Source organism: Xylophilus ampelinus (assembly GCF_003217575.1).
Lineage (GTDB): Bacteria > Pseudomonadota > Gammaproteobacteria > Burkholderiales > Burkholderiaceae_C > Xylophilus > Xylophilus ampelinus.
Map to the genome: position 1 here is coordinate 1 of NZ_QJTC01000011.1, position 113,943 is coordinate 113,943.

105 protein-coding genes, 2 pseudogenes and 1 riboswitch (1 of these 108 only partly in view) are annotated in these 113,943 nt (G+C 66.6%); of the genes and pseudogenes, 47 read left to right on the plus strand and 60 right to left on the minus strand.

What is annotated here, in order from left to right:
- Positions 1 to 149: helix-turn-helix domain-containing protein (locus DFQ15_RS08620; RefSeq protein ID WP_146228709.1), on the minus strand; the 149-nt coding region annotated here is incomplete at its 3' end.
- 182 nt (positions 150 to 331) lie between these two features.
- On the opposite strand from DFQ15_RS08620, the gene DFQ15_RS08625 reads away from it, so the two are divergent.
- Entirely contained in the window at positions 332 to 1,324 is a 993-nt protein-coding gene (locus DFQ15_RS08625) for a hypothetical protein (protein ID WP_146228690.1), read from the plus strand.
- A 144-nt stretch (positions 1,325 to 1,468) separates the two neighbouring features.
- Here DFQ15_RS08625 and DFQ15_RS08630 read toward each other — a convergent pair whose 3' ends face one another.
- Positions 1,469 to 2,500: an SET domain-containing protein gene (locus tag DFQ15_RS08630; protein ID WP_110465598.1), complete on the minus strand. Its 1,032-nt coding sequence runs from the start codon at positions 2,498 to 2,500 to the stop codon at positions 1,469 to 1,471.
- A gap of 206 nt (positions 2,501 to 2,706) precedes the next feature.
- On the opposite strand from DFQ15_RS08630, the gene DFQ15_RS17405 reads away from it, so the two are divergent.
- Positions 2,707 to 2,970 carry a hypothetical protein gene (locus DFQ15_RS17405; protein ID WP_158529031.1) on the plus strand — a complete coding sequence of 88 codons (264 nt, stop codon included), beginning with the start codon at positions 2,707 to 2,709 and terminating at the stop codon, positions 2,968 to 2,970.
- A gap of 154 nt (positions 2,971 to 3,124) precedes the next feature.
- Here DFQ15_RS17405 and DFQ15_RS08640 read toward each other — a convergent pair whose 3' ends face one another.
- The 19 genes from DFQ15_RS08640 to DFQ15_RS08725 form a co-directional block, all read right to left on the minus strand.
- Positions 3,125 to 3,946 (minus strand): hypothetical protein, encoded by an 822-nt coding sequence (locus tag DFQ15_RS08640; RefSeq protein WP_110465600.1) that lies wholly within the window; start codon positions 3,944 to 3,946, stop codon positions 3,125 to 3,127.
- Positions 3,947 to 4,224: 278 nt separating this feature from the next.
- Positions 4,225 to 4,767, minus strand: a complete 543-nt coding sequence (locus DFQ15_RS08645; RefSeq protein WP_158529032.1) for a GNAT family N-acetyltransferase — start codon at positions 4,765 to 4,767, stop codon at positions 4,225 to 4,227.
- Positions 4,768 to 4,787: 20 nt separating this feature from the next.
- Positions 4,788 to 5,873 (minus strand): hypothetical protein, encoded by a 1,086-nt coding sequence (locus DFQ15_RS17410; protein WP_158529033.1) that lies wholly within the window; start codon positions 5,871 to 5,873, stop codon positions 4,788 to 4,790.
- A 112-nt stretch (positions 5,874 to 5,985) separates the two neighbouring features.
- Entirely contained in the window at positions 5,986 to 7,209 is a 1,224-nt protein-coding gene (locus DFQ15_RS08655; protein ID WP_110465603.1) for a pectate lyase, read from the minus strand.
- A gap of 145 nt (positions 7,210 to 7,354) precedes the next feature.
- Positions 7,355 to 8,170, minus strand: a complete 816-nt coding sequence (gene sctT, locus DFQ15_RS08660) for a type III secretion system export apparatus subunit SctT (protein WP_158529034.1) — start codon at positions 8,168 to 8,170, stop codon at positions 7,355 to 7,357.
- Positions 8,171 to 8,178: 8 nt separating this feature from the next.
- Entirely contained in the window at positions 8,179 to 8,694 is a 516-nt protein-coding gene (locus DFQ15_RS08665) for a hypothetical protein (RefSeq protein WP_110465605.1), read from the minus strand.
- Between the two features lie 14 nt (positions 8,695 to 8,708).
- Positions 8,709 to 10,001, minus strand: a complete 1,293-nt coding sequence (gene sctN / locus DFQ15_RS08670; RefSeq protein ID WP_110465694.1) for a type III secretion system ATPase SctN — start codon at positions 9,999 to 10,001, stop codon at positions 8,709 to 8,711.
- Between the two features lie 26 nt (positions 10,002 to 10,027).
- Positions 10,028 to 10,783 carry a FliH/SctL family protein gene (locus DFQ15_RS08675; protein WP_110465606.1) on the minus strand — a complete coding sequence of 252 codons (756 nt, stop codon included), beginning with the start codon at positions 10,781 to 10,783 and terminating at the stop codon, positions 10,028 to 10,030.
- Positions 10,784 to 10,816: 33 nt separating this feature from the next.
- Complete coding sequence (locus DFQ15_RS08680) at positions 10,817 to 11,464, minus strand: type III secretion protein HrpB4 (protein ID WP_158529035.1); 648 nt, start codon at positions 11,462 to 11,464, stop codon at positions 10,817 to 10,819.
- On the minus strand, positions 11,461 to 12,204 hold the full coding sequence (gene sctJ / locus DFQ15_RS08685) for a type III secretion system inner membrane ring lipoprotein SctJ (RefSeq protein ID WP_233504357.1): 744 nt from the start codon (positions 12,202 to 12,204) through the stop codon (positions 11,461 to 11,463). The genes DFQ15_RS08680 and sctJ overlap by 4 nt, the downstream gene beginning before the upstream one ends.
- A 118-nt stretch (positions 12,205 to 12,322) precedes the next feature.
- Positions 12,323 to 12,706 (minus strand): hypothetical protein, encoded by a 384-nt coding sequence (locus tag DFQ15_RS08690; protein WP_110465609.1) that lies wholly within the window; start codon positions 12,704 to 12,706, stop codon positions 12,323 to 12,325.
- A 23-nt stretch (positions 12,707 to 12,729) separates the two neighbouring features.
- The gene (locus DFQ15_RS08695) at positions 12,730 to 13,200 is read right to left on the minus strand and encodes an HrpB1 family type III secretion system apparatus protein (RefSeq protein WP_110465610.1); all 471 of its coding nucleotides are present in this window, start codon (positions 13,198 to 13,200) and stop codon (positions 12,730 to 12,732) included.
- Between the two features lie 71 nt (positions 13,201 to 13,271).
- On the minus strand, positions 13,272 to 14,372 hold the full coding sequence (locus DFQ15_RS08700) for a hypothetical protein (RefSeq protein WP_110465611.1): 1,101 nt from the start codon (positions 14,370 to 14,372) through the stop codon (positions 13,272 to 13,274).
- A gap of 34 nt (positions 14,373 to 14,406) precedes the next feature.
- A complete protein-coding gene (locus tag DFQ15_RS17085) occupies positions 14,407 to 14,622 on the minus strand; it encodes a hypothetical protein (protein WP_146228691.1) in 216 nt (71 codons plus the stop codon).
- Between the two features lie 91 nt (positions 14,623 to 14,713).
- Positions 14,714 to 15,106, minus strand: coding sequence for a hypothetical protein (locus DFQ15_RS08705; RefSeq protein ID WP_110465612.1), 393 nt, complete (start codon positions 15,104 to 15,106; stop codon positions 14,714 to 14,716).
- Between the two features lie 37 nt (positions 15,107 to 15,143).
- Complete coding sequence (locus DFQ15_RS08710) at positions 15,144 to 15,410, minus strand: hypothetical protein (protein WP_146228692.1); 267 nt, start codon at positions 15,408 to 15,410, stop codon at positions 15,144 to 15,146.
- Positions 15,407 to 16,477, minus strand: a complete 1,071-nt coding sequence (locus tag DFQ15_RS08715) for a hypothetical protein (protein ID WP_110465614.1) — start codon at positions 16,475 to 16,477, stop codon at positions 15,407 to 15,409. Before DFQ15_RS08715 ends, DFQ15_RS08710 begins: the two co-directional genes overlap by 4 nt.
- Positions 16,474 to 18,489, minus strand: coding sequence for a type III secretion system outer membrane ring subunit SctC (gene sctC / locus DFQ15_RS08720; RefSeq protein WP_110465615.1), 2,016 nt, complete (start codon positions 18,487 to 18,489; stop codon positions 16,474 to 16,476). The genes DFQ15_RS08715 and sctC overlap by 4 nt, the downstream gene beginning before the upstream one ends.
- Positions 18,486 to 19,946, minus strand: coding sequence for a helix-turn-helix domain-containing protein (locus DFQ15_RS08725; RefSeq protein ID WP_110465616.1), 1,461 nt, complete (start codon positions 19,944 to 19,946; stop codon positions 18,486 to 18,488). Before DFQ15_RS08725 ends, sctC begins: the two co-directional genes overlap by 4 nt.
- Positions 19,947 to 20,159: 213 nt before the next feature.
- Between DFQ15_RS08725 and sctU the strand changes: the two genes are divergently transcribed.
- The 10 genes from sctU to DFQ15_RS08775 all read left to right on the plus strand — a co-directional run bounded on the left by sctU (position 20,160) and on the right by DFQ15_RS08775 (position 28,364).
- Positions 20,160 to 21,266, plus strand: coding sequence for a type III secretion system export apparatus subunit SctU (gene sctU, locus DFQ15_RS08730; RefSeq protein WP_110465617.1), 1,107 nt, complete (start codon positions 20,160 to 20,162; stop codon positions 21,264 to 21,266).
- Positions 21,257 to 23,311 carry a type III secretion system export apparatus subunit SctV gene (sctV, locus tag DFQ15_RS08735; protein WP_199399844.1) on the plus strand — a complete coding sequence of 685 codons (2,055 nt, stop codon included), beginning with the start codon at positions 21,257 to 21,259 and terminating at the stop codon, positions 23,309 to 23,311. Before sctU ends, sctV begins: the two co-directional genes overlap by 10 nt.
- Positions 23,312 to 23,324: 13 nt before the next feature.
- Positions 23,325 to 24,107 (plus strand): type III secretion HpaP family protein, encoded by a 783-nt coding sequence (locus DFQ15_RS08740; protein WP_110465618.1) that lies wholly within the window; start codon positions 23,325 to 23,327, stop codon positions 24,105 to 24,107.
- Between the two features lie 49 nt (positions 24,108 to 24,156).
- Positions 24,157 to 25,212, plus strand: coding sequence for a FliM/FliN family flagellar motor switch protein (locus DFQ15_RS08745; RefSeq protein WP_158529036.1), 1,056 nt, complete (start codon positions 24,157 to 24,159; stop codon positions 25,210 to 25,212).
- Positions 25,193 to 25,852 (plus strand): type III secretion system export apparatus subunit SctR, encoded by a 660-nt coding sequence (sctR, locus tag DFQ15_RS08750; RefSeq protein ID WP_110465620.1) that lies wholly within the window; start codon positions 25,193 to 25,195, stop codon positions 25,850 to 25,852. The genes DFQ15_RS08745 and sctR overlap by 20 nt, the downstream gene beginning before the upstream one ends.
- A gap of 21 nt (positions 25,853 to 25,873) precedes the next feature.
- Positions 25,874 to 26,134, plus strand: coding sequence for a type III secretion system export apparatus subunit SctS (gene sctS / locus DFQ15_RS08755; protein WP_110465621.1), 261 nt, complete (start codon positions 25,874 to 25,876; stop codon positions 26,132 to 26,134).
- Positions 26,135 to 26,268: 134 nt separating this feature from the next.
- Positions 26,269 to 27,000 carry a hypothetical protein gene (locus tag DFQ15_RS08760; protein WP_110465622.1) on the plus strand — a complete coding sequence of 244 codons (732 nt, stop codon included), beginning with the start codon at positions 26,269 to 26,271 and terminating at the stop codon, positions 26,998 to 27,000.
- Positions 26,997 to 27,452, plus strand: a complete 456-nt coding sequence (locus DFQ15_RS08765) for a type III secretion system chaperone family protein (protein WP_110465623.1) — start codon at positions 26,997 to 26,999, stop codon at positions 27,450 to 27,452. The genes DFQ15_RS08760 and DFQ15_RS08765 overlap by 4 nt, the downstream gene beginning before the upstream one ends.
- A 113-nt stretch (positions 27,453 to 27,565) precedes the next feature.
- On the plus strand, positions 27,566 to 27,823 hold the full coding sequence (locus DFQ15_RS08770) for a hypothetical protein (protein ID WP_146228693.1): 258 nt from the start codon (positions 27,566 to 27,568) through the stop codon (positions 27,821 to 27,823).
- A 13-nt stretch (positions 27,824 to 27,836) separates the two neighbouring features.
- Entirely contained in the window at positions 27,837 to 28,364 is a 528-nt protein-coding gene (locus DFQ15_RS08775) for a hypothetical protein (RefSeq protein ID WP_146228694.1), read from the plus strand.
- A gap of 152 nt (positions 28,365 to 28,516) precedes the next feature.
- On the opposite strand, the gene DFQ15_RS08780 is transcribed toward DFQ15_RS08775, so the two are convergent.
- From DFQ15_RS08780 to DFQ15_RS08795, 5 genes are all read right to left on the minus strand, one after another.
- Positions 28,517 to 29,278, minus strand: coding sequence for a lytic transglycosylase domain-containing protein (locus DFQ15_RS08780; RefSeq protein ID WP_158529037.1), 762 nt, complete (start codon positions 29,276 to 29,278; stop codon positions 28,517 to 28,519).
- A 42-nt stretch (positions 29,279 to 29,320) separates the two neighbouring features.
- Entirely contained in the window at positions 29,321 to 29,812 is a 492-nt protein-coding gene (locus DFQ15_RS08785; protein ID WP_146228695.1) for a hypothetical protein, read from the minus strand.
- 230 nt (positions 29,813 to 30,042) lie between these two features.
- On the minus strand, positions 30,043 to 30,462 hold the full coding sequence (locus DFQ15_RS08790; protein WP_146228696.1) for a hypothetical protein: 420 nt from the start codon (positions 30,460 to 30,462) through the stop codon (positions 30,043 to 30,045).
- The gene (locus DFQ15_RS17090; RefSeq protein WP_146228697.1) at positions 30,459 to 30,827 is read right to left on the minus strand and encodes a hypothetical protein; all 369 of its coding nucleotides are present in this window, start codon (positions 30,825 to 30,827) and stop codon (positions 30,459 to 30,461) included. Before DFQ15_RS17090 ends, DFQ15_RS08790 begins: the two co-directional genes overlap by 4 nt.
- The gene (locus DFQ15_RS08795) at positions 30,824 to 32,107 is read right to left on the minus strand and encodes a helix-turn-helix domain-containing protein (RefSeq protein WP_146228698.1); all 1,284 of its coding nucleotides are present in this window, start codon (positions 32,105 to 32,107) and stop codon (positions 30,824 to 30,826) included. The genes DFQ15_RS17090 and DFQ15_RS08795 overlap by 4 nt, the downstream gene beginning before the upstream one ends.
- A 709-nt stretch (positions 32,108 to 32,816) precedes the next feature.
- Here DFQ15_RS08795 and DFQ15_RS17415 point away from each other — a divergent pair.
- Entirely contained in the window at positions 32,817 to 32,969 is a 153-nt protein-coding gene (locus tag DFQ15_RS17415; RefSeq protein ID WP_158529038.1) for a hypothetical protein, read from the plus strand.
- 136 nt (positions 32,970 to 33,105) lie between these two features.
- Entirely contained in the window at positions 33,106 to 36,390 is a 3,285-nt protein-coding gene (locus DFQ15_RS08800; RefSeq protein WP_146228699.1) for a hypothetical protein, read from the plus strand.
- A 137-nt stretch (positions 36,391 to 36,527) separates the two neighbouring features.
- Here the strand turns inward: DFQ15_RS08800 and DFQ15_RS08805 are convergent, their stop codons facing one another.
- The 13 genes from DFQ15_RS08805 to DFQ15_RS08865 all read right to left on the minus strand — a co-directional run bounded on the left by DFQ15_RS08805 (position 36,528) and on the right by DFQ15_RS08865 (position 49,290).
- On the minus strand, positions 36,528 to 37,133 hold the full coding sequence (locus DFQ15_RS08805) for a hypothetical protein (RefSeq protein WP_146228700.1): 606 nt from the start codon (positions 37,131 to 37,133) through the stop codon (positions 36,528 to 36,530).
- A gap of 212 nt (positions 37,134 to 37,345) precedes the next feature.
- Complete coding sequence (locus DFQ15_RS08810; protein ID WP_158529039.1) at positions 37,346 to 37,966, minus strand: RNA polymerase sigma factor; 621 nt, start codon at positions 37,964 to 37,966, stop codon at positions 37,346 to 37,348.
- Between the two features lie 185 nt (positions 37,967 to 38,151).
- On the minus strand, positions 38,152 to 38,940 hold the full coding sequence (locus DFQ15_RS08815; protein WP_110465633.1) for a 5'-nucleotidase, lipoprotein e(P4) family: 789 nt from the start codon (positions 38,938 to 38,940) through the stop codon (positions 38,152 to 38,154).
- The gene (locus DFQ15_RS08820) at positions 38,940 to 40,037 is read right to left on the minus strand and encodes a nucleoside hydrolase (RefSeq protein WP_146228701.1); all 1,098 of its coding nucleotides are present in this window, start codon (positions 40,035 to 40,037) and stop codon (positions 38,940 to 38,942) included. The genes DFQ15_RS08815 and DFQ15_RS08820 overlap by 1 nt, the downstream gene beginning before the upstream one ends.
- 17 nt (positions 40,038 to 40,054) lie before the next feature.
- Entirely contained in the window at positions 40,055 to 41,119 is a 1,065-nt protein-coding gene (locus DFQ15_RS08825) for an esterase-like activity of phytase family protein (RefSeq protein WP_110465635.1), read from the minus strand.
- Positions 41,120 to 41,139: 20 nt separating this feature from the next.
- Positions 41,140 to 43,302 carry a TonB-dependent siderophore receptor gene (locus DFQ15_RS08830; RefSeq protein WP_146228703.1) on the minus strand — a complete coding sequence of 721 codons (2,163 nt, stop codon included), beginning with the start codon at positions 43,300 to 43,302 and terminating at the stop codon, positions 41,140 to 41,142.
- Between the two features lie 35 nt (positions 43,303 to 43,337).
- Complete coding sequence (locus DFQ15_RS08835; protein ID WP_158529040.1) at positions 43,338 to 44,684, minus strand: NCS2 family permease; 1,347 nt, start codon at positions 44,682 to 44,684, stop codon at positions 43,338 to 43,340.
- A complete protein-coding gene (locus DFQ15_RS08840) occupies positions 44,681 to 45,349 on the minus strand; it encodes a phosphoribosylanthranilate isomerase (RefSeq protein ID WP_110465638.1) in 669 nt (222 codons plus the stop codon). Before DFQ15_RS08840 ends, DFQ15_RS08835 begins: the two co-directional genes overlap by 4 nt.
- A 20-nt stretch (positions 45,350 to 45,369) precedes the next feature.
- A complete protein-coding gene (locus DFQ15_RS08845; protein WP_110465639.1) occupies positions 45,370 to 46,311 on the minus strand; it encodes a carbohydrate kinase family protein in 942 nt (313 codons plus the stop codon).
- 15 nt (positions 46,312 to 46,326) lie between these two features.
- Positions 46,327 to 46,728, minus strand: a complete 402-nt coding sequence (locus DFQ15_RS08850; protein WP_110465640.1) for an ExbD/TolR family protein — start codon at positions 46,726 to 46,728, stop codon at positions 46,327 to 46,329.
- 1 nt (position 46,729) lies between these two features.
- On the minus strand, positions 46,730 to 47,434 hold the full coding sequence (locus tag DFQ15_RS08855; protein WP_110465641.1) for a MotA/TolQ/ExbB proton channel family protein: 705 nt from the start codon (positions 47,432 to 47,434) through the stop codon (positions 46,730 to 46,732).
- A gap of 42 nt (positions 47,435 to 47,476) precedes the next feature.
- Positions 47,477 to 47,773 (minus strand): energy transducer TonB, encoded by a 297-nt coding sequence (locus DFQ15_RS17555; RefSeq protein WP_199399845.1) that lies wholly within the window; start codon positions 47,771 to 47,773, stop codon positions 47,477 to 47,479.
- A gap of 821 nt (positions 47,774 to 48,594) precedes the next feature.
- Positions 48,595 to 49,290 carry a GntR family transcriptional regulator gene (locus DFQ15_RS08865; RefSeq protein WP_158529041.1) on the minus strand — a complete coding sequence of 232 codons (696 nt, stop codon included), beginning with the start codon at positions 49,288 to 49,290 and terminating at the stop codon, positions 48,595 to 48,597.
- Positions 49,291 to 49,629: 339 nt separating this feature from the next.
- On the opposite strand from DFQ15_RS08865, the gene DFQ15_RS08870 reads away from it, so the two are divergent.
- From DFQ15_RS08870 to DFQ15_RS08895, 6 genes and pseudogenes are all read left to right on the plus strand, one after another.
- Positions 49,630 to 49,884: a hypothetical protein gene (locus tag DFQ15_RS08870; protein ID WP_110465644.1), complete on the plus strand. Its 255-nt coding sequence runs from the start codon at positions 49,630 to 49,632 to the stop codon at positions 49,882 to 49,884.
- A 372-nt stretch (positions 49,885 to 50,256) separates the two neighbouring features.
- Positions 50,257 to 51,363: an extracellular catalytic domain type 1 short-chain-length polyhydroxyalkanoate depolymerase gene (locus DFQ15_RS08880; protein ID WP_233504358.1), complete on the plus strand. Its 1,107-nt coding sequence runs from the start codon at positions 50,257 to 50,259 to the stop codon at positions 51,361 to 51,363.
- A gap of 497 nt (positions 51,364 to 51,860) precedes the next feature.
- A pseudogene (locus DFQ15_RS17795) lies at positions 51,861 to 52,214 on the plus strand (PAS domain S-box protein); the annotation flags it as partial.
- 15 nt (positions 52,215 to 52,229) lie between these two features.
- Positions 52,230 to 54,277 (plus strand): annotated as a pseudogene (locus tag DFQ15_RS08885) (ATP-binding protein).
- A gap of 426 nt (positions 54,278 to 54,703) precedes the next feature.
- Positions 54,704 to 59,374 (plus strand): RHS repeat-associated core domain-containing protein, encoded by a 4,671-nt coding sequence (locus DFQ15_RS08890; protein WP_110465645.1) that lies wholly within the window; start codon positions 54,704 to 54,706, stop codon positions 59,372 to 59,374.
- 45 nt (positions 59,375 to 59,419) lie between these two features.
- On the plus strand, positions 59,420 to 59,944 hold the full coding sequence (locus DFQ15_RS08895) for a hypothetical protein (RefSeq protein WP_199399846.1): 525 nt from the start codon (positions 59,420 to 59,422) through the stop codon (positions 59,942 to 59,944).
- 227 nt (positions 59,945 to 60,171) lie between these two features.
- Here DFQ15_RS08895 and glmS read toward each other — a convergent pair whose 3' ends face one another.
- A complete protein-coding gene (gene glmS / locus DFQ15_RS08900; RefSeq protein WP_110465646.1) occupies positions 60,172 to 62,094 on the minus strand; it encodes a glutamine--fructose-6-phosphate transaminase (isomerizing) in 1,923 nt (640 codons plus the stop codon).
- 138 nt (positions 62,095 to 62,232) lie between these two features.
- On the opposite strand from glmS, the gene DFQ15_RS08905 reads away from it, so the two are divergent.
- Positions 62,233 to 62,721 carry an Lrp/AsnC family transcriptional regulator gene (locus tag DFQ15_RS08905; RefSeq protein WP_110465647.1) on the plus strand — a complete coding sequence of 163 codons (489 nt, stop codon included), beginning with the start codon at positions 62,233 to 62,235 and terminating at the stop codon, positions 62,719 to 62,721.
- 30 nt (positions 62,722 to 62,751) lie between these two features.
- Here DFQ15_RS08905 and DFQ15_RS08910 read toward each other — a convergent pair whose 3' ends face one another.
- Positions 62,752 to 63,525, minus strand: a complete 774-nt coding sequence (locus tag DFQ15_RS08910) for a sensor histidine kinase (protein ID WP_110465648.1) — start codon at positions 63,523 to 63,525, stop codon at positions 62,752 to 62,754.
- Between the two features lie 6 nt (positions 63,526 to 63,531).
- The gene (glmU, locus tag DFQ15_RS08915; protein WP_110465649.1) at positions 63,532 to 64,938 is read right to left on the minus strand and encodes a bifunctional UDP-N-acetylglucosamine diphosphorylase/glucosamine-1-phosphate N-acetyltransferase GlmU; all 1,407 of its coding nucleotides are present in this window, start codon (positions 64,936 to 64,938) and stop codon (positions 63,532 to 63,534) included.
- Here glmU and DFQ15_RS08920 point away from each other — a divergent pair.
- The gene (locus DFQ15_RS08920; protein WP_146228705.1) at positions 64,937 to 65,857 is read left to right on the plus strand and encodes a DUF6279 family lipoprotein; all 921 of its coding nucleotides are present in this window, start codon (positions 64,937 to 64,939) and stop codon (positions 65,855 to 65,857) included. The genes glmU and DFQ15_RS08920 overlap by 2 nt on opposite strands.
- Before the next feature lie 56 nt (positions 65,858 to 65,913).
- Here the strand turns inward: DFQ15_RS08920 and DFQ15_RS08925 are convergent, their stop codons facing one another.
- From DFQ15_RS08925 to DFQ15_RS08935, 3 genes are all read right to left on the minus strand, one after another.
- Positions 65,914 to 66,435, minus strand: coding sequence for a pyridoxamine 5'-phosphate oxidase family protein (locus tag DFQ15_RS08925; RefSeq protein ID WP_110465651.1), 522 nt, complete (start codon positions 66,433 to 66,435; stop codon positions 65,914 to 65,916).
- A gap of 48 nt (positions 66,436 to 66,483) precedes the next feature.
- Complete coding sequence (locus DFQ15_RS08930) at positions 66,484 to 66,822, minus strand: hypothetical protein (protein WP_110465652.1); 339 nt, start codon at positions 66,820 to 66,822, stop codon at positions 66,484 to 66,486.
- 279 nt (positions 66,823 to 67,101) lie between these two features.
- Positions 67,102 to 67,557, minus strand: a complete 456-nt coding sequence (locus tag DFQ15_RS08935) for a DUF2917 domain-containing protein (RefSeq protein WP_110465653.1) — start codon at positions 67,555 to 67,557, stop codon at positions 67,102 to 67,104.
- A 116-nt stretch (positions 67,558 to 67,673) separates the two neighbouring features.
- Between DFQ15_RS08935 and DFQ15_RS08940 the strand changes: the two genes are divergently transcribed.
- Positions 67,674 to 68,666: a LysR substrate-binding domain-containing protein gene (locus DFQ15_RS08940; RefSeq protein ID WP_110465654.1), complete on the plus strand. Its 993-nt coding sequence runs from the start codon at positions 67,674 to 67,676 to the stop codon at positions 68,664 to 68,666.
- A gap of 144 nt (positions 68,667 to 68,810) precedes the next feature.
- Here the strand turns inward: DFQ15_RS08940 and tyrS are convergent, their stop codons facing one another.
- Positions 68,811 to 70,043 (minus strand): tyrosine--tRNA ligase, encoded by a 1,233-nt coding sequence (gene tyrS, locus DFQ15_RS08945; protein WP_110465655.1) that lies wholly within the window; start codon positions 70,041 to 70,043, stop codon positions 68,811 to 68,813.
- A 212-nt stretch (positions 70,044 to 70,255) separates the two neighbouring features.
- On the opposite strand from tyrS, the gene DFQ15_RS08950 reads away from it, so the two are divergent.
- Together DFQ15_RS08950 and DFQ15_RS08955 are read left to right on the plus strand one after the other, a co-directional pair.
- On the plus strand, positions 70,256 to 71,593 hold the full coding sequence (locus tag DFQ15_RS08950; RefSeq protein WP_110465656.1) for a M23 family metallopeptidase: 1,338 nt from the start codon (positions 70,256 to 70,258) through the stop codon (positions 71,591 to 71,593).
- 300 nt (positions 71,594 to 71,893) lie between these two features.
- Positions 71,894 to 73,027, plus strand: a complete 1,134-nt coding sequence (locus DFQ15_RS08955) for an anhydro-N-acetylmuramic acid kinase (RefSeq protein ID WP_110465657.1) — start codon at positions 71,894 to 71,896, stop codon at positions 73,025 to 73,027.
- 92 nt (positions 73,028 to 73,119) lie between these two features.
- Here DFQ15_RS08955 and DFQ15_RS17100 read toward each other — a convergent pair whose 3' ends face one another.
- From DFQ15_RS17100 to rplM, 4 genes are all read right to left on the minus strand, one after another.
- A complete protein-coding gene (locus DFQ15_RS17100; protein ID WP_146228706.1) occupies positions 73,120 to 73,677 on the minus strand; it encodes a hypothetical protein in 558 nt (185 codons plus the stop codon).
- Between the two features lie 167 nt (positions 73,678 to 73,844).
- Positions 73,845 to 74,210 carry an iron-sulfur cluster insertion protein ErpA gene (gene erpA, locus DFQ15_RS08960; RefSeq protein ID WP_055835160.1) on the minus strand — a complete coding sequence of 122 codons (366 nt, stop codon included), beginning with the start codon at positions 74,208 to 74,210 and terminating at the stop codon, positions 73,845 to 73,847.
- A gap of 184 nt (positions 74,211 to 74,394) precedes the next feature.
- Complete coding sequence (gene rpsI, locus DFQ15_RS08965) at positions 74,395 to 74,787, minus strand: 30S ribosomal protein S9 (protein WP_055835163.1); 393 nt, start codon at positions 74,785 to 74,787, stop codon at positions 74,395 to 74,397.
- Positions 74,784 to 75,227 (minus strand): 50S ribosomal protein L13, encoded by a 444-nt coding sequence (gene rplM, locus DFQ15_RS08970; protein WP_055835166.1) that lies wholly within the window; start codon positions 75,225 to 75,227, stop codon positions 74,784 to 74,786. The genes rpsI and rplM overlap by 4 nt, the downstream gene beginning before the upstream one ends.
- A gap of 178 nt (positions 75,228 to 75,405) precedes the next feature.
- On the opposite strand from rplM, the gene DFQ15_RS08975 reads away from it, so the two are divergent.
- The gene (locus DFQ15_RS08975; RefSeq protein ID WP_110465658.1) at positions 75,406 to 76,311 is read left to right on the plus strand and encodes a 23S rRNA (adenine(2030)-N(6))-methyltransferase RlmJ; all 906 of its coding nucleotides are present in this window, start codon (positions 75,406 to 75,408) and stop codon (positions 76,309 to 76,311) included.
- Between the two features lie 72 nt (positions 76,312 to 76,383).
- Here DFQ15_RS08975 and DFQ15_RS08980 read toward each other — a convergent pair whose 3' ends face one another.
- From DFQ15_RS08980 to ahcY, 5 genes are all read right to left on the minus strand, one after another.
- On the minus strand, positions 76,384 to 77,433 hold the full coding sequence (locus DFQ15_RS08980; protein ID WP_110465659.1) for a porin: 1,050 nt from the start codon (positions 77,431 to 77,433) through the stop codon (positions 76,384 to 76,386).
- Positions 77,434 to 77,514: 81 nt separating this feature from the next.
- The gene (locus DFQ15_RS08985; RefSeq protein WP_233504359.1) at positions 77,515 to 78,108 is read right to left on the minus strand and encodes a septal ring lytic transglycosylase RlpA family protein; all 594 of its coding nucleotides are present in this window, start codon (positions 78,106 to 78,108) and stop codon (positions 77,515 to 77,517) included.
- On the minus strand, positions 78,105 to 78,983 hold the full coding sequence (metF, locus tag DFQ15_RS08990) for a methylenetetrahydrofolate reductase [NAD(P)H] (RefSeq protein WP_110465660.1): 879 nt from the start codon (positions 78,981 to 78,983) through the stop codon (positions 78,105 to 78,107). The genes DFQ15_RS08985 and metF overlap by 4 nt, the downstream gene beginning before the upstream one ends.
- The gene (locus tag DFQ15_RS08995) at positions 78,980 to 79,798 is read right to left on the minus strand and encodes a TlyA family RNA methyltransferase (RefSeq protein WP_110465699.1); all 819 of its coding nucleotides are present in this window, start codon (positions 79,796 to 79,798) and stop codon (positions 78,980 to 78,982) included. The genes metF and DFQ15_RS08995 overlap by 4 nt, the downstream gene beginning before the upstream one ends.
- Before the next feature lie 130 nt (positions 79,799 to 79,928).
- On the minus strand, positions 79,929 to 81,368 hold the full coding sequence (gene ahcY, locus DFQ15_RS09000) for an adenosylhomocysteinase (RefSeq protein WP_110465661.1): 1,440 nt from the start codon (positions 81,366 to 81,368) through the stop codon (positions 79,929 to 79,931).
- Positions 81,369 to 81,439: 71 nt separating this feature from the next.
- Positions 81,440 to 81,513, minus strand: a riboswitch (S-adenosyl-L-homocysteine riboswitch).
- Between the two features lie 108 nt (positions 81,514 to 81,621).
- Here ahcY and DFQ15_RS09005 point away from each other — a divergent pair.
- Positions 81,622 to 82,287 carry a single stranded DNA-binding domain-containing protein gene (locus tag DFQ15_RS09005; protein WP_110465662.1) on the plus strand — a complete coding sequence of 222 codons (666 nt, stop codon included), beginning with the start codon at positions 81,622 to 81,624 and terminating at the stop codon, positions 82,285 to 82,287.
- Positions 82,288 to 82,341: 54 nt separating this feature from the next.
- Here DFQ15_RS09005 and DFQ15_RS09010 read toward each other — a convergent pair whose 3' ends face one another.
- A complete protein-coding gene (locus DFQ15_RS09010; protein WP_158529042.1) occupies positions 82,342 to 83,892 on the minus strand; it encodes a glycosyltransferase family 39 protein in 1,551 nt (516 codons plus the stop codon).
- 288 nt (positions 83,893 to 84,180) lie between these two features.
- On the opposite strand from DFQ15_RS09010, the gene DFQ15_RS09015 reads away from it, so the two are divergent.
- The 6 genes from DFQ15_RS09015 (at position 84,181) to DFQ15_RS09045 (ending at position 92,616) form a co-directional block, all read left to right on the plus strand.
- Entirely contained in the window at positions 84,181 to 85,815 is a 1,635-nt protein-coding gene (locus DFQ15_RS09015; protein WP_110465700.1) for a peptide chain release factor 3, read from the plus strand.
- A gap of 2 nt (positions 85,816 to 85,817) precedes the next feature.
- On the plus strand, positions 85,818 to 86,852 hold the full coding sequence (locus DFQ15_RS09020) for a glycosyltransferase family 2 protein (protein WP_110465664.1): 1,035 nt from the start codon (positions 85,818 to 85,820) through the stop codon (positions 86,850 to 86,852).
- Positions 86,849 to 88,699, plus strand: a complete 1,851-nt coding sequence (locus DFQ15_RS09025; protein ID WP_233504361.1) for a hypothetical protein — start codon at positions 86,849 to 86,851, stop codon at positions 88,697 to 88,699. Before DFQ15_RS09020 ends, DFQ15_RS09025 begins: the two co-directional genes overlap by 4 nt.
- Positions 88,699 to 89,127 carry a GtrA family protein gene (locus DFQ15_RS09030; RefSeq protein ID WP_110465702.1) on the plus strand — a complete coding sequence of 143 codons (429 nt, stop codon included), beginning with the start codon at positions 88,699 to 88,701 and terminating at the stop codon, positions 89,125 to 89,127. The genes DFQ15_RS09025 and DFQ15_RS09030 overlap by 1 nt, the downstream gene beginning before the upstream one ends.
- Positions 89,127 to 89,954 carry an HAD-IIB family hydrolase gene (locus DFQ15_RS09035; RefSeq protein WP_110465665.1) on the plus strand — a complete coding sequence of 276 codons (828 nt, stop codon included), beginning with the start codon at positions 89,127 to 89,129 and terminating at the stop codon, positions 89,952 to 89,954. The genes DFQ15_RS09030 and DFQ15_RS09035 overlap by 1 nt, the downstream gene beginning before the upstream one ends.
- A 355-nt stretch (positions 89,955 to 90,309) precedes the next feature.
- On the plus strand, positions 90,310 to 92,616 hold the full coding sequence (locus DFQ15_RS09045) for an FdhF/YdeP family oxidoreductase (protein ID WP_110465667.1): 2,307 nt from the start codon (positions 90,310 to 90,312) through the stop codon (positions 92,614 to 92,616).
- Positions 92,617 to 92,640: 24 nt separating this feature from the next.
- On the opposite strand, the gene DFQ15_RS09050 is transcribed toward DFQ15_RS09045, so the two are convergent.
- Both DFQ15_RS09050 and DFQ15_RS09055 read right to left on the minus strand, forming a co-directional pair.
- Positions 92,641 to 93,792, minus strand: a complete 1,152-nt coding sequence (locus DFQ15_RS09050; protein ID WP_110465668.1) for a sensor histidine kinase — start codon at positions 93,790 to 93,792, stop codon at positions 92,641 to 92,643.
- Positions 93,777 to 94,508 carry a response regulator gene (locus tag DFQ15_RS09055; RefSeq protein ID WP_110465669.1) on the minus strand — a complete coding sequence of 244 codons (732 nt, stop codon included), beginning with the start codon at positions 94,506 to 94,508 and terminating at the stop codon, positions 93,777 to 93,779. The genes DFQ15_RS09050 and DFQ15_RS09055 overlap by 16 nt, the downstream gene beginning before the upstream one ends.
- A 273-nt stretch (positions 94,509 to 94,781) precedes the next feature.
- On the opposite strand from DFQ15_RS09055, the gene DFQ15_RS09060 reads away from it, so the two are divergent.
- From DFQ15_RS09060 to DFQ15_RS09125, 14 genes are all read left to right on the plus strand, one after another.
- Positions 94,782 to 96,233, plus strand: a complete 1,452-nt coding sequence (locus DFQ15_RS09060; protein ID WP_233504369.1) for a TolC family protein — start codon at positions 94,782 to 94,784, stop codon at positions 96,231 to 96,233.
- Entirely contained in the window at positions 96,230 to 97,369 is a 1,140-nt protein-coding gene (locus DFQ15_RS09065; RefSeq protein ID WP_110465671.1) for an ABC transporter permease, read from the plus strand. The genes DFQ15_RS09060 and DFQ15_RS09065 overlap by 4 nt, the downstream gene beginning before the upstream one ends.
- A 5-nt stretch (positions 97,370 to 97,374) precedes the next feature.
- Complete coding sequence (locus DFQ15_RS09070; protein WP_233504371.1) at positions 97,375 to 98,181, plus strand: ABC transporter ATP-binding protein; 807 nt, start codon at positions 97,375 to 97,377, stop codon at positions 98,179 to 98,181.
- Entirely contained in the window at positions 98,178 to 99,134 is a 957-nt protein-coding gene (locus DFQ15_RS09075; protein ID WP_110465672.1) for an HlyD family efflux transporter periplasmic adaptor subunit, read from the plus strand. Before DFQ15_RS09070 ends, DFQ15_RS09075 begins: the two co-directional genes overlap by 4 nt.
- Before the next feature lie 257 nt (positions 99,135 to 99,391).
- Complete coding sequence (locus DFQ15_RS09080; protein ID WP_110465704.1) at positions 99,392 to 100,054, plus strand: MtnX-like HAD-IB family phosphatase; 663 nt, start codon at positions 99,392 to 99,394, stop codon at positions 100,052 to 100,054.
- Complete coding sequence (locus tag DFQ15_RS09085) at positions 100,051 to 100,989, plus strand: alpha/beta hydrolase (protein WP_110465673.1); 939 nt, start codon at positions 100,051 to 100,053, stop codon at positions 100,987 to 100,989. The genes DFQ15_RS09080 and DFQ15_RS09085 overlap by 4 nt, the downstream gene beginning before the upstream one ends.
- Positions 100,982 to 101,350, plus strand: a complete 369-nt coding sequence (locus DFQ15_RS09090; RefSeq protein WP_110465674.1) for an EamA family transporter — start codon at positions 100,982 to 100,984, stop codon at positions 101,348 to 101,350. The genes DFQ15_RS09085 and DFQ15_RS09090 overlap by 8 nt, the downstream gene beginning before the upstream one ends.
- A 172-nt stretch (positions 101,351 to 101,522) precedes the next feature.
- On the plus strand, positions 101,523 to 101,978 hold the full coding sequence (locus DFQ15_RS09095; RefSeq protein ID WP_110465675.1) for a DMT family transporter: 456 nt from the start codon (positions 101,523 to 101,525) through the stop codon (positions 101,976 to 101,978).
- A 205-nt stretch (positions 101,979 to 102,183) separates the two neighbouring features.
- Entirely contained in the window at positions 102,184 to 103,404 is a 1,221-nt protein-coding gene (locus tag DFQ15_RS09100) for a DegT/DnrJ/EryC1/StrS family aminotransferase (RefSeq protein WP_110465676.1), read from the plus strand.
- Positions 103,405 to 103,944: 540 nt separating this feature from the next.
- Complete coding sequence (wecB, locus tag DFQ15_RS09105; protein WP_110465677.1) at positions 103,945 to 105,147, plus strand: non-hydrolyzing UDP-N-acetylglucosamine 2-epimerase; 1,203 nt, start codon at positions 103,945 to 103,947, stop codon at positions 105,145 to 105,147.
- A gap of 104 nt (positions 105,148 to 105,251) precedes the next feature.
- Positions 105,252 to 107,501, plus strand: coding sequence for a hypothetical protein (locus tag DFQ15_RS09110; protein WP_146228707.1), 2,250 nt, complete (start codon positions 105,252 to 105,254; stop codon positions 107,499 to 107,501).
- A 34-nt stretch (positions 107,502 to 107,535) separates the two neighbouring features.
- Positions 107,536 to 109,791 (plus strand): glycosyl transferase family protein, encoded by a 2,256-nt coding sequence (locus DFQ15_RS09115; RefSeq protein ID WP_110465679.1) that lies wholly within the window; start codon positions 107,536 to 107,538, stop codon positions 109,789 to 109,791.
- Between the two features lie 47 nt (positions 109,792 to 109,838).
- Positions 109,839 to 111,437, plus strand: coding sequence for an NfrA family protein (locus DFQ15_RS09120; protein WP_110465680.1), 1,599 nt, complete (start codon positions 109,839 to 109,841; stop codon positions 111,435 to 111,437).
- A 10-nt stretch (positions 111,438 to 111,447) separates the two neighbouring features.
- A complete protein-coding gene (locus DFQ15_RS09125) occupies positions 111,448 to 112,365 on the plus strand; it encodes an alpha-amylase family protein (RefSeq protein ID WP_233504373.1) in 918 nt (305 codons plus the stop codon).
- 240 nt (positions 112,366 to 112,605) lie between these two features.
- On the opposite strand, the gene DFQ15_RS09130 is transcribed toward DFQ15_RS09125, so the two are convergent.
- Both DFQ15_RS09130 and DFQ15_RS09135 read right to left on the minus strand, forming a co-directional pair.
- The gene (locus DFQ15_RS09130; protein WP_110465682.1) at positions 112,606 to 112,908 is read right to left on the minus strand and encodes a VF530 family protein; all 303 of its coding nucleotides are present in this window, start codon (positions 112,906 to 112,908) and stop codon (positions 112,606 to 112,608) included.
- A 55-nt stretch (positions 112,909 to 112,963) separates the two neighbouring features.
- Positions 112,964 to 113,943: the 3' portion of a serine hydrolase domain-containing protein gene (locus DFQ15_RS09135; protein WP_110465683.1), read on the minus strand. It continues 142 nt past the right edge of the window; 980 of the gene's 1,122 nt are visible here — the last part of the coding sequence; the start codon falls outside the window, past its right edge; the stop codon is at positions 112,964 to 112,966.

The window sequence follows — 113,943 nt, forward strand, 5'->3', positions numbered from 1 at the left end:
GCCCGCGGTCCGTACCTCTGTGCGGCCTGGTCTCGCAGATACCTGCGCACCGTATTGCGCGAGCAATCCAACTGCCTCGCGATCGCTCTGACACTCTCGCCCCTTCGGGCCATTACTCTGATCTCCACTGCTTGCTCATGAGTCAACATCAGCAGCCTCACAAAGGCTGCCATCGTGTCCCAGGTGGGTCACTTTTACTTCGGCGCAGTGGGTCAGTTTTACATCGGCGCTAACAACTGCGCCCGACCGGACAGCGCTTCGCTTACCGGCATGCTCCGGATGGACCGCTGCCGCACGCTGCGTGTATCACCCAAAAATTCAGGAGGCCCGCATGGACACGTCGAGCACCGGACCGGGAGTGCGGTCGAACACCCATGGGCTTCCGACACCTCTCCAAGACCTGCCAGGCACGGAGCAGAAACAGGGTCACGCCCAGAAGCGGCCCGCGACCGCGAAACAGCACCGTCCACATCAGCTGAACGACACCGTGCAAGACCGGCCCCCCCAGGACACCACCCCCCCGGGCTTCAGCGCGGTGCGCAGCGGAGAGCGCCAAGTGCGGCTGCACGGCGGCAAGGAGGCCCGCACACGGGGACGCGGTGGCCATGCCGGCGCGGGTGTATCGGGCGATCTGACGGCGGGCGTGCGTGGCGAGGCCGGTGTGGGCTGGGATCCGCAGTCGTTCAGGCGGTCGCCATCGTCTTCATCGCTGACCGCGCCGCTGTTTGCACTGAACGGCAAAGCCACGGCCGGCGCAGGGTTCGAGCAATATGCCCAGGCGGGTCTGCCGCCCCTGCGCCTGGCCAAAGAAACGATCGTGGAGGAACCTCTCGGTCTCGGTCAGAACTCCCATGGTTTCGTCGGTGCCCGTGCGAAGGCCGGCGGCTCTGTGGGTGCGACCCATGCGCAGGCGCACGGGGAGGCCTTTGCCGGCGCCAAGACGGGCGGCCAGACCCAGCTGACCGTGGGCGATCAGCGCTTCAAGGTCAGCGGCGACTTGCAGGCCGGCGTCGGCCTGGACGGTGCCGTGGCCGCAGGTCTCAGGCACACAGCCGAGGGCCGTACCCGGGCACAACTGGAAGGCCGCATCGGTGGTGCTTTGGGAATAGGGGGCTCGGTCGGCGGCGGCGTGGACCTGGATGTGACGCCGGTGGCCAATGCGGTCGGGGCCCTGCCGCGCCATGCCCACAATGGCGCCAAGTCCGTGCAACAGTCATTAGAGCGTGCGGGCAAGGCCCTGGCGCTTGCGACACAGGCCGCCGTCCAAGTGGTCAAGGAATTGGTCACTGCGCCCGTCCGTTTTCTGAAGGCGCTGTTTTCCTGAGTCTGCGGCACCAAAGTGGGCGCAGGAGCAGTGGCTGCTTCGGCCCCCGTCGGCAGACCGCAAAGCGGCATGTGCCGGAATCAGTGCAGACGCCAGCGACGAACCGGCGGCACCTGCCGGCGACGCAGAAGCACCGGCATCGGGTCACGCACGCGAGAGGTCATAGTTCCACCTCAATTCCGTTCCGGACGGAATGTCCTGGCTGGCGAAAAACACCGGCATGCCGAAGTGCCAGCCATGCGACCAACGGGACGGAAACAGGACCCGCTCCAGGTTGTAGCCCGCGGCGGGATGCCCGACCCGCTGGCCCGTGGCGTCGACCTCGAACAGTGTGTTGGTGACCGACATCAGATTCTCGCCATTGACAAACGCAGGCCCGGCCCCGCTGCGCAGGGCCATAAGGTAACGGTCGTCCTGCAACAGGAAGTAGTCGACTTCCCCTAGCAGTTGGCCGCCGTAGACGCCGAGGCAGGTGCCGGCGGGAATGTTGACCGCGGCAAACACGCCACGCTGGCCGATCAAGGCGGCCTCGTGCGGCCCCTGAAGGTCCGCCTGCGTGAGGCAGCGCACGAGCATCCAGCGCCGCTGCACGGCCGCACGAACCCGCTGGCTGCAGCCCGCGTCCACATAGGGCGCGACCTCGGCTATCGACCGCTGGCTGCCGTCGGGCAGGGGCAGGCTGACCGCGTCGGCCGACAGCAGTCGCAGCGATCCATGGTCGGCATCGCGGTAGGGGACGCAGCCGCAGCATGCATCCACATAGTTGCGGCGGGCAATGCGCTCCCGCTCCCGATAGCGGAACACCTTCACCAGCGACACCCAGCCGGACATGGCCGTGCTGACCGTCTGGCCACGCCGCTGCGCCTGCGCAATCGCATTCATGCCCGCCAGGGGCCCGCCGCCCGCCGCCCGGGCCACGAAGCTCGCAGTCGCATCCGGCGAAGTCACGGAATTCACATAGGCGAGCAGTTGATCCTTGAAAGCCAGCAGCTGTCTCATCATGGCCAGGCGTGCCTCGGGTGGGGGCAATTCCCTCCGCAACCGCTCCACCGCCTCACGCATGGCCTGGCTGACGCATTGGGCCTGGTCCGGTCGGTCATCGAGCTGCTCGATCACCGCACGGATATCCAGAGGCTGGGCCGACATGGCGGCGCCCATGATGTCTTCGGCTTTCATGGTGGGCAGGTCCCGTCAAACGAGCTTGGACTGGCTTTCCGCACCATTTTTGAAACCCATGCCCATCCGCTCCGATGACTTGAGTGCCAATGTGCGGGCCGTTGTATTGAAATTCATCCGAATCTGATCCTGGGTCTGTTTGTCTTCCAGTTGATCGTTCTCGAGTTGCTTCTTGCGCAGACCTTCTTCAGGCGAGGAAGTCTCCAGTGCAGGTGCAGGTGCAGGTGCAGGTGCAGGTGCAGGTGCAGGTGCAGGTGCAGGTGCAGGTGCAGGTGCAGGTGCAGGTGCAGGTGCAGGTGCAGGTGCGGATGCAGCAGGAGCAGGAGCAGGTGCTTCAGCATTGGCCGGTGCAGGCATGGACGTCGGTGCGGTCCCGCGGCTCGCCAGACTCACGTTTTGCACTTCGCTCCCCGGTGGCGCCGGGGCACGGCCGAGTTGACTGGCTAGAGCCTGATTACCGCCTGGAGTAGAAAAGCCCCGTAGGGACGGCTCTGCAGGTGCCGGTGTTGCTGCGGGCGACAGCGGCAGGTCGGTCGATGGACTAGTGTTGAGTGAAACGTTTTGAGACATGATGGAAGTGAGGTTGGGTGGACGAAAAATTCGCGGTTGCGATGCCTGGGTGCATCAAGGCGCGGCACCGTCACCGAAGACGGCAAGGCTTATCAGGGTGTAGTCCCCGGCGGGGACGAAAGTGGCACTCAGCGCGGCGGAAACGGGCCCGCCCCGCGACTTCACCTTGCGGGCCACCCATCCGATGGAGGTGAGTTCCTGGGACCATCGCGCCTCCTTCATGCGCTCGAATCCAGCGCCGGCATGGCGCAGGCACCGCACGAGGAGATCGAGTTCAGTGTCCTGAAGGCGGCCCGCCATACGTACGCCTTCCACCCGCGCATAGGCATCTGCCCGGATCTCGAAGGCGTCCGCCAGCAGGGTCTGCCCGTCCGGCGGCGGCGCATCGCGGGCGATCATGCCGCGCATGGCCACACAGTAGCGCGACGGGGGGCCTTCGACCACCGCCGCCTGTTCCACGCGGGTCGGAACACAGCCGCGAGAGGCTTCGGTCATCGTGTGCTGCAGGCGGCAGCCCACAGGGCGGTAGGTACGACCGTCCCATTGCAACTGGGTGATGCGCAGTTCCGACCGCGCGTCGTTGGCAGTCACGCTGATGTCCGGGTATCCCAGGCGGCCCAACGCCTGGGGCTTGGGCGGCGCAACGGCCATGGCCAGCAGCAATGCCCGGTAGCGGCCGCCCTCGTCGGCAAACAGGCCATAAGGGCAATTGCCATCGGCGCACAACTCACGCGTGCCGGAGGCCAGCAGGACCCGGGAGCCACTGGAACCCAGTTCCATCTCCTGCATCAGCACGCGGCCATCGGCCGCTACGCCTTCACGGTGGGCCACGGCTGCCAAGGCCGTGGAGACCTCTGCGGGAATCTTGTCCGGCATTCCGATACGGGGTCCGGCGGCGGGTCGCGGAGCGGATGCGCAAGCGGCCAGCAGCAGCGTGAGGAACAGGAAGGCGAGCCATGCACCTGCTCCTGCGATTGTCCCTGTCCCGTCGAGCGCGCACGTCTGCAAACCTGCATGGGGCGCTCCCCTGGCTCCTGTGATGTTGCGGTGTCCCATCCAGATCTGTGGCCTTTTGGTGATGTAGAAGTGCCAGTCTCCAGAACAGGCTGAACATCCGGGCAACGCTCGCGAAGCGGTGGGCGACGAAGCGAAAGTTAGTCCAGCGTCAGGACGTCGACACTCACTTCTTCCCGACGCCCCCAGGCAAACACCCTCAGCTGCCCGCTGCACTGGAAACCACATTTGCGCAAAACGCGCAGGCTTGCGACGTTGTCGCTCAGCAGATGCGCATGCAGCGGCCGGTGCGGCACGGCCGCCAGCAGCTGCCGCAGTGCGCTGCTTGCCACGCCTTGGCCCCACCAGGCACGTTCGATCCAGTAGCCCACCTCCAGTGCCCCCTGGAAGCGATAACAAGCCACATGACCGGCAAAGCTGTCGTTGGCCAGCACGCCGCGTAGCCAGATGTCCGGCATGGCGAACACGCGCTGCCACGCCGCATCGAAGCCAGGTCGGTCGCCCGGCTCCGGCAGTGTCAGTCCGGCCATGTGGACAGCAACGGGATCGCTGAGATGGGCGAAGACCCGGTCCAGGTCGGCGACGGAGAACGGGCGCAGCGACACCTGCACCGGGACCGTGGCTGACACAGATGCCGACGCTGCCCCCTGCACAGCGGGCTCTCGCTCCAACAACGCACTCATGAATTTCTCGCCACGGAATCTCAGATCAGCCCGCCGTCGCGGATCCCGTCGTGGTCGATGTCCACGCCATGCATGGCGACTTCCATCAGCTGCGCGTTGTGAAGAATCGACAGCGCCTGACGGAGATCCCCGCATTCCCGCTGTTGCAGCAGGCGCAGTTCGTGCTCGGCCGCAATGCCAGCGATCAACGCCTGCAGGTCGTCGCCCGCAGCCGCGAAGATGCCGCGCGTGGGATCGAAGACAGAAAACAGCTCGTCGGATTCCCGTATGCATGCCACCGGACGGGGCAAGGCCCCGCCGGTGAGAAGCAGCAGGTGAAAGGTATGCGCGGAGTTCCGCAGCATGTCCGACATCTCGCGGGCCGCAGCGTCGACTACGGCGGCCTCGGTGCTCAGCAGCAAGTTCAGCCGCAGCGCCAAGTCGCGATCTGCCGCACGGATCACGCCGCCCACCTGCAGCCGGCTACCCAGGTTACGCAAACCCTCCATCAACTCTTGATGGATAACAAGACCCTCCACTATGGCGTGGTTGAGCCGCTGCAAGCGCACGTCAGGATCGCTCGACACCTGGCCCGCCAACAGCCATTCCAGCGCTAGGCTGGCGGAGACCACCGGGGCATCGGACGCATAACGCGGCAACAACTCCGTGATGAGCGACGTTTCGTCGAACACCACATACGGGAAGGCAAGCAGGGTCTCTACGGCGCGGCCCAAAGCCGACCGGTCCGCCGTACCAGTGCCCGCATGACGATGGGTGATCGATTGTGTGTGCCAGGCTCCGGACTCCTCGCCCTGGGCCGGCAGCTGGACCTCCAGACGCGCCACTGGCGACGGCGTACGGGCGTGCCAGTGGCTTTCGCGCGCGGTCAAATCAGCATCCGAATGCCGAGGGTCGGGCATGGTGCCCGGCACCGCCGCAGGGGTTGACACAGCAGCCGACGCACCCAGGCTCGATGGCCGGCGCAATGCAGCCAGACTACCATCGCCCATGGCCAGGGTGCGGTGGCCTCTAGCGACCACCGGGACGGGGTCGCTGAGCTGCGCATCCTGCGACATCTCTAGGACGGGCACACGCACGCGGCGGACGGTAGAAACGGGGATGACCATGAAACTGCCTCTCCACTGATCAACGTGATGCCATTGCACCAAGAACTAATCCCGGGCGCTGCGCAAGAACGATGCGGGTACACGAAACGGAAAGCCTCGCCCCCCTTCACCATCATCCGGTGTAGGGCTTGTAGCCTGCCTTCACCGCGCCCTCGACCACCGCGCCGTGCTGCGCGAGCACGTCGTTCTTCGCCGTGCTCGGATCGACGTTGGACAAATAGATCTTGCACTGCGGCGAATCCGTCCGCACCAACGCCTCGCCCGCGTCTTTGGTGGCGATGTTGTTGAGTGTGACGGTGAGCGGGAAATCCTTGCCACCGTTTTGCCGCACCAACTTGTCGAAGTCCTCGGCGTAGAAGCCGTTGATCGAGATCGAGCCCGGGGCGTTGATCTGAAAGACCTTGTCCGAGGCGTGCAGCGCACCGCCGCCCTCCACCGTCACGTGGCCGGGCTTCTTGAGCGTAAAGGCGTCCTCGCCCACATCGCGCCACCAGACGTTCTTCAGCGCGGCATCGCCATTGGCATGCACGCCGTCGGCGCCCTGCACCTGCACGTTCTGCAGCGTGGCACCCGGCTCCAGCACGAACACCGGCTTCTGCGACTCCGACTGCCCGCCGTCGCCCAGCTCGGGCCCGGCACTGTAGAGCTTGCCGCCGCCATCGAAGGTCTGCCCTGCCTTGACCACGATGGGTTCATGCACCATCACTTGGCCGTTGGGCTGCGAGATGCGCGTGCTCGGCGTGATCTGGGTCGGCGTATTGGTCTTGCCGGTCGGCGACGGGGATGTGCCCGTGGTCGCCGGGGTGCCCTGGTTCTTATCCGGCTTCCCGCCCGGCTGGGTCTCCGCCTTGCTCTTCCCGGACGGTTCGTCCTGGGGCGAAACACGGCGGCCACCGGTCTCATAGCCGTCGTCAACACTGCCATGGTTTTTGTTGCCGACGCCAGGCGCAGTACCGCCCGAGCCGCCGCCACCCGAATCCCCGCCATAGCCGTTGCCGCCGACGCTGCCGTTGCCATAGCTCTGGCCACCGTCGGCACCACCAGCCTCACCCGCGCCACCACCTTCCTGCTGCGTCGGATTGAGCAGGCTATTGAGAAACTGCAGCAACGGGTCCGATGGCTGCTGGGACCCCCCCGAGAACGGATTGCCACCACCATTCTGCTGCGAGAACGCCTGCGACAGCAGGCTGAGCATGACCATCGCCATCATCAGTTGCTGGGCAGTCTGGTCGCCCTGCGTGGGGGACTGGTTCATGCCGTCGACCGAAGATGGGTAGGCGTTGTAACGGCGATAAGGATCGGTGTCCGACTGGCCGATCGCTTCCACTGAATTCATTTTTAACCTCCTCAATGGCGCGGGTTGATAAAGATCGCCAGCTGCAGGATGACTTCAGTCGGCGGCGAATGGGCCGCGAGGGCGAACCGATGTTGCGCGAAACGAATGCCGCACCGGCTGGTCCTCTGCTCGTCTCAACGCGGATTCAACGTTCCGCGGCAAGGATGAAGAACTTGTTCAGTTCCCGCGAAAGATCCACCAGCATGAAATGCCCGCGCAGCTGGGTGAAGTACACACCGATCATGAGACTCAGCAGCACCATCGTCACCGCACCCTTGACCGGCTGCGCCATGCTGTTGGGCTCCAGCTTCTCGGCAGTCTTTGTGAGCAGACCGAATCCCAGGTCGATCAGCAGCAGCGTCAATAGCGCCGGCGCCGAAAGCTGCGCAACCGATAGCATGTACTCCCCCAACCGCATCTGCGCAAAGCGCTCCAGCATCTGTACACCGTCGGGTGACATGCGGGTCAGCGGCCACCAAGTATAGGAGTCGAACAGCATTCCCAGAAAGGCCATCATGCCGCCCAACACGTAGAAGGCCCAGATCGCCATCTCCCCCAGTAGCGAGCCCACCGGAGTGCTCTGGTCGCTGCTGTTGGGGTTGCTCTGCTGGACGTTGTTGTAGCCGGCCAGGTTGTCGATCATCGACCCTACGGCCTCCGCTACCCAGAAGATCATGCCGGCCGCAAAGCCGATCAGCAGCCCCAACAAGGCCTCTTTCAGCACCAGCAGGCCGACGTCGACAATGGAGAGTCGCGCCACCACGTCCGGCGACTGTCCCCAGGCAATGAACAGTCCGATCCACAGCGGCAGCCCGGCACGCACCATGCCTGGCAGTTTCGCTGCGGAGGTCGCGGGCATCACGACCATGGCAGCGATCAGCCGGGCGCTGCACAGGGACAACAGCGCAAAAAGGTTGCGCAGCAGCGTGCCTTGTTCCATCAGCAGCTGGTACGTGTCCATTCCTGACGTCATGGCACGCCCTGCTCTACACCGAGGCCGGACGCCCCCGCTCTGCGCGCCACCGCCGTCTCCTCGGCATCCTCGTCCTGTAGATCCTCCTGTACCCGCGACTCGAGCCGCACCGCCTTGTCAAGTTCGTCGCCGAACATCCGGGCCTGTTGTTGCATCTGCCGCAACTGGCTCCTCGCATTGCGGAGATCCTCACGCACCGTGTTCACGCGCTGCTCATGCACGCTGGTTTCGTGCTCGGCCTGACGCAAATCCTGCTCGCTGGCATCGATCTGCCGTTTGCGCATCAGTGCCAGGTCGGGCGAGAAGCTGCGCCCCTCGCTGTAGAGTTCGAACAGAGCCTGCTGATTCGCCGTGAAAACGCTCCGCCGGCGCGCTTCGGCCGAGCGGGCCTTTTCCAGGCCCGCTTCGCACTCCCGCACCGAAGCCAAAGCTTCGGCCACCACGCTCTCCTGCTTCTCGATGTGCCGCGCCTTGAGGCGCACCAGCAGCCGCCAGGTGGGGATCGCCGCCATCGCCGCCGCTCGCCTCAGTCCCGGGCGACGTCGGCCATGGCACGGACTGAGGCGTCATACCGCCACAGGTCTTCCGTTGCCTGGTTGAGGAAATCGCGCATGCGGGGCTGCTTGTTCACGGCTTCGTCCGCCAGCGCATCGGCGCCGGGAACGTACTCCCCCATCTGCAACAGCATCTCCAGATCGTCGAATTTGGCCATGAGCTGGCGAAAGCGACCAGCGGCATCGCGGTGCCCCTGGCTCACGATCTGCGACATCACGCGGCTGAGGCTGCCCAGCACATCAATCGCGGGGTACTGGTTACGGGCCGCGATCTTGCGAGACAGGATCATGTGGCCGTCCAGGATGCCGCGCACTTCTTCCGAGATGGGGTCGTTGCCGCTCTCGTCCTCGTACAGCACTGTATAGAGCGCGGTGATGGAGCCGGTCGCGCCCATGCCGGCACGCTCCAGCAAGCGCGGGATTTCCGCAAAGACCGACGGCGGGAAGCCCCGCCGTGCCGGCGGCTCGCCCGCAGCCAGGCCGATCTCCCGCTGGGCCCGCGCAAAGCGTGTGAGCGAATCCATCATCAGCAGCACCTTCAGGCCCTGGTCCCGGAAGTACTCGGCGATGGCAGTGGCCGCGTGGGCTGCCTTGGCACGCTCGATGGACGAGCGGTCGGAGGTCGCGCACACCACCACCGACCGGGCCATGCCGGCCTCGCCCAGGATGACCTCGATGAACTCGCGCACCTCGCGACCGCGCTCGCCGATCAGAGCAATGACACTGACGTCGCAGGCCGTGCCGCGCGCCAGCATGCCCATCAGCGTGCTCTTGCCCACCCCGGCGGGCGCGAAGATGCCCATGCGCTGACCTTCGCCCAGCGTCAGCAATGAATCGATGATCTTGACGCCGGTCGCCAGTGGCCGCTCAATCATCTGGCGCGCCATCGGACTGGGCGGCAACGCGAACACGGGCCGCTTCTCCACCGTGGCGATGGGGCCCTTGCCATCGATCGGACGGCCCAGGCTATCGATGACGCGACCCAACACCGCCGGACCCACCGGCACAGAGAGCAGCTCCCCTAGTCCCCGCACCCGGCTGCCCACACCGATACCCAGGATGGATCCGAACGGCGAAAGAATGCTGCGCCCATGGGAGAACCCGACCACCTCTGCAGGCTGCAGCACCGCACCGTCGGCATCCATGACCTCGCACAGTTCGCCCAGCTTGGCGTCCAGGCCGTTCACCCGCATCAGGGTGCCGATCACCTCCACCACCTTGCCGGTGCGACGCACCAGCGGCTGCGCCCGTATCTGCGTGTCCATCAGTGCCGTCAGGCGTTCCAGGGTAGTCACGGAGGATCTCCGGCGTCGGACTCGGCCAAGGCCTCAGCGCCCGGCCCGGCCCGCTCGGAAGACAGCTGCAAACAGGCCTGGGCGATCGCCGCGCGCAGAGCCTCCAACTGAACCTCCAGGCTCGCATCCAGAGAGCCCTGTGCCGAATCGAATAGGCATGCGCCGGGCTTCAGGGTTTCGTCGGCGACCACGTCGATCCGGGCCTCTCGCATGGGGCCGCCCTGGGCGTCGGCCACGGCTTCCGATGCCGCCTCCAGGTCTTCTGGATGCACGCGCAAGGTAGCAGCGCCGGCTTCCTGCAACAGTTCGCCGACCTGCGTCAGTGCCTTGTCGAAGAGGCCCCGCGCGGGCTCGCTACGCAGCACCCGTTCGACGGCCGTTGTCACCAACCGTGCCAGCGCCTCCTGCTGGGCCTCGACGGACGCCGCCTGCGCCAGCGTCTGCTCAAGCCGTCTCGCATGCCAGGCAGCCATAGCATCGGCCTGTGCCTGCCGGCGGGCATCCGCTTCGACCACGGCGACCCGCTCCCGAGCCGTGCCCACGGCGTCTTCAAGAATCTGCGCGGCACGGGCCTGCGCTTCCGCCAGGCAGGCGTCTGCTTCGTTCCGAGCCCGTGTACGCAGTTCGGTTAGCTCGTCATCGATCAGGCGCATGGCCGCATCCACCGCCACAAAGCGCTCGACGTCAGCGGCGCGCAGCCATCCCTGGGGCACGCCGAGCCTGCTGTCATGCAGCGTCAGCCAAATCCACATCGGTGCAGTCTCCTTCCCCGCAAGCAGAGTCGCTCAATGCTGAAACCAGTTATCGACCGATGGCAGGTATTGCAGGCATACCTGCACCGCTTGCGGGCAGGGCCGGATGCGTGAAGTATCCGGACAGGGCGCCCGGGGAAGTCCGAGGCGCACCCAGCGGCGCAGCGCCCGGTTCTTCCAGCGGCCGGCACGCGAAAGCGCCAGATAAGCGTCCAGCGCCCAGGCAGCGGGCGGGCGCTCGGCCACCTGCGGAGCCGCCGCTGCCGCGCCAGTTCCCAACGTCATCAACACCTCATATGCCGGTCCCAGCACCGCCTCCAGCGCCTGTCGGGGCGCACGACGAACGCAGGCGCGAAGCGCGCCGGGCGTCCCGACCAACCCTAGGGCCGCCAGCCGCGCCAGGCGGTCCTCCCTTGACAGCAGGCACCAGCGACCCGGCAGTGCATCGAAATCCGTCAACGCCGGTACCGGTCCGCACACCCGGTGTAACACCGCCACACCCAGCCGGCTTCCCCAGACCGGATCCGCCTGGTCTGCCTCCCCCACGGGCAACAGCCCCTTGGAAATATCCAGCCCGGTGGCCAGCATGGGTGCCCACGACGGATCGACCTGCGCCTGCGGTTGGGCCAGCAGCAGGCCCAACCGCCGGACCATCTCGTCGTAATGGCGCACAGGGCTCATCGGGGCCCAGTCGCCCACGGCAGGCGGCTTGCCAGGGCAGCGGGCAACAGCGACGGCCTGCGCCACAGCACCCAGCCCACGCCGCCCAGCATCAGAAAGGCAAACGCCACCCCGGCGATCCACGGCCATCGGCTAGGGGACGGCAGTGGCAACGCCACGCGTGGCAATTCGCCCTGCACCAGGGTCACCGCCACGTTGTCATAGACCAGACCCTCGACACTGCGCGCCACCATGTTCTTGATGGCCGGCACCAACGCGGACAGGTTGGCGTCCGCCCGATATTTCACGAACACGCTGGCGCTGGACGGTCGTGGCGCCGATGCCAGCGGATCGTTCTGCGGAAGCACGATGTGCACCCGGGCGGTCAGAACGCCGTCCACCTTCAGGATCGTCTCGGACAGTTCCTCGGCCACGCCATGGATGAAACGTACCCGCTCTTCGGTCGGGGTCGAGATCAGTCCTTCCTTCTTGAACAGTTCCCCCAGGTTCGCATGTCGCTCCTCAGGCAGACCGTTGGAGCGAAGCACCTCCATGGCTTGCACCATGGCACCCTCGTCGACCTGCACGCTCCATGTCTTGCCGCCGTCGGGACTTTCCTTCCAGGCCGGCACACCGGCGGTCAGCAAGGCCGCCACCATCTGGTTGGCATCCGCCTCGGCCTGTCGGGTGTAGAGATCGATGCGGCAGCCACTCAGCAACAGCGTCAGAGCGGTCAGGGCCGTCAGAGCGAAGGCACGCAACGCACGGGTGGGATACGACAACCCGGGCCGCGCCGATGGCAGCGACGATCGGACCGTCACGGACCGGGCAGGCCGGGAGGTGGGCGCACCAAGCGCGTGGACAACAGGCATCCGAACCTCATTGGTTCTTCATAAGGGTCTGCAAGCCATTCTTGGCACTTTGCGCGATGTACGAAAACGCGTTGTTCTGGGCCGAGACGTTGACCATCCGGAACATCATCTCGGTGTGCTTCACTGTTGCCTCCTGAGGGTTCAAGGTGGGCGCCTCCAAAGACGCCTTCTGCATGTCGTGCATCAGGTCCTGGTACATGCGCTCGTGCTGGCCGAGGAGGCTGGAAATCACGTTGGGCGCCCCTACCTCCGGCGCCGGCTGCGTGGCCGGATCCTGTGCCAGCAGGTCGGCGAAACGGCCGGCCAGATGGTCGACGGCCGGCGTCGAGGCCTGACTCTGTTGCAGCGAACGCAACACGCCCGGATCCTGAATACCGATGATGGGTGACATGGCCGGAACTCCTCTCTCTAGCCTCAGGCCCGCACAGCGCTGAGTTCAACGGCCGTGCTCTGGCCGGAACTGATCGCCTGCAGGATCATCTCGTTGGCGCCGATGGATTCGGGGTCCACCCGGCCGAGCAGCATGCGCATCAACTCGCGCGCATCACCGGCCTCGGGTTGCGCCAGAACCCGCTCGGCATTGATCGACCAGGTGGGGTCACCGGTGGCGTACTGACAATAGGCGAGTATTGCAGTGCCGAAGGGCCAGTCCCCGCTGCGCTCGATGGCGGCGCGGGCGATGCGCGCGGCCTGCTGCCATTCGCCGCGTAGGATCGCGATCCAAGCATCCAAGAAATCCAGCTGGTCAAGCTTGGGCCGCAGTTGTCGCACGCAGGCAACGATATCTTCTGCATCGTCTAGCAGGTTCTGGCTCATTCCTACCGAGGCGATCTCGACGAGCCCCTGTACGAACTCGCGGCGCTTGACTTGCAACATCAGGTTCATGGACTTCTCCTAGGAACACGCACCGGAGTACCGGCCCCATCCGACCTCGGGAGTTGGCGCGACACAGGCGCTCAAACCGCCAGCCTGGGCTGCAGCATGCCGGGCTGCTGCATGCCGGGCTGCTGTAGCAGGTTCAGCATGTAGGGGTTGACGCCCGTGGACTGCAGGTGGCCCATCAACGCATTCACGAAGGAGCTGCCGTAGGCGCTGTTGGGCGAATACGGACGCACCGGGGTGTTAGTGTTGTAGGCGGTGGAGGAGTTGGGATTTGCCGCCTTCAGTTGTTGCATCAGCGTCTGCACATCCCAGACCGATGCCAGACCATCAGTGTCGGTCTTGCCCTTGGAGGCCTTGACGGCGGACTGCAGCTTGGTGAACAGCGCCGGGTTGCTAGCCAGCGCCTGGCAGGCCATTTTGAGATCGGCCGGCGCCTCGGTGCCGTCAGGGCAGCGTCCACCCTGCGCGATCTGCTGGATGTCCGTCATGCTGATGTTCTTCCCACCCGGAAACAGCTTGGTAGCGTTCTTGCCCAGCGTGGTGACGATGGCGCGTTCGTCGTTGGGCTGACTATATGTCGATGTCGGCGGCAGCGGCCGGTCGTAGGTGGGGACGTAGTTCTGCGAAAAGCCCGGCGCGGTGTTCTGGAGAATGCCCTGGGACGACAAGCCGTTCTGGTCGAGCGGGCGGAACGAGTCGACGGAGGATTGTCGCCGTTGTAGCGATTCGTAGGCATTCATGGCGTTGTACAGGCCGCCCGATAGCTGCATCTGGTCCTGCAACTGCCCGAACAGGTTCTGCAAGGTACCGGTGGAATTGCCCAAGCTACCGGTCTGCGGACCGTACATCCCGCTGTACATGGATGACGCTCCCATGCCCTGACCCATAAGCTGCATAAGCTGGCTGGCCAAGTTCAGCAGTTGGTTGGTGGGTTGCTGCTGCTGTTGATACGGAATGTTGAGTTGGGGAAACTGCAGCAGGTTGCTCCAGGGCGTCGTGCATCCGCATTGGTTCTGAGACTGATCGAGCTGATCGCGCAAAGCCTGGTTCTCGGTCTTGAGATTGGCGATGTCGCGATCGCGATGACGGATCTTGGATCTGAGGTTGCCGATGCCGGGCAGCATGAGGCATTCGCCGGCGACGACGCCGGCACTCGCGGTCAGAACTGGAATCATTTTGAATCTCCGTAAGTTGGGTTGTGGGTTAGGTTTAGATCAGACCCTTCATCGCATCGACCATCGCCTTTGCCGTCTTGCCCATCATTTCGGCAAACGTACGAATGACGGTCAGCATCGCCTGCTGCAAGATCTGCTCGACGGCCTGTGCGTTTTGTGCACCTTCCATCTGCAGACCCTGGTTATTGATACCTGTGAGCTGTGACTGTCCGGAAGACAGATTGCTCATCGAACCACCGGTCACATCCATAACTTCTTCCTTTTCAAGAGTTGGGTGGCCAAGCCACCCGTTGCGATAAGGCGAGTCGGAGCCCGCCGGCCATATAGCAGGTCCGCTTCAATCAGCTCACCAGTTCCGGTTGCCTCTCGAGCAGCTCCAACATGTTGTTAGCGGTATCACGTACGGCGGTGTTTTCGGTGGTGGCCAGCAGGCGTTCGATGGCACGCTTGCCGTCGGCATCCCCGGCCAGCAGCAGCGATATCGCCAGAGCCAGATGCGCCGGCTCGTCGTTCGGGTTCTGGTTCACATATTCGCTAAGGCTGCCCTTGGCGACATCGGTGGCCCCGGAAATGCCGGAAACCACTGCACGGCACACCTGGAACTGCAGCGGCTCCGCCAGCGTGTACTCCACCAAAGAGCAGATTTCGTTGCCGTCTTCCATCTCGCGGTACACCAGTCCCAGCAGGCCGACAGCCATGAGATTGCGATACAGGTTTGTGAAATTGAGTTCCATGAAAAGTCCTCCGGAATAGATTGGGGCGACCGTGGAGTCAGAGAACCAGGGCCACGCCGTGGATGCTCTCCCACACTTGGCGCACTACCCGCTCGGATGCCTGAAACCCGCGCAGCAGCCGGGAGATCAGGTAGCGCTGGCTCTCCTCCTTGGCGGAAGCCAGCATCTTGTCGGTCGCATCGCCGACCGACCGGAAATATTGGACGATGGCGCGCGCCTTGTCGCCTGTCGTGTCTTCGGACAGCGTTTTCTCCAGGTTGGACATGTCGGCAAAGATAGATTGCTCCATTGCGGGTTGGTTCATCTGAGGCTCCTGGGGCTGTGAATGTCGATGCGATCGCTCGCACCGTTCTGGGATAACCCGAGGTCGGAGTCCTTCAACTCCTCGACGGGCGCTTGGGTCAATGACAAGTGCTTGGTGCCGTCACGCGTCTGCACATAAGTGATGCCATGGGACTCCAGCATCGCGCCTACGGGTGTGCGCGGCTGCGGTGGCAGGTCGGTCACCTGCACGCGAATCGTGCGCACCAGTGGCGCCAGATCCGCAGCAATGCGATTGGCCGCAACGCGCAGCCGGTCCACGCCTACCGCGGCACCTTCTATGACGAATTCGCCGCCTGCGACATGGCGCACCGACACGCGCGGCTCATCCAATGCCTCGACGATGCTCTGTGCGATGTCGGTGGCCGCCGCGTACCGGCGCATCACCATGCCGCGAGGCAGTGCGTCCAGCGCGGCATTCATCTGGGCCACCTCGGTCGGCGTCGCAAGCAGTCCTTCGACCATCGCACCATCGGCCTGCGCACGCACGACCAAGCCCTGCAACCCGGCCGCCGTCACCGCCTTTTGTGTTTGCGCCACCGGGGACAGCGGCGGCACGCGGGCGGCGGCGTCGTTGGCCACCCCGGAGACCACCACGACGAAGACGACCACCGCCACAGCGGCACCGGCGGTAGCGCCCCAGACAAGCCACCGGCGCGCAGGTTGGGGCGCACCGACAGGCGTCGTCGCGTTGGGCTGCAGGGCCTCGGTGACAGCAGAGGTCTCGGTGACCGGACGAAGCAGCCGACCCAGGAGTTCGAGATCGGAGGGCCAGCCGCATGCATCCGCCGGACCGACGCACAAGACCGTGTCGTCGAACCGGCGAGGCACCAGGTCGATCGCGGCTTCGCCGGTCGCGGCGTCGGCGAATGACCAATGGGCGCTGTACACGAGATCCGCTCCTTGAAGGATATTCAGGACCAACGGGGCGCCGGTCCAGTCCAGCAGCCGAATGTCCGCATCGTTCTCTGCGGAAATAACGTGCCTGCCTGCCTGCAAGACTAAGTCGGTGCCGGCATGACGCCCGGTCAGGACGCGAAGCCGGTTCATGATTTGCGAACTCCGGCACCGGATTTGCTGCCACCGCTGCCCCCTTCGCGCAGACCGTAGCTGGCAGGATCGGCCAGCCGATCCACCAGCGGCCGAACCGGGTCGCGCGGGACCAGGGGTACCGGCTCGTCACGGCCGCCGGAGGGCGTTACCTGCAGGCCCGGCAGCGCTGCTGCGTCCGGAGCCGTCATGGACGGCGCAGGCACTACCCCCGGCGTCGACGGCGCTACCGCCGCGACCGTCGGCGCTACCGGCATCATCACCAGCGGCGTTAGCAAGAACATGCGCTCGGACCGCGCGAGATGCTTTTGCCTCTGCCGGAACACAGCACCGAGCAACGGGATGTCCTTGAGCAGCGGCACACCGGTCTCCCCCGTGATCTCGCTGTCCACTGTGATGCCGCCGATCAGCAAACTCTGACCTTCCAGCACGCGCGCCTCGGTGCGTATCTCGGTGCGTTTGACTACCGGTACTTGGTCCACGCTGGTCGACTGGAAACTCCCGTCCTCGATAAGGATGGAGAGCTTGATAGATGCCGGCTGGCCGTTAGCGCCCGGAGTCACCTGCGGCGTGACCTGCATCGTCGTGCCGGCCTCGACCTGGAACAGCTTGACGTCCAGGTTGCCGGCCACACGGACGCTGGCGATCCGTTTGTCGGCCATCACCGCCGGCCGGTTGGCCTCGCCCAGCACACGCGGCTTGGAGATCACACGCGCCCGGCCTTCGCCGGCCAGCGCCTGCACCCGTGCCATCAGGGAACGGCCGGCGTCCGTCAGCACCGTGGCCACCGTGAAAGGCTGCGTCGAGGTGCCGCTGCCTGTGACGGAATCTCCACCCGACGGCCCGCTCACCGAGAACTGACCCCGCGTTCCCTGCACGGACCAGTCGACGCCCAGGGCCGACAGGTTGTCGGTGCTGACGTCGATGACGGTCGCTTCCAGTTCCACCTGCATCGAGAGAACATCCAGGGTGCGGATCAGGGTGCCGATCTCCTCCATGCGCTGCGCCTTTGCATACACGATGACGGAATTGCTGTTCTCGTCAGCCTCGAATACCGGTGCCTCGTCGTCGGTGTCCCCGTCAAGCGGGCTGCGCACCGCGCGTGGTGCGGGCGTTGCACCCGATCCGTCGGAAGGTGGCTGGTCGCCGGAGTTGCCCTGCAGGGAGGACAGGAAGCCGCCCTGGCGCTGCATGGCGCCGTACATCTGCTGCATGGAGCGCGTGGTCGGCGCGACCGATCGGGCTGCATTCTTCTGCGCGTTTGCCAGCGCACTGGCCGGGTCCTGGCGGGCGGCACCAGAGCCGAAAACCGAGCGCAGGGTCGACACGATGCCGTGCACCTGCACGCTGCCCATGGAACGGTCCGCGGCCGAGACATGGGACAAGGGGAACACGCGAATGACACGCCGGTTCTGCTCAATGGCTCCGACGTCCAGCGACTCCACCGCCAAGCCCACCAGTTCTACATGGCGCGGCGGTCCGTAAACCAGCAGCGTGCTGTTGGTGGAATCCCAACGGATCGGGAAGCGATCGCTGGCAAGACGCAGTGAGTCCAGCAGTTGAACCACCTGGCGGCGCTGGTAGCCTTTGAGCCGGAAGATGCGGCTCTGGATGGCGTTGGCCGGATAGAAGTAGTAGGCGGTGCCGTCGAAGTACCAGATCAGCGCATACGCCTTGCATAGACCATCCAGGAACTGGCGGGCGCCGGTATCGAAGTTGCCGCTCACCACGCCTTCCACCCGCTGATCGACGACCGCCGGGAATCCCTGGGAGGATGCGAAGTCATTGAGCACGTCGGCCAAGCGCTTGCTGTCGGCCCGATAGACGAACCGCTGGTTGCCCGGACCGTCTCGACCTGCCGCTGTGCTGATCGGTACTCCGCCGCCTGCCGTGGAGCCCCCTCCAGGCTGCGACCATGCCGGTGGAATCGCCGCCAGTACGGTGGCCAGAGTCGTCAGGCATACGATGCACCGCAGGCCTGGCAGCTGAGGCGGGCGGGGAATGAACTTCATGCCTTGGTCCGGTTGCCGCCCGATTTTCCGTGCAGTGTCTCGAAGGGGGTTTCCGCGAACTGCTCACGATAGTTCTGCGCCAGCGTGGAGCGGCTGTTTACGCCCCAGCGCCCCGCTACGTCCAGAATGCTGACTGGGGAACCACTGGCGCTGGTGGACTGCAGTTCGGAACGGATGCGCTCCATGCGGCGCCTGCGGATGAACTCCGCAGGCGTCAGTCCCAGATGCGCCCGGAAAGCCAGCTGCAGCGACCGCTCGGTTACGCCTGCGCGGGCGGCCACGTGCCGAACCGATAGGTCGGTGTCCGACAGGTGCTCCAAAATGAACTGATAGGCCCCCCGGTAGCGCAGCGGCAGGCGCAGGCGAACCGCATCGCCGCCTTCCGTATCACCCTCGGCCGGGTTGGACAGCAAGGCTTGGTTGAAGTCCCGCTTCAGCACATAGAAGGCCTGTTCCACATGCTGCTTGTAGGCTGCCAGCGAATCGCCCATGCGGCCCTGTGTCTGCAGCAACTTGGAGCGGCAGTATTGAAGATCCATCGAGTAACGGCTCTGCCGGACCTGCGAGTCGTTGTGGGTCAGGGTACTGAGCATGCCGAACGCCGCGTGGGTAGCGCCTCCCGCCATCAGCGCCATTGCGCTTTCGATGCGGGCATTGGGTTCGAGCCCTGCTAGGCGGCGGTCCTTAAGCCAGGCCAGGCATTCCGACAAACGGCCGTCATCACCCGCACCGCTGGCCGAAGTGATCATCATCTGCAGGTGCTGCAACCGATGCGCCACCAGTCCCATGTCGCCCAGGGAACGTTCCTGCTCAGCCAGTTGGCGTCGTAGCGCAGCCGGAGCCGGCATAGGGCCGGAGCGCTCGCGGAAGCTCGTGGCCAATGCGTGGTCCGCCAGTTCGTCGGAACGCCGGGCCAGTTGCATGGCAACCAGCTCCAGGCGATGGCATTCCACTACCTGCCCCATCGCTCTCCAGTCATGCGCGAGGCACAGGTTGGCTGCACCGGCCACCAACGCAGCAGCCCGCCGGCATTCACCCAGAACCTGAAGCGCATCGGCTTGGCAGTTCATGGCTTCCACCACCAGGTCAGCCGACGCTGCGGCATCGTCGACCACTGAGCGGAAGCATTCGATCGCCCGACCGGGCCGGTTCAAGCTCAGGAAGGTCCAGCCCTGGTCCAGCGAAGAGCACCAGCGCAGCCACTGGCGCGAGACACGTCCATAGAGCTTGCGGACGTCTTGCAGCATCTCCTGTGCTTCCTGCTCGCGCCCGAGGGCAAGCAAAGTGCGCGCCACCATCTGCACACGCAGGGAGCGCTTCTGGTCATCGCCGTCGGTGGTTTGCCGCCGCATGCCGATGTGGGCGGCCTCCTCCAGGTGACCGCGCAGGACGCGCGTTGCGATGTCCGGGTCTGCTTCGTGGCAGCGAAGCACGCTCAAGGCCAAAGGGATTTGCATCGGATGTTTCCTCCGCCTTTATTTCACCGTCGGGGTCAGCGGCCGCCTCGTGCTACCGCGAAGCCATGTGCAGTAATGCGATGGAATTCGCACCGTGGGCCACCGCTTCGGCCTCGCGCGCTTGATCATTGCCGAGGCTTCTAGATTCGCTCAGCGTGATCGTGGCGCCACATGCAGTGCTACCTCGAAAGCGACATTTGCAGGAGGCGGGCCATGTCCGACGAAAAGACCGAAAAGCCCACACCCAAGAAGCTTCGTGATGCCAAGAGGAAGGGTCAACACTCCAAGAGCCAGGATGTGACCGCCGCCATCGTGCTGGGGGCCATGACCGCGTGCCTGAGCGTTGCAGGCAGCATGACTGCGGAACGGCTGATCGCGGTGGTCTCGCGCCTTCTGGAAGACCTGGGACGAGTGCGTGCCTCCACCGACCTCATGCCGATGCTCGCGCCCATGGTCGGCGACGGCCTGCTATGCCTGCTGCCCTTCATCTTCACCGCGATGCTCGCGGGTCTGGCCGGTTCTGCGGTCCAGGTGGGGCTCAATATCTCGATGGAGCCGGTCTCGCCCAAGTTCGACAAGCTCAACCCGGCCCAGGGCCTGAAGAAGATTTTTTCGCTGAAGTCTGTGATCGAGTTCGTCAAGACGCTGGTGAAGGTTTTGGCCATGGGCGCGGTGCTGTGGAAGGTCATCCTCGGCCTGATGCCGGCGCTGATGAGTTCGGCCTATCTGCCGGTGGCCTCTATCGCGGTGGCGGGCTGGAACGCGGTGATACACCTCGTCTTCGGCGGTCTGTTGCTGTTCCTGGTCGTGGGTCCGCTGGACTTCGGCTTGCAAAAGTACCAGTTCCTCAAGGACCAGCGCATGTCCAAGGACGAGGTCAAGCGCGAGCACAAGGAATCCGAAGGTGATCCCCAGCTCAAGGGCAAGCGCAAGCAGATCGCCCGCGAGATGGCGACTTCGGCACCGAAGGACACGGTGCCCGGGGCTTCGGTAGTGGTCACCAACCCTACGCACTACGCGGTAGCGCTACGATATTCACCGGGAGACGGCCCTTTTGATGCGCCGGTACCCATCGTGGTGGCCAAGGGCATCGACGAAAGGGCTGCGGTGATCCGGCGGCTGGCGGAGGAGCATGGTGTTCCGCTCGTCGCCGACCCGCCATTGGCACGCATGCTCTACACCCTCCCCTTGCAGGAACCGATCCCGGAGCAAATGTTCGAAACGGTGGCCGCCATCCTGCGCTGGGTAGCTATGGTGAGGGCAGCCGGGGGCGGCCCTGCGCCGGACCAGCGGGACCGGGGGGGGGTATCGTGGCACTGAAGCTCGGTGTCGGTATCGGCAATGACCTGGCGATGGCGGGCCTCGTGGTCGCCATCGTCAGCCTGATGATCCTTCCGCTTCCTACCTTCGCGATCGATTCCCTGCTGGCGGTCAATATCTCCGTCAGCGTGCTTCTGCTGATGACGACACTGTTCATTCCGAACGCGATAGCGTTGTCTACCTTTCCATCGCTGCTGCTCTTCACCACGCTGTTCCGGCTGTCGCTGAACATTGCTTCCACCAAGTCCATCCTGCTCCATGCAGATGCTGGCCATGTGATTGAAACCTTCGGCGAACTGGTGGTAGGGGGCAATCTGGTGGTGGGCATCGTGATCTTCCTGATCATCACCATCGTGCAGTTCATCGTGATCTCCAAGGGATCGGAACGCGTGGCCGAGGTCGGCGCACGTTTCACGCTGGACGCGATGCCTGGCAAACAGATGAGCATCGACGCCGACCTACGCGCCGGGCTGCTGACCGGCGAGGAGGCGCGCAAGAAGCGGGCCTTGCTGGCCATGGAAAGCCAGATGCACGGCGGCATGGATGGGGCGATGAAGTTCGTCAAGGGTGACACCATCGCGGGCCTGATCATCACGCTGGTCAACCTCGTGGCAGGCATCATCGTCGGCGTGCTGTACCACAACATGACAGCCGGTGAGGCGGCCAATCGCTTCGCGGTATTGTCTATCGGCGACGCCATGGTGTCGCAGATCGCCTCACTGTTCATCTGCGTGGCTGCCGGCGTGCTGATCACCCGTGTGGCCGATGACGGCGAAAAGAAGCCGCGATCGCTCGGCCAGGAGGTCGGTGCCCAGATCACAGGCAACGCCCGGGCCATGTTTCTTGCAGGCGCGCTGGTGCTGGCCTTTGCGGCCGTTCCGGGCTTTCCGGTGCTGCAGTTCCTGGCGATCTCGACCGGGCTCGGTGCGGCGGGTTGGGTGCTCGACAAGCGGCGCCGCAAGCAGGAGCAAGTGGCGATCTCCAAGCCGATCGGCGCACTGCAGCGGGACGGCGCCAAGGGCGAGCCTCCCTCCATTCGGCAGGAACCTCCCCTGTTCGCAAAGCCGCTGGCGGTGCGCATGTCGCGTCAGTTAGGCATGCTGCTGGAGGCGGACGCCCTGGACGAGGCCATCACCACCGAACGCCAGCGGCTGCAGGAGGAACTGGGCCTACCCTTTCCCGGGATTGCCATGTGGGTGACCCACAACCTCGAAGCGCTTGAGTTCGATGTGCTACTCAACGATGTTCCCACGCGCGAAGTGAAACTGCCCGGTCGCATGATGCTGCTCATGGACCCCGATTCGCCCCTGGCCCAGCGCGCCGAACGCCACGGTCCGGTGCTCGACCAGCCCGAGTCCCTTTGGATCAAGGACGGTGCTTTGCCCGAGGCGGATCGGCGCACGGTGCTCAGCATCGAGAACGTCATCGCGCGGCATGTGACCGGGGCGCTTCGGCAGCACGCCCACATGTTTATGGGCGTGCAGGAGGTGCAGTGGGTGATGGAAAGGGTCTCGGCCGAATACCCGGGACTTGTAACCGAGGTGCAGAAAATCCTGCCGGCCCAGCGCATCGCCGAAGTGCTGCGTCGACTGCTGGAGGAGCAGGTGCCGGTGCGTAACGTGCGCACCATCCTGGAGGGCCTGATCGCCTGGGGCCCCAAGGAAAAGGACATGCTGCTGTTGACCGAGTACATCCGCGCCGACCTGGGCCGCTACCTCGCCTTCGAGGCGGCAGGCGGAGGCAGCGTGGTGCAGGCCATCTTGATGGAACCGGACGCGGAGCAATTGATCCGGCAGTCCATCAAGTCCACGCCGGCTGGCAACTATTTGGCCATCGCCCCGGAGGCTTCAGCCATGCTGTCTGACCAGATCGCCCAGCTCGCGGGTGACCAGGCACGCAAGGGTGTGGCAGTGGTCACCTCCATGGATATCCGTCGCTATGTGCGCAAGATGATCGAGGTCCGCCTGTCATGGCTGCGGGTCTATTCCTTCCAGGAACTGGGCAACACCATCGAACTCCGGCCGATCGGTCGGGTAGTGGTCTGAAACGGAGGCGACCATGAGTCAGGAGATCGACCGCCTGCCACCCGAGGCGCGCAACACGACCAGCAATCCCGGCGGCCAAGGCGCCACGGCACTCATCGCACAGCTGTTTCGGCAGGTCCTGCGGCTGCCGCCGCGCAACGAGCGCAGTGGCAGCCGCGCGCTCTTTCCCGACAACGATCCAACTCTCGGGAATGTGCCAGATATGCGGTGGTGGTCATCGCCCGGTACCGATATCCGGGGCCGTGAGGCCGCGCTACCGCCCTCCTTTCCGAACGCGCCACAGGATACGTCCGGTGGACAGGAAGTGGCGACCCGTCCGGCCGGTCATGCGGAAGATGAGGCGGCGGACGTACAGCAACTTCGTGGCGTGGCTGCGCCGGGCTCAGTAGCGGGAGTGGACCGGCGGGCCGAAGGCCAGGGCCGTGTGGCGGGTGCCGCGGGCAAGGAAAACTTGGCTGACTACTCCGGCCCTGCACCGGCGCAGGCGGCTCCGGACATCCAGGCCCGCCACCAGGCAGCCGGCGACGCCCTGGAGAAGCTCGCACGCCATCTGCACCGCCTGTGCGAGCGCGGCGGTGCCATCTCCCAGCACTGGAGCGCCACCTTGCACCTGGACGCCCAGGCCCTGCCGGACACACAGCTCCGCATCCAGGCCTCGCAAAGTTGGATCAGGCTTCGTTTTTCCACGCAGTCGGCCGACAGCATCCGCTTAATTTCCGACCACACGCCCGCGCTGCGCAGCACCCTGGAGCAAACGCTGGACATGAAGCATCACGTCGACATCGATTTCGAATGAACTCACTTCCATGGTCCCCACAGTCGCTCGGTCCTCGCGTCTGCCGCCCGTGAATCCCGACGCTCAGCCGGTACTGACCGAAGGCTTGGCCGACCTGCGGCTGGCGCTGCCCTCGCTGCCGATGGCCTCTGCAGCAGCAGCCCGTATCGCATTCGACAGCCGCTGCAGCACCCTGCTTTCGCGCTACCTTGGCGGTGCCACAGTGAAGATTGGCCGCCGCCACGGTCAGCGCCCCGGACTGCGGGTGGCATTGTCGTCGCTCGTCGGAGACATGGTTGTGGAACTTGATCCGCGCCGCTGCGCCGCATGGGCGCTGTTGGACCGTTTGGCGCGCGAGCCACAACAGCAGGATCTGGCCTGCGCGCTCGCCAGCGAGATGGTCGACCGCGTCTGTCGCGACCGGGGCTACGAAGACGTGGGTTTGGAGATTCGCGCCCTGACGGCCAGCGACACGGCTCTAGCCACCACGGCGAGCGTGGCCACACTGCGTATCGACGAGCATGAAATCGAACTGCTGGAGATGGACGCCGCGTTCAGCCTGTTTGCCGCCGAGGAAATGCGAGAGCGGCCGGTCGTCATCCCGCCCATGCTGCGCAGCCTGCGCCTGTCCGGAACTGCCCGGCTGGGCGAGCGCCGCCTGGGCGCCAGCCAGTGGATCCTGGTCGCCCCCGGCGACATCTTCCTGCTGGGCCGCTCGCCGCTCCAGATCGGGTGGCGCATCGGCGCAGGCCAGTCCCTGCACGCCAGCGCCCGCCTAGAGTGCTCGCCCCCCGGCCCGCGCGCGCCGCAGCCGTTGTTGACCCTGGAAACGGCCCTGCTGGGGCCCAAGGAGGAAGCCGTGATGGATACCCCTGACGCCGTGCTGGCCGAGATCGAGTTGCCGGTGCAGTTTGAACTCCAGACCACCAGTCTCCCGCTGGAAGAGATCGCCGCCCTCGGGCCAGGTCACGTCATTGCGCTCGATGTGCCGGTGGAGCAGGCCGTGGTCCAGTTGATGTGCCAGGGCCGCTGCGTCGGCAGCGGCCAGCTGGTGGTGGTGGGTGACCACCTGGGAGTGCGGATCGACCGTATGGCATGGGCACGTGATGCAGCCGTTGATAGCTGATCCGATCTCGCTTCTGCTGGTGCTCATGGCAATGGGCATCGTGCCATTTGCCGCGATGGTCATCACCAGCTATAGCAAGATCGTCATCGTGCTGACCTTGCTGCGCAACGCATTGGGCGTGCAGCAGGTGCCGCCCAGCACGGTCCTCAACGGCGTGGCGATCATCCTGAGCTGCTATATCATGGCCCCCATCGCCATGGAGGCCGGCGACCGCATCCGTAATATCGAACCAAGGCCGGACTACACCGCATCCCAGCAAATGCTGAATGCGAGTACAGCCGCGCTCGAGCCTTTCCGCCGCTTTCTTCAGCGCCATGCCGACGAGCGCGAGAAAGCTTTCTTCGTGAAGTCGGCGCTGGCCATCTGGCCCAAGGATCGGGCCGACAAACTGGCCAAGGACGATCTGCTGGTGCTGGCACCTGCCTTCCTGCTCACCGAACTCACGGCAGCCTTCAAGATCGGTTTCCTGATCTTCCTGGCCTTTACCGTGGTGGACCTGGTGATTGCCAACATCCTGCTGTCGATGGGCCTTTCGCAGGTAACGCCGACCAACGTGGCGATCCCTTTCAAACTGCTGCTGTTCGTGGCGCTGGAGGGCTGGGCACGGCTCGTGCACGGCTTGGTGCTGACCTATCGATAACGCTGCCAATAGGAGTATTCCATGGGTTATGAAGCCGTCATGCAGCTGGCCTCGGAGGCTCTGCGCATGTGCTTGCTATTGTCGTTGCCAGCAGTGCTGACCGCCTCCATCGTCGGCCTGCTGGTCGCCTTCGTCTCGGCCATCACCTCGCTGCAGGATTCCAGCATATCGCAGGGCATCAAGCTGCTGACCGTGACCATTGTCGTGCTGATCGCCGTTCCCTGGGCGGGCGCCACCATGCTGCGATTCGCCGACAAGGCGCTGTCGCTGGCCTTCCAATGAAAATCGGCGGCGGCACGCCCTGGCGGCATCCCCCACCGGAAGAGGCAGGAGCGGGGGGGACAGCGCCCGCCTTGCCGCGTTCGCCCGCTCAGCGGCCCCTGAGAGCGGGTCGCGCAACGGCATTCGCTCCGGGCGTGCAGGCCACGCTCGACCAGTTCCTAGCGTGCATAGAGGATAGCGATCCTGCCCAGCGCCCGGTGGCCTTGGTCGACTTTCTGCTGGCGACCACAACATTGGCCCATCAGATCCAGCGCGGCGGTACCCCGCTGTCCGCCCTGCAATTACTGGCGATGCAAGCGGTCACCGAAGCGGGTATCGACGACGCGGCCGATCCCAAGTTCGAGGCTGAGGCTGAGGTCAACTCGAACAGCCGAGCCCCCGGCCAAGCGGCGCAACCGCACGACCCGAACGTGTGGCGCGCGCCAGCGGCTGAAGGTGGCGAAGCGGCGTGCCTGCAAGCTTTTGGCACGCCGGCGGCCCCGTTCGGCTTGGCCGAGGTAAAGGCCTTGCTAGTAAACCGCATGGAGGCTGTCCGCCGCGCCCAGATGCTGGCCGGTGCGGATACCGGCCAGCATCACCAGGCGGTCGACAGCATGCGTTTTGCCATGCTGCCGCTGCTGGTGCTGAACGCCCATCGGCCCCGGCCTCCCCTGCAACGCCGCATCGCGGCCGACCGGACGGAGCTTATCCAGGCGGGCCTGGCGCTAGCCCGGGACGGTCAGGCGCCTGGCACCATAAGTCGTAACCGGGTCGTCCCAGAAACCGGCCAACCCACCCAAGGCCTCCATGTGCAGCCCGACAACACCCTGGGCAACACCGATCAAACGGGTCATAAGGAGGACCGAGGCGACACCGGCGACCCGTGAGCTACCAACACTTCGAAGAGCTCGTGCGCGATCTGTGCAAGGAGCTTCACCTGCCCGATGTCGAGGGTGTGCTGCACAACGGCTACCTCTCGGTGCGGGGTTTCGAGATCATCGTGGCCAACTATGACAGCGACCCGGATGCGATGTACCTCAACCTCAACTTCGGAGTAGTGCTGGCCGGCCGCAGCCTGCGCATCTTCCGGCTCATGCTGGAGGCCAACCTGACGGTATATGCCCAGGATCAGGCCCAGCTCGGTATGGATGCCGACACCGGCAGCGCGCACCTGATCGTGCGCGTGCCCATGACTCCCGGAGTGGACGGCCCGTGGCTGGCCGAGACATTGCAGCATTACTTCAGCCACGGGAGCTATTGGCGCGACACGCTGCTTAATTCCAGCGACGAGATGTTCTATGCGGTTACTTCGGGACACTACCAGTGGATTCGCGCCTAACCCGCTTCTGCGCTCTACAGACTTCGGTATTCATGCAAGTTCTTCGTAAACGCTACTGCCCGATGGCACGCGATGGCTAGCCTAAGGGAACCTTGGTATCGAAAGAGAGCCGGATGATTTCAGCTTTACATGCCGTGCCCGACATGTTGTCTTCTAGCTCTGGCCTCGCGCCAGGAGGGACGTCCGACGCGCTCGCCCAACGTTTCCAAGATCTGATGCAGCTCCCGGCCCTGGGAGATGACGCACAGGCCGACGAGACAATCGCTCCAGAAATCGATTCTCAAGCCCAGGCGCTGGACACGCAGGTGCTTTCCGGTCTGGTCGGCGCCACCGGCCTGAACCATCCGGACCCCGAGTCCGACGACGAATAGGAAGGAAGCCAGGATGAGGTCGAATGCAGGAAACGGTGTCGACCCCGGCGAGACGGCGGGCGAGCCGCAATCGACGGTGGGGGTGGATCTGCCGGTTCGGGGCGGCAGGGTCGAGCGCTTTTTTGGCGAACTCGCCATGCATCTTGGGCTGGACCAGAACATGGTCCTGCCGCTATCCCCAAGCCAGCCGTTCAGTGGTCCGGACGGAATGATCTGCCGAATCGAGACCCAGCATGAAGGCGCTCAGCTGGTGGCCAGGCCGCAACTTGTCCTGCCGCTCGACAACGAGGAGATCGGCCGGTTGCCGGTGCCCCGCGTGCTGTCGCTGCAGCGGGCACTATTGTCGCAGTTGGGATGGCTACTGGGCGAATCGTCCGAAGGCCTGCTGCAACTCTCACCCCTGCGCTGGACCCGTGAGGCCCAGGAGGTGGCCATGGAGCTGGACCTGGGCAGCGCGGTGGGCCGCATCGTACTGACCATGCTGGCAGAGCAGCAAGATGCATGCGAAGTGCCAGCCTCAGTGCCACGTTATTCGCACTAGGACCTTCTCACGAAGGTTTTCGCGCCACTACTGCCCACGCCTTGTCAGCAGACCTTGTCATTGGCGTTCTCTGACAAAGTCAGGTCGAGGTGGCTAACCTCCAGCAAAACGTATCGCCTGGAGCGGCGCAGCGTCCGCGACAACCTCCCTCGTCAGGGCATCCGGCCTACACTTTCCAGCCGCCCGAGTACCCGCTGCACATAGTCCTGCGTCTCCGCGTAGGGTGGCACCGCCCGACCATAACGGATCACCGCGCCCTCGCCAGCGTTGTAGGCAGCCACAACCAGATCCAGTCGATCTCCGAACATGCGGCTCAGGTCGCTCAGGTAACGGGCGCCCACGTCTATGTTGACATCGGGTTGCATCAACGCTGCCGGATTCCGGATCCCGTAACGGGCGCCCGTACCCGGCATTACCTGCATCAGTCCGAGCGCCCCCGCTTTTGAGCGGGCGCGCGGATTGCCGTTGGACTCGACCCGAATGATGGCATGCAGCAATCGAGCGTCCAGGCGGTAACGACGGCTTGCGGTATGCACCAGGTCAGAGAACGGACGTGCGCCTAGGGGCAGATCGGCCGCCAGGTTGATGTCATTGGCGACACTACGGTGGGAACTGCCGTACCACTGCCATTGACGTCCGATGTCGACGGCAGGCGACCGGATTACCCGTGCAGCTGTCTCGACCGGTCCCGACTGAACATAGGACGCCGACACCTGCAAGGGCCGGACTGGCGCAGCAGTGGGTGCGGCCGCAGACACCGCCGAGCATCGGGCCAAGCTCATCGGAAATGCGCCAGAATCGACCATCAAGGTACGGACTTGGCCATCGCCGAACTCGCAACGTTGCAACACCGGCGCCGCCACGGTGGACGTGGCTGCAGCAAAAAACGTGGCGGCGAAGACGCTACGGCGCACGACCGGACTGGACGATGCGGGCCTAGCCAGCATGGTCGCGTTTCAAAAGCCGTTATGGTTGACGCTTCCGAAGCTACTACCACTACCACTACCATTGAATCCATCGTTGAAGCCCGAGGACAAAGCGTTCATCGCATCATCGGCAAATCCGCCCCCAGTGCCAGGGTGGGCGTCTTGCGGATTGCGGCCTAGCTCTTCCAACATTCTGCTCAAGTCGCCGAGATACTGCTTGCCTTGCGACGAAGGCTGCATGCCGTTGTTGTTATTGCCAGAGCTTTCGCCTTGCTGTTGCTGTTGCTGTTGCTGTTGCTGTTGCTGTTGCAGCAACATCATGAGCATCATCAGCAGCATCTTCAGCATCTCCATTAGCTGCTTTATTTGTCCGCCCGCACCATTTGCACCATCGGCACTATTGGCCCCATCAGCACTATTAGCACCATTGAGACCATTGACACCGTAGCCGCCGCCGGAGCCGTACTGCGAGTAGCCCCCGCCATTCACGCCATCGACACCACCGATACTTCCATCTGCCATGACGCTCTCCGTTCTTCCTGAGGTTGAGATGTGCGGAGCGCTGCACAGCCCGCATCCCGCTTGCGCAGAATAAAAGACATAGGCTTTGCACACACGATGGATGCGAAGGCGATCCGCGATTTGCGAATGCATGCTCGCGTCTCAGGCGCCGAACTCAAATTAGAGCGCAAGGGGAAGTTGATCAGTGCATGTTCATGGCCGAGCTCCGGTCGGATGACCATGTGGCCGAATCACTGCGTGGTCGGGCTTGCCGTGAGCACCGATGGTTTGGGACCCAGCAGTTCCAGCATCATCTCCGCCAGCGATACACCCAGATCGAGCAGTTCGGCGACTGCTTCCGGTGTGGTAGCCCAGGTAGACGGGTTGGCCTGCAGGAGTCCTTCGGAAGAATGGCCTAGCAGCCATCGCATTTCCGACTGCAGCACCTGCTGCACCGCCAGCAGACGGGTGGCATCGATGCGACGGATGTCCGCCTCGTCCAGCGGCAGGATGAGCTCGGGCCGCACGTGCAGACGACCCTCCAGTCGAGTAATTTGAAAACGGCAGATCACATCGCAAGGACCGGTGAACGGAACACCGGCGGCCAGACAGTGCCGATCACCGACAGGAAATTCAAGCAGGTCGGCCAGTGCATGGAAGAAAGTCTTCACGGTGGCGTCGGAATCGTTGTCTGTTGCCATTGCACTGGGGCGTCGTGCAGAGTGATGTGGATGGCCGCCGGAATAGGCAAGCTGACGGATCGTCGGCCGATGTTAAAAATTGCACGGAATCCTGCTGTCCGGAATTCCGATGGTTTGACATGGGTCGTCCGGTTTGGCCCCCATCGTGCATGTTTTTTAAACGTACTATAGGCAATTGCGGCCGATGCCGTTCTTCGCACTCCAAAAGCCTTCACAGGCAATGGTGATAGATCGCGTGTAAATCGTGCGGGTTCGATGGCCATGACGGCCAGCGTTCCACTTGGCGCATGCGCCGCATCGAGACTATCGAGACGGCGGCCACGGTCGGTGCTCACGTATGTTTCGACAGTCCTTGCAGCGTCTGTGTGGGGCTTTCGGTGTACACCTGCCGGTAGTTGTAGGCGAGGGTCGACCGGTTGCTGACGCCCCAACGGGCCGCCACCTCCTGCACATTGACTCGCGCGCCATGCGAAGCCGCCGTCTCCAGTTCTTCGCGGATGCGCTCCATGCGGCGGCGGCGTATGAATTCGGCCGGCGTCATCCCCACATGGGCGCGAAAAACCGTCTGCAGGGAACGTTCGGTCACGCCCGCCTTCGTGGCCATCGTCCGGACGGACAGGTCGGGGTCGGCCAGATGGTCCAGCACGAACTGATAGGTTCCGCGGTACTTCAGCGGCAGACGTAGTCTCGCCGCATCGCCACCGGTGGGCGTGCTGCAGGCACGTGCATGCGCATCCATGCGGTGTGCCTGGGCCAAGTCACGCTTGATGATGAAGACGGCTTCTTCCACATGCTGCTTGTAGGCACGCATGGCATCACTCACCTGCCCCTGCAGCAGGTACAGCTTGGAGAGGCAGTACTGGACGTCCATCGAATACTTGCAGTTGCCCCCGCGGGGCTCCTGCCGGCCCAGTATGGCCAGAGAGGAGCGGGCCGCATGTCCGCGGCCACGGGCCAGCAGCGCGATCGCAGTCTGTACCCGGGCATTCATTTCCAACCCCGCCAACCGTCGCTCCGTCAGCCAAGCCAGACACTCTCCGAAATTTTCGACGGCACCGGCCTGTTCGGATACGCAGATCAGGGTCATTTGCAGATGCTGCAGGCGCTGAACCAGCAAGGGCTTGTCCTGCATGGCGCGCTCGTGCTCCGCCAAGGCTCGGCGCAGATCCGCCGGTGCCCTCGGCATGCTGTCGTGGAAGCCCGGCGACAGTGCATGGTCGGAGAGTTCGGCAGCGCAGCGCGCAGTCTGCAATGCGAGTAACTCCAGGCGATGGCATTCGGCCAACGCCTTCATCTCCTGCAATCCTGCCGCAGTACATTGCTCTACCGAACTATCCACCAAGTTGAGCGCCCTTTGGCATTCCCCCAGCGCCATCAGCGCATCGGCCGCACCATGCATGGACTCCACAGCCATGTCGACCGGTGAATCACTGTCCTCCACCACCGCGCGAAAGCACTCGATGGCACGGCCGGGACGGTCCATGCTGAGAAAGGTCCAACCTTGATCGAGGTTGGAACTCCAGCGCACCCATTCCCGGGACACATGACCGTGCAACCGCAGCGAAGCGTGGAAATGCTCCTGCGCCTCCTGTTCTCGGCCTAGCGCCAGCAGCATGCGTCCAATCATCTGAGCCAACAGGGACAGCTGCGTTGCGTCAGCCCCCGCAGGCCGGTCCGAGTGCGTCGTGGCAACACGCAGAGCCTCTTCCACCCGCCCCGATAAAACGAGCTTGGCTATATCGGGCTCGTGGAGCCCACATCGGATCATGCTCACCGCCAAAGATATCTGCATCAAAGCCTCCGCTGCTTCGCACCTCAAACAGGGCACGCCTATGCATTCGTGCCTGAATGGGCTGCTTCGGGTTACGCGTTTGACCGCTTGGCTTGTACGAATACGTAAAACATTCTTCACGATATTGCCAAATTCGTTTTCTTGCCGGTTCCATCAGGCCGACACCAGCGCGGCGACTACCAGGGCCGCTATGGGGTAGCAGCGCCCATGGCGCCATGACCTCGGGACTGCCTGACCAATTCAGGACTATCGAAGATCTTCAGCATGGGCATCGGTGGTCAATGCGGCCGATACCCACTTCTCCGGCGCTGCCGCAGCGAAGCGGAAGCCCGTCGTACAACGTCATGCACGCATGGTCTTCGCCTGTCCATACATGTCATTGCTTCCGCTACCGGTTTGCGCATCCTTCACTATAGTGTTTGGGTCAGGAACAACCAGCAACGAAGTAGGCCACGTGCTATCCCGCCTCGCCAAACGTTTTTTCGAAGTCCAACACAAACCGGCGCCCTGTCGTTACCCACAGACGTCCGGTATGCACATGCAAGGCGATTACCGGCTTTGTGCACAAGAACCGCACGCGCTCAACGCTGTCGTGCCGCTGCTGAACATCCGCGGCCGGACATGCACCGACGACCGCACCAACGCTGCCGCAATGGTGTTCAAGCTGCGCCATCTGCTGGATTAGCACATCACCCTCTGCCACGTCTGACGTCGGCATTAATACCCAGATAGAAGCACGCAGTGCACCACGCCACCGTGTCCGCCGACTTCCACGGCACGGGCTAGTTGGCCGGTAGCACGATTCATCCAGGAGAGTTTTCATGCCCGATCTCATATCTAAAATTGCCGGTCAGTTCGACATCACTAGGCTGAATGCCGACCATCCGCTAGGACAGACCCAGTTGACGCCCTCGCTGCCCAGCAGTGCCATCGTGCCGGAGCTGCCCCCGCTGGGCTCGCGCCGACAAGTCGAGGCCGTTACGCGGCCACGAGTCGATGTGGGCATAGATCGCTTGGCAGCCAAGGGCGGAGCTGCGCTGGGAAGCCCCACCGTACCCGGCACGGCGCCATCGACCAGCATCTCGCCCGCCGACTTGCCACCTGTGCTGAAGGCCATGACCCAGGCTCGGCCCCAGTTGAGCCTGTTAGTCCCGGAGATCTTCGGTTCTCGGACGGAGGCGACCGAATTGCTCGCCGAAACCCTGTCCCGGCTTGACGTCCCCCGTGCGCAGGAAGAAGTGCCCAACCTTGCGTCGGCACCTGTCGTGCTGCTCACCCTGGCCCTGGCCGCTGCCAGCGGGCGCAATGCAGACGACGCGTTGCAGGGGCTGCAAGTACTGCAGTATCTGAATCTGATCGAAGACATCGCCGACGCGTGGAGGCAGCGCACGGCGAACATCGGCCCCGATGCGGCGGAGCCGTATCGGCCGCCAGACATGGATACCGCCACCGCCACCGCTTGGCAGACCCTGACGGCGCTGGCGTCTACGCCGACTGGGTTGCCACTGTGCCAGCTGTTGCTCCAGCGGCCGATCGAAGCCTCGCAGCTGCTGGATGTCTCGCTGATGCTCAAAGCCGCTGCGGTAGCGGCCACCGAAGCAGGCATTGGTCTGGATCCGATCGCCCTGCTGCGCCTGCCGAGCACGGGCCGGACACTCGCGGGTGAAGCACTCCTGTGTGCCGCGGCACGCCTCGCCGGTGACCTCGCGGCCGCGGCACCGCATAGCTGGGCCCTTGGGGCAGTGCGCAATGACCTGATGAGCGACGGCCCGGGATCGGACTTCGCGGTCATCAACGACCGCCTGATGAAAATGGGCCGCTGGGTGGAACGTGCCACGTCGGATCGGGAGACGCCGCTGCGTCACCCGATGAGGGCGAAGTCGCCGTTTCGGGCTTTGCACCATGGCGTGCAGCAGGTGGACCGTGGGGCGTCCATCGGCCACCACAAGGTGTTGCGAGACCAAGCTGTGCTGACGGCGGCCTCGAATCTGCGTGATCACCTCGTGACAACGCCTCCGCCTGCGGCCTCGAGCCTGACGATTGTTCCGACCGCCCTGTTACGGTCGGCCGTTCTGGAGCATTGCCTGGCAGACGCAGATGCACGGGGTTTGGAGCGGGCCGGGTTCGACACTGCTGCGCTGAAGAACATCGTTGCGCGAATGAGCGAACGACTGACTCTGCCCGACGAAACGCCAGCCACGGCGGCCGCACGGCTGCTGGCACTTCCCGAGGTCCAGGCACTGGCCAGCCTGCGGCTGGATGCCGCCACGTTGTCGAGCTGGACAGGTGATGCGCGGCGGGCAAAAGACGAGGGCCAGCCCGCATCCACCTCGGGGGACATGGCGCCCGGCCCTCTGGACATCGCCCACGCCGCACTGCAAACCGCCCGCGACGAAGCGCTGGGCCGCGACACGCGCGTGGCCGACATCAACCGGGAAACAGTGCGGTCCGCACTCCAGGACATTGTGCAGAACATCGAAGGCTCGGGTCGCCTGCGGCTGTCAGCCGGGGGCATCAGCGGCATAGGCCTGCGCCAGATCACGGCCACCATCAGCGCGCTGGCAAGCGCCCTTTTCCTGCGGGGACGCGTGGACGCCCAGCTGCAGCAGGGACGCCAGGCGGTCTTCGAGATCGCCATGGCGCCTTTCGACGCGGAAATCATGCTGGCGACCCAACGCCAGTCCAAGCGCAACATCGGCTTGGGCGGCTTCATCGGTCCGGACCTGGGGGCCGGTAAAATCGGCATCAATGTCGATGCCAACCTGTGGATCAGCGAGCACAACCAGCTGGCCGGCATTACCCTGCGGCTACCGCGGGTCGGCCGTCCGATGTCGACGCTACGTGATGAGTTCTCGCGACTGGTAGATCATCTGCTGGACGGCAGTACCGGCGGAAGCGCGATGGCGGCCCCACTGAATACTGCGACAACAAGGGCGACGGCAACCACAGCGGATGTGGAAGCCGCGGGGCCCGGCGCGCATCCGTTGTTGCGGCAGTTGCTGCAGGCCTTTCCGGACCTGACGGTCAACCAGATAGCGAATGGCGGGGACAGCCGCCGCCGGCACAGCATAGGTGTGGATCTGGCAGGCGCCATAGGCGCAGGCTGGTTCAAGGCAACCAGCAGTCTCGGCGGTTATGCCGAAGGCCAGAGGGACGTCACCCGTCACTACGCCGATGCTAGCGGCCGCATGCGCCTCGTTCGCAGCGTCAAGGGCGAGATCGACTCCGCCGGGATGGCGGCGCGCGCCGCGCTTGGCGCTGGCCCGGCCGTGGCCAATGCCACCGGGAATTACGGCAATGCGCACCTGCACGTCATGGGCCTGCCCATCGGGCTCGGTGCCGAGCGTATCTTCGGCGGCGGCTTCGACCGCAACGACAGGATGTATGAAGACGGTCGCCTGCACCCGCTCTCCTTCGTCGAACGGGAGTTCTACGACTTGGACGAATTCCTGGAGAATCTCAAGCATGAAGTGCCCGCCTGGCTGACGGCCGGCGCGCCGCCAGAACGGCTGCAGCAACTACTCGACGAGATCAAGACTTACGCCCAACCCACGCACACCTTCTCAACACGCTGGATCGTGACGCCGGAGATGAAAGCGCGAGACGATGCGTACCGGTCGACCATCGCCTTGCTGGAGCTCCTGCCGCATAGCGGCGACACGGTCGCTGCGTTGCGGGAGGCTGTCGAGGCGCATTGGCACGACCGTCAGTGCATGCAACCGTATTCGATGCGCGCCTATGACCGTCAGCTTCGCCAGCGGACCCGCGGCGTGGATTTAGTGGCCCACCTCGCGGCGGTCGATAGTGCCGAGGCCTCGCATATCGACAACCGGCTGGATGTGAAACCTCGCACGCAGGTCGCCAGGCAGGCGCCGGTAAATCCATTCCCACCGATGTGGTCCCCGCCATTGCGCGCATTGCTGCCGTCGATGGCTTCGCCGTATTGCACATCGGGTGACAACATGGCGCCCCCGTCCAACGCGATGGCGGCGGCACGTGTATTCCCTGCGGACGGGATGGACTTGCAGCGGTGTATTGAGGAACTGCAACAGCAGCGTTCGACACGGGCTGCCAAGGTCACGCGTAATGCAAATTTGCCAGTCTGATACCTCCCTGGGCAACCGCTGAGCAGTAGCCCATGCTGCGCACGTTCCGGAACAGCCGAGAGCCGTGGCAGAAGCCTATTCCGGTTCGCAGCCACCGCACGCAGCGTCCACCCCGGTGGCTCACCCCTGCCTCATGTTCATCGATTCACTTGCGGCACCACCGGCACCACCAGCATGACGCCCGGCTCGTCGCGCAGATTCTCCAGCAGTGCCACCGCCGATGAAGCCGGAATAGGCTCTGGACCCAGCGGTGCCAACAGCAGGCTGTTCGCCTCTTCGTCCGCGCCGACGATGCGCAGGCCGTGTTGGTTCAACAGGTGACGCAGGGTATTCATATCGGTCCGGCCGTGAGGTACCATGCGCAGGATGGCCTGCGGCAACCCGGCGGACGGGATCGGGTCGATGTCGTCCGATTTTGGGTCCCAGGCCAACTGCAGACCTAGCACCAAGGTCGCCATGGCCTGTACCGTCAGCGCCATCAGCAGCCAGCGCTTGTTCTTCGAGCGGCCTGCCACGACGGAGGCCATCACCGCATTGACCTCTTCATTGCCGATCACGCCGCGTGGGGCCGGCAACTGTGTCGCATCGACATCCCGGTCACGTGCCCACAGGCGCTCCAGTCCGGCATCCAATGCCGCGCTATCTATGGCCGGCGGCGTGTCCTGCATTCCCCGATGGATCTTTTGCTGCCAAGCCACTTCATTGTCACAATAGCTGCAGTGGTTAGCATGGTCCACCACCATGCGGACCTGCTCGGGCGTGGCTGTACCTGCCACCACCCAGGGGATGGCATCCCAGACCTCACGGTGCTCGTGAAGGGCAAAAGCCTCCGGCCCTGTAGTGCACACCGGCTCCGGCCCGAGGGGTTGATCGGCAGCGGCGGCGGCCCCCGGGGCTGTAAACAATGGCCCGGGCCAAGGCCGAGGCTCGGCAGGGAGCTCATAGTGCGATTTCATCACCCTTGTCCTTCGGTGCCGTTTCTAGGGCGGCTATCGCCACCCAACTCGGGCAAGACATTACGCAGGCGCATCCGTGCATTGAACATCCGAGCTTTTACTGTGCCTGTTGCGCAGTTCATTATGCGGGCAATGTCCTCGCAGGACTCGCCCAAGTAGTACGCCAACTCGAGGGTCACGCGCTGCTCCATCGACAAGGTCGACAAGCCTCTGGCCAGCCAGTTTCGCAACTCACGCTCCGGCCCGTCATTGACCGAAGGCTCCGCCATCGCAAGTTCAACTTCATGGACGGAAGATGCATTGATCTCCTCCGATACAGTGCCGTCACGTAAGGCTTTGAGCATGCAGCGATAGGCAATTCCATGTACCCAAGTCGTCACCCGGGACTCACCCCTAAAGTTGCCCGCCGTACGCCATACCACCCACATCGCTTCGTTCGCCACCTCTTCAGCCAAGTCCGGCCTGCCACAAGACCGCAACAAAAAACGCCACAGCCGGGGCTGGCAATGCCGATAGAGCTGCTCAAAGCAGATACGGTCTCCCGCAGCGGTGGATTCCAGCCAAGCGCGCAGGCAAAGCTCACCAGACGTATCCGCCTCTTTCCGAGAGCTTTCTAGCATGACGAGGACTTTTCTGCACATCAGTGCCGTTCGTGGGTACCGCAATGGCGCCAATGGGTTGTCTCCCATTGGAAAAAACATTTACGCCCCGGCCATGGCCGCATTGTGATCTCATTGCGTAGCCAGTGTATCGCCGCAACCACGCGGGGCATGATTGTGGTGCTTTCGCTACGTCCGCTCCTGGCCTATGGCCCGACGATCACACGGTGTGAGTCACCGTTCCAAGCCTTCAGACCGGACTGCAGTTCCTCGCTTCGGCTAGGCATCCAAGATCCGTAGACCGGATTGGGCAGCACAATGAAGCGTGTTCCAAAATCAGCCTTATGGCTGCGGACGAATGCCTGGAGATTATCCATCGACTTTACCGACGCGGCCTCCGGCCCGAAATCGGTCAGATTGTCACCGATATAGAGAATGGGTTCGCCTTCTGCCTTTATTACCTGTTGGAACCGCGCCCTCTTGCTGGATTCCCCCTGTTTAAGCAACAGATGCTTTTCGTCGATGCCCTCCACACCGAGGCGTGCGAGATTAGTGCGCGTAGCTGTTGTACCCGAGGCGATCCGGTTGGATATAAAAACAACCGTACCGCTGCTATTCCGGACGTGCTGAATGAATTCGATAGAGCCCGGCACCGCGGTGGCGGCCGCATCCGCCACCCACCGGTTCCAGGTTTCATCGGTATATCCGACCTTCTGCTGTAAACACCAGACGGCATAGGCCGAGTTGTCGAGTACGGTTTCATCGAGATCCATGACAACGACCCGGCGTTTGTCCAACGGCGCATTATCGAAACGTTCTCGAGCAAGATGATAGGCTTGATAAGTCAGCGCCCGGTATTCCGCTGCATTCTGCATCCAGTAGAGCGCCGCGGTGGAGATGGAGGCGGATTGATTCAACGTGGTCTGGCAGCCCACTAGAAAAACCGAAAACAGCAGCCCCACCAGTGAATCCATGCGCATTTTTTTTGGTTTCATCAGGGTCGATCCGACAGTGATTTCTTGACCATGCCGACCAGTGCAGAGATGTCGACATCGGTAATCACATGCACCGGTTGCTCCCCCAATCCTGGCCCCGCCCCTATTTTCCAAGACAAAGTGTTTCCATAACCCGCTGTAAATGAGGTATCGACGTCCACCAGCATCCTCGTCTGATGTTTAACCATTTGTGGATTGAGCCAGACCGCAGCCGCGATCTCGTCCCACATCGGTAGCGACTGATCGTACTTCCCGATGTATTTTTCCAATGCTGAACCGCCACGGGCCACCTCGGCGATATCGGCCGTCGCCCACAAGGTCTTGGTCGACGGATCGACCGGAATCTGAGTTATTTTGCGCCACGGCTCATGCAGCACCAACGATGCCGCCTCAGGGTCGAAACGCATATTGAATTCGAGACGGGGATTTAACCGGTATTCCTCCGCAAAATCGTTGTCAGATGGGTGCGGCGAGAAACTTCCACCCATGAACACCAGTTCCTTGGCAGTGCGGGCGAAATTCTCGTCAAGACGTGCCGCCATGGCTACGTTGGTCATCGGGCCGCCAGACCAGATCGTCACTTCTCCCGGGTAACGTTGAACCATGCTTACCATGAACTGGGATGCGGGGATAGGGGAAGCCTTGATTTTTGGCAAGCCCTGGGGCGGTGCGGGCACTTCAAACGGCGTGTCAGGATGCTTACCGGGAATATTCCGACTCCAGGCGCCCTCGTAAACCAAGGGGCCATAAAGCGCTTGCCATCGGCGGCTCCGCGCTGCGGTGTTGAGAAGCGGAAACACAGCGCCCGGATAAACACCTATATCTGTGCGACCGCTTATCTCCAACAGGCGCAACACACTTGCTACGTTCTCGTCGCGCCAGCCATCGCCGCTGGAGACGGTGATTCCCAGCACGTCGACGTTTGGCGCATTCAACAGCATTAGCACCGATTTGAGGTTGGAGCCAGCAGGGCCCAGCGCATCCTGGTCAATGATGATTTTTCGTTTTCCGTTATCGGCCTGCGCCACACAGCTGGAGAATGTCAGCATAACAATGATCAGCCAGGAACTACAACGGAAATTGAAAAAGGAATACAAATCGGATCTCCTGAAATTTAAGGGGGCGCAGAAGCGAATGAGAGAATCATGATGCGACTGGCAACGTTCTCGAAGCCGTTATCCGATACCAGGAACAACGTTTTAGCACCCTCTTTTCCAGCGGGGCCCCATGCCATGCCCTCGAAATTGAAAGGCAAGGTATCGGCCAAGGTCGAAATATTGAGCACTAATGTTTTGCCTACCGCCAAATCGGGTTGCGCCGACAGACTCGGCAGCGACTGGATGTCCGTAGCGGTCGACGGATCGATGCGGTAGAGCCTGCAGTAGAAATCGAAATGCCCTGCCGCGTTCTTCGCGCCCGACCTTTCGAGTACCAGCAAAGTGCCATTGGCATCCGCCAAAATCTCGCTGATACCATTATCGGCGATGCCATCCACACCCTCAGATTGGATCGGATCGAGTCGATACGCGATCTGTTGAAGCAAGCGACCCGTGCGGTCGAAGCGGGATATTCTGGCCAGCCCTCCCAACGCTCTGGTGGAGCGGGGTCCGTCCTGCAACAAGGCGTCTTCCATGGCGACCCAGAGAGAACGGCCATCGGGGCTGAACGTCATGCCTTCGAAAACTTTGTTCGGCCTCGGTCCGGTTTTGCCGGTGGGGTCGAAACGAAGCATCGCAGGCAATGGCAGGTCTGCGCGGCATTTACCGTCGGCCGCAGCAAATGTCACCGAAGGGCCGATCCCCGCCTTGAATCGGCCTTCCGACGACCATACCAGCCCGCCCGCCACATCCATGCGAATGGACTCACCGTCAGCCGGCGCCTGCTTGCGGCTCTTCGCATCACCACACATCTGAAGTCGGTCCGCCGATTCCCAGTCCAGGCCATAGCGGCCCGCTTTAAAAATCAGCTTTGCGATCGGGAAATGCGCGGCAGCACCATCCTCGATGAATACCAGCCGATGCGACCGCGCGTCGAAATCGATCCCCGATAGACCGCCGATGACATGCCCGCCGACGCGCTTGTCACTGGATACGTCGATCGTTGCCAACAAGGTCGGGCTGCCGGCAAAGGCAGGGAAGGCAAGATATGCGAAGGCCAGGATCAGACCGATGCGCAGCATTTTTTTCACAGCGGCTGGCGTTAGAACATTTCTACCGTCATGTTCAGAACAAAAGTGCGGGGCGCGCCCTGCAACAGATTGGGTGTCGCAGCGCTGTAGGTCACCCAATAATTCTTGTTAGCGACGTTGTTCACCACTGCATTGAAGATCGTTTTCTTTCCGAACAAGGTCGTCTGGTACTGTGCGCCGATATCGAGCAGTGAATATCCGCCGACGGTGCGGGTATTAGATGCATCGTACTGGTAATCAGAATAACGCCTGACACCTCCGCTGAAAGACCATCCCTGCAAGTCGACAGGTGCGTAACGCAAGCGGGCAGCCACTTGCAGATCGGAAATGCCAGGTACCCTGTTGCCATTGAGGGCAGGGTTCGATCGGTATTTCGCATCCAACAACATTGCATTACCCGATAACGTCAGTTGCCGGGCCAAACCGACCTCCGAACCCAGTTCCAAACCCCTATATCGAATATTTCCGCTCTGTACGAAATTATTCCGAGCATCCGTATATTCTGCGCCACGTTCTATCTGGAAAAGAGCCGCAGTCCCGTTCCAATGTTCGCCTTCGGTCTTCACCCCGAGCTCGATCTGCTTGCTGGTCAGTGGCCCGAATGCCGCGCCGTTGTTGGCATTGGTAATTGCAGCTACCCCTCCCTTTTCCAGCGACTCCACATAACTGGTATAGAAAGTGGTGCTGGCAGTCGGCCGGTACATCACGGCGTATGCCGGCGTGATCGGACTGGCTCCGTAGTCGCTGATCTTGACACCAGTCGTGCGGTTGAAATTATCCTGGCTGAAGTTGGTTTTCCGCCATCCCGCAATCACCGACCATTGGTCGTTGAAGTCTACGGTGTCTGCGATGAATGCAGAGTTCTCCTGGATCTCAAGAGACCTCGTCGTCGTATGACCGTCGTGGTTGATGCGGGTGCCTGGCAAAACCACGGGGTTAAAGATATTGCTGCCGGTCAGGGTGGCAGTCGCCGGAGCGGAATCACGATACTGGATGACATTCGTCCCCGACAGGCCAAATGCTACGTTGTGGTAAAGCGGGCCTGTCTGAAAGTTACCTTCCATCGTCGCCTGAACCTGCCTGGACACGAAATTTTCCAGCTGAGCCGATTGCGAAATGGTGTAGTCACCGGCATTGTTCAGCAGGTTGAGGCTGCCTTCGCGCCAGTTGGTGGCCTGTTTGCCATAACGGTAACTGATCTTGGCGGCCCAGTCCGGGTTGATTTTCCATTTCAGGCCGGTGGTCGCCAGGGTGGTTTCCGTGCGGAAGTAAGCACCATCTTCGGCCAGTCCCCGGGAGCCGTCGATGGGCGCAGGTATCGCGATCCCGTTGGCGGGGAATATACCGAAGTAGATACCTTTGGCATTCCGGGTCGACTGCAGTGCATCGAACTCCACAACGATGTCCTTGGTCAGCCTGGCATCAAGAGCAACCGAGAGCGAATCGCGTTTTAAGCTGCCACGATCTACAAAGGTATCACCCGATTCATGCACTCCATTGATCCGATACCCAAAACGATGATCTTCGCCAAAACGACCGCCGATATCGACATGTTCGACTGCAACGTTTTTAGATTTGTACTGGATTGCCGCATTTAATAAGGGTTTTTCGACGGGGCGCTTCAACTGGTAATTGACAAGCCCTCCGGGAGATCCGAATCCATACATGAAACCGGATAGCCCTTTGAATACCTGCACCTGCTCGACCATTTCCAACGGAAGCTCGGCACGATTCACGTAGGATAAACCGTCCACCTTATAGCCGTTCACTGTGTCGAGCAGCAGTCCCCGCACGTTGACAAAGGAAACCACACCAGCTGTGGCGCCCGCGGCCTGCCGGACCGAGCTATCGGTGGCCACTGCTTCGTCGATACTGGTGGGTTGGCGTTCTTTCATATCCTGAGCACTGATGGTCTTCGATGAAAACGGCGTATCGATTTCCGCCTTGTTGCCCAGCGCACCCGCCTGCACCGTGGTCTTGCGCAGCGACCTTACCGGTGCGGGTGATGTGTCGTTTCCATCGGTTTGACGCGATCCGGTGACTTGAATTTCCGGGAGAACATCGGTATCCGCCGCGTGAACGGCTGAAACGCCAGAAAATATTTCCAGCATTCCAATGCCAATCGTGCCGAGGGCAAAGAATTTCGATTTCGGCGTGTGATGTTGATAATTCATGTTGTATTTCCTCAGTTGAGTGACGCAAACCACCGCTACAAAGTGTCCTTGACCCACAGGTAGAAAGCGAATACCGCGTCCAGACCTAATAGAATCAAGCTGATCTCCTTCCAGCGCCCTCGAACTACCGCGACCAGCGTGTATACGAAGCAGCCGGCGGCCATCCCGGCCATCAGGTCTGCGGTCGCCAGCGTTACGACCAGCATGAGCAGCGGGGTCATGCTGTTTTCCGGTATGGAAAAATCGATGTCCCGTATGCCTTCCAACATCAGCACGCCCACGGCGACCAATGCGGCGGCGCTGGCTTGCGACGGGATACAGCGAATCAACGGCCAAAAGAAAATCGAGACTGCGAAGAGAGCGGCCACACACAGTGCGGTCAGGCCTGTGCGGCCCCCGGCTTCTACCCCTGCGACCGATTCGGCATAAGCGGTGACAGTGGTGGTTCCCGCTGCGGCACCGATCACGGTGCCCAGCGCATCGCTGGAAAATGCCGCTCGGGCATTGGGAATATCCTGGCCCGGCAACTGCAGACCGGCGCGCCGGGTAACAGCGAACAGGGTCGCGGTACCGGAGAAAAATTCCGAGATCAGAAAATACAGACTTATCGGAAGCAGCAGCGCGAAATGCGTGAAATATCCGCGCAGGTCGAATGCGAACAGCATGCCGGGATTGAAAGGTGGCAGTGCCAAAAAGGCGACCGGCATTCGCGTCAGCGGCACGCCATCGCGGCCGACGACGAATAAGCCTGCCACACTCACCAACAGCATGCTGGCCAGCAGGGCCCAGGCGGCCCGCCGGGCCATCAGCATGAGGGTCAGCAGAAGGCCGACCACCGCCAGCAAAGTCGCAGGCTCGTCAAGCCGGCCCAACGTAATGCCGCCGCCGGGCAGGAAGGCGATCAGGCCTGCAGAGCGCAAGCCCAGCCAGGAGATAAAACAGCCGATGGAAATCTGGATGCCGAGTTTGATCGGATCCGGGAATCCTTCGATGATTTTCTGGCGCCAGCGGGTCATGGCGATGACGAAAAACAGCAGCCCGTTGATCAGCACCATGGTCAGCCCGATCTGCCACGACACTCCCATCTTGACCACCAGCACCTGAGCGAAGATGGCGTTGCTGCCCATGCCCGGCGCCAGGGCGATGGGCAGGTTGGCCCACCAAGCCATCAGCAAGGTGCCGAGCACCGCGGCAAGCACGGTGCCCCAGAGCAAAGCCGATGGCTCGATGCCCGTGGGGGCCAAGATGGCGGGATTCAGCACCACGATATAGGCCATGGTGACGAACGTGGTCAGACCGGCGATCAGTTCACGCCGAACTGTGGTGCCGTGTGCCTCCAGCTGAAAGGGGCCCCGCCAGAGGTGCCGAAGCCGGGTGTTCATGCCCACAGCCTCTCGCCATGGGCCGGACCGTATACGGTCTCGCAGACTGCGCCGCATTTTTGTAGGTCGAACACGCCCTCAGTACGAATCCCGGATTCCATGTCGATCCAGAACCGCGCGCCCGAGGGTACGTCGAGCGATTCGAGCAGCGAACCCACCGTCGCCGCATTCAGCCCGCCCGAATAACCGCAGAAGGGATTCTTGCGGTTCAGCGCGATCCATCGGGACGGCCGCACGCCGGTGCCGAAAGAAACGTCGTAGAGCCAGTCGACGCCGTCCGCGTCCGGAAACCCCTGCTGGCATTGCAGGGCAGGACGCACGCCACAACTGGCCGCGTAGAGCTTGCAGTGGGCGATCTGTTCCGGGGTGCTGCCCTGGAATCCGTGGTTGATCTGGATACGCGAGAAGCCGCGCAGATCCAGCGACGGGAAACCACCGGCGGCGATGTCGGCGGCCGGCACACCGCAGACATGGGCCGACAGGCGCAGGCCGGAGTGGCGCAGCTGCTCGACGATAGCGTGCGAAGGAAACAGCGGCAGGCCGGTGCGCGCCGGATCGATCAGAACGCCCCATTCGATAGGGTAGAGGGCCGACAGATAACGCATGCCCGGAATGATTTTTTCGCTGTCGATGCCCGTGAAAGTGATGAAGGCGGGCTTGGCCATATGGTGTTGCATGGAGTCTTTTATGGGGATTGAAGAAGCAGGCCGGAAACCTCGTGCGGCTGCGGATAGGCACTGCGCGCACCGATGGAGGACACGGTGAAACTGGCTGCGGCGCAGGCATACGTCAGCGCTTGGTCTAGCCCGGCACCCCGCAGGGCGCAGGCCAGGAACGCGCCGGCGAAGCAGTCGCCGGCACCGGTCGTATCTACAGCGGGCCGGCGAAAGCCGGGATGACTGGCGACCGCCTCGCGGCCCACGCACAAAGCACCCTGATCGCCCAGGGTCACCACGATCAGGCGCGGGCCGAACGCCAGCAGGGCGCGCATGTTGTCCACGTTCGCCGAGATGCCGTTGAGCCGGTGAAAGCTGTCGGCGTTGCAGAACACCAAGTCGGCACCGCGCAGCAACCGGTGGTAGGCGGCCTGGTCGGCGACCATGGCAGGCTCCAGGTCGACGGCCACGTCCGTACCCGCCCCACGCGCGATGTCGCTGTAAGCGAGAAACCGCGTCAGTTCGTACGGTGCGCTGAAGAACACGCCGGATTGCCCGATGAGCCCTGCCAGCCGTTCGCCCAGGACAGGCGCAGGAGAGAGCGGGCTGTAGATCAACGATTTCTCGCCATCGACTGCGATGAACACCATGGCGCTGGCGCTGGCGGTTCCCGGCAGGCGCATCACATGGGCCGAGTCGATGCCGAACAATTGCAGATCCTCCAGCAGGTGATCCGCATGGCGGTCGTCGCCCACATGGCCGCACAAGGCGACGCGCAGGCCCAGTCGGCTCGCCGCGCAGGCCATGTTGGTCTCGGAGCCGCCGGAAAAGCTGCCCGGCATCCGGCCCAGGCATTTTTCCCCTGTAAGGGGCAAACGGGGCGCGGTGAAGAAGAAATCCATGCAGGGATCGCCCAATACGGTGAGGTCGTAGGGCCGCGAACCGGCTGCGGAGAACAGGTGGGGGACCATCGCCGAGCACCCTTGTCAGCGGGAGGTGAGCACCGCCACACGGGTGATGCCGGCGCGCTCGACCGAGGCCAGCGCCTTGGCGACCGCGCTGTAATCCACGCCGCCGTCGGCCTGCAGGCGCACGCGGGTTTCGGGATCAGACGCCTTCAGCCTTGCGAGCCGGGGTTGGAGTGCATCGAAGCCCACCTCCTCCTTGTCGATGAAGTATCTGCCCTGCTTGTCGACGCTCACCGTGACCGGATCCTTCTGGTCGAGCGGGGCGACCGCCTCGGTCTTCGGCAGCGTGACCTTAATCGCGTTGGTCATCAGGGGCGCGGTGACGATGAAGATCACCAGCAACACCAGCATCACATCGACCAGCGGCGTGACGTTCATCTCGCTCAGCGCTTCTTCGCTGTCCTGGGACGAAATCGCCATGTCAGCCCACCTTCCTGAGGGCCCGGGTGTCCTGCGCGATGGACTGGCGGGTGACGGAGAAGCCGCAGCTCTGGGCCAGGCTGTAGAAATCGTGCGCAAAGTCTTCCATGAAATACACGGACAGCTTGAGCCGGCGCAGGAAGTAGTTGTAGACCAGCACTGCGGGTACCGCGACAGCGATGCCGACACCTGTCGCCTGCAGTGCATGGCCGACCGGGCCAGCGACTGTTTCCATGCTGGCCGCGCCTGCAAGTCCGATCGACTGCAACGCTTCCATGATTCCCCACACGGTACCGAACAGGCCGACGAATGGGGCCGTGCTGCCGATGCTGGCCAGCACGGTCAGTCCGGTCTCCAGGCTGCGGCGCTCCCTCTGTATCTGGTGGCGCAGGTGCCGCTCCAGGCGTTCACCCTGGTTGATGCTGTAGGCCAATTGCTGGGCCGTGCGCGGCGAGGGATCGACGGTCATGGCACTCACAGCGCTTTGTGTCACCCGCGCCAGGGCTCCGGGATATTGGGAGGCATGCTCGGTCGCAGAAAGAAAATCCTGCGAGTTCCAGAAGGCTTTCTGGAATCTTTGGCTCTCGCGCTTTTGTTGGCGGAAGTGCACGATCTTGATGAGCAGCAGCGCCCAGGTGACAACGGAGAACAGTACCAGCAGCCACATGACGCCGGGCACGATCAGATGAGAGAGAGATACGGACATGGAGGATTCCTGGAAGGTTGGTGAGGTAGGAATGCGGAGCACTCACTGCGGGAGCTTGAAATCGATCACTTGGGTGGCCTGGCCCGGCACCGGGGTGTCGCCACGCCGGGCCGGCACGAACTTCCATTGCCGGACAGCCTGCACGGCAGCCTCGTCCAGCACCGGCTGGCCGCTCGATCGGCTGACCTGTACGGAATCGGCCCGGCCTTCCGCGCTTACCTGGATCAGCAGCACCACCTTGCCCTCCCACATCTTGCGCAGCGCCAATGCCGGGTAGGCGGGCGACGGGTTGCCAAGGAGGGCGATGCCGGAGATAGCCGCGGTTTCTTTAGGCGCCACCGGTACGGCGGCGGGTGCCGGGGAAGGCTGCGCCGGCGGCTTTTCTGGAGGCGGAGCTTCTTGCGGAGCGGACTGCGGTGGCGGAGCAGGCTGCGGTGATGGAGTGGATGGCGGCGGCGGCGGCGCAGGCGCTTGGGTGGGCCGGGCTTGCGAACGGCGAGGAAGCCTCGCCGGCGGCGGCTTCACCGCCAGATCGTCGGTGGGCAGCGGTGCCGGCGCAACAGGGGCCGCCACCGGCGTCGGTGCAACAGGGGGCGGCGGTGGCGGGGCGGCGAATTCGATGGCGATCTCATGCGGCCGCGGCGGCTGTACGCGTTCACGCCGCTGATTCAACGACCATGCGAATGCGCCATGGATCGCCAGTGCGATCAACACCAACACCAGCTGGGTGCGCGGTGCCAGGCCCGGAGGTTCGGCGCGAAAAGGCGGAAAGGACATCCATACGGTCGAAGTCGCTCCGGGCGGAGTCTCGTGCGGCGCGATCGCGGTGCTGGTGGCGGTATAGGTCATCGGCTTGTGTACTGAAGCGCTATCGACGGATCTCTGGCTCATCGAAGGTGGACGCGGGAGTCCATGCAAGTCGCATGCCACATGGTACGTACCAATTGACGGGGCTGCGGCGGCTTTTGTACGCTGCCGCGGTCCGAATGCACGGAGAACGGGTCGTTCCTGCACATTATTGGTACGCACCAATTTAAGTTTTATGACAGAGTGGGCGGCGGATGGTCGGGACCGGGGCGAAGCCCGACGCATCGTTGCCCCCAGCCGCGTGCGAGCCCCCGAATCAAGCGCCTACAAAACGCGGCAGAAGGCGCGGGGCTTCAGGAGCCCCAGTCGGTCACTTTGTTGTTGTACCGATAGGAGGGGCCGTAGCGCATATCGCAGAACTCGATCGGCACGCGCCGATCCGAGAGTGTGATGCGCTCGCACAACAGGAGCGGAGATCCTTCGGCGAGACCGAGAAGCTCCAGTTCCTCGGGCGAGCCCAAGGTCGCGCCCAGGCTCTCGATGGCCATCGACGGACGCAAATCGCGGTCTTCTACCAGCAGACGGTAGAGCGAGCCTTTGCGCATCAATTGGGCGGCGGTGAAGCCGAGCCCCTTCGGCAAAGCCAGCCAGGAAGACTGGATGCCCACCGGATCGCCATTGATGAAGCGCAGTCTCCGAAGATAGAGCAGTTCCGTTTCCATTGGCACTTGCATCACACGCGAGACGGCGAGCCCTGCCCCCACCCGCTCCAGCTTGAGGATCTTTTGGCCCGGCGTTCCGCCGTGTTTGAGGGTGTCGAGGGTGAAGCTGCCAATGGCCTTCGACATTTCCCGCACCGATGCCGAAGTGACGAAGGTACCCCGCCCCTGGTCGCTGTAGATGAGCCCTTGCTCGGTCAGTAGCCGAATGGCTTTTCGCAACGTGTCGCGGCTCACGTCGAGGCGCTGCGCCAACTCCCGCTCGGGAGGCAACGGTTCCTTGTCGCTGAAGCCGCCGGACTCGATCTGCGCGCGCAATGCATCCGTCACCTGCCTGTACCTCGGAACACCAGGTTCGGTTGCGGCGACGGCTTTGGTTCTTGGCAAAGGCTAGGTCCGGGAAATGCGGTGCGGCCGAGGAGTCTACCCGACCGTGCGCAGTTGGTACGTACCTATTCGGTCAATCCATCGAGATGGCGGCTGTGCCCCCCCGGGGGCTCGCATATTTGCAGTTGGATGATCGCTTTTTATCCTTGCGTGATTCCCGCAGCGACTGGGCTCTCGACGACATGCGCATGCATGCTGCCTGCGGCTCCGAGGCCGCCTTTCCTACAGCGTGGCGTACGCGCCGTGCCCTACGGTCGTTGCTCGCAACCCCAGGAGAATCCGATGAGCAAAGTCACCCCCACCGGCGCGGGCACCCGGCCCAGCACCGACGGCACCGTCGACAACATGGGCGCGGGCGAGGCCTTCATCCCCGGCAGTTCCGATTCCAGCCCCGCGCCGACGGAGGCGATGTCGGGCAAGCGACAGGATGCGCAGTCCGTCGAAAAGGACGATTCGGCACCGTTCGCCCTGACCGAGGACGTCGATGCGGTGAAGCCCGAGCACCGGTACGAGCGGCCCTCCGACCGAGACCGCTGACACCGACGGTCGGCTTGCGGAGCGGCCATGGACGCCACGCTGCGGCGCGGTCGTCTTCTCGGCCTGCGGCACGGCAACGGCGAGGATGAGACCCATGGGAGGTGCATGCATGGGCCACGTCTGGTTGGGCGGCAGTGCCGTGGCAGCTATGGGCGCTGGCGACGATCGACTCGCTCGCGGTGTTGGGTGCGCTGCACGCCAGTCCGACCGTCAAGGCGGCCCTGGCCGACAGCATCGTGCGGTAGCACGATACCCGACGGCGGCCGCATCGTGCGGTAGCGCCTCCCGACATGCGCACAGCGCCGCCTCCACGGCACCGCGCACACCTGTGCCGCCTCCACGACCACCCTTCCCCTCTTGCGAAAGCCCCCGATGACCCACGACCTCCCCACCTGGATGCAGGACGCCGCTCGGCTCACCCGCGCCGGCAAGCTGCAGGAGGTGACCCAGGCGCTGCAGCGCTCGCTGGGCCTGCCGGATGGCGCGGCGCTCCGGGCCTGGCCCGGCATGCCGGCGGACGGTGGCCCTGCGGTGCCGACGCCGGCACCGCCCTCAGCCGCCGCCGACATCCTCGACGGCTACGTGACCGAGCTGCCGCGCGACCCGGCCCCGGCCGCCTCGCCCCGACCGGCCGCCGGCGGCGTCTCCACCGGGCGCTTCGCCCATGGCGGCCGCACGCTGGACTACCGGCTGTTCCTGCCCACCGGCGCGGCCGACGCGCCGCGCCCGCTGGTGCTGATGCTGCACGGCTGCACCCAGAACCCCGAGGATTTCGCGGCCGGCACCGGCATGGACGCGCTGGCCCAGGCCCACGGCTGCGCGGTGCTCTACCCTGCGCAGGACGCGCCGGCCAACCCGCAGCGCTGCTGGAACTGGTTCAAGCACAACCACCAGCAACGCGGCCGCGGCGAGCCGGACCTGCTGGCCGCGCTGGCCCGGTCGGTAGTGCAGAAGCACGGGCTGGACCCGCGCCGGGTCTACGTCGCCGGTCTCTCGGCCGGGGGCGCGATGGCGGCGATCCTGGCGCAGGCCTATCCCGACGTGTTCGCCGCGGCCGGCGTGCATTCGGGGCTGGCCCAGGGCACGGCGCGCGACGCGATGTCGGCACTGCAGGCGATGCGCACCGGCACCGGGCCGGCCGCGGCACCGGCAGGCGCTGGCGTGCCCACCATCGTCTTCCACGGCGATGCCGACGCCACGGTGCATCCCGACCACGGCGCGCACGTCATGGCGGCGGCGCAGCCTGCCGGCAGCGCGGCGCCGACGGTAGAGACCGGCCGCTCGCCCGGTGGCCGTCGCTGGACCCGCACCCGCTACCCGGGTGCCGAAGGCGGCAGCCGGGCCGAATACTGGCAGATCCACGGTGCCGGCCATGCGTGGGCCGGCGGGCGGTCCGCCGGGACCTACACTGACCCGGCGGGGCCGGATGCCAGCGCGGAGATGCTGCGGTTCTTTCTGGCGCACCGGCTGGCGGCGTAGTGCCTGCGGGCGACGACCCATGCACCGAGACGGCGGACATCGACACCTGTTTTCGAAGGAAAAGTGGCTGTAGCCTTTGTACAGCAACGACCACCAGCTATATTTTTAATAGCGCACGATGTAGGCTTCAGAAAGATGAATGGCTGCAGCCGGCGCGGATCGCCGACCGCCAGCTATGGTTTTAATAGCAAACGCTGATGCCGCCCGCCAAGCACAGCCGCCGCCTCCGGACGCGGCCAGGACCGAATGTCCCCCGCCGCACAGGACCTCTCTGCACCTGCCCGCGGACGAACTGCGCCGGCACGATAATCGGTATGCGCACTAGAGCGAGTTATGCACTGTGACGTACCCGCGAAAGTGGGTCTCGCAGGCGGGATCTATGCGGGTACGTCGAAGTACATACCGCGCTCCAGGCATGCGGTGACCCGTGCCGGCCATGCGGACACGGGCGCGGCAGGCTGGGATTCCTTTCTTTTCCGACCAGCGATTTCCGGCCCATGACCGCACGCCCTCCCCTCCAAGATGTCATCGACAGCGCCATCGACTTCGCCGTCATCGTCACCGACCTGAATGGCACCGTTACAGACTGGAACGCCGGCGCCGAGCGGATCCTGGGCTGGCGGCGCGAGGGGATCGTGGGCACCTCGATCGAGCGCATCTTCACCGTAGAAGACAGGGCCATCGGCCGGGCGCAGGAGGAGATGCGCGTCGCCGTGTCGGAAGGCCGCGCCAACGACGAACGCTGGCACCTGCGGGAAGACGGCGCCCGGTTCTGGGCCTCGGGCGAGATGATGCCGTTGCGCCAGGAAGACGGCACCCACCAGGGTTACGTCAAGGTGGTGCGCGACCGGACGCGGCAGCACGATGTGGACGAGCGCCTGCGTGACACCCAGGACCGCTTCAAGACGCTGCTGGAGACGGTAGAGACCGCTTTCGCGATCGTCGAGGTGAAGTTCGACGCCGACGACCGCCCGATCGACTACCGCTTTCTCGAGGCCAACCCGGCCTTCGAGCGGCAGGCCGGCGTCAACCTGCGCGGCAAGTGGGTGACCGAGTTCGCGCCCGACCTGGAGCGCTTCTGGTTCGACACCTACGGCCACGTCGCCCGGACCGGCGAGCCGGCCAGCTTCGAGAACTACGCCAAGGCGTTCGGCCGCTGGTTCGAGGTGCGGGCGATCCGTGTCGGCGATCCGCAACTTCGGCAGATCGCCATCTTCTTCAACGACGTCACCGACCGCCGGCTGGCGGAGGACCGGCTGCGCGCCAGCGAGGCGATCGCGCGCGAGAACGTCGAGCGGGTGCAGCTGGCGCTCGCGGCCGGCGCCATCATCGGCACCTGGCACTGGGACCTGCCGACCGACCGGTTCACCGTGGACGAGGCGTTCGCCATCGCGTTCGGGCTCGACCCGGCGCTGGGCCGCGAGGGCCTGAGCCTCGCGCAGGTGGTCGCCACGGTGCATCCGGACGACCGCGACGGCCTGGCCCGGGCGATCGGCGAGGCCGTCCAGCGCGGCGGCGCCTACGCGCACCAGTACCGGGTGCTGCGCGCCGACCGCAAGTACTACTGGATCGAGGCAAGCGGCCGGGTCGATCATGGCGCCGACGGCACGCCCACCAGCTTTCCCGGCGTGCTGATCGACGTAGAGGAGCGGCGTACGGTCGAAGCAGAGCGCGACCGCAACGCCGCCGAGCTGCGCGCCCTGAACGAGACGCTGGAGCAACGCGTGGCCGAACGGACGGCCGAGCTGATGCGGGCCGAGGAGCAGCTGCGCCAGTCCCAGAAGATGGAGGCCGTGGGCCAGTTGACCGGCGGCCTGGCGCACGACTTCAACAACCTGCTGGCCGGCATTTCCGGCGCGCTGGAGCTGATGAACGCCAAGATGCAGCAGGGTCGCTTCGGCGACCTGGAGCGCTACGTCTCGGTCGCCCAGGGGGCCACCAAGCGCGCGGCCGCGCTCACCCACCGGCTGCTTGCGTTCTCGCGCCGACAGACGCTGCTGCCCAAGCCCACCGACGTCAACCGGCTGGTCGGCGGCATGGAGGAGCTGATCCGCCGCACCATCGGCCCGGCGGTCGCGCTGGAAGTGGTGGGCGCCGCCGGCCTGTGGCCCGCGCTGGCGACCCCGGCCAGCTGGAGAACGCGCTGCTCAACCTGTGTATCAACGCGCGCGACGCGATGCCCGACGGCGGCCGCATCACCATCGAGACCGCCAACAGGTGGATGGACCGGCCCGCCGCGGCGAAGTACCGCATCCAGGAAGGCCAGTACCTCTCGCTCTGCGTGACGGATACCGGCACCGGCATGTCGCCCGAGGTGATCGCCCGGGTGTTCGAGCCCTTCTTCACCACCAAGCCGATCGGCGAGGGCACCGGCCTCGGCCTGTCGATGATCCACGGCTTCGCCCAGCAGTCGGGCGGCCAGGTGCGCATCTACTCGGAAGTCGGTCAGGGCACGACGGTCTGCATCTACCTGCCGCGCCACTACGGCGAGGCCGACGGCGACGACGCGATGCCCCGCCTCCCGGACATCGCCCGTGCCGAGCAGAGCGCCACCGTGCTGGTGGTGGACGACGAACCCTCCGTCCGCATGCTGGTGGCCGAGGTGCTGGAGGAGCTGGGCTACACCGCGCTCGAAGCCGCCGACAGCCTCGCGGGCCTGAAGCTCCTGCAGTCGGACGCCCGCATCGACCTGCTGATCACCGATGTCGGCCTGCCCGGCGGGATGAACGGCCGTCAGATGGCCGACGCCGGCCGCGAACGCCGGCCTGCCCTGAAGGTGATGTTCATCACCGGCTACGCCGAGAACAGCGTCGTCGGCAACGGGCACTTGGCCCCGGGCATGAAAGTGCTGACCAAGCCGTTTCCGCTGGAGGCGCTGGCTACGGGGATCCGGGAGCTGATCGGCGTGAAGTGAGGGGGCACGGTCGGCGCCACGCCTTCACGCGGGCGCGGCAGCGGCCAGGGGCCAGGGGCCAGGGGCCAGGGGCCAGGGGCAGGGTCGCATGACACGCCCTAAAGATAGAGGCCCAATGATGCGATCGGAAGAAGTACGAGCTGATGCCTCGCAGGCGCAGGTCTGTTTGCGGCGCAAAACGGAAATTGTATTGTCGCTGCCAAAAATTCGATATACCATCCATTCAGCCAGTATCTACGTCATCCGCTCGAACAACCTTTTCCAAGGCTCGCTGTTCGAATTCCACTGCGGCGTCGGAGGCCCAGACACCGTCGCCGCGCCCGTCGACTCATACTGAATTTCCGCTTTGGAAGAATTCCAGTCTCCACCAGATTGACTGGTTGGCGCTGAGTGTCCGGAAACAGACCGCAATCAACTGAGAAAAAAATGACTTACTCTTTTGATGGTTCGCAAGCACTCAACCGCATTTCTAGCGCAATTGAAGATGTGATTCCGAATTCAGGATCGTTGCTGCTCAACATCCCGATCGCCGATCTCGTAGGAGTCACCGAAGACATCGGGTTGAAGATCAATCTATCCTATTCGCTTGGCGGCGGTGGCACGCTGGGTTTGCCCACCAACTGGAGCTTCGGCATACCGTCGATCGCGTCTGGCAGCGCGATAGGAATCAAGGGCTCGCGCTACATCGTCGATCCTTTCTGGACGGATGCGACGGGCTATGCATCGGGGCTCAAGTACGTGAACAATCACGGCGTCAAGTTCGTGGATAACATCGTGAGCCAGCCGCTGCCCCATGGCCAGTACGGCGTAGAGTACCAATTCACCTACTCAGACACCGACGGCTCTGTTTGCTACTTCGACAGCACCGGCGCGCTGCTGATGAAGGCAAACCGGTACGGCAGCTACGTCTACTACGCGTACACGCCCGAGCCGCAAGGCAATCTGCTCGCTTATATCATCGACAGCTTCGGGCAGAAAACTACGTTCACCTACGAACTGGGCCAGATCGTCGTTACCTTGCCGAACGGACTGCCGGTCACAATCAACACGGATGCCGGTCATGTCTACAGCGTGGTCGATCTGATTGGTGACGCGACGATATTCAACTACACGACGCAGAACGACTTCAGTGTCATCAGTACCGTCACCTATCCCTCCGGGAAGACGACCAATGTGGTCTACACCACTATTGGATTCCTGGATCAATCGGGAAATTCGTATGCCATCCCGGCCGTGTCGGACCTGTATTTGCTGGATCCGAAAAACGCCTTGCTGGCGCATTATCAATACACCTACGGCACACAATCCGGCGGAAATACGTTCACGGGGTTCACGGGTGGCTATTCACTGTCCAGCAGTTCGGACGGCCTGCTGGACAGCAATAACACGGCCTATGTCTACGATGTGGAAGTGCGCACCCTCGATCAAGCCGGCACCATCCGTTCGCTGACGAACATCTTCTACAGTTTCGCGCATGTGCCGATCATGCAGAACACGTACGTTATCGACGACGAAGGCGTGCAGCTTGGCTACCAGCAGACGAATTCGCTCTACAACATTGCAGCGGACGCTTACAACCAGCAGCCCAACTACCTGAGTCCGAAGCAGACGCAACAGCTGTTCTTCGCTCTGCACAGCACGCTCGGCGTGCCGCAAACACAAATAACCTATGAGTACGACGACTTCGGCAATACGACATCGAAGCAGACCAGTGCGTGGAGCGACTCATCTCAAGCGTATGTCATGAACCTGGTCGAGACGGCGTCTTATTTCACACAAGACTCTCCGATCACCACGCTGGTGGACTCGGCCACCAAGACGGACGCCACCAACCAAGGTATACGGACGGTGAACACGCTCACGCTGGACAGCAAGTCCATCGCAACCTCCACCGTCAACTACAGCCACGACGGCGGGACCACGTGGAATGGCTGGAAGACGCGCAGCCAAAGCTACGACTCGAGTGGGCGCGAGGTCTCCGTAACCATCAAGTGGGCCGCTGCCGACGTGCCAGGCGTGCAGCAAACCTCGAGCGCCTTCGTGTATGCCTACGACGCTGCGAACTTCACCGTCGGGACGACGATTACCGATGCGCTGGGATTTGCCAGCCTGCATGCGATCAGCACCCTGTACGGGCAGAAGGTGCTCGAGATTACATCTTCCGGCTCGACCACCACATACGCCTACGACCAGTTGGGTCGGCTCGTCACCAAGACCTCGCCTTCGGGGCGGCAGACAACGCATGCTTACAAAACCTTCGTTTCTGACGGCGAGAACAGCGCGATAGTGATTGACCCGCTGGGCTACCAGATCAAGACCGTTACCGATCCTCTGGGACGAACGATCGCCACCTACGACAACGTGAATCCAAACGATTCCACGCCGCTGAGGTTACTGACGCAGAAGCAATACGATGTACTGGGAAACGTCGTCACCCACATCGACAAGTTTGGCAATGCGACCACAAGCGCTTTCAACTCGCTGGGCAAGCCGACGCGATCAGTCGACCCGCTGAGCAACAAGACCACGCTCGCCTACGACTTCGCATCCAATTCGACGATTACCAGCATCAACGGGATCGCGCAAACGAAGGTCGTCACGGACAGTTTCGGCCGTGCGGTCATGGAAGAGCGATATCCAAATACGATGAGTTCGGACAAGACGGCCCAATACACCATGAGTCGGGCTTCGGGATACGACGGCTTCAATAACCTGACCTGGAAGACGACCAGCCAAGTGACAGCAGGCGTGGCGACCGTGCTGCACACGAAGAGTTACGCCTACGACCCCGAGTCACAGCGCATCAGCGCGAACTTCAGCGCGCCCAACGGCACGACCCGACTGAAACAGTCGGTCTACGATCTAAACCGGAAAAAGGTTAGCCAAACGAAGACCGTCACCTATCCGGACGGTCGTGTCTATACAGTAACGGGTGACTCTCGGCAATTCGATGCTCTAGGTCAGATGACTCTACTGACCAACAATGCGGGACAGTCAGAGTCGTTCCGCTACGACTGCGACCAGCATCTGGTCAGCAAGACGCTATTTGACGGGAGTGTCATCGAGTACACCTACAAGGCCGACGGCTACAAGGCCAGCGAATCTTGGTTGGAAAATGGTGTCGCCAAGACAACCGCTTATACCTACGATGCCGCCGGCCGCCTGCTGGAAACCAGCAATGCGAGCGGGTCCGTCGCCAATACCTACTCGATAGACGGCGTGCTCACGTCCATTACGTATCCGGACGGAAAGAAGCTCAGCTATATATTGGACGGGTACAGCCGAGCGATCAGCCAGCAGGATTTCGGCGGTGCAACGACTACTTATACGTACACGCCGCAGAACCAGATCCTGAGCGTGAGCACGGCTAACGACGTGCTCACGCATCTCTATTGCGCCGATCCCGCAGTGAACCTGATGCTGGGCGCGCCCCTGGGCGTAATCCTGGCCGACAACTATACCGAGACCTATCGATACGACGCGCAAGGGCGCAAAAACGGCCTGCAGCGCGTGTCCACCAAGGATGTGACGCTGCTGAGCGAGCTAGGAGTTTTTAACGCGCTGGACAAACTGATCTCCAATGCGTCGTCGTCGCAAATCACCACTGCGACGACCGTCAACCACCAACGGACGATTTCCTACGACGCGTTTGGCCAAGTCACGAGTGACACCCTCACGGGAAATTCCAGCCAGACGATCAGCGCGCAAACTTTCCAATACGACGGCAACGGCAACGTCCTGCAGTCGACCGGTCCGGCGGCAGGGCACTCGACCTCCTACACATACAACAATATCGACCAACTGATCTCGTTCGCCAGCAATTCTGGTCAGCCTAGCACGCAAGAGTTCGACACCAACGGCAGGCTCGTCGTCGATGGTGCGGGTAACCACTATACATACGATGTGCCAGGTCAGCTGCTCGGTGTGGAAGACGCCGTTGGCGCGACGAGCTACACGTACTACCCGAACGAGCTACTGGCCACGCGCACCAGCGAAGCCTCCACGGTAGGCATGTATTACGACAACCTCCAGCAGGCGATTAACACGACGCAAGGGGACGCAATGACGCATTTCCTGATGGTGGGTTCGAAGCGATTCGCCTCCTATTGCGGCGACGCCTCGCCTTTCTACTACGGAACCAACCGCCGCCAAGACACGGTGCTAGGTTGCAGCACGGAGCTCGACGGCGGCGAAACCCTGATCGGCGGAACCTCGTATTCGGCGTATGGGCTCCAGGCAGATAGCTCGGTGGGCATGGACGCCAGCAACAACTTCGGGTGGAACCAGGAATACAAGGATATAGACAACAACCTCGTCTACCTGCGGGCCCGCTTCTACGACCCGGTCACCATGCGCTTCATTTCCCGGGACAGCAAGTCCGTGGACAACCGCTACGCGTATTGCAGCGGAGACCCCGTCAACAATGTCGACCCCTCAGGGCACGATGACGTGGCCGTCGGCGTCGGTGCGGGTGTGGGCGCGGTGGCCGCCGTCGCCTTGACCTATGCCGCCATCACTTACGGACCCGCCATCGTAGCGTTCATCACGGGCGCAACGGCGGTGGCCAGCGCGGCGGTCGGCGGAGGGGCGGTGGCCGCGGGCATCCTCGGCGGCGTGGCTGCTACCGCGGCCGCGGCCGCGATCACGGCTTCCGCACCGGTGCTGGCGGTGGCTGCGGCAGGAACGACGGCGATAGCCACGGTCAGTGCCGTGGCCGCGGGCGGTGGAGCATTGACCGCGTCCGCCATCGGTGCAGTGGTAGGGAGCGGGTTGGGCGCTTATGTAGGGGGAACTATGGGCGCGTTGGCCGGAGGCGCCGTGGGCGGAATGGTCGGGACGGGCGTCACCGTCGCGGCACCGGTCGTCACAGCGGCCGCCAGCACGGCGGTGGGCTACGTCGGTACCGCGCTCGCCTCGGTCGCTGGCGCCGTGGTGGAGACCGCCACCGCGGCGACCGCGACTGCCACCGCGACGGTGTCGGCGGCCACCTCGATGGCAGCCGAAGCTGTGGCGGGCGCGGCCGCGGCCGTGGGGATAGAAAGTGCCGCCGATGCGGCACTGGTGTTGGTGGGGGCTGTTCTGCTCGCTTTGTTGTGAGAGCGGATGGCCCGTATTTTTAGTTCACTTGGAAAGGAGATCGAAATGACCGTGGACAAAAACTTGTCGCGGACTGGCGTGCTTCTCACGGCGACATTGACGGCCGGCATGGCTCACGCTGGTGCGGGCGCCAACGTCAACGCCTGCGTCTACTTGACCAGCAAACCCTCCGTACCCATGACCGTCAACGTGACGCCTGGTGGATCGGGAACGCATTGCATGCATGAAAAGGGCCACTCCGCCACATTGACTGTGTCCAACGCAGGCGTGACCTGCGTCTCGGTAGGCTACGTCGAGGCCAAGGCGAGCTCGTCGGGGGGCGATCTTTGCGCCACCGACAAGTCGAAGTGGCCGCTGAGCTATGCCATTACGGGCACCGCCTTCAGCGGTTCGACGCAAACGCAGTGGCATACAGGAACACGGAACAATTCCATAGATTTGCACAGTCCCTCGCCGGGCACGAATGTCTGCGGTCAAAGCTCTCTTTGCACTTCGACGTCTTGGACCTGGAACGCGGGGACGCAGGGGCCGCTATACATCATTTTTCAGCCAGGCTACAACGCAAAATAAGGCGTATACCGCTGCGGTAGGTGTCAGCAGGACGCTGCCGACGCTCGCGACGCGGGACACTCCAGGCGGATGGTTGCATCGGCGCCCGTGGAACTAGCGACGGAAAGAATCACCTCGTTCCAAGACAAGCGCTGGAGCATGTCATACACCATGACGCTAGGCACCCCGGGTATCGCGGAGATCCGTTACCGCAGATACCGTGCGTCCGAGGCGCCCGCCCCGGTGGATCACTCCACCGTCACGCTCTTGGCCAGGTTGCGCGGCTTGTCCACGTCGGTGCCCCGTGCGCAGGCCGTGTGGTACGCCAGCAGTTGCAGCGGCACCACGTGCAGCAGCGGGCTCAGCGCGCCGTAGTGCTCCGGCATGCGGATCACGTGCAGGCCCTCGGCCTGCTCGATATGGGTGTCGGCGTCGGCCAGCACGTACAGCACACCGCCGCGGGCGCGCACTTCCTGCAGGTTGCTCTTCAACTTTTCCAGCAGCGTGTCGTTGGGCGCGACGGTGACGACCGGCATCTCGCTGGTCACCAGGGCCAGGGGGCCGTGCTTCAGCTCGCCGGCGGCATAGGCCTCGGCGTGGATGTAGGTCACTTCCTTGAGCTTGAGCGCGCCTTCCAGCGCGATCGGGTAGTGCAGGCCGCGGCCCAGGAACAGGGCGTGGTCCTTGCCGGCGAAGGCCTCGGCCCAGTCGATGATCTGCGGCTCCAGGGCCAGCACTGCCTGCAGCGCGACCGGCAGGTGGCGCATCGCCTTCAGGTGTATCGCCTCGGCCTCGGCGTCGAGGTGGCCGCGCGACTGGGCCAGCGTCAGCGTCAGCAGGAAGAGGCCGGCCAGCTGGGTGGTGAAGGCCTTGGTGGAGGCCACGCCGATCTCGGTGCCGGCGCGGGTGATGTAAGCCAGCTTGCATTCGCGCACCATCGCGCTGGTGGCCACGTTGCAGATGGTGAGGGTCTGCTCCATGCCCAGGCTGCGGGCGTGCTGCAGCGCGGCCAGGGTGTCGGCCGTTTCGCCCGACTGGCTGATGGTGACGACCAGGGTGCGCGGGTTGGGCACACTGCTGCGGTAGCGGTACTCGCTCGCGATCTCTACCTGGGTCGGGACCTTGGCGATCGATTCGAGCCAGTACTTGGCGGTGCATCCGCTGTAGTAGCTGGTGCCGCAGGCCAGGATCAGGACGTTGTCGATTTCCTCGAAAACGCGCCAGGCACTGGCACCTGTGGCGCCGTCGTGCGAGGGCGCGCCGTCGAACAACTCGGGCACGATGCCCTCGATGCCTTCGAGCGTATCGGCGATGGCGCGCGGCTGCTCGAAGATTTCCTTCTGCATGTAGTGGCGGTACGGGCCCAGGTCGGCCGCGCCGCTGTGGGCCTGCACCGTGCGCACCGGGCGGGCCGCGGCATCGACCGGGCGGACGCCGCTGCCGTCCTTGTGGCGCTGCACGATCCAGAAGCGGCCCAGCTGCAGGTCGACCACGTCTCCCTCTTCCAGGTAGACGATCTGGTCGGTCACGCCGGCGAGCGCCATCGCGTCGCTGGCCAGGAAATGTTCGCCGGCCTGGCCCACGCCCAAAATCAGCGGCGAGCCGGCGCGAGCGCCGACCACGCGGTGCGGCTCGTCGCGGCAGAACACGGCGATCGCGTAGGCGCCGCGCAGTTGCACGATGGCGGCCTGCACCGCCTCGAACAGATCGCCGTCGTACAGGCTGTCGATCAGGTGGGCGATGACCTCTGTGTCGGTCTGGCTGGCGAACTCGTAGCCCTTGGCGACCAAGCCGCCGCGCAGCGCGTCGTGGTTCTCGATGATGCCGTTGTGCACCAACGCGATCCGGCCCGGGCCCTGGTCGTAGCCGCCGGGGCCGTGGCTGAAGTGCGGATGCGCGTTGTGCACCGCCGGGGCGCCATGCGTCGCCCAGCGGGTGTGGGCGATGCCGGTGGTGCCCTGCACCGCGCCGGCCTTGACCTGCTCCATCAGCTCGGCCACGCGCGAGGTGCTGCGGGTGCGGCTCAGCGGGCCCTCGGGCGTCATCACCGCTTCGGTGTCGTACACCGCGACGCCGCAGGAGTCGTAGCCCCGGTATTCGAGCCGCTGCAGACCCTGTACGAGGATAGGGACGATGTTGCGGGTGGAGACCGCGCCGACGATGCCGCACATGGTGGTGCCTTGTATGAAAAGGAAAGGACCCGATGCTAGAACCGGCGCCATGAAATAATCAGGCACTTATCGCCACCTTCCGATCGCATCTTTCACTCAGCACATGCGCCCCAATATTCGTTCACACAAGCTCCACAAATGAACGAAATCACGCTCGACGAGACCGACTTGCGCCTGCTGGAAATGCTGCAGACCGACGCCTCCCGCAGCAACCAGGCCCTGGCGGAGGCAGCCGGCATCTCGCCGCCCACCGGCCTGCGCCGGGTACGCCGGCTGGTCGAATCCGGCGTGATCGCCCGGCAGGTCGCGCTGCTCGACGGCGACAAGCTCGCTCCCCTGATCGGCCACGGCCTCACCGCCCTGGTCGAGCTGGCGCTCGACGCGCAGGACGCCGAGCGGCTGGCCCGCTTCGAGGCCCGCGCCTGCGCCGACGACGCGGTGCAGCAGTGCTACCGCGTCTCGCCGGGGCCGGATTTCATGCTGGTGGTGCGGGTGCGGGACATGCCGGGCTACATGGCGCTGGCACAGCGGCTGTTCCATGCCGATCTGCATGTGCGCAGCGTCAAGGCCTTCTTCAGCATCCACTGCGCGAAATTCGAGCCGAAAGTGCCGCTGGCCGACGATTAGCGCCGACCTCCAGCTATCGAAACAATAGCATCACGCCGGCACGACGGCCGGCAGGCTGAAGCGCACGGTGCAGCCGGCGTCGCGCTGGCCCTCGGCCTGGGCGGTGCCGCCGTGGCGCTGGGCGATGCGGCGCACCGCCGCCAGGCCGATGCCCAGGCCGTCGAACTCCGCGCTGCTGTGCAGCCGCTCGAACACGCCGAACAGCTTGCCTGCCGCAGCCGGGTTGAAGCCGGCGCCGTTGTCGCGCACGACGATCTCGATCTGTCCCTCGCCCCCCAGCTGCCAGCCCACCGCGATCTCGGGCGCCGGCCGCTTCGCGCTGAACTTGACGGCGTTGGAGAGCAGGTGCTGCAGCGCCAGCCGCACCAGGACCGGATCGCCCAGACAGCGCGGGATGTCGGCCGCCACCCGCCACGCCACCGGCTGCGGCGGCAGCGCCAGGGCCTGGCGCGCCTCCTGCACCAGCGCCGCCACGTCCAGCGGCTGCGGCACCAGCGGCGCGCGGCCGATGCGCGACAGCTCCAGCAGGCCGTCGACCATCCGGGCCATCTGCTGCGCCGACCGCTCCATCGTGTCGAGGAAGCTCAGCGTCTCCGGGTCGCGGCCCAGGTCCTCGACCCGCTCGCGCAGCAGCTGGCCGAAGGCCTTCAGGTGACGCAGCGGGGCGCGCAGATCGTGGGAGGCGACGCGGAAAAAGTCCTCCAGCTCGGCGCGGACGGCGGCCAGCTCGGCGTCGCGCGCGGCCAGGGCGGCGCGCAGGGCCTGCAGGTCGCGCGGTTCGGGCGGAGCGGACGGGGCATCCATCGGCGGTCAGCCGGCCTGCTTGGACGGGCGCTTCCAGCTTGAGATGCAGACCTGCCGGCCCCGCGCCACGGCCAGGGTGCCTGGCGGCGTGTCCTTGGTGATGGTGGAGCCGCCGGCCACGGTGGTGCGGGCGCCCAGCGTCACCGGCGCCACCAGCACGCAGTTGCTGCCCACATTGACGTCGTCGCCGATGGTGGTGGTGTGCTTGTGGGCGCCGTCGTAGTTGGCGGTGATGCTGCCGGCGCCGTAGTTGACCCGCGCACCCACCACGGCGTCGCCCAGGTAGGCCAGGTGGTTGGCCTTGGCGCCGTCGGCCATCGTGGAGTTCTTCACCTCGACGAAATTGCCGATGTGCACTTCGCGCCCCAGCCGGGCGCCGGGCCGCAGCCGGGCGAAGGGGCCGACGATGGCGCGCTCGCCCACCTGCACACCCGCCCGGTCGCCGGCGATGTGGGTGAACGGATGCACCACCGCGCCGGCGGCGATCCGCGCGTCGGCGACGACGCAGTGCGCGCCGATCCGCACGCCCTCGCCCAGGTGCACCGTGCCCTCGAAGACGCAGCCGACATCGATCTCGACATCGGCGTCGCAGCTGAGCGTGCCGCGCACGTCGATGCGGGCCGGGTCGGCCAGGCGGGTGCCGGCCTCCATCAGCGCGTCGGCGTTGCGGCGCTGGAAGGCGCGCTCCAGCGCGGCGAGCTGCACCGGGCTGTTGACGCCGGCCACCTCGACCGCGTCGGTCGTCGGCACGCCCACCACCGGCACGCCGTCGGCCACGGCCATGGCGACGATGTCGGTCAGGTAGTACTCGCCCTGGGCGTTGGTGTCGGAGAGGCGCGAGAGCCAGCCGGCCAGCCGGTCGGCCGGGACCGCCATCACGCCGGTATAGGTCTCGCGGATCGCGCGCTGGGCCTCGGTCGCGTCCTTGTGCTCGACGATGCCGCGCACCGCGTCGCCGTCGCGCACGATGCGGCCGTAGCCGGTGGGGTCGTCCAGCGCGATCGTGAGCAGGGCCAGCGCGCCGGTGGCGGCCGCCGCCTGCATCGCGCGCAGGGTGGCGGCGGCGATCAGGGGTACGTCGCCGTTGAGGACCAGCACCGTGCCCTCGGCGCTCAGCTGCGGTGCGGCCTGCTGCACCGCGTGGCCGGTGCCGAGCTGCGGTTCCTGGCGGGCGAAGCGCAGTTCGAAGGGCGCGGCGTCCGGCGCGCCGACGGCCTCGGTCAGCGCCGACTCCACCAGCGCGGCGCCGTGGCCGGTCACCACCACCACCCGCCGCGCGCCGAGCGGGGCGACGGTGTCGAGCACGTGCTGCACCATCGGCCTGCCGGCAAGCCGGTGTAACACTTTCGGGAGGCGGCTTTTCATGCGGGTACCCTTGCCCGCAGCCATCACCACCACATCCAAAACCGCCATGAACGCTCCTTTTCGGCTGCCTGCCGTACCGCCCCGGCGCGTGCCGGGGCTCTGGTGGCGGATTATCGGTGCGACCGGCATCGCGGTGGCGCTCGTCGCGCTGCAGGGCTGCAGCGCGATCAAGCTGGGCTACAACCAGTCGCCCGAGATCGCCTATTGGTGGCTCGACGGGTATGTCGATTTCGAGGGCGACCAGACCCGCAAGGTGCGCGAGGACCTGGCCGCGCTGCAGCAGTGGCACCGTATGGCCGAACTGCCCCGGATCGACACACTGCTGGCCCAGGCAGAAAAGCTGGTGCCGCAGAATGTGGTGCCGGCGCAGACCTGCCAGATCGCCGAAGGCATCCGCACCCGCCTGATGGCCCTGGCGCAGAAAGCCGAGGCGCCGCTGACCATCGCCGCACTGGATCTGGAGCCGCAGCAGATCGTCAACATGCGCAGGAAGTTCGAGCGCAACAACGCCGAGTACCGCAAGGAGTGGCTGGAGGCGACGCTGCCCGAGCAGCGCGCCTTGCGCTTCAAGCAGGTGCTCGAGCGCAGCGAGACGATGTACGGCCGCCTCGACGGCGCGCAGCGCGACGCGATCCGATTGCAGATCGAGCGCTCGAGTTTCGATGCGCAGCGCAGCCACGCCGAATCCCTGCGCCGGCAGCAGGACGTGCTGCAGACGCTGGAAAAACTGCAGGCCGGCAACCCCTCGTTGGCCGAGGCCCGCGCCGCCATCCACGGCGTGCTGGAGCGAGCCTTCGACACGCCCGACCCGGCCCTGCGCAAGTACCAGGAAACCCTGCTGCGCGAGGGCTGCGACAGCGCCGCCACCGTCCACAACAGCACCTCGGTCGCGCAACGGGAAAGCGCGCTGAAGCGCCTGCATGGCTACCGGCGCGACGTCAAAATCCTGATGGCGCAGGAGCCATGAAAAAACCGCGGACGGCACCGCGGTTCTAGCTGCGAGGGTGCCTCAAGCGCGCCGCATCAGCGCGATTCGACGGTCGGCGCACCCGCCGTGTTGCGCACCGTGGCGTTCTCGCCCAGGTCCGGTGTCTTGCCGACGATGGCAGCGGCGGCCATCGAGATCAGACGCACCATGCTGCTCGAATGGGCATCCCAGTATTCGGCCGTTTCCACGTCGACCCGGAGCAACGCGAGCGACGGATCTTCCTTGCCGTCGGGAAACCACGGCTTGGCCATCGGCGACCACAGCTCGTCGATCTTGGCGCGGTCGTAGACGATCTCGGAACTGCCGGTCACCGACACGTAGCTGGCGCTGCTCGGCTTGGCGAAGGCGACGTTCAACCCTCCCGACTTGGCCTGCTTCTCGGGCGAAGGCCGGGTGAAGAACCAGATGCTGCCGGCCGCATCGATCTGCAGCGGCATCATCGGCCGGCTGGTCAGGGCGCCGTGGGCGTCATGCGTGGTGAGCATACCGGGGCCGATGTCGTCGATCAGATCGGCGACCTTCTGCATGCCGGGGTTCTTCTGCGGTTCGATCTTCATGGGGATGGAGCCTCGGGCGGGAATGGGTATCGGTGGGAGGAGAACGCTTCAGGCGTCCACGTTCATGCTGGCTTCGTCGATGTACGACTTGGTCTCGCCCGGTGTGTCGGTCCTGTTCTTCAGCCGGCCGACCGGCGTGCCGCCATGGCCGCCGTCCTTGGACGTCGCCGGCTTGTCGGTCTTTTGCGCGGGCGCCGGGCGGTGGGCGGGCTGGCCGTCGTCGTCCCACGAGACGGGCTGGAAATCGGTCGAGCCCTGCTGCTGTTGTCGGCGCCGTGCCGGCGAAACCTGCTGTTGTTGCTGCTGCGGGAGGCGGCCACCGAAACGGGAGTCGCCTGCGCCCCGGACTGGCCGGTTGGCGCCGAGAGAAGGGACGGAATGGTTCATATGAAACCCCTGGACAAGCCGCCGTGCGGAAAAACGACGTATTCTTCAAATTAACGAACCAGCCGCCATCGGAGTGTCGTCCGGCGGCCGGCCCGCGCGTCGGCATTGGCCTACAGCACGAAACTGCGAGCCTATGGGGCTTCCAGCCGCCTCCTCGCAACGGCTTATAGCTATAAATTCAATAGCAAACCTGATACAGCACGGTGCTTGCACCGGCAGTGTGGCGACCCGCTCGGTCGCGTTGCGGCGGCCGTTGGCGAACAGGTTCTCGCCGGGCCTTCAAGACGGGTGCGACGGTCGGCATTCCCGCGCCTGCGCAGGCCCCGGCCGCCGACACAACAGCCCTGCGGCCAGCGCCGCCAGCGCGCGGCCGAAGCGCCAGCCGGCAAGGCACACCCGGCGCCACTGGCGGGCCACCTGGGCGGCCTGTCGCGCGACGTCGCCGGCGGCACCCCGACCGGGCGACCATTCGAACCCCACCGCCTCGCCGGCCGACCGGGGCTCCAGCACGATCCGGCCGCCGCGCGGCAGCGGGAAACTCTCGCCCGGCATCAAGAACCAGTCACCGCCCCGCGGCCGGGGCCCGCCGCACGAACGACCGCCGCCGTCGAGCGTGATCCAGGCGCCGCCGGAGCGGATCCGCAGCACACCCGCGCACGCCGCGCGGATCGCCACGGCGCGGCCTGCCTCTACGGTCTGGCATTGTTGCTTTCCGAGCAAGGTCGGGTGGTGCATGGCGGGCTTTCGCTGGCTGTCTTGTGGGCTCGATCTTCGAAGCCGCGCGCCGCGGCGTCCAATGAAATGGTGCGTTCCGATTGATACGATTCGGGCATCAATCCCAGGATCGCGCCATGTCCCAGAACGCCCCGCAGGCCCCGCTGCGCACCCGTCCCGTCGGTTTGGGGCATCTGCGCGCTTTCGAGGCGGTGGCGCGGCACCTCAATTTCCGGGCGGCGGCCGAGGAGCTGTCGCTCACCCAGTCGGCGGTCAGCCGCCAGATCCAGGGGCTGGAGGAGGACGTGGGCGTGCCGCTGTTCCTGCGCCACACCCGGGCGGTGGAGCTGACCGGCGCCGGCGCGCAGCTGCTGCGGGCACTGCAGCCGGGCATGTACGCCATCGACGGCGCGGTGCGGCAGATCCGGCAGACCGCCGGGCGGCGCAGCGTGGCGATCAGCACCTGGGCGTCGTTCGCGTCGATGTGGCTGATCCCGCGGCTGGAGGCGTTCCAGCGGGCCCACCCCGACATCGACATCCGCATCGACGCGACCGACGTGCCGGTCGACATGGACACCACCGACGTCGACGTGGCCCTGCGCTACACCCTGCCCTCGCGGGTGCTGGCCGGCGCCGAGCGGCTGTTCGGCGAGCAGCTGTCGGTCGTGGCCAGCCCCTGGCTGCTGCAGAGCGGGGCGCCACTGAAGACGCCCGCCGACGTGAACCGCTTCACCCTGATCGAGGCGGGCGATCTGTACCGCTCCCACCACAACGAATGGCTCAGCTGGCACCGCTGGAGCCATGCCCACGGCGTGCAGCGGCTGGAACCGCGCCGCTGGCTGTACTTCAACTACGCCCACCAGATCGCCCAGGCGGCCCTGGCCGGCCAGGGCGTGGCGCTGGCCCGCATGCCGATGGTGGCCGACAGCCTGGCCAACGGCGACCTGGTGGATATCCTGCCATTGCACCGGCTCGGGTCGCCGCTGGCCTACTGGCTGCTGGTCGGGCCGCGCAGCCGGCAGCGCTCGGAGGTGCAGGCCCTGGTCGAGTGGATCCGCGGCGAGGCGGCCGTCACCCGCGGCACGATCGGCGACGGCCAGGACACCAACGTGGACGCGCACGTCGACTGAGAACGTTTGAGAGAACCTGCTGCGCGACCCGATGGCGCAGCTGTGGTCCTCACCGCCCACTCGGGCCGCTCGCTACGGTTCTTTCACACCTTCGACCAGGCAGGCAGGCAGAAAGCGGCTTGCTACGGCCGGTCCGCCGCAAGGTCAGCCCAGCAACACCTTCGCGAACTTGCGCTTGCCCACCTGCACCACGTAGGTTCCGGCGGCCAGCTTCAGGCCCTTGTCGCTGACGACGCTGCCGTCGACCCGCACGCCGCCGCCGTCGACCAGACGGTGGGCCTCGCTGCCGGAGGCGGCCAGGTTCGCCTGCTTCAGCAAGGCGCCGATGCCGAGCGGCGCGCCGGCCAGCAGCACCTCGGGAATGTCGTCGGGCACGCCCCCCTTGCTGCGGTTGGCGAAATCGGCCTCGGCCGCGTCGGCGTCGGCCGCGCTGTGGAAGCGGGCGGTGATCTCCTTGGCGAGCATCACCTTCGCATCCTTGGGGTTGCGCCCGCCGGCCACTTCAGCCTTCAGCGCTGCGATCTCCTCCAGCGACTTGAAGGACAGCAGGGTGAACCAGTCCCACATCAGCGTGTCCGAGATCGACAGCACCTTGGCGAACATGGTGTTGGCCGGCTCGGCGATGCCGATGTAGTTGCTCTTCGACTTCGACATCTTGTCGACGCCGTCGAGCCCCACCAGCAGCGGCATCGTCAGCACGCACTGCGGCTCCTGGCCGTACTCCTGCTGCAGGTGGCGGCCCATCAGCAGGTTGAACTTCTGGTCGGTGCCGCCGAGTTCCAGGTCGGACCGGAGGGCGACCGAGTCGTAGCCCTGCATCAGCGGGTACAGGAACTCGTGCACGCTGATCGACTGGCCGCCGGTGAAGCGCTTGTGGAAATCGTCCCGCTCCATCATCCGGGCCACGGTGTACCTGGCGGCCAGCTGGATCATGCCGGTGGCGCCCAGCGGCTCGCTCCATTCGCTGTTGTAGCGAATCTCGGTGCGGGCCGGGTCCAGGACCGTACTGGCCTGGCGGTAGTAGGTCTCGGCGTTGGCCGCGATCTGCTCGGGCGTGAGCGGCGGCCGAGTGCTGTTGCGGCCCGACGGGTCGCCGATCAGGCTGGTGAAGTCGCCGATCAGGAAGATCACCTGGTGGCCCAGGTCCTGCAACTGGCGCATCTTGTTGAGCACCACCGTGTGGCCGATGTGGATGTCGGGCGCGGTCGGGTCCAGGCCCAGCTTGATCCGCAGCGGAACGCCGGTGGCTTCGGACCGCGCAAGTTTGCGCTGCCATTCATGTCGGGGAAGCAGTTCGTCGGCGCCTCGCAACGATATGTCGAGCGCTCTTCCTACACGATCGGTCACGGGATACGTCGAAACGGCTGATTGATTCATAAGGGTTTTGTAGAAAGCCAGGGTCCGGTGCGCCGCTATACTCGCCAGCAGCCCGCCACCCGATTTTAGGTGGCCGGCCTTTTGCACCCGTTCTTACCGAGGCGTGCAAAGAACACCTCCCAAGAACAAGGCCCGATGCCTGCGTCCCCGGATGCCGCACTGCCTGCCTTGCGCAAATTTCTTCCGGGGAATAACTTTTGAATCCTGGTTTCATGGCCATCGGGGAAGCGTTCGTCTTCCGTGTCGCCCACAGCCTCCGACAGCATCCGAAACGTGTCACCGCTCTGATCGGCACCCTGCTGCTCTGCGGCGGTGGCGGCGCCTTCGCGGTGGCCAATCTGGCACCCGATCCCTCGGACCTGCCCGTCAGCCAGATCCTGCATTCCGTGGAGCCGCTGTCCGTCGACACGGCGCTCACCGATGCCGGCATGCATGCGATGCGGCTCTACCGCACCGAAACCACCCGCTCCACCGACAACGCCGACAGTCTGCTGCAGCGCCTGGGCGTGGACGACCGGGCCGCCGCCGTCTTTCTGAGGGCCGACGACAAGGCGCGCCAGGCTTTGCTGGGCCGCGTGGGCCGGGTGGTGACGGCCGAAGCCTCCGACGACCATGCCCTGCTGCGCCTGACGGTGCGCTGGAGCGCCGACGACGCCGAGCAGTTCCAGCGCCTCGTGATCGAGAAGCGGGCCGACGGCTTCGCCAGCCGCATCGAGAGCGCGCCGACCACCGTGTCGAGCCGGCTCGCCAGCGGCGTGATCCAAAGCTCGCTGCTCGCCTCCACCGACACGGCGGGCATCCCGGAATCGGTCGCCTACCAAGTCGCCGAGATCTTCTCCAGCAACATCGATTTCCGCCGCAGCCTGCGCAAGGGCGACCGGTTCACCGTCGTCTACGAAACCATCGAGGCCGACGGCGAGATGCTGCGCGCCGGCCGGGTGCTGAGCGCCGAATTCGTCAACGACGGCAAGTCGTTCGAGGCGATGTGGTTCCAGCCGCCGCGCGAGAAGGGCGCCTACTACACGCTCGACGGCCAGGGCCTGAACCGCGCGTTCCTGAGCGCTCCGCTGGAATTCACCCGCGTCTCAAGCGGCTTCAGCAACCGCTTCCACCCGATCCTGCAGGAATGGCGTGCCCACCTGGGCACCGATTTCGCTGCGCCGACCGGCACCCCGGTGCGCACCGTGGGCGACGGTACCGTCGAGTTCGCCGGCGTCCAGAACGGCTACGGCAACGTGGTGTTCGTGCGCCATCGCAACGAGCACGTCACCGTCTACGCCCATCTAAGCAAGATCGACGTGACCCGCGGCCAGTCGGTCTCGCAGGGCCAGACGGTCGGCCTGGTCGGCCAGACCGGCTGGGCGACCGGCCCGCATCTGCATTTCGAGTTCCGCGTCAACGGCGTACAGCAGGACCCGATGGCGATGGCCCGCCAAAGCGAATCGACCCAGCTGACCGCCGCGGCGCGCCCGGCGTTCGACCGGATCGCGGCTTCGATGCGCATCCAGCTGCAGACCGCCAACCAGACCGGCCTGGCCAGCGCCGACTGAGCCGGAGGGGGAACCTGCTGCGCGATCCGATCGCGCGGCTGTAGCCTTCGGCGTGCCGAAGTACGGCTTCGGCCCTATCCGCACACCTGGGCCGCTCGCCACGCTTCTTCCGGATCTTCTACATCCGGCCGCATTGCATACCACGCCGCCTACGGGCGGCGTTTTGTTTGGCAGGGCCTGCCTGCGGTAAGGTCGCACACGGTGGTGGGCCGCCGGGACAAGGCTATGCTGGTCGCTCCGCCGCCCTGCCGGCGCCAACGCCCGCCGCCCTCCTCCCCGAAGACCCACCGAGGACGCTCCATGACCACCGACTCCCTCTACATAGGCCTGATGTCCGGCACCTCGATGGACGGGGTCGACGGCGTGCTGGTGCGCCTGCCCGCCGACGACGCGGTGCCGGCCCAGGTGCTGCACCACACCGCGGTGGACATGCCCGGGCCGCTGCGCCGGGAGCTGATGGCGCTCAACACCTCCGGGCCCGACGAACTGCACCGCGCCGCGTTGGCCGCCAATGCGCTGACAAACCTCTATGCCGATGTGGTGCTGCGGCTGCTCGGCGCGGGCGGGCGGGCAGCGTCCGACGTGCGGGCGATCGGCGCCCACGGCCAGACGGTGCGCCACCAGCCACAGGCCTTCGACGGCACCGGCTACACCCTGCAGCTGCAGAACCCGTCGCTGCTGGCCGAACGCACCGGTATCGACGTGGTGGCCGACTTCCGCAACCGCGACCTGGCGGCCGGCGGCCAGGGCGCGCCGCTGGTGCCGGCCTTCCACCGGCGCTGGTTCGGCCGGCCGGATGCGGCGGTGGCGGTGCTCAACCTGGGAGGTATCGCCAACATCAGCCTGGTGGCGGCCGGAGACCGGGGCGGTGCCGCCACCGGCTTCGACTGCGGGCCCGGCAACGCGATGCTCGACCACTGGTGCCAGCGCCACCTGGGCCTGCCCTTCGACGCCGACGGCGCCTGGGGCGTGACCGGTCGGGTGCTGCCCGCGCTGTTGGCCGACCTGATGACCACCCCGTTCTTCGACCAGCCGCCGCCGCGCAGCACCGGCCGCGACCTCTTCCACCCGGCCTGGCTCGACCAGCACCTGGTCCGCCACCCGGGAGCGGACCCGGTCGATGTGCAGGCGACCCTGGTCGAATTGACCGTCCAGGCTTGCGCGGCGTCGGCCACTAGCTATGGAAAAGATGGCACCGATCTGATCGTGTGCGGCGGCGGCGCCTTCAACGGCGCTTTGATGGCCGGGCTGGCGCGGGCGCTGCCCGGGATGCGGGTGGTGTCGTCGGCGCAATTCGGCCTGCCGCCCCTGCAGGTCGAGGCCACCGCCTTCGCCTGGCTGGCCCAACGGTGGGTGGAGCGCAGGCCGGGCAACCTGCCGTCCGTCACCGGGGCCGCCGGGCCGCGCGTGCTGGGTGCCCTGTACCCCGCCTGACGCCGCGCCGCCCCCCTGCCGCGACCGCGGCAAACGGTGTGGAATACCGTAGCCGACAGCCCGGCCGCACGGCGGACCGTGGCCCCGCATCGCTACCGCGAGGGCCGAAGCCGCTCCACCGGGATGTGCAGCAGGGCCGCACGCACTTTCTCGGTGGCCGACCGCGTCGGTCTACCACCGGCCGGGTCTTCACCCGCGCACCCTGGGCATCGGGCGCCAGCTGCCAGAACACGATCGAGGCACCCATCGTCATCTGCCCCCATCGTAAGGAAGGTTGCGCGGAAAGCCGGCAGCGCATGCGGCGCACTCGGCGTGGCCGAAGGTGCCCCTGAAACCGGCCACCCGCTGCGGCCACACCCAGGCCCATCGCCAGCATCTGCACCATCATCGACAGCAGGTTGTTGCCGCTGCTGGCCATGCCGCCGTCCAGGTCCTTCGGCATGACGCAGCCACAGCTCCGACAGGCCGCCGAGCGACAGCGACAGCGACAGGGTTGCCATGCCAAAGGCCAACGAGCAGTAGCCGGTCAGGTCGAGGCCCGACAGCGCATGCGCCCGACCGTCGGGCATGAAGCGCAGCGTAGCAACGCAGCCCACCAGCGCCACCGACAGGTTGATCAGGAAGATCCAGTGAAACGAGGCATACTGCACCAGCCAGCCGCCCCGCGCCGGCCCGATCGGAGCAGGAGAGAACCGGAGTCGGCGGGGCAACGGGGCTCATGGGATCGAACAGGACAGCATCGCGGCAAAGAAAAAGCCGCCCGAAGGCGGCTGGCGGCGGCATGGACCCGGAGCGGGAGGCATGCGGCGCCGAGACGTCAGACCGAGAAGCTGGAGCCGCAACCGCAGGTGGTGGTGGCGTTGGGATTCTTGATCACGAACTGCGCACCCTGCAGATCTTCCTTGTAGTCGATCTCGGCACCGAGCAGATACTGATAGCTCATCGCGTCGATCAGCAACGACACGCCGTTCTTGCTCATCGTGGTGTCGTCTTCGTTGGTGATCTCGTCGAAGGTGAAACCGTACTGGAAGCCCGAGCATCCGCCGCCCTGGACGAAGACCCGCAGCTTCAAGTCGGGATTGCCCTCTTCGGCGATCAGGTCGGCCACCTTGGCGGCAGCGCTGTCGGTGAACAGGATCGGCGACGGCATTTCGGTCGGGAGGGATTCGGCAACTGCGCTCATGGTGGACTCCGGTGGGATGTGCGTTAACGCAAGGCGCAGATGCTATCGCAACGCGGCATTTCAAGCTGGCGCAGAAAGATTGCCGGCACGGGCGGCAGGGCGATGCACCCATGAAAAAACCGCCCGAAGGCGGTTTCTTCCAGACCGGGCACCGCGACAGGTCGCCGTGCCCAGGCAAAGCGGATCAACGCTTCGAGAACTGCTTGCGGCGGCGTGCGGAGTGCAGACCGACCTTCTTGCGTTCCACTTCGCGGGCATCGCGGGTCACGAAGCCGGCCTGGCTCAGTGCGGGCTTGAGCGTCGCGTCGTAGTCGATCAGGGCACGGGTGATGCCGTGACGGGCCGCGCCGGCCTGGCCGGATTCGCCGCCACCGTGCACGTTGATCATCACGTCGAAGGTTTCGACGTGGTTGGTCAGGACGAGCGGCTGCTTGGCGATCATGATCGAGGTCTCGCGGCCGAAGTACTCTTGTACGTCCTTGCCGTTGACCGTGATCTTGCCGGTGCCCTTTTTCAGAAACACGCGGGCGACGCTGGATTTGCGACGGCCGGTGCCGTTGTTCCATTCACCAATCATTTCGTCGCTCCGGGGAGTTCGAGGACTTTCGGCTGCTGGGCGGTATGCGGGTGCTCTGCGCCACCGTAGACCTTGAGCTTCTTGATCATGGCGTAGCCGAGCGGGCCCTTGGGCAGCATGCCCTTGACGGCCTTCTCGAGCGCGCGGCCGGGGTGCTTGGCCTGCATGTCGCGGAAGTTGGTGGCGGTGATGCCGCCGGGGTAGCCCGAGTGGCGGTAGTACACCTTGTCGATCGACTTGGCGCCGGTCACCTTGAGGCGCGCGGCGTTGACGATGACGATGAAATCGCCGGTATCGACGTGAGGCGTGTAAATGGCTTTGTGCTTGCCGCGCAGACGGAGGGCAACTTCGCTGGCTACCCGGCCGAGGACCTTGTCGGTCGCGTCAATCACAAACCACTCGTGCACCACGTCAGCGGGTTTTGCGCTGAATGTAGACATTGCTGTTAGCTTTCGAGTGTGGACAGCCCTTTTCCACGGTCGGTGTTTCTCTGAAGGAAACCTCTTAGGTGGGAGACGGCACCTGCGCGCCGCTTCGCCGCGGGGCCGATCGAGCGCTGCGAAGCCCTCCATTATAGGAAGTTTCCCCTCCTCCACAAGCCGCTTACCATCAGGGCCTATGTTCAGCTACCGCCATGCCTTCCATGCAGGAAACCACGCCGACGTGTTCAAGCACACGACGCTGGTCGCCATCCTCGACTACCTGCTGCGAAAAGAAGCGGCCCTGACCGTGCTCGACACCCACGCCGGCGCCGGCCTGTACCGGCTCGACGGCGACTACGCCGCCAAGAGCGGCGAGGCGGCCGAGGGCATCCTGCGCCTGCTGGGCAATCTGCCGGTGGAGCCCGCCCCCGCCCTGCGGGCGTATCTGGATCTGGTCACGAGCTTCAATGCCGGCGAGGCGATCAAGGTGTACCCCGGCTCGCCCTTCGTGGTGGAGCACCTGCTGCGCCCGCACGACCGCCTGAAGCTGTTCGAGCTGCACCCGACCGATGCGAAGACGCTCGACGGCAACATCGCCCAGCTTGAGGCCGGCCGGCAGATCGCGGTGATGCGCGAGGACGGCTTCGAGGCGGTACGCAAATTCCTGCCGCCACCGTCGCGCCGCGCCCTGCTCTTCTGCGACCCCAGCTACGAGATCAAGCAGGACTACGCCCGGGTGCTGAACCTGGTGGCAGACGGGCTCAAGCGCTTCGCCACCGGCACCTACGCCGTCTGGTACCCGCTGATCGCACGGCCCGAGGCGCACGACCTGCCGCGCCGTCTGCGCACCATGGCGACGCAGGCCGGCAAGCCCTGGCTGCACGCCACGTTGACGGTGAAGTCGGCCAAGATCATCGGCGCGGGCGTGGCGGCGGCCACCGGCACCTCGGTCGAGCGCCCGGGCCTGCCGGCCAGCGGCATGTTCGTGATCAACCCGCCCTTCACCCTCAAGCCCGCGCTGGCCGCGGCCCTGCCGCAGATGGCGGCGGCGCTGGGGCAGGACCGGTCCGCGGCATCGAGCCTGGAATCCGGCGGCAGCTGAGGCGATCCGACGTTCAAAGGCAAAAAGGTCTCACACCCGCGAAGCCTTTTTGCTTGGCGCGACGCCGCGCGGTCAGAAGCGGTGGCGCATGCCGACGCCGAGCGAGGTGCCGTTCTTGTACGAGGTGAGGCGGTCGTTCATCAGGTTGGCGTAGAGATCGGTGCGCTTCGAAATGAAGTAGTCATAGCCGACCGTGGCCGTGGTACGGGTCGGCTGGCCGACGGTGTTGTGCAGTTCGGTGCGGGCCACCGACGCCAGCAGCTGGCCGGCACCGATCGGCGCGGAGGCGCCCAACTGCACCGTCTTCGATTCGACGCTGGTGACGTCGGACTTGCCCTGGCCGTAGGTCAGGTAGCCCTTGACGATACCGGCGTCGTAGGAGCCGCCCAGCATCCAGTCCTTGCGCGTGTCGGGCCGGGCCGGGGTGCCGGCGGTCAGCAGCGCGTTGACCGGGTTGGAGATCTGATCGTGCTCGTAGTAGGCGGTCAGGCCGATCGGGCCCTGCTGGAAGATCGCGTTCAGGCCGACGTTCTTGCGGTTGTCGTTGGCGCCTGTCTGCTCGCCGAACTGGTAGTGCAGGTTGCCGATCAGGCCGCCGAACTTGGGCGTGGTGTAGGTGATCTGGTTGCTCCAGCCGGTGTCCGACGGCGTGGTGGCCGCCCAGCCGGTGCCGTTGAACAGGCCCACGTTCTTGTGCAGGATCAGCGGCGAGAAGGTGAACGAATCGCCGAACGGGTTGAACAGGATCGACGGCAGGAAGTTGGGCGCGATGCCCCGGCCGAGCTGCGCAGCACCGAAGGCGCCCGAGAGACCCACGCTCGCATCGCGCGAGAAGAACGGATCGTTGGCGAACCGGCCCGGCGTGCCGGTGTCGATCTGCAGGAACGAAGTGATCTTGAAGCTGGCCTTGAGTCCGCCGCCCAGGTCCTCGGTGCCGCTGAAACCGATCCACGAGGTGGTCATGCCGCTGCTGCCCACCACCGCCCGGCGGCCCGCATCGCCCGCCATGCGCATCGAGCCGGCATAGGCGTCCATCAGACCGGCGAGCGTCACCGTGCTTTGGGCCCGCGCCGCACCGACACAGGCCAGGCACGCACCAATTGCAATCAGGATCTTGTTCACGGAAGGGTTTCCTCGTAGTCAGGGTCTGTAAATCGCCTGCTACGCAAAACCCATGCCCGCTGCAGTGGTATCGGCGGCCGGCTAGCGGACGCAACGCCCGGTGACGGAGGACGGCTTCGACAGCACCACCTGCTTGATCCCGGTGCCGAGCATGTCGAGCGCCTCGGCCGCGGCCCGGCTCAGGTCGATGATGCGCTGCGGCGATCCCGGTCCCCTGTCGGTGACGCGCACCACCACCTGCTCGCCGTTGACCAGGCTGCGCACGCAGACCATGGTGCCGAACGGCAAGGTGCGGTGCGCCGCGGTCAGCGCGCCCATGTCGAATCGCTCGCCGCTGGCGGTGCGGCGGTTGTGGAAGCGGATGCCATACCAGGACGCGCCGCCGCGGCCCAGTTCCTCCCCGGCCCCGGGATCGTCGTCGGGATCGGGCTCGTCGTCGGTCCGCTCCACCGTGACCAGCGCCACGCCCGAGGCCGGCGCCTCGACCGGCACGCTGCGCAGCCGCACCAGCGGACGCAGCATGAATTCGGTCTCGCCGTCGGGCGCCAGCGCCACCTCGTCGACACCGCGGTTGGCCGGCAGCGGCGCGCAGCCGCCGGCGAGCAGCACCGCCAGCAGGCTCGCCGCCCAGCCGATGCCATGGGCGCCCCGCCCTGCCGCACCGCCGCCGGTCATGCGGCCGGCAGCAGTCGGTCGAGCAGCGCCAGGGTCGCGGCCGACTGGTTCATCGTGTAGAAATGCAGCGCCGGAGCGCCGCCGGCCCGCAACCGTTCGCACAGGCCGGTCACCACGTCGAGCCCGAAGGCGCGGATGCTGGCGGTGTCGTCGCCGAAGGCCTGCAGCCGCAGCCGGATCCAGCGCGGAATCTCGGCGCCGCAGGCGTCCGAGAAGCGCAGCAGCTGCGACGAGCTGGTGATCGGCATGATGCCCGGCACCACCGGCACGTCGACGCCCAGCGCACGGCTGTCGTCCAGGAAACGGAAGTACGCGTCGGCGCTGTAGAAATACTGGGTGATCGCCGCATCGGCACCGGCCCGCACCTTGGCGGCGTAGGCCTGCAGGTCGGCCTGGGGCGAGCGGGCCTGGGGATGCACCTCGGGGTAGGCGGCCACCTCGATATGGAAGGCACTGCCCGTCTCGGCCCGGATGAAGGCGACCAGATCGCTCGCGTACGAGAACTCGCCGCCGGCACCGTAGCCGCTCGGCAGGTCGCCGCGCAGCGCGACGATCCGCTTGACGCCCATCGCGGCCAGCGCGGCCAGCTCGGCCCGCACCGAGGCGCGGGTGGCGCCGACGCACGAGAAGTGCGACGCGGCATCGACCCCTTCGGCCAGAATCTCGCGCACCGTGGCGAAGGTGCCCTCCTGCGTCGAGCCGCCGGCGCCGTAGGTGACCGAGCAGAACTCCGGCCCGCGGGCGTAGAGCGCCTGGCGCACCGCGCGCAGCTTGACGGCGCCCTCGGGCGTCTTGGTGGGAAAGAACTCGAAGCTCACCGGCAGCGCGGCGGGGCCGGCGGGCACGGACGAGGTCGACTCGGGGGATGCGGTCATGCCGCCCTCCTTGCATGGATGAAGAATTCCCGGTTGCCGTCGCCGCCGGCGATCGGGCTGTCGTGCCAGCCGATCACCTGCAGGCCGGCGGCGGCGCAGGCCGCGCGCAGCCGCGCTTCGACCACGCCGAACAGCGCGGCGTCGCGCACGATACCGCCCTTGCCGACCTGGCCAGGCTGCAGCTCGAACTGAGGCTTGGCCAGCATCAGCAGGTCGCCGCCGGCCGCCAGCGGTGGCACCAGAGCCGGCAGCACCAGCGTCAGCGAGATGAACGACAGGTCGCCCACCACCAGCGAGAATTCAGAAGAAAAAAGCGCTGCAGCCGGCGTGCGACGCCGACCATCAGCTATCGATTTAATAGCATCTGCCTGCAACTCCGCCAGCCGCTCAGGGTCGATCTCCCGCGCATTGCAGCCCTCGACGCACAGCACCCGCGGGTCGTCCCGCAGCCGCGAATGCAGCTGGCCGTGCCCCACGTCCAGGCCCATCACGCACGCCGCGCCGTGCTGCAGCAGGCAGTCGGTGAAGCCGCCGGTGGACTGGCCCACGTCCAGGCAGATGCGTCCGGCGGGATCGATGCCGGCGGCGCGCAGGGCACCCTCCAGCTTCAAGCCGCCGCGGGAGACATAGCGCGCCTCGGCCGCGTCGGCCAGTTCGACCTCCGCCGCCTCCGGCACCTCGTCCCCGTTCTTGCCCACCGTGCGCCAGTCACCGCCCGGCCCCAGCCGCCAGCGCAACCCGCCCGCGATCAGCCGCTGCGCCTGCGACCGCGAAGCCGCCAACCCGCGACCTACCAGCAACTGGTCAGCGCGCACCGGCAACCCCGCTGGAAACAGGGCCGGCGTCAGGTTCAGGGGCACCGTGGATACGGCTTTGCCGTTCCACCGGTGCCGCCCCCTGCAAGGGGGTTGGCGAAGACACGAAGTGCGCAGCCTGGGGGTTTGCTTAGTACCTATAGGTGTCGGGCTTGTACGGACCGTTCTTGTCGACACCGATGTAGGCCGCCTGGGTGTCGGTCAGTTCGGTCAGCACCGCGCCGACCTTCTTCAGGTGCAGGCGGGCGACCTTCTCGTCGAGGTGCTTGGGCAGCACGTAGACCTTGCCCGCCTGATAGGCATCGGGCTTGGTGAACAGTTCGATCTGGGCGATCGTCTGGTTGGCGAAGGAGGACGACATCACGAAGCTCGGGTGGCCGGTGCCGCAGCCCAGGTTCACCAGGCGGCCCTTGGCCAGCAAGATGATCTTCTTGCCGTCGGGGAAGGTGATGTGGTCGACCTGCGGCTTGATCTCTTCCCACTCGTACTTCTCGATCGACGCGACGTCGATCTCGTTGTCGAAGTGGCCGATGTTGCAGACGATGGCCTGGTCCTTCATCGCAGCCATGTGTTCGTGGCGGATCACGTCCTTGTTGCCGGTGGTGGTCACGAAGATGTCGGCCTTGTCGGCGGCGTACTCCATCGTCACGACCTTGTAGCCTTCCATCGCGGCCTGCAGGGCGTTGATCGGGTCGATCTCGGTGACCCAGACCTGGGCCGACAGCGCCCGCAGCGCCTGGGCCGAGCCCTTGCCCACGTCGCCATAACCGGCCACGACCGCCACCTTGCCGGCGATCATCACGTCGGTGGCGCGCTTGATGCCGTCGACCAGCGATTCGCGGCAGCCGTACAGGTTGTCGAACTTGCTCTTGGTGACCGAGTCGTTCACGTTGATCGCGCGGAACTGCAGCGTGCCCTTGGCGGACATCTCGTTGAGGCGGTGCACGCCGGTGGTGGTCTCCTCGGTCACGCCGATGATCTCTGCGGCCTTGCGGGTGTACCAGGTGCCGTCCTCGGCGATCTTGGCCTTGATCGCGGCGTACAGGATGCGCTCTTCTTCGCTGGTCGGGTTGGCCAGGACCGACAGGTCCTTCTCGGCGCGCTGGCCCAGGTGCATCAGCAGGGTGGCGTCGCCGCCGTCGTCCAGGATCATGTTGGGGCCTTCGCCGGCACTCCCCTTGGGGCCGAACTCGAAGATGCGGTGGGTGTAGTCCCAGTAGTCGGCCAGCGACTCGCCCTTGACCGCGAACACCGGCGTGCCGGCGGCGGCGATGGCCGCGGCGGCGTGGTCCTGGGTCGAGAAGATGTTGCACGAGGCCCAGCGCACCTGGGCGCCGAGCGCCTGCAGCGTCTCGATCAGCACCGCGGTCTGGATCGTCATGTGGATCGAGCCGGTGATGCGGGCGCCCTTGAGCGGCTGCGCCTTGGAGAATTCCTCGCGAATGGCCATCAGGCCGGGCATCTCGGTCTCGGCGATGCGGGTTTCCTTGCGGCCCCAGGCGGCGAGGGTGATGTCGGCGATCGCCTGGTCGGCGGAGGTCAGCGTTGCGGGGTCGAGGGGTGCATTCATGGTCGGCTCCAGAAGAAAATTTCTGACGACCACGCCCGGCTGCGCGTAACGTAAACGCTCGGGCACACAGGCGTGGGCGAGCGTCGTTGCGGATGGATGGTTCCGAGCCTCACGCCTGGAAGGCGCTGCAACGCTCCTCGGAAAGCGCGCATTTTACCGCAGCCGCGCGCGATCGGGCCGGGCTGGCTCTAGACTGTCGCCACCGCCATCGCACCGACATCTCCGCATCCGGCGGCCCCCTTCGAAAGACCCTATGCACACCCAACTCTCCCGTCTCTTCTCGGCCGGCGCCCTCACGGCGCTGGCGTTGGCCGGCAGCTTCGCGCGGGCCCAGGTCCCGTCGATGCCCACGCCGCCCATCGCCGAAAAGCCGGTTCGCCTGCGCGGCACGCTGGTCCGGGTGGATGCCGGCACGCTGACGCTGAAGGAGCGCGGCGGCGAAGTCGTCACGCTGGCGCGGGCACCCGCCATGCCGATCTCGGAGGTCTATCCGATCCAGATGTCGGCGATCCGGCCGGGCAGCTTCATCGGCACCGCCGCCCTGCCCCAGCCCGACGGCACCCAGAAGGCTTTGGAAGTGGTGGTGTTCCCCGAAGCCGCGCGCGGCACCGGCGAAGGCCACTATCAGTGGGATCTGATGCCCGAAAGCACCATGACCAACGCCACCGTGTCCGGCAAGGCCGCCGCACCCAAGACGGTGCCGGGCGGCCAGCAGCTGGTGCTGCAGTACAAGGGCGGCGAAAAGACGGTGATCGTGCCGGCCGACGTGCCGGTCGTTAGCTTGAAGCCGGGCAACGCCGACGAGAAGGCACTCCTGGTGCCGGGCGCCAAAGTGCTGGTTCATGCGCAGTTGAAGGACGGTCAGCCGGTGGCGCTGCGAGTGAACGTCGGCCGCAACGGGTTCGCGCCGCCGATGTAGGCGGCGCGTGGCGGACGTCGAAAGTCCGCTCCGCCCGGCGACGGCGACCCGGCGTCACGAACCGCCGCAGGGCAGCACCTCGATCACCAGCGCCTGGGCACGCTGCAGTTCTGCGGGCCGGCAGCCCACCTGCGTCTGCAGCACGTCCAGCACGGCCTGGAACTTGGTCATGAACGCGCTGTGGCTGAATACGATGATGCGCGGCGGCGTGGGGCCCAGCGCCGCGATGCGGGCCGGAATATCGGCCGGCTTCACGATCGTCAGCAGCCGCTGGTCGAGCTGCTCCTGCGGGATGTGGTTGCGCAGGTAGTGCTGGAAATGCGACCGCATCGTGGGATCGTGCAATGCCACCACGATCAGGTCGCCCGGTCGGTAGGCACGCGCCACCAGTTCCGCGGCGCCGCGCCAATCGCCGCCGTTCTGTGGCCGCGGGGACAGCTGCCATACCCTCACGCCCATGGGAATCAGGGCCGCGACCAGCATCAGGCTCACGGCGCGCGGCCATCCCTTGACCGTGGTGAACGCGGCCACCATCAGCAGGCAGCCGGGCACCATGAAGATCACATAGCGCTCGGAAAAGAATTCGGCACGCCGCGTGCCCAGCACCAGCATCAGGAAAAAGAGGACCATCACCACCGCGAGCGCGCCGACCACCGGTGCCAGCGCATGACGGTCGCGGCGCATGCGCAGGTAGATCGCCAGGCCCACCACCGCCAGCAGCAGGAACACCCAGAACGACGGACTACCGACATTTCCGGGATCGACATTGCGCAGCATCGCGATCGTGTTGCGCTTGAAAGTCATCGCCCACGAGAGCGCTTTGGGCGGCACCGCGCCGAGCTTCATCAGGATGCCCATCCAGCCCAGTCCCATGTAGACCAGCACCGGCACCACCGCCACGATCCACCGCCAAGACGCCGCGAAGAATGCCGCCGCGCTGCGAACCTGCAGTGTCATGACGGCCGCGATGCAGGCCACCATCAGCAGGCCGTAGTAGTGCGTGAGGCCCAGAAGCCCACCCAGCAGGAGCAATGCCAGGCTCGGCCTGCCGGCTCGGATCGCAGCCGCGTCCTCGTGCATCTGCCGGGCCATGCAGACGAACATCCACGCCGACAGGCATGCGGCCAGCGAATAGCCTCTCGCGTCCTGGCTGTAGATCAGCAATGGACCGGAGGCCGCGAGCAGCGCAACGTAGACCGCACGCGCCGGCCAGGCAAAGCTGCGCGGCAACGCGAAAACCGACAGCATCGTGATGACGCCGAAAGCCGCGCTCAGGCTCCGGACCGCAAAATCCGAGACGCCGAAAAGCCATATCCAAGCCACGAGCGCCATCTCGTAGAGCGGCGGATGCGGATCGGCGAACTTCCAGGTCCAGAAGCTGTCGGCCAACTGCAGTTGCTCCATGGTCTTGCCTGGAACCACCGGACCGTACCAGGGACCCGACTGTGCGGCGGTAGCGACCGAGAACAGCTCGTCTTCCCACAGACTGAATCCGGCGATGCCGTGAAACCGGAGATAGGTTCCCAGCAGGATCAGCAGAAAGATCAATGCGGTGGCGAAGACCGGCGTGCGGTTCGCCGGTGCCCCTTCGGTGCGTTGGCTCAACATGCTTTCCTAGAAGTACGACGGGAAAATCGGGTTGCGGGTGCGGCGGACCGCGACGGGCGAAGGCCGGGCGGCGACGGCGTATGCACCACGGCGGGTTCGTAGCGGCCTTGGCGATCGCGACAAGGGTCACGTCCGGATACAAGCGGCGTATTCTGCCTGCGTGGCGCCCGTTGTCGTAATCCAACGCGGAGTCGGCGACACGAGCCGTGCGAGCGACAATTGCGGGTTTGCGCCCTGCCTGCGGCCTGTACGCCGCATGCTCTTCAGAGTGGACTCTCCGTGGCTATCTCCCCCGACTTCATCGCCGAAACCCGCCGCCGCCGCACCTTCGCCATCATTTCCCACCCCGACGCCGGCAAGACCACGCTGACCGAGAAGCTGCTGCTGTTCTCGGGCGCGATCCAGATCGCCGGCTCGGTAAAGGCGCGCAAGGCGAGCCGGCACGCCACCTCGGACTGGATGGAGATCGAGAAGCAGCGCGGCATTTCGGTGGCGTCGTCGGTGATGCAGATGCTCTACCGCGACCATGTGATCAATCTGCTCGACACGCCCGGCCACAAGGACTTCTCGGAAGACACCTACCGGGTGCTGACGGCCGTCGACTCGGCCCTGATGGTGATCGACGCGGCCAACGGCGTCGAGGCGCAGACGCGCAGGCTGATCGAGGTCTGCCGCCAGCGCGACACGCCGATCATCACCTTCGTCAACAAGATGGACCGCGAGGTGCGCGAGCCGCTCGACATCCTGGACGAGATCGAGCGCGAGCTGGGCATGCCCTGCGTGCCGATGACCTGGCCGGTGGGCCAGGGCCGCGGCTTCGGCGGCATCGTCAACCTGCGCACACGGGCGATGACGGTGTTCGAATCGGGCAGCGAGCGGCTGCCGCAGGATTTCGAGACGGTGCCGCTCACCGAGCAGACCGCGCTGCGCGAGCGCTTCGCCAGCGAGTGGGACACCTCGATGGAGAGCATGGAGCTGGCCACCGGCGCCTCGCCCGCCTGGGACCGCGCGGCCTTCCTGGCCGGCAAGCAGACGCCGGTGTTCTTCGGCTCGGGCGTCAACAACTTCGGCGTGATGGAGGTGCTCGACGCCCTGGTCGACCTGGCGCCGCAGCCCCAGTCGCGCACCAGCACCGTCGTCGTCAACCGCCAGCCTGTGACCCAGGAGATCCAGCCCGCCGACAAGGATTTCGCGGGCGTCGTATTCAAGGTGCAGGCCAACATGGACGCCAATCACCGCGACCGCATCGCCTTCGTGCGGATGGCCTCGGGCAAGTACACGCCGGGCATGAAGCTCAAGGTCCAGCGCACCGCCAAGGAGCTGCGGCCCACCTCGGTCGTCACCTTCATGAGCCAGCGCCGCGAGGCGGTGGACGAGGCCTACGCGGGCGACATCATCGGCTTCACCACCCACGGCGGCGTGCAGCTGGGCGACACAATCACCGACGGCGCCAACCTGATGTTCACCGGCCTGCCGTTCTTCGCGCCGGAACTCTTCATGACGGTCATCCTGAAGAACCCGCTGCGCACCAAGCAGCTGCAGCAGGGCCTGGCCCAGCTGGGCGAGGAAGGCGCGATCCAGGTGTTCAAACCCGATTCCGGCGGCGCGATGCTGCTGGGTGCCGTGGGCCAGCTGCAGTTCGAGGTGGTGCAGCACAGGCTCAAGGCCGAGTACGATGCCGACATCCGGCTGGAAGGCTGTCAGTACACCGGCGCCCGCTGGATTACCGCCGACACGCCGCAGGAACTGCGCGCCTTCACCGACGCCTACCCGCTGCGCATGGCACACGATGCGGCCGACACCCTGGCCTACCTCTGCACCTCGCCGTACGACGTGCGACTGGCCCAGGAGCGGTTCCCGAAGATCCACTTCCATCCGCTGCGAGAACACGCGGGGTTGGCGTTGCAGGCAGCAGGATAAGCATGGCCGAACTCATCTCCATCGTCATCCCCTCCTACAACGAGGAACTGGTGCTGCGGCCCTTGATGCAGCGGCTGAGCGGCACGCTGGCGACGCTGTCCGGCTACGATTGGGAGATTGTGTTCGTCAACGACGGCAGCACCGACACCACCCAGCAGATCATCGAAAAACTGTGCGCGGCCGATCCGCGGGTGGCCGGCATCGAGCTGTCGCGCAACTTCGGCAAGGAACCCGCGATGACTGCCGGCCTCGACCATGCGCGCGGCGATGCGATCGTAATCCTCGACGCCGACCTGCAGGACCCGCCCGAGTTGATCGCGGACTTCGTGCGCGAATGGAAGAACGGCCACGACGTGGTGGTGGCCTGCCGCACCCACCGCGACGGCGAGAGCTGTATCAAGAAGCTGACCGCCCACGTGTTCTACCGGGTGATCGGCGCGATGTCCAAAGTGGACATCCCCGCCAACACCGGCGACTGCAGGCTGATGAGCCGGCGCGCGGTCGACAGCCTGCTGCGGATGCGCGAGCACCACCGCTTCATGAAGGGCCTGTTCGCCTGGATCGGCTACCCGACCAAAGTGGTCAATTATCGACGCGAGCCGCGTGCGGCAGGCACCACCAAGTTCAACTACTGGAAGCTCTGGAACTTCGCGATCGAGGGCATCACCTCGTTCTCGATCTTTCCGTTGAAGCTGGCCACCTATTTCGGCGTGCTCATCGCGCTCGCGGCCTTCCTGGCGGGCGGGTGGATCATGCTCAAGACGATGATCTGGGGCGAGGATGTGCAGGGCTATCCGTCGCTGATGGTGACGATGCTGTTTTTGGGCGGCGTGCAGCTGTTCTTCATCGGCATCCTGGGCGAGTACCTGGGCCGCATCTACAACGAGACCAAGGCGCGGCCGCTGTACTTGGTGCAGTCCTATTCGGCGGCGCGTACCGGCATCGCGGTGCCGACGGCCGTGTCTCGGGCCGGCCCGGCGGTGCAGGCAGCGGGTGCTCCGCCCGCGGCACCGGCCTCCACCGGGCACCCGACGTGACGCGGCGTTTGCGCACACGCGCGGCATGGGCCGGCCTGCTGCTGGCGATGGCGGCGGGCCTGGCACAGGCCCGGGCCGCCGCACGACCGCCGGCAGCCGAGCCTTTCTACCTTGCGCCCACGGTGGAGAGCCTGCTCCTCTGCGACGAGGCAGCCGAAAACCTCAAGATCTTTCCGATCGAGGCCGCCTACGTCTACTGCGGCAAACGCAAGCTCGACGGGTCGGCGGCCCTGGCCCGGCTGCTGGACACGCTGGAACCCGGCGGCCCCAAGGGCAAGGTGCAGGTGGGCTACACCCAGACGCTCAAGCTGCTGAGCCTGTACAAGCGCGGGCCGAAAGGCTGGGAGCTGGACCTGGCCCAGGTCGATACGCTGCTGCGGCCGGTGACCAAGGTGGCGCGGCCGGTGGTGCTGTACCTGGCGGCCGACCACTTCGACACGATCGGCCCGCTGGCCGAGGAACTGCGCCAGGACAAGCGCAACCTGATGCTGCTGGCCGACGGCAGGCCGGCCGCATCCAGCTATTTCGGCTACCCGATCCTGCCGTACACGCTGCAGACCGATGCCGACATTCCCGTCAACCGGTACCGGTTCGCCGCGCTGCGGGCCATCGCCCGCCGCATCGCGGAGCTGCCCCCCCAGGCGCGCAAGCGCATCGTCGCGATCACGCTGCTGGGGGAGCTGCATCACATGTTCCCGAATTTCGAGAGCGGCATGGGGGCCTACGAGGACATTCGGGTCACCGATTACAGCCCGGCCTCGGTGGCGGGCTTTCGGCTGTGGCTGCGGCAGCGCTACGGCAGCATCGAGACCTTCCAGGCGCGCACCGGGCTGGCCTATGACGGCTTCGACGCCGTTCCCGCACCGTCCAAGAACATCCGCAAGGACGTCCTCGACTCCTTCGGCGAACACTACGACGCTTTCGCCGACGGCACGCTGCCGTTCTCGGGCTGGCTCTGGGACCCGCAGCAGCGCATCGCCGCGCTCGACCTCTACATCGACGGGAAACGCCAAGGCCCGGTGCCGCGCGGGTTCAACCGTCTGGACGTCTACCGCGCCGACGAATCGGTGCTCGACCCGAACGTCGGCTACCGGATCGACTTCGATTTCAGCGGCATGACGCCCGGCCGCCACCGGGCGCAGATCGTGGCCGAATCGGCCGGCACCCGCTACGAACTGGCGCAGGTCGAATTCGTCGTCGGGTCGCGGCACCCGGTGCCGGCATGGCACCGCGCGGCCCCGGCCGTCGCCGGGCTCCCGAGCGCGCAGGCGCTGCCGGGTGTGAAATCGTGGCTGGACCTGCCGCGGTCGCTGCAGGACGTGTACTTCAATCCCCTGGCGCGCGACTGGAACCAGTACCGCGCCGGCCAGGTCCGCGCCTTCATGCAGGCCTTCTACGACGTGGCGGTGCAGGCAGGCCTGCCCGCCGACAAGCTCTATTCGCACCAGATCGTGCCGCAGGTCAATTCGTCCTGGAACCCGCAGTTGCTGGCGGTGGGCGACACGCTCGCGGCCGACACGCCGTGGAAGCCGGGCTTCAACCTCTACGGTGGCGCGACCGACAGCGCCTGGGTGCGCGGCTTCATCGCCGAGCGGCGCTGGCGCGGCTACGGCGTGCCCGAGTTCCATCCGCAGCAGTGGAAGCGCCCCGGCAACGCCCTGAAGGCCCTGCGCTCGCACCAGCAGGCGGGCGCCCGCTTCGTCAGCCCGTATTACTTCTCACCGGTGCCGCAGCGGTTCCGGCCGCCGGGCATCCACGGCGTCAGCCGCATGGAACTGCGCCCCGACAATCCGCTGGACGGCTCCGACCAGTTCTACGACGCGATCCGCGCCCTGGCCCGAGAATGATGTCTGCCCGTCCCGCCCTGCGGCAATTCCTGATCTTCTGCGCGGTCGGCACGCTCGGCTTCGTGGTCGACGCGGCGGTGCTCTACGCGCTGGCACCGTGGCTCGGCTGGTACGGCGGCCGGGTGCTGTCGTTCTGGGCGGCGGCGACCACCACCTGGCTGTTCAACCGTCACTTCACCTTCCCCGGCACGCGCGCCACCGGCAGCGGCAGCGGTATCTGGCGCGAGTACGGCAAGTACCTGGTCACGATGCTGGGTGGTGCGGCGCTCAACTACGGTGCCTATGTCGCCGTGCTGCACTGGTACCACGGGCCGTACGCCGCGCTGATCGGCGTGGCGGCGGGCAGCATCGCGGGGCTGGTGGCCAACTTCGCCAGCGCGCGGTACGTCGTGTTTCGCGCCCGGCCGGCCGTCACCGAGCCGCGCTGATGCAGCCGCTCGACACCTGGCCGCTCGCGGCGCGCCGCGGCATCGTCGGCGTGCTGACCGATATCGACGACACCCTCACCACCGACGGCGCGATCACCGCCGACGCGCTGGACGCCCTGCACGCCCTGCGCGGCGCCGGCCTCCCGGTGGTGCCGATCACCGGCCGCCCGGTGGGCTGGAGCGCCGAGTTCGCCGCCACTTGGCCGGTGGACGCGGTGGTGGCCGAGAACGGCGCCGTCGCGCTGCTGAATTCGAGGAAAAAAGGCCTGCAGCCGGCGTCCGACGCCGACCACGTGCTATCGAAAATATACCAACAGGACGCTGCGACCCGCGCCGCCAACTTCGGGCGGATGCGGCAGGTGGCCCGGCGTATCCTGCGGGAGATTCCCGGTGCCGCGCTGGCGCAGGACTCGCCCGGCCGCGAGACCGACATCGCGATCGACCACAGCGAGTTCGTGCATCTGGACGCCGCCACCGTGGCGCGCGTCGTGGCGCTGATGCGGTCCGAGGGCATGCATGCGACCGTCAGCAGCATCCACATCAACGGCTGGTTCGGCGACCACGACAAGCTCTCGGGTGCGCGCTGGATCCTGCGCACGCTGTGGCAGCGGGACCTGGATGCCGAGATCGACCGCTGGGTCTACGTGGGCGATTCGACCAACGACCAGGCCATGTTCGGCCACTTCCCGCACAGCGTCGGCGTGGCCAACGTCGAGCGCTTCGTGCCGCAGCTGCGCCATCTGCCGCGCTATGTGACGCCCGCGGAACGGGGTGCGGGTTTCGCGCAGGTGGCCGATGCGATACTGCATGCGCGTGGTCCGGCCTGACCCGGCCTTCGGATCGGCGCCGCACGGCCGGGTCACCGTGACACCCTGTTCCCGGCGCGCTGCTGACCTTCGCATCCGCCACGTTCTACCCGCTGCAGGCCGGCGGCGCGTCGGCATGGGGCCTGGCCCCGTTGGACGGCCAGCAACTGGCCGGCATGCTGATGCGGGTGCCGGGCAGCTTCGCCTACCCGGCAGCCGGCATAGCGCTGGCACTGCGGCGTTTCCATGTCGACGAGCGGGCCGCGCCACCACCGGTCGCCGCCAGCAATCGCCTTTGGCCGACAGCCCGAAGCGCAACAGATTGACAGCCGCAGTCGGGTGCGGACCGGCTAATCGGGGAAAGGACCAATACCCCATGACGAAGATTCCCGACGTGACGATAGAACCCTACGACAGCCCGGCCGGCGGCTGGGGATCGATGAAATCCCTGGCTGTGACGGCGGCGCGCTTCGGCGCGGTGCCGGCGATGCCGCTGCTCGCCAAGCAGAACAAGCCCGACGGCTATGCCTGCGTCAGCTGCGCCTGGGGCCGGCCGTCCAAGTCGCATCTGGCCGAGTTCTGCGAGAACGGTGCCAAGGCCACTTTTTCGGAACTGACCAGCAAGCGCATCGGTGCCGAGTTCTTCGCCGAGCACACGCTCACCGAACTGCGCAGCTGGCCCGACTACGAACTGGAGCTGCGCGGCCGCCTGACAGAGCCACTGCGCTACGACGCGGCCAGCGACCGCTACCTGCCGGTGCGCTGGGACGAGGCCTTCGCCGCCATCGGTGCCGAGCTGCAGGCGCTGGACCCGAAGTCGGTCGTGTTCTACGCCTCGGGCCGCGCCTCGCTCGAAACCTCCTACATGTACCAGCTGCTGGCGCGGCTCTACGGCTGCAACAACCTGCCCGACAGCTCCAACATGTGCCACGAGACCACCTCGGTGATGCTCAAGAAGACGATCGGCATGCCGGTCGGCTCGGTCCATGTATCGGACTTCGAGCACACCGACTGCATCTTCTTCTTCGGCCAGAACGTGGGCAGCAACAGCCCGCGCATGCTCCACCAGCTGCAGGAAGCGCGCAAGCGCGGCATCCAGATCGTGGTGTTCAACCCGCTTCGGGAGCGGGGACTGGAAGAGTTCGTCAATCCGCAGTCGCCGACCGAGATGCTGACCAACCGCGGCACCGCGATCGCCACCCAGTACCACCAGGTGCGGCCGGGCGGGGACATCGCGGCGATCGCCGGGCTGTCGAAAGCGCTGTTCGCCCTGGACGACACGGCGAAGGCCACCGGCAGCGTTCGGGTGCTCGACCAAGCGTTCCTCGACGCCCACACGCATGGCCTCGCCAATTTCGAGGCTTATGTCCGCGCGACCGAATGGTCCGCGATCGAGGCCGAATCGGGCCTGACCCGTGCCGCGCTGGAGAACGCCGCGCAGGTCTACGCCCATGCCGAAGCGGTGATCGGCGTCTATGGCATGGGACTGACCCAGCACAAGCGCGGCATAGACAACATCGGCATGCTGGTCAACCTTATGCTGTTGCGCGGCAATGTCGGCAAGGCGGGCGCCGGGCTGTGCCCGGTGCGCGGCCATTCCAACGTGCAGGGCCAGCGCACCGTCGGCATCGCCGAGAAGCCCGAACTGGTGCCGCTCGACAAGCTCGCCGCGCAATACGGCTTCTCGCCGCCGCGCGACCTCGGCCTGAGCACCGTCGACGCTTGCATGGGCATGATCGACGGATCGGTGCGCGCCTTCATCGGCCTGGGCGGCAACTTCGTGCGGGCGGTGCCCGACCACAACCGAATGGAGCCGGCCTGGGGGCGTATGCGGCTGACGGTGCAGATCGCCACCAAGCTCAACCGCAGCCACCTGCTGCACGGCAGCTTGGCCTACCTGCTGCCCTGCCTGGGCCGGATCGAGATCGACACCCAGGCCAGCGGCGTGCAGACGCTCAGCACCGAGGACAGCACCGGTTGGTTCCATGCCTCGCGCGGCCACCATGCGCCGGCCTCGGAGCAGTTGCTGTCGGAGGCGCGCATCGTCGCCGGCATCGCCCAGGCCACGCTGCCGCACAACCCGCGGATCGACTGGGACCACTGGTGTGCCGACTACGCGCGCGTGCGCGACGCCATCGCCGAGACCTTCCCGGAGATATTCCACGACTTCAACAAGCGGCTCGCCGCGCCCGCAGGCTTCCACCGCCCGTTGCCGGCCCGCGAGCGCATCTGGAAGACCGAATCGAAGAAGGCCGAATTCACGGTTCCGGAACAGCTCAGCGCCGCTTTCCCCGGCGATGGCGGCAAGGATGTCTTCCGGCTGATGACCCTGCGCAGCAACGACCAGTTCAATACCACGGTGTACGGCTACAGCGACCGGTTCCGCGGCGTCGAAGGCACTCGCATGGTGGTGTTCATGCATGCCGACGACATCGCTGCGCACGGCCTCCAGGCCGGCGACGTGGTGGGCATGGAATGCGCGGCGAACGACGAGGTGTCGCGCGCGGTGCAGGGATTCACCGTCGTGCCCTACGACATTCCCCGGGGCAGCCTGGGCGCCTATTATCCCGAGTGCAACCCGCTCATTCCGCTGTGGCAGCACGCCGACGAGAGCAAGGTGCCGGCAGCGAAGTCGGTGCCGGTACGGCTGACGAAACATTCGCCGACTGCCGCTGCCGTTTGAATTCCGCGGCGCGCGGCCTTTCGTTCAGGCGTGCATATTCAGCGGCAGCCGCACGGTGAAGCAGGTGCCGCCCCGCGCGGAGGTACCGGCCTCGACCGTGCCGCCCTGCAGCATCACCAGCATATGCACGATCGACAGGCCCAGGCCGGTACCGTCGGAACCGGCCTGTGGCGGCCGCTGGAACCGCTGGAACAGGTTGCGTAGCACCGTCTCGGGCAGGCCGGGGCCGTCGTCGCTGACGGTCACGACCGCGTGGCCCCGGTCGAGCGCCACTCCCAGCGCCAGCCAGCCGCCATCGGCCGCATGCCGCAGAGCGTTCTCGACCAGGTTGGTCATCACCTGGCGCATCCGGTCCGGGTCGAGCCGAATGTCGAGCCGGTCCACCGCCGTGTGCAGTTCGGCCTGGATGCCGTGGTCCGCGATATGGGCGGCGTGCATCGCCAGCACGTCGTCCAGCAGCTGCACCAGGTCGACCGCCTCGTCGTGCATCGAGAGGCGGCCGGCGTCCGCCACCGACAGGGTGTGCAGGTCGCCGACCAGCCGCGCCAGGTGCTCCACCTGCTGCAGCAGCTTGCGGTTCTCGGCCGCGTCCGACGGAATCAAGCCGTCGCAGATCGCGTGCAGCCGCGCGCGCAGCACCGCCAGCGGGGTGCGCAACTCGTGCGACATCGCGGCGGCGGTGGCCTTGCGCTCGCGTTCCAGCGCTTCCAGCGCATCGGTCATGCGGTTGAAGTCGCGCACCATGTCGCTCATCTCGCCGCCGTGCTTGCCCGCCTCGGCCCGCACCGCCAGGTCGCCCTGGGCAATGCGCCGCGCCGCCTCCGCGACCGAGGCGACCGGCAGCGTCACGATGCGCGACACCCACAGCCCGCCGATCAGCCCGAACGGCAGGCACACCGCCAGCCCGATCACCAGCGACCACTTCTCGCCGAAGAGCAGGTCGCCCTTGCGGTACTGGCCGTAGATTTCCACCGCGCGGGGGCTGTCCTCCAGGTCCTGGTCGTTCAGCGCGTCCAGTTCGTGCTGCACGCCCGAGGGCAGCGTGCGGTAGAAGCTGCGGTACTGGTACTCGGCGATCGCGAAGGCGCTGGCGCCCAGGATGCCCACCGTGACCAGCACCGTGGCCGCGATGATCAACCCGAAGCGGATCCAGATGCGGTCTAGTCCCCGGGCCATAGCCGGTAGCCGATGCCGCGCACCGTCTCGATGAGTTCGCCGTTGCCCGCGTTGTGCAGCTTGCGCCGCAGCTTGGAGAGGTGCGAGTCGATCACCCGGTCGAGCGCGTCGCTCTCGGGCAGGCAGGTCTCGATCAGGTGGCTGCGCGAAAAGCAGCGCCGCGGCTGGCTGGCCAGGCAGGCCAGCAGCCGGAACTCGGTCAGCGTCAGCGGCAGAAGCGATGTCCTGCCGTCGGGCGTGGTACTGCGGGCGGTGTGCGATTCCTCGTCGATCTCGATGCCGCCGGCGCGGATGGTGCGGGCCGCCGCCGGCGCCGCCGGCTTGGGTGCGGCACCGGTACGCCGCAGCACCGCCCGCACCCGGGCCACCACCTCGGCCGGGCTGTAGGGCTTGACCACGTAGTCGTCGGCGCCCAGGCGCAGGGCCAGCAGCTTGTCGACGTCGTCGGCCAGCGCGGTGACCATGATCACCGGAGTGTTGCCGTCGGCGCGAATGTTCTTCAGCACGTCCACCCCGTCAAGGCCGGGCAGGTGGATGTCGAGCAGCACCAGATCGGGTGCCAGCTCGCGGAACGCGGCCAGCGCCTCCAGGCCGTCGGCCACCAGGTGGGTGCGCATGCCGTCGCGCTGCAGGTACGCGTTCAGGATGTCGGCGATGCCGGGCTCGTCTTCCACCACCAGCACCAGCGGGCCGGGGGGGCGTACAACACTGTTCATGGCTTGTTGGGAGGGTGGTGCGGGGCCCACGGGCGGAGGCGGCGAGGTACGGATTATGGTCGCGGCGCCCTCGGCACACCTTTCCATGGCCATGTCCTCGAGAGGCGGGGTCGCATGCGACGCGCCTTCCGGGTCGGTGATGTCTCCATGTTTTCTCCACAAAACATGCACGGCCGCGCAAGGCGCTCCCGGCCCAATCCCGACTGGCCCGAACGCCCTCGCACGCGGCCTGCCCTGTGCCGCCGCCCGGCGATGTTTCCTCTCCACCCGCACGTGCCCCGTCCCTCCTCGCCACGTCCCTCGCTCCACCGTCCGGCCTCGCTGCTGGCGCTGTGCGCCGGGCTGGCCGGATGCGCCGCGCCTGCGCTGCCCAGCTTGCACGCTCCGCTGCCGGCCGCCTTCACACCCCTCGCAGCAGCCGTACTGCCACCGGGCGCGCCGGTGCCCGATCCGCAGTCCTGGTGGAAAACGCTGGCCGACCCGCAGCTCGATGCGCTGGTCGCCGAGGCCCTGCGGCAGAACCTGACCCTGGCGCAGGCCCGCAGCCGCTGGACCCAGGCCCGTCTGTTGCAGCGGCGCGACGACAGGCAGTACCTGCCCGTGGCCAGCGCCGGCACCCGCCCGGTGCAGGACGTGACGGCCTCCGATTCCTACCTGCACGCCAGCCTGGACCTGTCGTGGGAACTGGGCCTCTTCGGCGCCCACGAGAGCGTCGGCCGCATCGCGCAGGCCCGCCTCGACGCCGCCGCGGGAGCCGAGCAGGCGGCCCGCGTCGCCCTGGTCGCCGACGTGGTGCGGCGCTATGTCGAACTGCGCGCGGCCCAGCGTCAGGTGGCGCTGCTGGACGCCCTGCAGGCGCTCGACGGCCGCAGCATCGAGATGGCCGCGGTGCGCCAGCGCTACCGCCTGGGCACGGCCGACGAAGCCGCCCAGGCGCGCTTGCGGCAGCTGCAGGCCGAAGCCCAGCGCACCCAGCCGGCCCTGGCCGCCGCCCAGGCCGTGCGCGCCCTGGCGGTGCTGGTCGGACGCACCGAGCCCGACCCGGCCTGGAGCGCGCCCGCCGCGCCGCCGGCCCTGGGCGCGTTCGGCTTCGGCGGCGTGCCCGCCGACCTGCTGCGCGCCCGGCCCGACATCCGCGCCGCCGAAGCCGCGGTGCTGAAGGCCGCCGGCGAACAGGGCCTGGCCCAGTCCGACCTGTATCCGCACCTGGCCCTGGGCGCCTCGCTGCTCTACTCCTACAACCTGACACAGTACCGCCGCAACACCGCCGACAACGTGCCCGGCATCGGCCCGGCGATCGACATTCCGCTGTTCGACTGGGGCCGTCGCCGCGCCCTGGCCGATGCCCGGCAGGAGGCGCTGCAGGAAGCGCTGCTGGCCTACCGCCAGGCGGTGCTCGAAGGCGTGGCCGATACCGAATCCGCCTTGGCCGCGCTCGACCAGCAGGCCCTGCGCGAAGCCCGGCTGCGCGAGGCCCGCACGGTGCAGGAGCAGCGGGCCGGCCAGCGTGCCACCCTGCGCCGGCTGGGCCTGGCCAGCGACTACGAACAGCTGGCCGACCAGCGCACCGCGCTGCAGGCAGACCTCGACGTCGCCGACGCCCAGGCCGCCCACGTGCTGGCCTTCGTCGGCCTGTACAAGGCGCTCGGCGGCGCGCCGATGCCCGCCCCGGAGGCCGCGGCCGCCGGCGCCCCTTCCGCCACCCTGGCCCAGGTGCGCCCATGATCCCGCTCGCTCGCAAGACACTGGTCCACGAATGGCGCCGCTTCGTGCCCGCCGTGTTCGCGGTCGGCTTCTCCGGCGTGCTGCTGGTGGTGCAGGCCGCGCTGGTGATGGGCATCTTCGGCAGCGCGGCGATCTACGTCACCGCTTCCACCGCCGACCTGTGGGCCGGCTACCCGGGCACGCAAAGCGTCAATTACGGCCGCGCCGTGCGCCCCGACGTCGAGATGCGGCTGCGCATGGACCCGGCCGTCGCCGATGTCGAGCCCTTCCTCTGGGTCGACGGCGACTGGCACGACGCGGGCAATGCGGGCGGCGGCGTCTCGGTGTACGTCTCGGGCATCCGCACCGCGGCCGACGGCCTGATGTTCTCGCGGGTGCTGCCGTCCGCCCTGCGCCGGCGCCTGGCCGAGCCCGGCACCGTGGTGGTCGACCGGGCCGACCTGGCCACCCTGGGCGTGCAGCCCGGCGGCCAGGGCTGGATCAACGGCCGCAAGGTGCGGGTGATCGAGGCGGTGCCCGACCTGCGCGCCCTCGGCGGCGTGAACATGATCGCCTCGCTGGAAACCGCCCGGATGCTGGGCGGCGACCTGCCGGCCGGCGCCACCTACTACGTGGCGCGGCTGTCCGATCCGACCCAGGCAGCCACGGTGCGCGACCGCCTCAACCGGGCCGCCAACGCCGCCGCCTTCGGCCCGTCGGAGATCTGGACCTCGGCCCAGTTCGCCCGCCGTTCGCAGATGCATTGGGTGCTCGACACCGGCGCCGGCGTGGCGGTGCTGTTCATGGCGCTGATCGTCTGCCTGGTGGGCGCGGTGATCACCAGCCAGTCGCTCACCGCCGTCGTCGCCGGATCGGCCCGGGAGTACGCGGTGCTCAACGCGCTGGGTGCGAGCCGCTTCGCCCTCTCGCGGGTGGTGATGGAGCAGGCCTGCTGGATCGGCGGCCTGGGCCTGTTGCTGGCCGCCAGCATCAGCAGCGCGCTGCTGGCCGTGGCCGCCGGGCAGGACGTGCCGGTGGCGATGACGCCGAAGGTGTCGGCCCTCTGTGCCGTGCTGGTGGGCTGCCTGGCGCTGTTCTCGGGCCTGGCCTCGATCCGCGGCCTGCTGCGGGCCGATCCCGCGGTGCTGCTGCGGTGACGACCATGCGGCGCCACCCACACGCCCCCGCGCTGTCCGCCACCACCGCGGGTGCCGCCGCGGCCATGCCGCCGGCGCCCAGCCTGGAGGCGTCGCTGCTCGCCAAATCCTTCGTCTCCGGCGTGGTGCGGGTGCAGGTGCTGCAGTCGCTGTCGGTGGCGATCTATCCCGGCGAACTCACCCTCATCTCGGGCCCCTCGGGCTGCGGCAAGAGCACGCTGCTGTCGCTGCTCTCGGGCCTGCAGACGCCCGACGGCGGCAAGGTGCGCGCCCTGGGCGAAGACCTGGGCACCATGGGCAAGCGGGCGCTGGAGCGGTTCCGGCTGCGCCACACCGGCTTCGTGTTCCAGGGCTTCAACCTGTTCCCGGCGCTCACCGCGCAGGAGCAAGTGGCCCTGCCCCTCGGCTACCTGGGCATGGGCCGCCGCGCCGCCGCCCGGCGCGCGCTGGAGGTGCTCGACGAGGTGGGCATGACCCACCGCGCCACGATGCGGCCGGCCGAACTCTCCGGCGGCGAGAAGCAGCGGGTGGCGATCGCCCGCGCCCTGGCCAAGGAGCCGCGGCTGCTGTTCGCCGACGAGCCCACCAGCGCGCTGGACGCCGAGAACGGCCAGCGGGTGATCGACATCCTGCACCGCATCGCCAGGTCGCACGGCACCACCGTGCTGTGCGTCAGCCACGACCCGCGCGCGGTGCGCCACGCCGACCGGGTGCTGTCGATGGAAGACGGCGCGATCCTCAACGACTGGCAGGCGGCCGATGCGGCCGCCCCGGCGCCGCATGCGGCCGCCCCCAAGGAAGCCACCGCATGACCTTTCTTCGCCGGCCGCGCCGGACTTCCGCAGGCACGGGCGCAGGCCTCGCGCTCTGCGCCACCGCCGTGCTGCCGCTGTTGCTGGCCGGCTGCCCGGCCGACAACGGCCGCCCCGCCGGCAACGGCACCGCCGGCGTCGCGTCCGTCGCGGCCGCGGCCCCGGCCGGCGTGGTGGCGATCGCACGCGGCAAGGTCGAGGTGCAGGGAGGCCTGCTGGAGGTGATGGCGCCGCAGGACGGCACCGTCGAATCGGTGGCCGTGGCCGAGGGCGACACCGTGCGCCGCGGCCAGGTGCTCCTGCGCCTGCAGTCCGACACCGCCCGCGCCGACGTGGCCCTGGCCGAGGCCGAACTGGCCGCCGCCCAGGCCCGCCAGCGTGCCCAGGCCGCCCGGGTGCAGCCCGCACGCCAGCGGGCCGACCGGCTCGGCGCGGCCGCCCGTGCCGGCGCGCTGGACAGCCAGCAGGCCGACGACGCAGCGCAAGCCCAGCGCGAGGCCGCATCGGCCGCCGCCGTCGCCGCGGCCGATGTTCAGGTCGCCGCTCAGAAGCTGGCCGAGGCCCGGCTGCATGCCGCCCGCCTGACGCTGCTCGCGCCGCAGGACGGCGCCGTGGTTCGGCTGCTGGCCCAGGCCGGCAGTGCCCTGTCGGCCCAGGGCGCGCGGCCCGTGCTGGTGCTGCTGCCGCAGAAGCCGCTGCTGGTGCGGGCCGAACTCAACGAGAGCTTCGCCTCGGTGGTCAAGCCCGGCATGCGGGCCACCGTGACGATCGACGCCGGCACCGCGCTGCCGGCGGCCAAGGTGCTGCGTGTCGGCACCGTCTACGGGCCGAGCCGCATCGACGAGGAATCGCCCCCGCGCATCGGCGTGCGGGTGGTCGACTGTTTCATCGCCTTCGACCAGGTCCCCGACCTGCGCGTGGGGCAAGACGTAAGGGTGAGTTTCCATGACTGAAAAAATGGAGCTGCACCCCCGAAGCGCCTTTGGCGCCTCCCCCTTCAGGGGGCGAACCCGGCGGCCCGGCAAAGCCGGCTCCACGGGTTCCCTGGTATCGGGTTGTGCCGGCATCAGGCCCTGCGCGTTCAACAACAACATGCTGAAGAATTGATATGCATCCGACCCCCATGCTCAGCCGTCCCGCATCGCACGCACACCGCACCATCGCCCTGCAGCGCGCGCCGCGCGCGTCGGCCCCCACCGGCTACGGCTGGATGGTGCAGAGCGACTTCGACGGCACCATCAGCCTGGAGGACGTGACCGACTCGCTGCTCCAGCGCTTCGGCCAGCCCGGCTGGCAGGCGTTGGAAGACGCCTGGGAGCGCGGCGAGATCGGCAGCCGCGCCTGCATGCAGGGCCAGATCGCGCTGCTCGACATGAGCGTCGGCGAGCTGCAGGCCCACCTGGCCACGATCGCGATCGACCCGCATTTCCCGGCATTCGTGCAGGAGGCGCGCCGCCTCGGCATGCCGGTGCAGGTGGTGAGCGACGGCCTCGACCATGTGATCCGCACCGTGCTGGAACTCAACGGCCTGGGCGACCTGCCGGTGATCGCCAACCGGCTGGTGCAGACCGGCCCGCGCAGCTGGGCATTGGAATCGCCCTACGCCAGCGACCGCTGCGCGCGGGCCAGCGGCAACTGCAAGTGCGAGCGCCTGGCCGAGCAGCGGGCGGTGCACGGCAGGGTGCTGTACGTGGGCGACAGCACCTCCGACTACTGCGTCTCGGGCAAGGCCGACTTCGTGCTGGCCAAGTACAAGCTGATCGACTACTGCCAGTCGCACGGCATCGCGCATGCGCCCTTCTGCACCTTCGACGAAGCCACCGTGCTGATGGCCCGGGTGGTGCGGCAGGAACCGCAACGCGCCGCCGCATGAGCGTGCCGTACCCGCCGCCGACCGCGGCCATGATCGAGCCGCTCTGCGTCACGCCCCACGAGTTCCTGCTGGAAGGCCGTGGCGCGAACGCCCGCACCGGCGTGCTGCTGGTGCACGGCCTGACCGGCACGCCCAACGAGATGCGGGTGCTGGCCAAGGGCCTGCACAAGCAGGGCTTCACCGTCTACGCGGTGCAGCTGGCCGGCCATTGCGGCACCCAGGACGACCTGCTCTCCACCCGCTGGCAGGACTGGTACGCCAGCGTCGAGGCCGGCGCCGACCGGCTGCTGCCCCATGTCGACCGACTGGTGGCGGGCGGCCTGTCGATGGGCGCTGTGCTCTCGCTGGCGCTGGCGCAGCGGCGGCCGCAGCAGATCGCCGGCGTCTGCGCGCTGTCCACCATTTTCCGGTACGACGGCTGGAGCATGCCGTTCTACACCCGGCTGGGGTTTCTGCTGCCGCTGCTCAAGGCGCTGGGCATCGGCCGCCATCGGCTGTTCATGGAGCAACCGCCTTTCGGCATCAAGGACGAAGCCTTACGCGGACGCGTCGTGTCGCAGATGCGGTCGGGCGACAGTGCCGCGGCCGGCCTGCCGGGTAATCCGTGGTGGTCGATCATCGAAATGCGGCGCCTCTCGGCCCATGTGCTGCAACGCCTGAGGGACGTGCGCGCGCCCTGTCTGGTGATCCATGCCCGCGAGGACGACGTGTCGACCCCGTCGAACGCCGAGGACATCGTACGCGGCGTGACGCATGCGCCGGTCGAGCTGGTCATGCTCGACAACAGCTACCACATGATCACCATCGACCGCGACCGCCGCACCGTGATCGCCCGCACCGCCGACTTCGTGCAGCGGATCGCGCAGGGCGACGTCGGCGCCCGCGCCACGCCGGCCGGACCGGCCCCGCTGCAGAAGGCCCCGGCGCGTGGCTAGCGACCTCTCGCCGCTGGTCGTCGTGCTGTGGGTGCTGAACGTGCTGGTCGACAGCGGCGGCCAGCTGGCCTTCAAGGCCGCCGCCGGCGACCCGCGCGCGGGCGACGGCCTGAACCGCTGGAAGTGGATGGCGCGCCGGCCCTGGCTCTGGATCGGCATCGGCTGCTACGTAGCAGAGTTCCTGCTGTGGCTGGCCTTCCTGTCGCTGGTGCCGCTGTCGGAGGGCGTGCTGCTCGGCTCGATCAACATCGTGGCGATCATGGTCGCCGGCCGCTTCCTGTTCGCGGAGAAACTGTCGCGAATGCGGGTGGCCGGCATCCTGCTGGTCTCCATCGGCGTCGCCGTCGTGGGTGTCCACTAGTGCCCCCCCAGGCTTCGCGCTGCGCGTCTTCGCCAACCCCCTCGCCGGGGGCGAACCCGGCGGGCCGGCAGAGCCGTACCCGTGGGTTCTCTGGAGGGGTACGTCGCGCACCGCAGAGCGTAGGCCCCGCGCCGAAGCAGCCGCCCGGGTCGCGTTGCAAGGAAGGTTGTCGATGAAACGGTTCTACCTTGTCGGTTTCCTGGTGCTGATGGCGTTCGACACGCTGGCGCAGATCAGCTTCAAGTACGCCGGGGCGCAGGCGCTGCCGCTGGAGTTCAGCAGCGCCTGGCTGGCGCGGGTCTTCGGCCAGCCGTGGATCTACGGCGCGTTCGTCGGGTACGTCGGCGCGTTCTTCGCCTGGATGACGCTGCTCAAGCACGCGCCTATCGGGCCGGCCTTCGCGGCGTCGCATCTGGAGATCGTGTCGGTGCTGGCGCTGTCGGTGTGGCTGTTCGACGAGAAGATCGGCGCGGCACAGATCGTCGGCGGCCTGTTCATCGTGGCGGGCATCGTCTGCCTGGCCCTGAGCGAGACCGAGGACGATGCGCCGGGCGGCAATCCCGGTGCGGGCGCGGCGAGTGCCGGAGCGGCGACGCTCGTGCATCCGCCGGGCGGCGAAGCGGCTTGAGCGCGGCAACCGGCCCTCGCAACCGAATTTTGGTAAATAGTGCCTGTAGCCGGCTTTATGCGCCGGCCACGAGCTATTATTTTGATAGCAAGACTGTCGAAGGTCTTTCCAGCAATTGCGACCCCGGCCCCCGGTGCCGTGCCGCGTTCCAACCTCGCCTTCCGTAGCCGCCCGGTTTCCCTCTTCTTCACCCCCATCCTCGACCATGCGCTTCGACGTCCCGCCCACCGCCGGCCTGCCGCTGCAGGCCGCCGACCTGCTGCCGGGCGGCGACGACGACCTGGAGGCGGCGCTCGCCCGCTTCCTGGGCGCGGAGCGGGCGCAGCTCGAATGCTCCGGCACCGCAGCGCTGGTGGTCGCGCTGACGGTCCTGCGCGAGTGCTCGCCCGGCCGCACCGAGGTGGTGGTGCCCGGCTACACCTGCCCGCTGGTCGCGCTGGCCGTGGCGCACTGCGGCCTGCGGCTGCGCCTGTGCGACCTGCGGCCCGCATCGCTCGACCTGTGCCCCGACGCCCTCGCCGCCCTTTGCGGCCCGCGCACCCTGGCCGTGCTGCCGACCCACCTTGCCGGCCGCGTGGCCGACGTCGGCCCGGCCCTGGCGATCGCGCATGCGGCAGGCGCCTGGGTGATCGAAGACGCGGCCCAGGCCCTCGGCGCGCGCAGCGGGGGGCGTCCGGTGGGGCTGTGGGGCGACATCGGCTTCTACAGCCTGGCCGTCGGAAAGGGCCTGACGATCTTCGAGGGCGGCGTGCTGGTCGCCCGCGACCCGGCCATGCGCGACGCCTGCCGCGCCGCGAGCCGCGCGACCGTCCCTGCGCGTCCGGGTTGGGAGCTGCGCCGCAGCGTCGAACTGCTCGGCTACGCCGCCCTCTACCGCCCTGCCGGCCTGCGCTGGGCCTATGGCGCGCCGCTGCGCCGCGCCCTGGCCCGCGGCGACTGGGTAGAGGCCGCAGGCGACGATTTCGAAGACCGTATCCCCCTGCACCGCCCCGGCCGCTGGCGCCGGGCCGTGGGTGTGCGGGCCCTGGCACGGCTGAACGCCTTCCTGGCCGACGGCACCGCCCGTGCCACCGCACGGCGCGCGCGACTGGCAACCCTCCCCGGCATCACCGTGCTGGCCGACAGCCCCACCGCCCCCGACGCCCACGGCACCTGGCCGGCGATCTGGCTGCTGCTGCCCACGCCGGCGGCGCGCGATGCGGTGTTGCGCCGGCACTGGGGCGCCGGCTGCGGTCTGGCCCTGCCCTTCGTCCACGCGCTGCCCGACTACCCGCGGTATATCCACGCCGTGCCGCGCGCCGGTCCGCAGGAACTGCCCCATGCGCGGGACATCGCGGCACGTGTGCTGTCGGTGAGCAACAGCGCGTGGCTGGACGAGGCGCGGTTCGACCAGGCGTCGGCCGCGCTGGCGCAGGCGTGCCGATAGCCGCGGTCTTTTCGTCGATGCTATATTTTTGATAGCTACAAGTCGGAGTCGAATGCCGACGATGGCTATCGGGGCCTCGTATTTTTCCGCCCTGCACGGTGCAACGCTGTCAGGGCGGAAGCGCCGGGTGGCCCCCGCGGCGAAACGAGGGAGAAGCCGGACGCGGGGACATTCGCCCAGGGGTCATCCGGCGCTCACGGCCCCGGGCGCCACGGATGACCGCCCCTCACCACCGCCGGCCCGGACCGCCTCGCAGAGCCCCGGGCTCCTGCTCTGCGCAGCGGCGTTCCGAGACCGCAGCTTGTAGGCACAGACGCCGAAACGCGCATGGAAATTTTTCCATTTGCTATGAAAAGCATAGCTTCATGTCTTTGTCCTGCTTCGATTTCAGCTATTTTTATTTTGCAAAAATATATAACCGGATGGAAATATTTTGATGCGTGTAGGTCGGGGTTCGGCCGCCATCCTGGGTGCCATCCGCTCACGCAGCGGCCTTCTGCAGGGTAGGACGCCCCACGAAGCCACGACCGCAGGACTCCCGTGAAAATTCTCTCGATTTTCGGCACCCGTCCCGAGGCGATCAAGATGTGCCCCTTGGTGGCGGCGTTGGCGCAGGCGCCGGGTATGCGTTCGGTCGTTTGCACCACCGGCCAGCATCGCAGCATGCTCGAACAGGTCATGGACACTTTCGGCGTCCACAGCGACCACCCGCTCGACGTGATGCAGCCCGGCCAGAGTCTCAACGCGATGATGGCCCGGCTGCTCATGGCGCTCGACCCGATACTGGAGTCCGTCCGTCCCGACCGGGTGCTGGTGCACGGCGACACCACCACCGCGCTGGCCGGCGCGCTGGTGGCATTCCAGCGGCGAGTCCCGATCGGCCATGTAGAGGCCGGGCTGCGCACAGGCGACTTGGCCGCGCCCTTTCCCGAAGAGATGAACCGCCGGGTGGTCGACAGCATGTCCGACCTGATGTTCGCGCCGACCGAAGGCGCAAGCCTCCACCTGTTGGCCGAAGGCCTGACGGGCCGCATCGTGGTGACCGGCAACACCGTGATCGACGCACTGCAGCACGCCGCGCGCCGGATCGACGGTGACGCGGCCTTGCGCGCCGAACTCGACCGGCCGTTCGGCTTCCTGCATCCGGCGCGGCGCCTGGTGCTGGTCACCGGCCATCGGCGCGAGAATTTCGGCGAGGGTTTCGCCCGGATCTGCGAGGCGCTGGACACGCTCTCTGCACGCCGCGAAGACATCGACATCGTCTACCCGGTGCATCTCAATCCGCAGGTCGACGGCCCGGTGCGCGAGGCGCTCGGACGGTCGCCGCGCATCCACCTGATCGCGCCGCAGTCCTACCTGCCCTTCGTGCGGCTGATGCAACGGGCCCACCTGGTGCTGACCGATTCGGGCGGCGTCCAGGAAGAGGCGCCCGCCCTCGGCAAGCCGGTGCTGGTGATGCGCGACGTGACCGAGCGGCCCGAGGCGGTCGCGGCGGGCACCGCGCACCTGGTGGGTACGCACCCGGGCCGCATCGTCGCCGCGGTGGACGCGCTGCTCGACGATCCGGCGCTGCACCACGGCTTTTCCCGGGTGCGCAACCCTTACGGCGACGGCCGGGCCTGCGTGCGTATCGTGGCGGCCCTGCAGGGGAGGCCGGTCGAGCCGTTTCCGCCGCCGTCCGGCCGCGACGCGCCCGGGCCGGTCCCGGCATCGACCGAAGCGGAGCTGCAATGCCCCGCCTGATCGCCGGCGGCCCCCGCACCGCAGCCATGCCGTCGTGCCCGGCCGCTGCCGACGCCTGCTTTTTTTCTTCCATCTTTCCTTTGGCGGCCCAGCGCCGGACCCGCATGTCCACTACCTTTCTGTCCGGTCGGGTGGCGCGCCTCGCCGCTGCCGCCCTGTGCACCGTCCTCCTGCCGACCCTGGCCGCGGCGGCGCCGGCCGACGTGTTCCGGCAGTGGGCGGCCGAGCCCTGGCTCGAGCGGCAGATCACGCTCGACGAACTGGGCTTCCAGGCCCCGATCACGCTGCAGGGCAGCGAAAGCGACAGCCGACGCGAGTTCTTCCTGCCGGTGCCGGCGGGCCTTGCGCTGCAGGGCGCGACGCTGCAACTCGACGCGGACTACCTGCGCGGCGACGGCGGCCGATCGGTGTTCGTGCTGTCGCTCGACGGCTATCCGGTCTCGTCGCGCCGCTTCACCGACGACCGGGGCGACGCGAGCCTGTCCATCGGCGTCGATGCCGCCGCGCGCAGCAACGGCTTCGTGCGGGTCGGCGCCAGCTGGAATTCGACCATCTCCGACGTGGTGTGCGCCGACCAGCGTGCGCCCGGCAACGTGCTGCGCATCCTGCCCACCACCCGCCTGCGCTACCGAATCGACCGCAGCCGCCTGTCGAGCCTGGCGACGGTCTGGAGCACGCTGCCGCCGCGGCCGGTACTGATGGTGGCCGGCCGCAACCTGTCGCTGCCGGCCTACGACGCCGCCTGGCGCATCGGCCTGGCGCTGGAACGTGCCGGCAAGCGGGTGCAGGTGCGCGCCCTGCCGTCGGTGGGCGATGCGATCGAGGTCACGGCCGACATGGTGCCGCCCGATCTGCGCGGCCTGCCGGCCTTCGGCGCACTGGCGGGCACCGGCGCCGTCGGCGCGGCACCGCGCAGCCACCGCATCGGCGATGCGGCCGAACTCGGCGCATTGCTGGCGATGGGCGCCCGCGGCCCGCTGCGGGCCGACGTGGCGGTGGCCGATCCGGCCCTCGGCACCGCGGTGAACGGTGCGCTCGATGCGCTGGCCGCGCAGATGGCGTCCGATCCCGCCGCCGTGGCTGCTTTCGCGCAATGGCGTAGCGCCGCTTTCGGCCTGGCGACCCAGCCGGTCGCCAGCGGCGAGGCGACGCTGCGCACCTGGGGCGGTGCGCCGGTCGTGGCGATCGCCGCCGATGCCGGCGCGCAGGCCGCCCTGCTGTTCGACAGTTTGTGGAAACCGGTGGCCGGCGGCAGCTCCATCGCGCCTGCCGCCATCGCCCGGCCCAGGCCCGACGACCGCATCCTGCTGTCGCAACTCGGCGGCAAGCCGGGCTCGATCGACGTGGGCAACCGCAGCGACTGGACCGCCACCTTCGGCATCGAGGACGTGGCCGGAGACGGCTGCGGACCCCGCGCCCTGGTGTTCGACCTGTCGGCCACGCCCGACAGCAGCGGCGCCGGCCCGGTGGCGTCCATCTACCTCAACGACTATCTGCTGTCGGCCCAGACCCTCACACCCGACGGCAAGCCCCAGCGCCTGCGTGCCGCGGTGCCCCAGCACATGCTGGCACCGCGCAACGTGGTGCGGGTGACCTTCCTGCGCCAGCTCACCAAACCGCGCTGCCACGACCAGCAGACCGCCTATCCGGTCGGCGTGCTGCCGACCAGTCACGTGGAACTGGGCAAGGTGGCGGCGGGCGACGATTTCGCCGGAATCGCGCGTCGGTTCGCCGACGGAGGCGAAGTGCTGCTGCCCGCCGCCTGGCTTGCCGATGCCGAGCGCAGCCTGCCGCGGACCATCCGGCTGGCCGATACGGCCGGCGTGTCTTTGGCTGGCACCAGCCTGACCGTGGTCGCCGCCGACGCCGTGGCGAAACCGGTGGCGCCCGCCGCCACCTTCCTCGCGCTGGACCTGCCGGTGGACAAGGGCACCGCCCGCATCGACCCGTCGAAGGGCAGGATGGAACTGGTCAACGGCAAGACGCCGCTGATCGACGTGGCGCGCCTGGCGGGCGTGGGCGTGCTCGACGTCGCCGAGTCGGGCGGCCAGCACGGCATCGTGTGGCGCCCCCTCGGACCCGACGTGGCGGTGCCGCTGCGGCCGGTGCAACTGGGCCGCGGCGACGTCGCGCTGTTGAACGCGAGCGGCGTGACGCTGGAGATCGACAGCCGCGATCCGCGCGGCGCGCAGCTGGCCGACAACGCCAATCCGGAATCGGTGCTGATGCGGTATGCCGGCTGGTGGATCGCCCTGATCGCGTTGCTGCTTCTGGTGCTGCTGGCCGCGCGCATCGCCCAGGTACGCAAGCAGCGCCGGGCCCGCCCGGCCGCCTCCGCCGCGGGCCCGGTGTGATGGACCGCACCCGCAGCACTCCGCAGGATAGGCCATGAACCTCGAATGGCAGATCGCCGCCGCCCAGCACTACGTGTGGCTGGAGGCCTTCGCCGCGGTGGTGGCCGTCGTCATCCTCGTCTCGAGCATCGACGACCTGATCATCGACGCCTGGTACTGGATACACCGGATCTGGCGCCGTCTCACCGTGCTCGACCGCAAGGACTACCGGCCGCTGGCCGCGGAACAGCTGCACGCGCGCCCCGAGCAGCCGCTGGCGGTGATGGTGCCGGCCTGGCTGGAATACGACGTGATCGCCCAGATGCTGGAAACCATGGTGGGCACCCTGGACTACCACCACTACCGCATCTTCGTGGGCACCTATCCCAACGACATCCAGACCATCGCCGAGGTGGAGCGGATGCGCGGCCGCTACCGGCAGCTGGAGCGCGTGGAAGTGCCGCACGCCGGGCCGACCTGCAAGGCAGACTGCCTGAACTGGATCATCCAGGCGATCGTGCTGCACGAGCAGCGCATGGGCGAGCCCTTCGCGGGGATCGTGCTGCACGACAGCGAGGACGTGCTGCATCCGCTGGAACTCAAATTCTTCAACTACCTGCTGCCGCGCAAGGACATGATCCAGCTGCCGGTGGTGTCGCTCAAGCGCGAGTGGCACGAGCTGGTGGCCGGCACCTACATGGACGAGTTCGCCGAATGGCATGCCAAGGATCTGGTGGTGCGCGAGAGCGTCACCGGCGTGGTGCCTTCCGCCGGGGTCGGCACCTGCTTCTCGCGCCGTGCGATCCAGGCGCTGCTGGACGGGACACACAATCAACCCTTCAACACCGACAGTCTGACCGAGGACTACGATGTCGGCTCACGACTGGGCAAGCTGGGCATGCGGTCGATCTTCGCGCGCTTCCCGGTGCAGTTCCGGGTGCGCCGTAAAAGCTGGTTCGGCCTGCGTCCCGACCGTGCGCTGACGGTCACCATGCCCCTGTGCGTGCGCGAGTTCTTTCCGGGCACGCTGCGCACCGCCTACCGCCAGAAGGCGCGCTGGGTGTTGGGCATCGGCCTGCAGAGCTGGGAGCAGATCGGCTGGAAGGGCTCGCTGACCACCAAGTACCTGCTGTTGCGCGACCGCAAGGGCATCGTCACCTCCTTCGTCAGCGTGCTCGCCTACCTGTTGGTGGCGGACTTCATCCTGCTGTGGATGCTCGACGCCACCGGCGCCACCGGCGTGCGCTTTCCCTCGCCGGTGGACGAGGGCAGCTGGCTCGGCACGGTGATCGGGCTCAACGCGATCGCGCTGGTGCTGCGGGTGGTGCAGCGGGTGTACTTCGTGCACCGGCTCTACGGCTGGGAACAGGCGCTGATGTCGGTCCCGCGCATGGTCGTCGGCAACGTGGTCAACTTCCTGGCGACGGCGCGCGCCTGGAAGCTCTTCCTCGGCCACCTGCTGCTGGGGCGGGACCTGGTCTGGGATAAGACCATGCACGACTTTCCGAGCACTGCCCAGATCGCCCGCACCCGCAGGCGCCTGGGCGATCTGCTCGGCGGCTGGCAGGCGGTCGACCAGGCCCACCTGGACGCGGCGCTCGCGGAACAGCGCACCCGCGGTGCGCCGCTGGGCCGCATCCTGCTGTCGCACGGCTGGCTCGACGACGAGACCCTGGCCGAGGCACTGGCCTACCAGTCGGGAATGCCGCGCGCATACCCGGACGCCACGGAGATAGAGCGCCATGCCGCATGCCTCCCCGCGCAGCTCTGCGTGCGCTGGCAGGTGCTGGCGCTCGGCATCGAGACGCCGGCCGAGCAGCCGTTGCCGCCCGCCGAGATCGGCGTACCGTCCGGCGCGCCCGCGGCCGCGGGCGCGCCGGTCGCGCTGCGCCTGGCGGTGGCCAGCCCGCTGTCCGACGAGGCGTCCGAGGCCCTGACTGCCGCCGCCGGCATGCCGCTGCTGCAGTCCATCGTCCGCGAGAGCGAGATCGTCGCCGGCCTGCGCCTGCTGCGCGGCGGCCAGGAGGGATTCGCCCCGGACGCAGCGCCGCTGCTGGGCCAGTTGCTGGTCGATCTGGGGCTGGTGAGCCGCGATGATTTCGGCAGCGCGCTGGTGCGCTACCGCCCGGATACCGACGGGCGCATCGGCGACTACCTGGTGGCGCGGGGCGTGGTGTCGCGCGCCGCGGTGGAGCGCGCGATCGCCGCCCAGCGCGAGCGTTGGCATGCGCCGCCGCCGGATCCGCTGCCGCCCGGTCCCTGGCGCGGCACGGGCGGTGGCCTGGGGCCGCCCCCGATGGTGCGGGCATGAGGCGGGCCGACCTGTCATGCCTGCTCGGCCGCATGGTCCGGCGTGGAATGCCCGCGCTGCTCGCGGCCGGTGCATCGCTGCCCGGGCTGCCGCATGCGGCTACCGAGGAACTTCCCCTGACGGGTCCTGCCTACCGCCTCGCGGACGAAGCGTACCGGGCCTACGACCGGGGCAACTACGCCGCCGCTGCCGCGCGGGCGCGGGAGGCGATCCGCCTGCGGCCGGATGTGCAGCGGCTGCAGGCACTGCTGCGCGCGTCCGAGGATGCCGCGCAACGCCAGACGCGCGCGGCAGACAGCGGTGCGGTATCGCCGCCGATACCCGCTCGTGCGGTTGCCGTGCGCCGCGCCGCGTCCCCGCGGCCGCGAGCCCGGCCCGGGCGGGTACCGGCTGCGAGCGACGACATGTCCCTCCCGGGTCCACCCTACCGGATCGTCGGCGCCCCCGACACGGGCGATGGCGACGGTGATGGCGACGGTCACCCGATGCTGCAGATAGCCAGGTCTCTGGCCCGCCCTCCCGCGGCGCGGGCCGCAGGGCCGGCGCCGGTGGAGCCAGCGCCGATGGCGGATGCGGGCCCCGGCACGCCCGTATTCGTGCCGTCGGCACCGGCCGGTCATGTGGAACAGGCCTACGGGTTCCTGCGCGACGACCGGTCGCGCGAGGCGGCAACCGCCTTCGCACACGCGGACCGGAGCGGCAGCCTGCGCCCTGCGCACCTGCTCGACGCGGCCTATGCCAGCCTGCGGGCAGGGGATTCTTCGGTGTCCGCCGCCTATTTCCGCCGTGCGCTCGATGCCGCCGACGCCGGCGAGATCGTCCTCGATCCGCAAGCTCGTCAGGACATCCGCCTGGCGGTGGCCGATCAGGAACGCGCCGGCGGCGCCAGCGCGGCGCTGTTCTACCGGGGTGGCGGAACCCTGCCCGGACTGGCCACCGACACGGGCAGCACCGGCACCGCCGGCGACCGCTCCGACCGCAGCGTGCAGGCGGTGGCCGAGGGCTACTGGCGCCCCCGCGAACTCAAGGGCTTCGCCGGCGGCGGCACCTTCGTCGACCTGTACGGCCGCGTGCTCGGGACGCCGTACAGCGGTGCGGGCTATGCGGAGGGCGCGTCCAGCGCGCAGGCCGCGGTGGGCGTGCGCGCACGGCCGCTGTCGGCGGTGAACCTGGTAGTGGCCGCGGAACGGCTGGTCAAGGTCGGCTCCGCCAGCCGCAGCGACTGGCTGCTGCGCGCGGGCATCTCCGAGAATTTCGGCGTGGCGCCGCGGGTGGACCGCGACAGCTGGTGGTCCGGCGACGGCTACGCCGAAGCCGGCCGCTACCTGCAGGCGGGAGAAAAATACCTGGTGTCCGAAGGCAGGCTTGGCCGCAGCTGGCGACTCGACGCCGCGGATCGCGGCTGGCCGGGTCTGTCGCAGGCGACGCTCATGCCGCACGTGGTGCTTGCGGCAGACTACAACACCGGCTTCGCCCGGCCGCGCGCCGTGGGCGCGGGCGTCGGGATGAACCTGCGCAGCTGGTGGCGCGAGGATGCGCGCTCCGGCCCGCGCTCCTATGCCGACCTGTCGGCCCAGTACCGCTGGCGCGTGGCGGGCGACGACCGGGCCGGCGGCCTGGTGCTGCGGCTTTCCTACAACTACTGAAGATCGACGCTTGCCGCTGCCCCGTCACCCGACCCTCCGACACGTTGTCGGCGCAGCTCTGACGGGTGCGCTGTTGTCGCTGACGGGCTGCCACAACGCTCCGGCACCCGGCGCCCAGGCGGCCGTTCGCATCGCCGGCACCGTCTGGCAGCCCGATGCGCAGACCCTGCATCCTCAGGGCATCTGGGAGCGCCTGGGCGCCAGGACCCTTTTGGTTCAGTGGACCGCCCGGGACGGCCGTGCCTTCGTGGACGGATGTCCCGGCCCCGCGGCGGCGGAACCGTCGCCCGGCGGCGCCCCGGCGGCGCCAACGCCCGACTGGCAGCGCATCGCGCGCGAACCGTGGGCCGGCCAGGTCATCCTCGGCCTGGCGGCCCATGGCGACGAGGCCAGCGCCCGTCGTGGTGTCGACGGCCTGGTGGCGCAATCGCGTTGCCTGGCGGGCCGCGCGACGCCGCTGAACGTGACCGGCTGGTATTTTCCGGTCGAGGTCGACCCCAGTTGGCAGGACGCCGCCGGCCTGGCGAAGAAGCTCGAGGGCCTGCCGCGCCCGCTGTGGATCAGCGCCTACGACGGCACCAATGTCGGTCCCGACGCCCTGGCCGCCTGGCTCGGGGGCTGGTTGCCTTCCGACGTTGGGGTGTTTTTCCAGGACGGGGTGGGGGTGCACGCGCGCAGTGCGCCGGTGGCGCGCGACTACCTGGTGGCCCTGCAGAAAAAGCTGGGCAAGCGGCGCGTCAAGCTGATCGCCGAGGCCTTCCGACCGGCGCCCGGCGGTGGTTTCCGTCCGGCGACGCCCGAGGAACTGGTGCCCCAACTGGCCACCTACGGCGGGCACGAGGTGTTCCTGTTCGACGGCCCGCACTACGTGGACAACGCCCTGGTCGAGGCACTGCGCGACAAGCTGGTGCCGCCGGGTGGGCGCTAGGGCGCGTTATGCACTTCGACGTACCCGCGTGGGTCCCGCAGGCGGGCGATCGCAAGGCGCGGGCCGCCGCCCGAGGCCCGCGCCTGGGCAAGGGCCGCAACGCCGCGAGCGCCTGCCTGCGGGACCCACCCTTCGGGAAAGCCGGGCAGAGGCCCGGCGGGCGATGGGCGCAGGACGGTGAGATGGACGACTGCGGCCGCGGTCGATCCGCGGCCGGCGATTGCGCTGCCGACCGGACCCTCAAGAAGCGCCCCGCCCTCGCGGGGCCCGCCGAACATCCCGCAGCATGAACAGGTACAGGCTCTCGACCTTCTCGCGTGCCCAGGGCGTTTTGCGCAGGAATTTGAGGCTCGACGACACGCTGGGGTCGTGGGTGAAGCAGCGCATCGGCGCCCGATGGGCGAGTTCGTTCCACCCGTAATGCTCGGCCAGGGCGGTGACGATCGCCTCCAGCGTCACCCCGTGCAGCGGATTGCGGGGCTGGGTCGACCGTTCGGCGGGCGGCGACGGTGGGGCGGGTGGGGACGGCGGAGGCTGCTGCATGGCGGGGATTTTCGCCGCTTCCCGGCGGCGGACGCGGTGGGGGGTGCCGGCGGGCTCAGAGCGCCCCGTAGACCAGGTTGGGGAACAGGTCGCACAGCGCGTCGAGCATGCCGGGCGCCTGGGTCAGCAGGATGCCGAACATCTCCTCCGACGGGTCGACGAAGAACACGGTGCCCGCCATGCCGCTCCAGCCGTAGCTGCCGGCCGAGCCCTGGCGAGCGGCCAGGCCGTCCTCGCGCCGCACCGCCACGCCCAGGCAGAAACCGTAGCCCGCGGGCAGGAGGGCGCCCGCCACCGGAATCGTGCCCAGGTGGTCGGCGGTCATCCAGGCGATGGTCTTGCGGCCGGCCAGGCGCACGCCGCCCAGGGTGCCCTGCCCCAGCAGCAGCGACAGGAAGCGGGCGTAGTCGGCCGCGGTCGAGACCAGGCCCCCGCCGCCGGATTCGAACACCGGTGGCAGCGTCGCATCCAGCAGCGCGACCGGCGCGCCGTTCCGCGGATCGGCCGCGAAGGGCTCGGCCAGCCGACCGCGCTGCGCGGCCGGGAGGTGGAAGGCGGTGTCGTGCATGCCAAGCGGGCCCAGCACCATGCGCCGCAGCAGCACACCCAGCGGCTCCTGGCATACCGCCTCCAGCACGGCACCCAGCACGTCGGTGGCCCGGCTGTATTCCCAGGCGGTGCCCGGCTGGTGCACCAGGGGCAAGGCACCCAGGGCGGCGGCCTGCCGGGCGTTGCTCAGATCCCGGGCGCCGAGGCGGGCGGCCTGGTAGTCGTCCTGCACCGGGCCGGCGTCCCAGGCATAGCTCAGGCCCGCGGTGTGGCGCAGCAGGTCGTGCAGCGTGGCCGGCCGCGCGGCCGGCACCCGGCGGCCGTCCGCGGTGCGCACCTGCTGGTCGGCGAAGGCCGGCAGCCAGTGGGCGACGGGCTGGGACAGCAGCAGCCGGCCCTGCTCGGCCAGCATCAGGACCGCCAGCGACACGATCGGCTTGGTCATCGAGTAGATGCGGAACAGCGTGTCGAGCGCCATCGGCCCGC

Excerpts from the sequence above, each read along its gene's own strand:
- DFQ15_RS08925 (WP_110465651.1), bottom strand. The coding sequence starts at position 66,435 with ATGAAGATCGAACCGCAGAAGAACCCCGGCATGCAGAAGGTCGCCGAT.
- DFQ15_RS08910 (WP_110465648.1), bottom strand. The coding sequence starts at position 63,525 with ATGGATGCCCCGTCCGCTCCGCCCGAACCGCGCGACCTGCAGGCCCTG.
- rpsI (WP_055835163.1), bottom strand. The coding sequence starts at position 74,787 with ATGATTGGTGAATGGAACAACGGCACCGGCCGTCGCAAATCCAGCGTC.
- DFQ15_RS08830 (WP_146228703.1), bottom strand. The coding sequence starts at position 43,302 with ATGAATTATCAACATCACACGCCGAAATCGAAATTCTTTGCCCTCGGC.
- DFQ15_RS08930 (WP_110465652.1), bottom strand. The coding sequence starts at position 66,822 with ATGAACCATTCCGTCCCTTCTCTCGGCGCCAACCGGCCAGTCCGGGGC.
- DFQ15_RS09005 (WP_110465662.1), top strand. The coding sequence starts at position 81,622 with ATGCACACCCAACTCTCCCGTCTCTTCTCGGCCGGCGCCCTCACGGCG.
- DFQ15_RS08740 (WP_110465618.1), top strand. The coding sequence starts at position 23,325 with ATGAGTCAGGAGATCGACCGCCTGCCACCCGAGGCGCGCAACACGACC.
- DFQ15_RS08810 (WP_158529039.1), bottom strand. The coding sequence starts at position 37,966 with ATGCTAGAAAGCTCTCGGAAAGAGGCGGATACGTCTGGTGAGCTTTGC.
- DFQ15_RS08940 (WP_110465654.1), top strand. The coding sequence starts at position 67,674 with ATGTCCCAGAACGCCCCGCAGGCCCCGCTGCGCACCCGTCCCGTCGGT.
- DFQ15_RS08895 (WP_199399846.1), top strand. The coding sequence starts at position 59,420 with ATGACCGTGGACAAAAACTTGTCGCGGACTGGCGTGCTTCTCACGGCG.
- erpA (WP_055835160.1), bottom strand. The coding sequence starts at position 74,210 with ATGAGCGCAGTTGCCGAATCCCTCCCGACCGAAATGCCGTCGCCGATC.
- DFQ15_RS08640 (WP_110465600.1), bottom strand. The coding sequence starts at position 3,946 with ATGCCGGACAAGATTCCCGCAGAGGTCTCCACGGCCTTGGCAGCCGTG.
- DFQ15_RS08880 (WP_233504358.1), top strand. The coding sequence starts at position 50,257 with ATGACCCACGACCTCCCCACCTGGATGCAGGACGCCGCTCGGCTCACC.
- DFQ15_RS09065 (WP_110465671.1), top strand. The coding sequence starts at position 96,230 with ATGATCCCGCTCGCTCGCAAGACACTGGTCCACGAATGGCGCCGCTTC.
- DFQ15_RS08890 (WP_110465645.1), top strand. The coding sequence starts at position 54,704 with ATGACTTACTCTTTTGATGGTTCGCAAGCACTCAACCGCATTTCTAGC.
- DFQ15_RS09055 (WP_110465669.1), bottom strand. The coding sequence starts at position 94,508 with ATGAACAGTGTTGTACGCCCCCCCGGCCCGCTGGTGCTGGTGGTGGAA.
- DFQ15_RS09120 (WP_110465680.1), top strand. The coding sequence starts at position 109,839 with ATGCCCGCGCTGCTCGCGGCCGGTGCATCGCTGCCCGGGCTGCCGCAT.
- DFQ15_RS08775 (WP_146228694.1), top strand. The coding sequence starts at position 27,837 with ATGAGGTCGAATGCAGGAAACGGTGTCGACCCCGGCGAGACGGCGGGC.
- DFQ15_RS09045 (WP_110465667.1), top strand. The coding sequence starts at position 90,310 with ATGACGAAGATTCCCGACGTGACGATAGAACCCTACGACAGCCCGGCC.
- DFQ15_RS09100 (WP_110465676.1), top strand. The coding sequence starts at position 102,184 with ATGCGCTTCGACGTCCCGCCCACCGCCGGCCTGCCGCTGCAGGCCGCC.
- metF (WP_110465660.1), bottom strand. The coding sequence starts at position 78,983 with ATGACCGCATCCCCCGAGTCGACCTCGTCCGTGCCCGCCGGCCCCGCC.
- sctU (WP_110465617.1), top strand. The coding sequence starts at position 20,160 with ATGTCCGACGAAAAGACCGAAAAGCCCACACCCAAGAAGCTTCGTGAT.
- DFQ15_RS08840 (WP_110465638.1), bottom strand. The coding sequence starts at position 45,349 with ATGGCCAAGCCCGCCTTCATCACTTTCACGGGCATCGACAGCGAAAAA.
- DFQ15_RS08645 (WP_158529032.1), bottom strand. The coding sequence starts at position 4,767 with ATGAGTGCGTTGTTGGAGCGAGAGCCCGCTGTGCAGGGGGCAGCGTCG.
- DFQ15_RS08625 (WP_146228690.1), top strand. The coding sequence starts at position 332 with ATGGACACGTCGAGCACCGGACCGGGAGTGCGGTCGAACACCCATGGG.
- DFQ15_RS08800 (WP_146228699.1), top strand. The coding sequence starts at position 33,106 with ATGCCCGATCTCATATCTAAAATTGCCGGTCAGTTCGACATCACTAGG.
- DFQ15_RS09110 (WP_146228707.1), top strand. The coding sequence starts at position 105,252 with ATGTCCACTACCTTTCTGTCCGGTCGGGTGGCGCGCCTCGCCGCTGCC.
- DFQ15_RS09075 (WP_110465672.1), top strand. The coding sequence starts at position 98,178 with ATGACCTTTCTTCGCCGGCCGCGCCGGACTTCCGCAGGCACGGGCGCA.
- DFQ15_RS17410 (WP_158529033.1), bottom strand. The coding sequence starts at position 5,873 with ATGGTCATCCCCGTTTCTACCGTCCGCCGCGTGCGTGTGCCCGTCCTA.
- DFQ15_RS08985 (WP_233504359.1), bottom strand. The coding sequence starts at position 78,108 with ATGACCGGCGGCGGTGCGGCAGGGCGGGGCGCCCATGGCATCGGCTGG.
- tyrS (WP_110465655.1), bottom strand. The coding sequence starts at position 70,043 with ATGAATCAATCAGCCGTTTCGACGTATCCCGTGACCGATCGTGTAGGA.
- DFQ15_RS09050 (WP_110465668.1), bottom strand. The coding sequence starts at position 93,792 with ATGGCCCGGGGACTAGACCGCATCTGGATCCGCTTCGGGTTGATCATC.
- glmS (WP_110465646.1), bottom strand. The coding sequence starts at position 62,094 with ATGTGCGGCATCGTCGGCGCGGTCTCCACCCGCAACATCGTCCCTATC.
- DFQ15_RS08815 (WP_110465633.1), bottom strand. The coding sequence starts at position 38,940 with ATGAAACCAAAAAAAATGCGCATGGATTCACTGGTGGGGCTGCTGTTT.
- DFQ15_RS09030 (WP_110465702.1), top strand. The coding sequence starts at position 88,699 with ATGTCTGCCCGTCCCGCCCTGCGGCAATTCCTGATCTTCTGCGCGGTC.
- DFQ15_RS08665 (WP_110465605.1), bottom strand. The coding sequence starts at position 8,694 with ATGGCGGCGATCCCCACCTGGCGGCTGCTGGTGCGCCTCAAGGCGCGG.
- DFQ15_RS08710 (WP_146228692.1), bottom strand. The coding sequence starts at position 15,410 with ATGAACCAACCCGCAATGGAGCAATCTATCTTTGCCGACATGTCCAAC.
- DFQ15_RS09035 (WP_110465665.1), top strand. The coding sequence starts at position 89,127 with ATGCAGCCGCTCGACACCTGGCCGCTCGCGGCGCGCCGCGGCATCGTC.
- DFQ15_RS08700 (WP_110465611.1), bottom strand. The coding sequence starts at position 14,372 with ATGATTCCAGTTCTGACCGCGAGTGCCGGCGTCGTCGCCGGCGAATGC.
- sctC (WP_110465615.1), bottom strand. The coding sequence starts at position 18,489 with ATGAAGTTCATTCCCCGCCCGCCTCAGCTGCCAGGCCTGCGGTGCATC.
- DFQ15_RS08975 (WP_110465658.1), top strand. The coding sequence starts at position 75,406 with ATGTTCAGCTACCGCCATGCCTTCCATGCAGGAAACCACGCCGACGTG.
- DFQ15_RS17085 (WP_146228691.1), bottom strand. The coding sequence starts at position 14,622 with ATGGATGTGACCGGTGGTTCGATGAGCAATCTGTCTTCCGGACAGTCA.
- glmU (WP_110465649.1), bottom strand. The coding sequence starts at position 64,938 with ATGGCGGTTTTGGATGTGGTGGTGATGGCTGCGGGCAAGGGTACCCGC.
- ahcY (WP_110465661.1), bottom strand. The coding sequence starts at position 81,368 with ATGAATGCACCCCTCGACCCCGCAACGCTGACCTCCGCCGACCAGGCG.
- DFQ15_RS09085 (WP_110465673.1), top strand. The coding sequence starts at position 100,051 with ATGAGCGTGCCGTACCCGCCGCCGACCGCGGCCATGATCGAGCCGCTC.
- sctT (WP_158529034.1), bottom strand. The coding sequence starts at position 8,170 with ATGGACACGTACCAGCTGCTGATGGAACAAGGCACGCTGCTGCGCAAC.
- DFQ15_RS08655 (WP_110465603.1), bottom strand. The coding sequence starts at position 7,209 with ATGAATTCAGTGGAAGCGATCGGCCAGTCGGACACCGATCCTTATCGC.
- DFQ15_RS08850 (WP_110465640.1), bottom strand. The coding sequence starts at position 46,728 with ATGGCGATTTCGTCCCAGGACAGCGAAGAAGCGCTGAGCGAGATGAAC.
- DFQ15_RS08935 (WP_110465653.1), bottom strand. The coding sequence starts at position 67,557 with ATGCACCACCCGACCTTGCTCGGAAAGCAACAATGCCAGACCGTAGAG.
- sctR (WP_110465620.1), top strand. The coding sequence starts at position 25,193 with ATGCAGCCGTTGATAGCTGATCCGATCTCGCTTCTGCTGGTGCTCATG.
- DFQ15_RS08690 (WP_110465609.1), bottom strand. The coding sequence starts at position 12,706 with ATGTCACCCATCATCGGTATTCAGGATCCGGGCGTGTTGCGTTCGCTG.
- DFQ15_RS08785 (WP_146228695.1), bottom strand. The coding sequence starts at position 29,812 with ATGGCAGATGGAAGTATCGGTGGTGTCGATGGCGTGAATGGCGGGGGC.
- DFQ15_RS09115 (WP_110465679.1), top strand. The coding sequence starts at position 107,536 with ATGAACCTCGAATGGCAGATCGCCGCCGCCCAGCACTACGTGTGGCTG.
- DFQ15_RS08855 (WP_110465641.1), bottom strand. The coding sequence starts at position 47,434 with ATGTCCGTATCTCTCTCTCATCTGATCGTGCCCGGCGTCATGTGGCTG.
- DFQ15_RS08955 (WP_110465657.1), top strand. The coding sequence starts at position 71,894 with ATGACCACCGACTCCCTCTACATAGGCCTGATGTCCGGCACCTCGATG.
- DFQ15_RS08905 (WP_110465647.1), top strand. The coding sequence starts at position 62,233 with ATGAACGAAATCACGCTCGACGAGACCGACTTGCGCCTGCTGGAAATG.
- DFQ15_RS09080 (WP_110465704.1), top strand. The coding sequence starts at position 99,392 with ATGGTGCAGAGCGACTTCGACGGCACCATCAGCCTGGAGGACGTGACC.
- DFQ15_RS08795 (WP_146228698.1), bottom strand. The coding sequence starts at position 32,107 with ATGCTGCTGGCGCTAGGCCGAGAACAGGAGGCGCAGGAGCATTTCCAC.
- DFQ15_RS08835 (WP_158529040.1), bottom strand. The coding sequence starts at position 44,684 with ATGAACACCCGGCTTCGGCACCTCTGGCGGGGCCCCTTTCAGCTGGAG.
- DFQ15_RS08770 (WP_146228693.1), top strand. The coding sequence starts at position 27,566 with ATGATTTCAGCTTTACATGCCGTGCCCGACATGTTGTCTTCTAGCTCT.
- DFQ15_RS08695 (WP_110465610.1), bottom strand. The coding sequence starts at position 13,200 with ATGAACCTGATGTTGCAAGTCAAGCGCCGCGAGTTCGTACAGGGGCTC.
- DFQ15_RS08825 (WP_110465635.1), bottom strand. The coding sequence starts at position 41,119 with ATGCTGCGCATCGGTCTGATCCTGGCCTTCGCATATCTTGCCTTCCCT.
- DFQ15_RS17415 (WP_158529038.1), top strand. The coding sequence starts at position 32,817 with ATGCACATGCAAGGCGATTACCGGCTTTGTGCACAAGAACCGCACGCG.
- sctS (WP_110465621.1), top strand. The coding sequence starts at position 25,874 with ATGGGTTATGAAGCCGTCATGCAGCTGGCCTCGGAGGCTCTGCGCATG.
- DFQ15_RS08630 (WP_110465598.1), bottom strand. The coding sequence starts at position 2,500 with ATGAAAGCCGAAGACATCATGGGCGCCGCCATGTCGGCCCAGCCTCTG.
- DFQ15_RS08950 (WP_110465656.1), top strand. The coding sequence starts at position 70,256 with ATGGCCATCGGGGAAGCGTTCGTCTTCCGTGTCGCCCACAGCCTCCGA.
- DFQ15_RS08715 (WP_110465614.1), bottom strand. The coding sequence starts at position 16,477 with ATGAACCGGCTTCGCGTCCTGACCGGGCGTCATGCCGGCACCGACTTA.
- DFQ15_RS09130 (WP_110465682.1), bottom strand. The coding sequence starts at position 112,908 with ATGCAGCAGCCTCCGCCGTCCCCACCCGCCCCACCGTCGCCGCCCGCC.
- DFQ15_RS08870 (WP_110465644.1), top strand. The coding sequence starts at position 49,630 with ATGAGCAAAGTCACCCCCACCGGCGCGGGCACCCGGCCCAGCACCGAC.
- DFQ15_RS08675 (WP_110465606.1), bottom strand. The coding sequence starts at position 10,783 with ATGTGGATTTGGCTGACGCTGCATGACAGCAGGCTCGGCGTGCCCCAG.
- DFQ15_RS08805 (WP_146228700.1), bottom strand. The coding sequence starts at position 37,133 with ATGGTGGTGGACCATGCTAACCACTGCAGCTATTGTGACAATGAAGTG.
- sctN (WP_110465694.1), bottom strand. The coding sequence starts at position 10,001 with ATGGACACGCAGATACGGGCGCAGCCGCTGGTGCGTCGCACCGGCAAG.
- DFQ15_RS08680 (WP_158529035.1), bottom strand. The coding sequence starts at position 11,464 with ATGAGCCCTGTGCGCCATTACGACGAGATGGTCCGGCGGTTGGGCCTG.
- DFQ15_RS08705 (WP_110465612.1), bottom strand. The coding sequence starts at position 15,106 with ATGGAACTCAATTTCACAAACCTGTATCGCAATCTCATGGCTGTCGGC.
- DFQ15_RS08920 (WP_146228705.1), top strand. The coding sequence starts at position 64,937 with ATGAACGCTCCTTTTCGGCTGCCTGCCGTACCGCCCCGGCGCGTGCCG.
- DFQ15_RS09095 (WP_110465675.1), top strand. The coding sequence starts at position 101,523 with ATGAAACGGTTCTACCTTGTCGGTTTCCTGGTGCTGATGGCGTTCGAC.
- DFQ15_RS08725 (WP_110465616.1), bottom strand. The coding sequence starts at position 19,946 with ATGCAAATCCCTTTGGCCTTGAGCGTGCTTCGCTGCCACGAAGCAGAC.
- DFQ15_RS09070 (WP_233504371.1), top strand. The coding sequence starts at position 97,375 with ATGCGGCGCCACCCACACGCCCCCGCGCTGTCCGCCACCACCGCGGGT.
- rplM (WP_055835166.1), bottom strand. The coding sequence starts at position 75,227 with ATGTCTACATTCAGCGCAAAACCCGCTGACGTGGTGCACGAGTGGTTT.
- DFQ15_RS08845 (WP_110465639.1), bottom strand. The coding sequence starts at position 46,311 with ATGGTCCCCCACCTGTTCTCCGCAGCCGGTTCGCGGCCCTACGACCTC.
- DFQ15_RS09020 (WP_110465664.1), top strand. The coding sequence starts at position 85,818 with ATGGCCGAACTCATCTCCATCGTCATCCCCTCCTACAACGAGGAACTG.